The sequence below is a fragment of the Paracoccus fistulariae genome (assembly GCF_028553785.1).
GTDB classification, from domain to species: domain Bacteria; phylum Pseudomonadota; class Alphaproteobacteria; order Rhodobacterales; family Rhodobacteraceae; genus Paracoccus; species Paracoccus fistulariae.
Genome location: NZ_CP067136.1, coordinates 1023476 through 1135713 on the forward strand (window position 1 = coordinate 1023476; position 112238 = coordinate 1135713).

Annotated in this window: 111 protein-coding genes and 1 riboswitch (2 of these 112 running past the window's edge); of the genes, 67 read left to right on the top strand and 44 right to left on the bottom strand. The window is 63.4% G+C overall.

The features are described from left to right. Window positions 1-462 carry the start of a pyruvate kinase gene (pyk, locus tag JHX87_RS05090; protein ID WP_271882873.1) on the bottom strand. The gene continues 984 nt to the left of window position 1, outside the view, so 462 of the gene's 1446 nt are visible here — the first part of the coding sequence; it begins with the start codon at window positions 460-462; its stop codon lies off the left edge, out of view. Between the two features lie 112 nt (window positions 463-574). Between pyk and JHX87_RS05095 the strand changes: the two genes are divergently transcribed. After that, a complete protein-coding gene (locus tag JHX87_RS05095; RefSeq protein WP_271882874.1) occupies window positions 575-1315 on the top strand; it encodes an N-formylglutamate amidohydrolase in 741 nt (246 codons plus the stop codon). Between the two features lie 67 nt (window positions 1316-1382). Here JHX87_RS05095 and JHX87_RS05100 read toward each other — a convergent pair whose 3' ends face one another. Next, window positions 1383-2243, bottom strand: a complete 861-nt coding sequence (locus JHX87_RS05100) for a D-amino-acid transaminase (RefSeq protein WP_271882876.1) — start codon at window positions 2241-2243, stop codon at window positions 1383-1385. Between the two features lie 159 nt (window positions 2244-2402). On the opposite strand from JHX87_RS05100, the gene JHX87_RS05105 reads away from it, so the two are divergent. Then, on the top strand, window positions 2403-3359 hold the full coding sequence (locus JHX87_RS05105) for an L-malyl-CoA/beta-methylmalyl-CoA lyase (RefSeq protein ID WP_271882878.1): 957 nt from the start codon (window positions 2403-2405) through the stop codon (window positions 3357-3359). Window positions 3360-4118: 759 nt separating this feature from the next. Here JHX87_RS05105 and JHX87_RS05110 read toward each other — a convergent pair. Together JHX87_RS05110 and JHX87_RS05115 are read right to left on the bottom strand one after the other, a co-directional pair. Next, on the bottom strand, window positions 4119-4985 hold the full coding sequence (locus tag JHX87_RS05110; protein WP_271882879.1) for a TIGR02186 family protein: 867 nt from the start codon (window positions 4983-4985) through the stop codon (window positions 4119-4121). After that, window positions 4985-5899 (bottom strand): sulfite exporter TauE/SafE family protein, encoded by a 915-nt coding sequence (locus JHX87_RS05115; protein WP_271882880.1) that lies wholly within the window; start codon window positions 5897-5899, stop codon window positions 4985-4987. Before JHX87_RS05115 ends, JHX87_RS05110 begins: the two co-directional genes overlap by 1 nt. Window positions 5900-6078: 179 nt before the next feature. Between JHX87_RS05115 and surE the strand changes: the two genes are divergently transcribed. The 3 genes from surE to JHX87_RS05130 are packed head-to-tail and all read left to right on the top strand — an operon-like array spanning window position 6079 to window position 8725. Beyond that, window positions 6079-6897, top strand: coding sequence for a 5'/3'-nucleotidase SurE (gene surE, locus JHX87_RS05120; RefSeq protein WP_271882881.1), 819 nt, complete (start codon window positions 6079-6081; stop codon window positions 6895-6897). Then, the gene (locus tag JHX87_RS05125) at window positions 6894-7556 is read left to right on the top strand and encodes a protein-L-isoaspartate(D-aspartate) O-methyltransferase (protein WP_271882883.1); all 663 of its coding nucleotides are present in this window, start codon (window positions 6894-6896) and stop codon (window positions 7554-7556) included. The genes surE and JHX87_RS05125 overlap by 4 nt, the downstream gene beginning before the upstream one ends. A gap of 35 nt (window positions 7557-7591) precedes the next feature. Next, entirely contained in the window at window positions 7592-8725 is a 1134-nt protein-coding gene (locus JHX87_RS05130; protein WP_271882885.1) for a LysM peptidoglycan-binding domain-containing protein, read from the top strand. Window positions 8726-8757: 32 nt separating this feature from the next. Here JHX87_RS05130 and JHX87_RS05135 read toward each other — a convergent pair whose 3' ends face one another. After that, window positions 8758-9303, bottom strand: a complete 546-nt coding sequence (locus JHX87_RS05135) for a TetR/AcrR family transcriptional regulator (protein ID WP_271882886.1) — start codon at window positions 9301-9303, stop codon at window positions 8758-8760. Between the two features lie 90 nt (window positions 9304-9393). Between JHX87_RS05135 and JHX87_RS05140 the strand changes: the two genes are divergently transcribed. Beyond that, window positions 9394-10866 carry an MFS transporter gene (locus JHX87_RS05140; RefSeq protein WP_271882888.1) on the top strand — a complete coding sequence of 491 codons (1473 nt, stop codon included), beginning with the start codon at window positions 9394-9396 and terminating at the stop codon, window positions 10864-10866. Between the two features lie 13 nt (window positions 10867-10879). Here the strand turns inward: JHX87_RS05140 and JHX87_RS05145 are convergent, their stop codons facing one another. Next, window positions 10880-11764, bottom strand: a complete 885-nt coding sequence (locus tag JHX87_RS05145; RefSeq protein WP_271882889.1) for an MBL fold metallo-hydrolase — start codon at window positions 11762-11764, stop codon at window positions 10880-10882. Between the two features lie 151 nt (window positions 11765-11915). Between JHX87_RS05145 and JHX87_RS05150 the strand changes: the two genes are divergently transcribed. Further along, on the top strand, window positions 11916-13367 hold the full coding sequence (locus JHX87_RS05150; RefSeq protein ID WP_271882891.1) for a TrkH family potassium uptake protein: 1452 nt from the start codon (window positions 11916-11918) through the stop codon (window positions 13365-13367). Between the two features lie 104 nt (window positions 13368-13471). Here the strand turns inward: JHX87_RS05150 and JHX87_RS05155 are convergent, their stop codons facing one another. Next, window positions 13472-14818, bottom strand: a complete 1347-nt coding sequence (locus JHX87_RS05155; protein ID WP_271882893.1) for a peptidoglycan-binding domain-containing protein — start codon at window positions 14816-14818, stop codon at window positions 13472-13474. Between the two features lie 122 nt (window positions 14819-14940). Between JHX87_RS05155 and JHX87_RS05160 the strand changes: the two genes are divergently transcribed. After that, window positions 14941-15873: a glycine--tRNA ligase subunit alpha gene (locus JHX87_RS05160; RefSeq protein WP_271882895.1), complete on the top strand. Its 933-nt coding sequence runs from the start codon at window positions 14941-14943 to the stop codon at window positions 15871-15873. Between the two features lie 29 nt (window positions 15874-15902). Here the strand turns inward: JHX87_RS05160 and JHX87_RS05165 are convergent, their stop codons facing one another. Then, window positions 15903-16538, bottom strand: a complete 636-nt coding sequence (locus JHX87_RS05165) for a MarC family protein (protein WP_272833855.1) — start codon at window positions 16536-16538, stop codon at window positions 15903-15905. Between the two features lie 38 nt (window positions 16539-16576). Between JHX87_RS05165 and JHX87_RS05170 the strand changes: the two genes are divergently transcribed. Together JHX87_RS05170 and glyS are read left to right on the top strand one after the other, a co-directional pair. Continuing rightward, a complete protein-coding gene (locus JHX87_RS05170) occupies window positions 16577-17050 on the top strand; it encodes a DUF6446 family protein (RefSeq protein WP_271882899.1) in 474 nt (157 codons plus the stop codon). Then, the gene (glyS, locus tag JHX87_RS05175) at window positions 17050-19155 is read left to right on the top strand and encodes a glycine--tRNA ligase subunit beta (protein WP_271882901.1); all 2106 of its coding nucleotides are present in this window, start codon (window positions 17050-17052) and stop codon (window positions 19153-19155) included. The genes JHX87_RS05170 and glyS overlap by 1 nt, the downstream gene beginning before the upstream one ends. 154 nt (window positions 19156-19309) lie before the next feature. On the opposite strand, the gene JHX87_RS05180 is transcribed toward glyS, so the two are convergent. Genes JHX87_RS05180 through sdhC form a run of 7 tightly spaced genes read right to left on the bottom strand, consistent with a single transcriptional unit; the run spans window position 19310 to window position 24267 of the window. Next, complete coding sequence (locus tag JHX87_RS05180; protein ID WP_271882902.1) at window positions 19310-20089, bottom strand: succinate dehydrogenase iron-sulfur subunit; 780 nt, start codon at window positions 20087-20089, stop codon at window positions 19310-19312. 12 nt (window positions 20090-20101) lie between these two features. After that, the gene (locus tag JHX87_RS05185) at window positions 20102-20938 is read right to left on the bottom strand and encodes a hypothetical protein (protein ID WP_271882904.1); all 837 of its coding nucleotides are present in this window, start codon (window positions 20936-20938) and stop codon (window positions 20102-20104) included. A gap of 6 nt (window positions 20939-20944) precedes the next feature. Continuing rightward, window positions 20945-21238: a hypothetical protein gene (locus JHX87_RS05190; RefSeq protein WP_271882906.1), complete on the bottom strand. Its 294-nt coding sequence runs from the start codon at window positions 21236-21238 to the stop codon at window positions 20945-20947. A 16-nt stretch (window positions 21239-21254) separates the two neighbouring features. After that, the gene (locus JHX87_RS05195) at window positions 21255-21638 is read right to left on the bottom strand and encodes a hypothetical protein (protein ID WP_271882907.1); all 384 of its coding nucleotides are present in this window, start codon (window positions 21636-21638) and stop codon (window positions 21255-21257) included. After that, window positions 21638-23440 carry a succinate dehydrogenase flavoprotein subunit gene (gene sdhA / locus JHX87_RS05200; RefSeq protein ID WP_271883466.1) on the bottom strand — a complete coding sequence of 601 codons (1803 nt, stop codon included), beginning with the start codon at window positions 23438-23440 and terminating at the stop codon, window positions 21638-21640. Before sdhA ends, JHX87_RS05195 begins: the two co-directional genes overlap by 1 nt. 31 nt (window positions 23441-23471) lie before the next feature. Beyond that, window positions 23472-23858, bottom strand: a complete 387-nt coding sequence (locus tag JHX87_RS05205) for a succinate dehydrogenase, hydrophobic membrane anchor protein (protein ID WP_271882909.1) — start codon at window positions 23856-23858, stop codon at window positions 23472-23474. Between the two features lie 16 nt (window positions 23859-23874). Further along, window positions 23875-24267, bottom strand: a complete 393-nt coding sequence (sdhC, locus tag JHX87_RS05210) for a succinate dehydrogenase, cytochrome b556 subunit (protein WP_271882911.1) — start codon at window positions 24265-24267, stop codon at window positions 23875-23877. Window positions 24268-24623: 356 nt separating this feature from the next. Between sdhC and JHX87_RS05215 the strand changes: the two genes are divergently transcribed. Then, a complete protein-coding gene (locus tag JHX87_RS05215; RefSeq protein WP_271882913.1) occupies window positions 24624-25001 on the top strand; it encodes a hypothetical protein in 378 nt (125 codons plus the stop codon). 74 nt (window positions 25002-25075) lie between these two features. Here the strand turns inward: JHX87_RS05215 and JHX87_RS05220 are convergent, their stop codons facing one another. The 5 genes from JHX87_RS05220 to JHX87_RS05240 form a co-directional block, all read right to left on the bottom strand. Next, the gene (locus JHX87_RS05220; protein WP_271882915.1) at window positions 25076-26110 is read right to left on the bottom strand and encodes a MaoC family dehydratase; all 1035 of its coding nucleotides are present in this window, start codon (window positions 26108-26110) and stop codon (window positions 25076-25078) included. Beyond that, entirely contained in the window at window positions 26107-26313 is a 207-nt protein-coding gene (locus tag JHX87_RS05225) for a DUF1737 domain-containing protein (protein WP_271882917.1), read from the bottom strand. The genes JHX87_RS05220 and JHX87_RS05225 overlap by 4 nt, the downstream gene beginning before the upstream one ends. Before the next feature lies 1 nt (window position 26314). Further along, the gene (locus JHX87_RS05230) at window positions 26315-26863 is read right to left on the bottom strand and encodes an NnrU family protein (RefSeq protein WP_271882919.1); all 549 of its coding nucleotides are present in this window, start codon (window positions 26861-26863) and stop codon (window positions 26315-26317) included. Window positions 26864-26903: 40 nt separating this feature from the next. Next, window positions 26904-27755 carry an HpcH/HpaI aldolase/citrate lyase family protein gene (locus tag JHX87_RS05235; protein WP_271882920.1) on the bottom strand — a complete coding sequence of 284 codons (852 nt, stop codon included), beginning with the start codon at window positions 27753-27755 and terminating at the stop codon, window positions 26904-26906. Window positions 27756-27836: 81 nt separating this feature from the next. Continuing rightward, window positions 27837-28586 carry a sulfite exporter TauE/SafE family protein gene (locus JHX87_RS05240; RefSeq protein ID WP_271882921.1) on the bottom strand — a complete coding sequence of 250 codons (750 nt, stop codon included), beginning with the start codon at window positions 28584-28586 and terminating at the stop codon, window positions 27837-27839. 150 nt (window positions 28587-28736) lie between these two features. Here JHX87_RS05240 and mdh point away from each other — a divergent pair, with 150 nt between their 5' ends. The 13 genes from mdh (at window position 28737) to JHX87_RS05305 (ending at window position 42253) form a co-directional block, all read left to right on the top strand. Then, window positions 28737-29699 carry a malate dehydrogenase gene (gene mdh / locus JHX87_RS05245; RefSeq protein WP_271882923.1) on the top strand — a complete coding sequence of 321 codons (963 nt, stop codon included), beginning with the start codon at window positions 28737-28739 and terminating at the stop codon, window positions 29697-29699. A gap of 2 nt (window positions 29700-29701) precedes the next feature. Then, window positions 29702-30556, top strand: a complete 855-nt coding sequence (locus JHX87_RS05250) for a putative nucleotide-diphospho-sugar transferase (protein WP_271882925.1) — start codon at window positions 29702-29704, stop codon at window positions 30554-30556. Between the two features lie 202 nt (window positions 30557-30758). Beyond that, on the top strand, window positions 30759-31952 hold the full coding sequence (sucC, locus tag JHX87_RS05255; protein WP_271882928.1) for an ADP-forming succinate--CoA ligase subunit beta: 1194 nt from the start codon (window positions 30759-30761) through the stop codon (window positions 31950-31952). 86 nt (window positions 31953-32038) lie between these two features. Next, window positions 32039-32707, top strand: a complete 669-nt coding sequence (locus JHX87_RS05260) for a sulfotransferase family 2 domain-containing protein (RefSeq protein WP_271883467.1) — start codon at window positions 32039-32041, stop codon at window positions 32705-32707. 63 nt (window positions 32708-32770) lie between these two features. After that, complete coding sequence (sucD, locus tag JHX87_RS05265) at window positions 32771-33655, top strand: succinate--CoA ligase subunit alpha (protein WP_271882930.1); 885 nt, start codon at window positions 32771-32773, stop codon at window positions 33653-33655. Between the two features lie 207 nt (window positions 33656-33862). Continuing rightward, on the top strand, window positions 33863-34228 hold the full coding sequence (locus JHX87_RS05270; RefSeq protein WP_271882932.1) for a hypothetical protein: 366 nt from the start codon (window positions 33863-33865) through the stop codon (window positions 34226-34228). Between the two features lie 32 nt (window positions 34229-34260). Next, a complete protein-coding gene (locus tag JHX87_RS05275; RefSeq protein ID WP_271882934.1) occupies window positions 34261-34719 on the top strand; it encodes a hypothetical protein in 459 nt (152 codons plus the stop codon). 49 nt (window positions 34720-34768) lie between these two features. Continuing rightward, entirely contained in the window at window positions 34769-37735 is a 2967-nt protein-coding gene (locus tag JHX87_RS05280; protein WP_271882936.1) for a 2-oxoglutarate dehydrogenase E1 component, read from the top strand. 4 nt (window positions 37736-37739) lie between these two features. Continuing rightward, complete coding sequence (odhB, locus tag JHX87_RS05285) at window positions 37740-39293, top strand: 2-oxoglutarate dehydrogenase complex dihydrolipoyllysine-residue succinyltransferase (RefSeq protein WP_271882938.1); 1554 nt, start codon at window positions 37740-37742, stop codon at window positions 39291-39293. A 328-nt stretch (window positions 39294-39621) separates the two neighbouring features. After that, window positions 39622-39879, top strand: a complete 258-nt coding sequence (locus JHX87_RS05290; RefSeq protein ID WP_271882939.1) for a hypothetical protein — start codon at window positions 39622-39624, stop codon at window positions 39877-39879. Between the two features lies 1 nt (window position 39880). Beyond that, window positions 39881-40270, top strand: coding sequence for an MAPEG family protein (locus tag JHX87_RS05295; RefSeq protein ID WP_271882940.1), 390 nt, complete (start codon window positions 39881-39883; stop codon window positions 40268-40270). 113 nt (window positions 40271-40383) lie between these two features. Further along, on the top strand, window positions 40384-41778 hold the full coding sequence (gene lpdA / locus JHX87_RS05300; protein WP_271882942.1) for a dihydrolipoyl dehydrogenase: 1395 nt from the start codon (window positions 40384-40386) through the stop codon (window positions 41776-41778). After that, window positions 41771-42253: a lytic transglycosylase domain-containing protein gene (locus JHX87_RS05305; RefSeq protein ID WP_271882944.1), complete on the top strand. Its 483-nt coding sequence runs from the start codon at window positions 41771-41773 to the stop codon at window positions 42251-42253. Before lpdA ends, JHX87_RS05305 begins: the two co-directional genes overlap by 8 nt. Window positions 42254-42351: 98 nt before the next feature. Here the strand turns inward: JHX87_RS05305 and JHX87_RS05310 are convergent, their stop codons facing one another. Then, on the bottom strand, window positions 42352-43278 hold the full coding sequence (locus JHX87_RS05310) for a class I fructose-bisphosphate aldolase (protein ID WP_271882946.1): 927 nt from the start codon (window positions 43276-43278) through the stop codon (window positions 42352-42354). A gap of 206 nt (window positions 43279-43484) precedes the next feature. Between JHX87_RS05310 and JHX87_RS05315 the strand changes: the two genes are divergently transcribed. Beyond that, the gene (locus tag JHX87_RS05315) at window positions 43485-44033 is read left to right on the top strand and encodes a hypothetical protein (RefSeq protein WP_271882948.1); all 549 of its coding nucleotides are present in this window, start codon (window positions 43485-43487) and stop codon (window positions 44031-44033) included. A 68-nt stretch (window positions 44034-44101) separates the two neighbouring features. Here JHX87_RS05315 and JHX87_RS05320 read toward each other — a convergent pair whose 3' ends face one another. Then, on the bottom strand, window positions 44102-45304 hold the full coding sequence (locus JHX87_RS05320) for a phosphoglycerate kinase (protein ID WP_271882950.1): 1203 nt from the start codon (window positions 45302-45304) through the stop codon (window positions 44102-44104). 182 nt (window positions 45305-45486) lie between these two features. On the opposite strand from JHX87_RS05320, the gene JHX87_RS05325 reads away from it, so the two are divergent. The 7 genes from JHX87_RS05325 (at window position 45487) to glmM (ending at window position 53362) form a co-directional block, all read left to right on the top strand. Then, a complete protein-coding gene (locus JHX87_RS05325) occupies window positions 45487-45993 on the top strand; it encodes a peptidylprolyl isomerase (protein WP_271882953.1) in 507 nt (168 codons plus the stop codon). Then, complete coding sequence (locus tag JHX87_RS05330; protein ID WP_271882955.1) at window positions 45986-46582, top strand: peptidylprolyl isomerase; 597 nt, start codon at window positions 45986-45988, stop codon at window positions 46580-46582. The genes JHX87_RS05325 and JHX87_RS05330 overlap by 8 nt, the downstream gene beginning before the upstream one ends. 101 nt (window positions 46583-46683) lie before the next feature. Next, window positions 46684-49227 (top strand): putative PEP-binding protein, encoded by a 2544-nt coding sequence (locus tag JHX87_RS05335; protein WP_271883468.1) that lies wholly within the window; start codon window positions 46684-46686, stop codon window positions 49225-49227. A gap of 492 nt (window positions 49228-49719) precedes the next feature. After that, window positions 49720-50196 (top strand): cell wall hydrolase, encoded by a 477-nt coding sequence (locus JHX87_RS05340; protein WP_334220870.1) that lies wholly within the window; start codon window positions 49720-49722, stop codon window positions 50194-50196. A 50-nt stretch (window positions 50197-50246) separates the two neighbouring features. After that, window positions 50247-51026, top strand: a complete 780-nt coding sequence (locus tag JHX87_RS05345) for a dihydroneopterin aldolase (RefSeq protein WP_271882956.1) — start codon at window positions 50247-50249, stop codon at window positions 51024-51026. A gap of 3 nt (window positions 51027-51029) precedes the next feature. After that, on the top strand, window positions 51030-52022 hold the full coding sequence (gene folP, locus JHX87_RS05350) for a dihydropteroate synthase (RefSeq protein ID WP_271882957.1): 993 nt from the start codon (window positions 51030-51032) through the stop codon (window positions 52020-52022). Further along, complete coding sequence (gene glmM / locus JHX87_RS05355; protein ID WP_271882959.1) at window positions 52019-53362, top strand: phosphoglucosamine mutase; 1344 nt, start codon at window positions 52019-52021, stop codon at window positions 53360-53362. Before folP ends, glmM begins: the two co-directional genes overlap by 4 nt. A 12-nt stretch (window positions 53363-53374) precedes the next feature. Here glmM and JHX87_RS05360 read toward each other — a convergent pair whose 3' ends face one another. Together JHX87_RS05360 and dksA are read right to left on the bottom strand one after the other, a co-directional pair. Further along, window positions 53375-54496, bottom strand: a complete 1122-nt coding sequence (locus tag JHX87_RS05360; RefSeq protein WP_271882960.1) for an FAD-dependent oxidoreductase — start codon at window positions 54494-54496, stop codon at window positions 53375-53377. 91 nt (window positions 54497-54587) lie between these two features. Further along, a complete protein-coding gene (gene dksA / locus JHX87_RS05365; protein WP_187793531.1) occupies window positions 54588-55010 on the bottom strand; it encodes an RNA polymerase-binding protein DksA in 423 nt (140 codons plus the stop codon). Between the two features lie 166 nt (window positions 55011-55176). On the opposite strand from dksA, the gene JHX87_RS05370 reads away from it, so the two are divergent. From JHX87_RS05370 to JHX87_RS05380, 3 genes are all read left to right on the top strand, one after another. Further along, complete coding sequence (locus JHX87_RS05370) at window positions 55177-56019, top strand: AAA family ATPase (RefSeq protein ID WP_271882963.1); 843 nt, start codon at window positions 55177-55179, stop codon at window positions 56017-56019. 72 nt (window positions 56020-56091) lie between these two features. Then, on the top strand, window positions 56092-56538 hold the full coding sequence (locus tag JHX87_RS05375; protein ID WP_271882965.1) for a GNAT family N-acetyltransferase: 447 nt from the start codon (window positions 56092-56094) through the stop codon (window positions 56536-56538). Between the two features lie 86 nt (window positions 56539-56624). Beyond that, complete coding sequence (locus JHX87_RS05380; protein ID WP_271882967.1) at window positions 56625-57905, top strand: O-acetylhomoserine aminocarboxypropyltransferase/cysteine synthase family protein; 1281 nt, start codon at window positions 56625-56627, stop codon at window positions 57903-57905. A gap of 63 nt (window positions 57906-57968) precedes the next feature. Here JHX87_RS05380 and JHX87_RS05385 read toward each other — a convergent pair whose 3' ends face one another. Beyond that, a complete protein-coding gene (locus tag JHX87_RS05385) occupies window positions 57969-58937 on the bottom strand; it encodes an SIMPL domain-containing protein (protein WP_271882969.1) in 969 nt (322 codons plus the stop codon). 223 nt (window positions 58938-59160) lie between these two features. Between JHX87_RS05385 and JHX87_RS05390 the strand changes: the two genes are divergently transcribed. After that, window positions 59161-62244, top strand: coding sequence for a hypothetical protein (locus tag JHX87_RS05390; protein WP_271882971.1), 3084 nt, complete (start codon window positions 59161-59163; stop codon window positions 62242-62244). A 24-nt stretch (window positions 62245-62268) separates the two neighbouring features. Here the strand turns inward: JHX87_RS05390 and JHX87_RS05395 are convergent, their stop codons facing one another. Continuing rightward, window positions 62269-63276, bottom strand: coding sequence for a TraB/GumN family protein (locus JHX87_RS05395; RefSeq protein ID WP_272833859.1), 1008 nt, complete (start codon window positions 63274-63276; stop codon window positions 62269-62271). A gap of 197 nt (window positions 63277-63473) precedes the next feature. Here JHX87_RS05395 and groES point away from each other — a divergent pair, with 197 nt between their 5' ends. Together groES and groL are read left to right on the top strand one after the other, a co-directional pair. After that, window positions 63474-63761, top strand: a complete 288-nt coding sequence (gene groES / locus JHX87_RS05400; protein WP_271882975.1) for a co-chaperone GroES — start codon at window positions 63474-63476, stop codon at window positions 63759-63761. A 48-nt stretch (window positions 63762-63809) separates the two neighbouring features. Next, window positions 63810-65459: a chaperonin GroEL gene (gene groL, locus JHX87_RS05405; RefSeq protein ID WP_271882977.1), complete on the top strand. Its 1650-nt coding sequence runs from the start codon at window positions 63810-63812 to the stop codon at window positions 65457-65459. Between the two features lie 412 nt (window positions 65460-65871). On the opposite strand, the gene JHX87_RS05410 is transcribed toward groL, so the two are convergent. From JHX87_RS05410 to JHX87_RS05445, 8 genes are all read right to left on the bottom strand, one after another. Further along, window positions 65872-67464, bottom strand: a complete 1593-nt coding sequence (locus JHX87_RS05410; protein WP_271882979.1) for a solute:sodium symporter family transporter — start codon at window positions 67462-67464, stop codon at window positions 65872-65874. Window positions 67465-67651: 187 nt separating this feature from the next. Then, entirely contained in the window at window positions 67652-68062 is a 411-nt protein-coding gene (locus JHX87_RS05415) for a GFA family protein (protein WP_271882981.1), read from the bottom strand. 46 nt (window positions 68063-68108) lie between these two features. Then, the gene (locus JHX87_RS05420; protein WP_271882982.1) at window positions 68109-69644 is read right to left on the bottom strand and encodes a Ppx/GppA family phosphatase; all 1536 of its coding nucleotides are present in this window, start codon (window positions 69642-69644) and stop codon (window positions 68109-68111) included. Between the two features lie 56 nt (window positions 69645-69700). Further along, window positions 69701-71866 (bottom strand): RNA degradosome polyphosphate kinase, encoded by a 2166-nt coding sequence (locus JHX87_RS05425; protein ID WP_271882983.1) that lies wholly within the window; start codon window positions 71864-71866, stop codon window positions 69701-69703. 31 nt (window positions 71867-71897) lie between these two features. Further along, window positions 71898-72596, bottom strand: a complete 699-nt coding sequence (locus JHX87_RS05430; RefSeq protein ID WP_271882985.1) for a P-loop NTPase family protein — start codon at window positions 72594-72596, stop codon at window positions 71898-71900. Next, complete coding sequence (locus JHX87_RS05435) at window positions 72597-73799, bottom strand: AI-2E family transporter (RefSeq protein ID WP_271882987.1); 1203 nt, start codon at window positions 73797-73799, stop codon at window positions 72597-72599. A 64-nt stretch (window positions 73800-73863) separates the two neighbouring features. Continuing rightward, window positions 73864-74253: a pentapeptide repeat-containing protein gene (locus JHX87_RS05440; protein ID WP_272833861.1), complete on the bottom strand. Its 390-nt coding sequence runs from the start codon at window positions 74251-74253 to the stop codon at window positions 73864-73866. Window positions 74254-74309: 56 nt separating this feature from the next. Continuing rightward, entirely contained in the window at window positions 74310-75545 is a 1236-nt protein-coding gene (locus tag JHX87_RS05445; protein WP_272833862.1) for a pentapeptide repeat-containing protein, read from the bottom strand. 123 nt (window positions 75546-75668) lie between these two features. Between JHX87_RS05445 and proS the strand changes: the two genes are divergently transcribed. From proS to JHX87_RS05485, 8 genes are all read left to right on the top strand, one after another. Continuing rightward, complete coding sequence (gene proS, locus JHX87_RS05450; RefSeq protein WP_271882991.1) at window positions 75669-77030, top strand: proline--tRNA ligase; 1362 nt, start codon at window positions 75669-75671, stop codon at window positions 77028-77030. Then, window positions 77027-77518, top strand: a complete 492-nt coding sequence (locus JHX87_RS05455) for a DUF2937 family protein (protein WP_271882993.1) — start codon at window positions 77027-77029, stop codon at window positions 77516-77518. The genes proS and JHX87_RS05455 overlap by 4 nt, the downstream gene beginning before the upstream one ends. Before the next feature lie 113 nt (window positions 77519-77631). Next, the gene (locus JHX87_RS05460) at window positions 77632-78819 is read left to right on the top strand and encodes an ABC transporter substrate-binding protein (RefSeq protein ID WP_271882994.1); all 1188 of its coding nucleotides are present in this window, start codon (window positions 77632-77634) and stop codon (window positions 78817-78819) included. A 115-nt stretch (window positions 78820-78934) separates the two neighbouring features. Beyond that, window positions 78935-79717 carry an ABC transporter ATP-binding protein gene (locus tag JHX87_RS05465; protein ID WP_271882996.1) on the top strand — a complete coding sequence of 261 codons (783 nt, stop codon included), beginning with the start codon at window positions 78935-78937 and terminating at the stop codon, window positions 79715-79717. Further along, window positions 79714-80547, top strand: coding sequence for an ABC transporter ATP-binding protein (locus JHX87_RS05470; RefSeq protein WP_271882998.1), 834 nt, complete (start codon window positions 79714-79716; stop codon window positions 80545-80547). The genes JHX87_RS05465 and JHX87_RS05470 overlap by 4 nt, the downstream gene beginning before the upstream one ends. 5 nt (window positions 80548-80552) lie before the next feature. Further along, on the top strand, window positions 80553-80951 hold the full coding sequence (locus JHX87_RS05475; protein ID WP_271883000.1) for a hypothetical protein: 399 nt from the start codon (window positions 80553-80555) through the stop codon (window positions 80949-80951). After that, window positions 80951-81958: a branched-chain amino acid ABC transporter permease gene (locus JHX87_RS05480; protein WP_271883002.1), complete on the top strand. Its 1008-nt coding sequence runs from the start codon at window positions 80951-80953 to the stop codon at window positions 81956-81958. Before JHX87_RS05475 ends, JHX87_RS05480 begins: the two co-directional genes overlap by 1 nt. A 13-nt stretch (window positions 81959-81971) precedes the next feature. Next, window positions 81972-83303 (top strand): branched-chain amino acid ABC transporter permease, encoded by a 1332-nt coding sequence (locus JHX87_RS05485; protein WP_271883004.1) that lies wholly within the window; start codon window positions 81972-81974, stop codon window positions 83301-83303. 74 nt (window positions 83304-83377) lie between these two features. Here JHX87_RS05485 and JHX87_RS05490 read toward each other — a convergent pair whose 3' ends face one another. Continuing rightward, window positions 83378-83902, bottom strand: coding sequence for a CAP domain-containing protein (locus JHX87_RS05490; protein ID WP_271883006.1), 525 nt, complete (start codon window positions 83900-83902; stop codon window positions 83378-83380). A 129-nt stretch (window positions 83903-84031) separates the two neighbouring features. Here JHX87_RS05490 and guaA point away from each other — a divergent pair, with 129 nt between their 5' ends. The 8 genes from guaA (at window position 84032) to JHX87_RS05530 (ending at window position 92726) form a co-directional block, all read left to right on the top strand. Further along, window positions 84032-85585, top strand: coding sequence for a glutamine-hydrolyzing GMP synthase (gene guaA, locus JHX87_RS05495; protein ID WP_271883008.1), 1554 nt, complete (start codon window positions 84032-84034; stop codon window positions 85583-85585). A gap of 68 nt (window positions 85586-85653) precedes the next feature. Then, on the top strand, window positions 85654-87177 hold the full coding sequence (locus JHX87_RS05500; RefSeq protein WP_271883010.1) for a cryptochrome/photolyase family protein: 1524 nt from the start codon (window positions 85654-85656) through the stop codon (window positions 87175-87177). 123 nt (window positions 87178-87300) lie between these two features. Next, on the top strand, window positions 87301-88041 hold the full coding sequence (locus tag JHX87_RS05505) for a DUF72 domain-containing protein (RefSeq protein ID WP_271883012.1): 741 nt from the start codon (window positions 87301-87303) through the stop codon (window positions 88039-88041). Continuing rightward, window positions 88038-88841 carry a GNAT family N-acetyltransferase gene (locus JHX87_RS05510; protein ID WP_271883014.1) on the top strand — a complete coding sequence of 268 codons (804 nt, stop codon included), beginning with the start codon at window positions 88038-88040 and terminating at the stop codon, window positions 88839-88841. Before JHX87_RS05505 ends, JHX87_RS05510 begins: the two co-directional genes overlap by 4 nt. A gap of 77 nt (window positions 88842-88918) precedes the next feature. Next, window positions 88919-90736: a M3 family oligoendopeptidase gene (locus JHX87_RS05515; protein WP_271883016.1), complete on the top strand. Its 1818-nt coding sequence runs from the start codon at window positions 88919-88921 to the stop codon at window positions 90734-90736. Window positions 90737-90937: 201 nt separating this feature from the next. After that, window positions 90938-92140 carry a dipeptidase gene (locus JHX87_RS05520; RefSeq protein ID WP_271883018.1) on the top strand — a complete coding sequence of 401 codons (1203 nt, stop codon included), beginning with the start codon at window positions 90938-90940 and terminating at the stop codon, window positions 92138-92140. After that, window positions 92137-92520 (top strand): D-ribose pyranase, encoded by a 384-nt coding sequence (gene rbsD / locus JHX87_RS05525; RefSeq protein ID WP_271883020.1) that lies wholly within the window; start codon window positions 92137-92139, stop codon window positions 92518-92520. Before JHX87_RS05520 ends, rbsD begins: the two co-directional genes overlap by 4 nt. A 59-nt stretch (window positions 92521-92579) precedes the next feature. Further along, window positions 92580-92726 (top strand): entericidin A/B family lipoprotein, encoded by a 147-nt coding sequence (locus JHX87_RS05530; RefSeq protein WP_271883022.1) that lies wholly within the window; start codon window positions 92580-92582, stop codon window positions 92724-92726. A 69-nt stretch (window positions 92727-92795) separates the two neighbouring features. Here JHX87_RS05530 and JHX87_RS05535 read toward each other — a convergent pair whose 3' ends face one another. Continuing rightward, complete coding sequence (locus tag JHX87_RS05535) at window positions 92796-94175, bottom strand: GntP family permease (RefSeq protein WP_271883023.1); 1380 nt, start codon at window positions 94173-94175, stop codon at window positions 92796-92798. A 303-nt stretch (window positions 94176-94478) separates the two neighbouring features. Between JHX87_RS05535 and JHX87_RS05540 the strand changes: the two genes are divergently transcribed. The 4 genes from JHX87_RS05540 to JHX87_RS05555 all read left to right on the top strand — a co-directional run bounded on the left by JHX87_RS05540 (window position 94479) and on the right by JHX87_RS05555 (window position 96606). After that, window positions 94479-94670, top strand: coding sequence for a hypothetical protein (locus JHX87_RS05540; protein WP_271883025.1), 192 nt, complete (start codon window positions 94479-94481; stop codon window positions 94668-94670). A gap of 60 nt (window positions 94671-94730) precedes the next feature. Continuing rightward, entirely contained in the window at window positions 94731-95117 is a 387-nt protein-coding gene (locus JHX87_RS05545) for a hypothetical protein (RefSeq protein ID WP_271883026.1), read from the top strand. Window positions 95118-95270: 153 nt separating this feature from the next. Further along, on the top strand, window positions 95271-96086 hold the full coding sequence (locus JHX87_RS05550) for a transporter (protein ID WP_271883028.1): 816 nt from the start codon (window positions 95271-95273) through the stop codon (window positions 96084-96086). A 40-nt stretch (window positions 96087-96126) separates the two neighbouring features. Further along, window positions 96127-96606 (top strand): REP-associated tyrosine transposase, encoded by a 480-nt coding sequence (locus JHX87_RS05555; RefSeq protein WP_271883030.1) that lies wholly within the window; start codon window positions 96127-96129, stop codon window positions 96604-96606. A gap of 154 nt (window positions 96607-96760) precedes the next feature. On the opposite strand, the gene JHX87_RS05560 is transcribed toward JHX87_RS05555, so the two are convergent. The 4 genes from JHX87_RS05560 to JHX87_RS05575 all read right to left on the bottom strand — a co-directional run bounded on the left by JHX87_RS05560 (window position 96761) and on the right by JHX87_RS05575 (window position 100484). Next, window positions 96761-97150 carry a hypothetical protein gene (locus JHX87_RS05560; RefSeq protein WP_271883032.1) on the bottom strand — a complete coding sequence of 130 codons (390 nt, stop codon included), beginning with the start codon at window positions 97148-97150 and terminating at the stop codon, window positions 96761-96763. Then, complete coding sequence (locus JHX87_RS05565) at window positions 97143-97667, bottom strand: hypothetical protein (protein WP_271883034.1); 525 nt, start codon at window positions 97665-97667, stop codon at window positions 97143-97145. The genes JHX87_RS05560 and JHX87_RS05565 overlap by 8 nt, the downstream gene beginning before the upstream one ends. Window positions 97668-97670: 3 nt before the next feature. Continuing rightward, entirely contained in the window at window positions 97671-99467 is a 1797-nt protein-coding gene (gene lepA, locus JHX87_RS05570; RefSeq protein ID WP_271883036.1) for a translation elongation factor 4, read from the bottom strand. Between the two features lie 66 nt (window positions 99468-99533). Beyond that, on the bottom strand, window positions 99534-100484 hold the full coding sequence (locus JHX87_RS05575; RefSeq protein WP_271883038.1) for a DMT family transporter: 951 nt from the start codon (window positions 100482-100484) through the stop codon (window positions 99534-99536). A gap of 105 nt (window positions 100485-100589) precedes the next feature. Here JHX87_RS05575 and JHX87_RS05580 point away from each other — a divergent pair, with 105 nt between their 5' ends. From JHX87_RS05580 to JHX87_RS05610, 7 genes are all read left to right on the top strand, one after another. Then, window positions 100590-100778, top strand: a complete 189-nt coding sequence (locus JHX87_RS05580) for a heavy-metal-associated domain-containing protein (RefSeq protein ID WP_271883040.1) — start codon at window positions 100590-100592, stop codon at window positions 100776-100778. A 174-nt stretch (window positions 100779-100952) separates the two neighbouring features. Beyond that, the gene (locus JHX87_RS05585) at window positions 100953-101255 is read left to right on the top strand and encodes a hypothetical protein (protein ID WP_271883041.1); all 303 of its coding nucleotides are present in this window, start codon (window positions 100953-100955) and stop codon (window positions 101253-101255) included. 9 nt (window positions 101256-101264) lie between these two features. Then, entirely contained in the window at window positions 101265-101945 is a 681-nt protein-coding gene (locus tag JHX87_RS05590; RefSeq protein WP_271883043.1) for an NAD-dependent deacylase, read from the top strand. Between the two features lie 64 nt (window positions 101946-102009). Next, window positions 102010-102201, top strand: a riboswitch (cobalamin riboswitch). Between the two features lie 119 nt (window positions 102202-102320). After that, on the top strand, window positions 102321-104135 hold the full coding sequence (locus tag JHX87_RS05595; protein ID WP_272833864.1) for a TonB-dependent receptor plug domain-containing protein: 1815 nt from the start codon (window positions 102321-102323) through the stop codon (window positions 104133-104135). Then, entirely contained in the window at window positions 104122-104916 is a 795-nt protein-coding gene (locus JHX87_RS05600) for an ABC transporter substrate-binding protein (RefSeq protein WP_271883047.1), read from the top strand. Before JHX87_RS05595 ends, JHX87_RS05600 begins: the two co-directional genes overlap by 14 nt. Further along, the gene (locus tag JHX87_RS05605) at window positions 104913-105899 is read left to right on the top strand and encodes a FecCD family ABC transporter permease (RefSeq protein WP_271883049.1); all 987 of its coding nucleotides are present in this window, start codon (window positions 104913-104915) and stop codon (window positions 105897-105899) included. Before JHX87_RS05600 ends, JHX87_RS05605 begins: the two co-directional genes overlap by 4 nt. After that, window positions 105896-106642: an ABC transporter ATP-binding protein gene (locus JHX87_RS05610; protein ID WP_271883469.1), complete on the top strand. Its 747-nt coding sequence runs from the start codon at window positions 105896-105898 to the stop codon at window positions 106640-106642. The genes JHX87_RS05605 and JHX87_RS05610 overlap by 4 nt, the downstream gene beginning before the upstream one ends. On the opposite strand, the gene parA is transcribed toward JHX87_RS05610, so the two are convergent. After that, on the bottom strand, window positions 106639-107274 hold the full coding sequence (gene parA / locus JHX87_RS05615) for a ParA family partition ATPase (protein ID WP_271883051.1): 636 nt from the start codon (window positions 107272-107274) through the stop codon (window positions 106639-106641). The genes JHX87_RS05610 and parA overlap by 4 nt on opposite strands. 78 nt (window positions 107275-107352) lie before the next feature. Next, on the bottom strand, window positions 107353-107676 hold the full coding sequence (locus JHX87_RS05620; protein ID WP_271883053.1) for an antibiotic biosynthesis monooxygenase family protein: 324 nt from the start codon (window positions 107674-107676) through the stop codon (window positions 107353-107355). Between the two features lie 136 nt (window positions 107677-107812). Here JHX87_RS05620 and JHX87_RS05625 point away from each other — a divergent pair, with 136 nt between their 5' ends. Further along, entirely contained in the window at window positions 107813-108862 is a 1050-nt protein-coding gene (locus JHX87_RS05625; RefSeq protein ID WP_271883055.1) for a dipeptidase, read from the top strand. A 66-nt stretch (window positions 108863-108928) separates the two neighbouring features. Here the strand turns inward: JHX87_RS05625 and JHX87_RS05630 are convergent, their stop codons facing one another. Together JHX87_RS05630 and hemA are read right to left on the bottom strand one after the other, a co-directional pair. Then, entirely contained in the window at window positions 108929-110215 is a 1287-nt protein-coding gene (locus JHX87_RS05630) for a helix-turn-helix domain-containing protein (RefSeq protein ID WP_271883057.1), read from the bottom strand. 109 nt (window positions 110216-110324) lie between these two features. Beyond that, window positions 110325-111554 carry a 5-aminolevulinate synthase gene (gene hemA / locus JHX87_RS05635; protein WP_271883059.1) on the bottom strand — a complete coding sequence of 410 codons (1230 nt, stop codon included), beginning with the start codon at window positions 111552-111554 and terminating at the stop codon, window positions 110325-110327. A 167-nt stretch (window positions 111555-111721) separates the two neighbouring features. On the opposite strand from hemA, the gene JHX87_RS05640 reads away from it, so the two are divergent. Further along, window positions 111722-112238: the start of a M20/M25/M40 family metallo-hydrolase gene (locus JHX87_RS05640; RefSeq protein WP_271883062.1), read on the top strand. It continues 869 nt past the right edge of the window; 517 of the gene's 1386 nt are visible here — the first part of the coding sequence; its start codon is at window positions 111722-111724; its stop codon lies beyond the right edge, outside the window.

Consider the following 112238-nt stretch of genomic DNA (forward strand, 5'->3'; position numbering starts at 1 on the left):
CGAAATCGTCCCGCCCACGGTCACCGTGCAATTGGCGAAATCCGATCCGCATTCATCGACGCGCAGCCGGATCTTGCCGTCATTGACCAGCAATTCGCTGCCCGGTTCCAGCGCCTGAAAGATCTCGGGGTGCGGAAGCTGCACCCGGTTCTGATCGCCCGGCGCCTCATCCAGATCAAAGCGGAAACGCATCCCCTCTTCCAGATCATGCGCCCCTTCGGCAAAGGCGCCCACACGCAGCTTCGGCCCTTGAAGATCGGCCAGAATCGCGATCGGACGCCCGGTCTCTTCCTCGATCGCGCGAATCGTATCGTAACGCGCCCGGTGATCGTCGTGATTGCCGTGGCTCATGTTCAGGCGAAATACATCGGCACCCGCCTCGAACAAGGCCTTGATCATCTCTTTCGAGGATGATGCCGGGCCCAGCGTGGCCACAATCTTCACATTACGATGTCGTCTCATCAAGTCGCCCCTTCACGTTTAGCGCTATCTATGCAGCAAATTCAGTCCTGCGCAACTGGCGTCGGCGGTTACGGTCGCATAGATAATCTGCACGATGACCGATGAAATTGCCATGACAGAACCCGCTTTCTGGACCAGCGGCGAAGACCGCCCCTCGCGCTGGCTGATCACCTGCGACCACGCCACGAACCGCGTCCCCGACTGGATCGGCGGCGGATCGCTGGGCATCGCAGCCGCCGATATGGCGCGCCACATCGCCTTCGATCCGGGCGCCGCGGGCGTCACCCGCGAACTCGCCAACCAATTGAACGCCCCCGCAATCTTCGCCGATTTCTCGCGTCTCGTCATCGACCCGAACCGGGGCGAGGATGACCCCACCCTGCTCATGCGCCTCTATGACGGCACGGTGATTCCGGCCAATCGACATGCCGGGCCAGAGGATCGCGAAAAACGCCTGAATGCCCTGCACCGCCCCTATCACGCCGCGCTTGACCGGATCGCATCGCAACATCCCCAACGCTGCATCTGCGCCATTCACAGTTTCACCCCGCAATTGCGCGGCCGCCCGCCCCGACCGTGGCAAATCGGCATCCTCTATTCGCACCGGGACGACCGGCTCGGCAGACGCATGGTCCAGGCCTGCCGCGATCAGGGCTGGATCACGGGCGATAACCAACCCTATTCGGGCCATCTGCAAGGCGATTCCATCGACCGTCACGCGCTGGCCCATCAACGCCCCAACCTGCTGATCGAGCTGCGCAACGACCTGATCGCCACGGCCGAAACCCAGGCCGCATGGGCTGCCAGACTGGCCCCGGTGATCACCGCAACGCTGGCAGAGTCCCAACTCTGAGATCTTCTTTGCAGAAATATCCTCGGGGGTCCGGGGGCAGACAGCCCCCGGCCAGCGCCACCACTCCTCAGACAGCAGCCTTGCGCATCTCCTCGACATAGATCTCGCGCAGGCGCGTGGCGACAGGACCGACCTGCCCCGAACCGATCGCCGCCCCGTCGATCTCCACCACCGGCATCACGAAGGCAGAGGCCGAGGTCACGAAGGCCTCATCCGCCCCCTGCGACTCCTCGATGGTAAAGCTGCGCTCTTCCACTTTCATCTGCGCCTCATTGGCAAAGCGCAGCACGGCGGCCCGGGTGACCCCGTGCAGGATATCATTGCTCAGCGCGCGGGTGATGATGGTGTTGCCCTTGACGATATAGGCGTTGTTCGAGGTCCCTTCGGTCACCAGCCCGTCTTCCACCAGCCAGGCATCATCGACGCCCCGCGCCTTGGCCTCCATCTTGGCCAAAGACGGGTACAGCAATTGCACCGTCTTGATGTCGCGCCGCGCCCAGCGAAGATCCTCGACGCTGATGATCTTCCAGCCGGTCTTCGCGGCGGGGTTATCTGCCAGACCCGCCTTCGCCTGAGTGAACATCACCACGGTCGGGCGCGTGCCCGCAGGCGGAAAGGCGAAATCGCGATCGCCGGGATTGCCGCGCGTCACCTGCAGATAGATCAGCCCGTCGCCTATCCCGTTCTTCGCGATCAACTGCCGATGCGCCTCCAGATACTCTTCCTCGCTCAGCGGATTATCCATCTGCAATTCATCCAGCGAGCGCTGCAGACGCCGGATATGCCCGCCGAAATCCAGCAGTTTGCCATCGAGCACACTGACCACCTCATAGACGCCATCGGCCATCAGAAAGCCGCGGTCGAAGACAGACACCGTCGCCTGATCCTCGGGCAGATACTCCCCATTGACGTAAACGGTCCGCGTCATCAGTCTTCCTCCGTGGCGATGCTGTAGCTTGATGTGGTCCTGCGCCCAAACCGCCTTTAGGTCAAGCCGGATCACGTGATGCAGGGAAGCCTGTTGCATCATCCGGCGCGAAAGATTATTGCTCTGCCAAGCCACTTTTTAAACGAACTGGACCCAAGCATGAGTTTCCGGATACAGCCCCAAGCCCCTGCCCGCCTGAATCGCTGCCAGCTTTTCGGCCCGGGCTCTCGCGACAGCCTGTTTGCGAAAATGGCGAAATCCGATGCTGACGTGATCAATCTGGATCTGGAAGATTCGGTGGCGCCCGATGACAAGGATCAGGCCCGCCGCAATGTCGTCCAGGCGATCGGCGATGTGGATTGGGGCGACAAGACCCTGTCGGTGCGCATCAACGGCCTCGACACGCCCTATTGGTATCGCGACGTGGTCGATCTGCTGGAACAGGCCGGCGAAAGGCTGGACCAGATCATGATCCCCAAGGCCGGGAATGCCAGCGATATCTATGCCGTGGATGCGCTGGTCACGGCGGTCGAAAAGGCCAGGGGCCGCAAGAAGCCGATCAGGTTCGAGGCGATCATCGAAAGCGCCGCGGGCATCTGCCATGTCGAAGAGATCGCCGCTGCCTCGCCCCGGATGGAGGCGATCAGCCTCGGCGCAGCCGATTTCGCCGCCTCGATGGGCATGGCCACGACCGGCATCGGTGGCACCCAGGAAAACTACTACATGCATCGCGAGGGGCAGAAATACTGGTCCGACCCCTGGCATTGGGCACAGGCCAAGATCGTCGCCGCCTGCCGCACCCATGGCGTGCTGCCCGTCGACGGCCCCTTCGGCGATTTCAGCGACAGCGAGGGCTTCCGCGCCCAGGCCCTGCGCTCGGCCACATTGGGCATGGTCGGCAAATGGGCCATCCACCCCAGTCAGGTCGCCCTGGCAAATGAGGTCTTCTCTCCCTCCGAGGCCGCCGTTTCCGAAGCACGCGAAATCCTTGCGGCGATGGAAGAGGCCAAGAAGTCCGGGGCGGGCGCAACAGTCTATAAGGGTCGGCTTGTCGATATCGCCTCGATCAAGCAGGCTGAGGTGATCGTACGACAGGCCGAACTGATCGCCAAGTGATCCAACCCGGCGGCGCAGATCAGTGGAGGGATCAGCGCCGCATCACGGGAGGAGGAAGGCCCCGCCATCGCGCGGGGCCTTTTTATAGTGCAGAACATTGTATGTTGGCAGTAGGCAGCAACGGCGGCTTTGAGCCCGTTTTGGCAGATGTTGCGCGTCGTCCTAATGTCGGCTTGCCTGAACGTGGCCAAAAACGTGACAGAACCAAAACAGGTTTCGCCAAGGGTTTGTGGCACGAGATTTCCTTGCGATCTCGGCAACGTGCGGTCGCGTGCCAAAAACGACCGCTTTCGTCACTCACAGACAATGTGACTCGGCCGTTGCCCTCTTGAATAATGGCGTCCGCGCTGCTATCTTCTCGCGTAGCCGTGCTTCGGAGCATATTTCCGCAGGCCGTTCACTTTATGTGAACGTGCCCGAGGTCGTCCTCAAGCGCCGCGGCCGCTGGGCGCACTCTTTTCAACCCCTAATCGGGCTGGAGAGGTGCGAAACGCCCACCAGCCTCGCAAAGAAGGAGACCGGGCGTGGGCAAATCAGAGATCTGTCTGATCTTATCCATCACACTTGCGCTTTTGAAGTATTACTGGGGCGTATGATTAGTGTGAGGGAGGCTTACGAGCCTCTCTCACCGCCGCGATGCAGCGTCAAAACAGACCGTTTTTATCTTTGTCGTTTCTTCAAACCCGACTTTGGTGCAGCCACAGCAAAAGCTCACTTCGTCCCGCATAGCCGCCATCTGCTGCTCACAGAAAATTCCCATCACGCCCTGCGCAAGCTTCGGAATGCAGCGGAGGCGCCCCAGCCGGCGATGACTGCGACGGCCAGCGACATCAGCCCGTAGATCAGCGGCTGATCGAAGGCCAGGCGGTACAGCCAGCGCTCCAGCCCGACCTTGCTGACGGTGATCGGCGCGACGAAGGCGTCGACCACGCGGCCGTCGCGCAACAGGAAGATGCGGGTCTTGTAGGCGCCCTCGATCAGGTTTGCGGGCAGGCGGACATCGGCGCGGAACAGGGTCTGGTCGATGATCGAGACCGCGTTTTCATCCAGCCGGTACAGCCCCTCGCCCTTACGGATGCGCAGCAGCGCCTCGGTAAAGGGAACGGTGCTGTCGACGTCTTCCCGCCCGGCAAAGGCGCGCATCGCATGGGTCAGAGAGATCCGGTAGCGATTGTCCCATTCCGGGCGCAGGATCTGATCCAGCGGCCCCGAGGTCGCCACGGCATAAAAGCTGGGCGCGGCGGCGATGCGCACGGATTGGGCATTGACCCAGATGCCCGCCTTACGCTCCTTGCGCCAGACGGTGGCGCTGCCAGAGGGGGCCTCGACGGTGATGATCACCTCGATGGGCGGGCCGGGCGGGATCGCGGTTTCGCGCTTGACCGCGCCGTAGATCAGGATGTCAGAGCCGTCGAAGCTGGCCGTGATGGCAACCGAGTCGCTGGAGAGGCCCGCCACCACCTGCTCATCGGGATGCACGACGGTTTCGGCATCCGGCACGCTGGGATTGTCATAGATGGGCTGGGTCGGGCTGCCCTGACGCTCGATCAGCGGTTCAGAGCTGTCCTGCGCCCAAAGCGGCATTGCCAGGCAGGTCGCGGCCAGAACGGATAGCAGCGCGCGCATCACTTCACTCCCGCCGTGATTTCGTAAAGGTCATCGGGCGTCAGGAACAGGTCCAGGGCCAGCTTGCCACAGACCAGAAGCACCAGCAGCGCCAGCAGGATCCGCAATTGCTCGGCCCGCAGCTTGGCGCCCAGTTGCGTGCCGATCTGCGCGCCGACCACGCCGCCGATGATCAGAAGCACCGCCAGCATCACATCCACGGTATTATAGCTGACGGCATGCATCAGCGTCGTGAAGGCGGTCACGAAGGTGATCTGGAACAGCGATGTGCCCACCACCACCTTGGTCGGCATGCCCAGCAGATAGATCATCGCGGGCACCATGATGAAACCGCCGCCCACGCCCATGATCGCCGCCAGCACACCGACGGCCACCCCCACCAGAAGCGGAGGGAAAATGCTGATATACAGCCCCGAGGCGCGGAATTTCATCTTCAGCGGCCATTTATGCACCCAGTTATGCTGGTGCAGACGCTTGCGATAGGTCGGGTTCTTGGACCGCCGCATGGTGCGGATGCTTTCCTGCAGCATCATCAGCCCGATCAGCCCCAGAAACACCACATAGCAAAGCTGCACGACCAGATCGATCTGGCCCAGACTTTGCAGGATGTTGAAGACGATCACCCCGAGGAAAGAGCCGATCAGCCCGCCAACCAGCAGCACGCCGCCCATTCGGAAATCGACGCTTTTGCGTTTGACATGGGCCAGCACCCCCGAGACGGACGAGGCCACGACCTGATTTGCGCCCGTCGCCACCGCGATCGGAGGCGGGATGCCGATGAAGAACAGCAAGGGCGTGATCAGAAAGCCGCCTCCGACACCGAAAAGGCCGCTCATCAGTCCGACCAGCCCGCCAAGACCGATCAGCGTAAATGCGTTCACCGAAACTTCGGCAATGGGCAGGTAAATCTGCATATCTCTCGCGCCATTTGCGTTCGCGTCAGGATGCAACGCGGGCGGCGACAGGTCAAACCGCTTTCGGTGCGGTGTCAATGGCTTGAAGCGCCGCGCGTGGCTCGGTAAGCAAAGATACGGAAGATTTTTTGTATCGGGTTGCGCGCCTGCGGGCGTGCCCGAGCTGGCACGGGGGCAGAATGCGCATCCTCATCACCAATGACGACGGCATCAACGCGCCGGGCCTGAAGGTTCTGGAACAGATCGCCGCCGAGCTTGCCGGAGCTGACGGCGAGGTCTGGGTCGTCGCCCCCGCCTTCGAACAATCGGGCGTCGCCCATTGCATCAGCTATGCCCATCCCACCATGGTGGCGGAACTGGCGCCACGCCGATATGCGGCCGAGGGCAGCCCCGCCGATTGCGTCCTGGCCGCCATTTACGACATCATGGTCGGGCAATTGCCAGATCTGGTGCTGTCGGGCGTGAACCGCGGCAATAATGCGGGCGAAAACGTGGTCTATTCCGGCACGATCGGCGCTGCGCTGGAGGCCGCGTTGCAGGGCATTCCCGCCATTGCCCTGTCGCAATATCTGGGACCGGCAACCGCGAAGCTGGATGATCCCTTCGACGCCTCGCGCATCCATGGCGCCGCCCTGGTCGGGAGGATTCTGGATCACGGGAACTGGGGTCAGGATGACGACTACCGCCTGTTCTACAACGTGAATTTCCCGCCGGTCGCCGCTGATGGCGTGCGCGGCACCCGCGCCGCGCCGCAGGGCCGCAGGCGGGGCACCAATTTCGGGGTCCAGCCCTATACCGCGCCCAATGGTCGCCGCTTCATGTGGGCGGTCGGCGGCGCGCAAAATGCGCCCGCCGTCAGCGGCAGCGATGTCGCGGCGAATATGGACGGCTATATCTCGGTCACGCCGATGCGGGCGGATCTGACCTGCCACGCATCGCTGACCGGCCTGCAGGCTTCGCTGCAGGGCAAGCCACCTCAGAACGGGGCAGAGCAATGAACGCCGACGATCACGAAGAGGACAGCCCCGCCGAACGCAAGATGCGCTTTCTGTTCCAGCTGCGCTCGCGCGGGGTGACGGATCCGCGTGTGCTGGAGGCGATGGAGCGCGTGGATCGCGGCCTGTTCATCCGTGGTCAGTTCTCGGATCGCGCCTATGAGGATACGCCATTGCCGATCCCCTGCGGACAGACGATCAGCCAGCCGTCGGTCGTGGGGTTGATGACACAGGCGCTTGCGCCCCGGCAGCGCGATACCGTGCTGGAGATCGGGACAGGCTCGGGCTATCAGGCGGCGGTGCTGTCGGGCCTGTGCCGCAGGGTCTATACCGTCGACCGCCATCGCCGTCTGGTGCAAGAGGCCGAGGCGATCTTCCAGCAGCTTGGCATGTCCAATATCACCGCGCAGATTGCCGATGGCTCGCGCGGCCTGCCCGATCAGGCGCCCTTCGACCGCATACTTGTGACCGCCGCAGCCGAGGATCCGCCCGGCCCGCTGTTGGCACAGTTGAAGATCGGCGGTATCATGGTGGTGCCGGTCGGACAGTCGGATGCAGTGCAGACGCTGATCCGCGTGACCCGGACCGAGACAGGCTTTGACTATGACGAATTGCGACAGGTGCGCTTTGTGCCACTGGTCGAGGGGCTGGGACAGACATAGCCCCCTTCCGCGCAACCGGACATGAGGACGACAGGATGAGCAGAAATTTCAAATGGTTGGCTGCGGGCGCAGCCCTTTCCCTATTGGCATCATGCGGCGCGAATGGCGCCTTCGATCCGGATTTCCGCCGCTGGGCGCCGGGCGGGCTGAACACGGCGGATGCCGCCGCGCGCGCAGCGCCCCGCCCTGCCCCTGACAGTCGCGGTCTGATCAACTTCCCCGACTATCAGGTGGTCATTGCCGGCCGGGGCGACACGCCCGCCAAGATCGCGCAGCGGCTTGGCCTGAACGCGAATGAGCTGGCGCAGTATAACGCCCTGCCCGCCGATGCGACGCTGAATACAGGCCAGCCGCTGGTCCTGCCGCGCCGCGTGGCGGCGGGGACGGGTGGCGGCGGCGGCACGGCAGCGGTTGCCGATCCCTTCGCGGGCCAGCCACAGGCCGCAACGGCCGCGCAAAAACCCGCCCCCGCGCCGACCAGCACCGCAGCCCAGCCGCGTCAGCATGTCGTGGCCTCGGGCGAAACGGCATGGTCGATCGCCCGGAAATACGGAACCAATGTGCAGGATCTGGCCGAATGGAACAGCCTGCCCGCGAACATGTCGCTGCGCGTGGGCCAGCGGCTGATGATCCCGGTCGCGGGGCAATCCCCCCCCGCCGCCAAGGCTGATGGCACCACCGCGCCGGGCGCAGGCAGCCCGACACCGCGCCCGCCCTCATCCTCTGAGCCCCTGCCCGATGAAAAAACGGCCACTGCAGGCGATCCCGGCCCGAAGGCGCCCGAAACCAATCTGGGCGCGACCCGCACGGCGGCCAGCAGCGGCGGGCAGTTCCAGATGCCGGTCTCCGGCTCGATCATCCGCGTCTATGACAAGGGCAAGAATGACGGCATCGACATCTCTGCCACCGCCGGCGCCCCGGTCAAGGCTGCGGGCAGCGGCACGGTTGCGGCCGTGACCAAGGACACCTCGGGCGTGCCCATCGTCGTCGTGCGCCATACCGGCAATCTGATGACGGTCTATACCGGGCTGGACAATGCGCTGGAGGTGAAAAAGGGCGATACCGTGACCTCGGGCCAGCCGCTGGGCAAGGCGGGCGGCGGCGGCTTTGTCCATTTCGAGGTGCGACAGGGCTTCGACAGCGTCGATCCGGAGAAATACGTCAACTAGGCTGTGTGATCGACGACATCCACCCTGCCCTATCAGATCTCGCCCTTCGACAGCTTCTTGATATCGGCGAATATCTGATCCCATTCGTCATCGTCGATCTGCATGAAGTGCATGAAGCGCAGAAGGAACGTTCCCTCGCTTGCCAGAAAGGCCAGCCGCTGCCTGCGTCCCGTCAGCGTCGAGACGTCCACGCCCGCCAGCCTGTTGCGATACCATGTCCGTGTGCTTTCCAGATCCTCGGGCGTTTGCAGCAGGGCCGCCATCAGGCTGGCCGCCTTGGCATAAAGCGCCTGATCCCCCTGATGCGTCGCGGTCAGATGCGCGGCGATGCGGAGGGCGGGATCGTCGGAGGCACCGAGCAGCGCATCGAAACGCCGGTCGTAATCTGCCGACCAGCGCTCGAACATGGCGTCCAGGATCTCATCCTTGCTGCGGAAACTGTATTGGACGCCGCCCTTGGTGATGCCGCAGGCGCGGGCCAGCGCGTCGATGGTCAGCGCCGCGGCACCCTTGTGCCGGACGATCTCTTCCGCGGCATCCAGCAACTGATCCCGGTCGATTTTGCGTGGTCGTGCCATGGGCCCGCTTTCATTTCCATACGAACGTATTTAAACATCGGGGAGACGATTCGTCATGCCCGAAATACCCCTGTTCTCCAAGGTTGGAAAATGCAGACCCGCTCTCCCTGGCTTGTTCTGGCGATTGTATCGACCGCGCTGTTTCTGATCGTGGTCGATATGACGGTGCTTTATACGGCGCTGCCCCGGCTGACGCAGGATTTGCGGGCCACGGCGGTCGAGAAGCTGTGGATCGTGAATGCATATTCGCTGGTGGTGGCGGGGTTGCTGCCCGGATCGGGCGCGCTTGGCGACCGTTTCGGGCACCGGCGGATGTTCGTGATCGGGCTGGTCATCTTTGGCGTGGCCTCGCTGATCGCGGGGATGGCACCAAGCTCGACCGTGCTGATCGGGGCGCGGGCGCTGCTGGCGGTGGGCGCCGCCGCCATGATGCCCGCCACCCTGTCGATCATCCGCCACAGTTTCGAAGACCCGGCGCAGAGGTCGCTGGCCATCGGGGTCTGGGCCGCCGTCGCCTCGGGCGGGGCCGCGATCGGGCCGCTGATGGGCGGGATCCTGTTGGAGCATTTCCACTGGGGCGCGGTGTTCCTGGTCAATCTGCCGATTGTCGCGCTGGCCATCCCGCTGACCCTTCATTACGTGCCGCGCGGCACGTCCGGGGGCGGCCATCCCTTCGATCCGGTGGGCTCGGTGATGATCCTGATCGGGCTGATCAGCCTGACCCTGGCGATCAAGGAGATCGCCAAGCCGCAGCCCGGCTGGGCGGGCTTTGCGCTGCCCGCCGTGATCGGGGTCGCGGCGGTCTGGCTGTTCATCCGCCGCCAGCGGCGCGGGCCGCATCCGATGATCGATCTGGCGCTGTTTCGCGATACGCGCTTTGCGGCGGGGGTGATCGGGGCCATTTCCTCGGCTGCGGTTCTGATGGGGCTGGAACTGGTCATCAGCCAGCGCCTGCAACTGGTCGCGGCGATGACACCCTTGCAGGCCGGGCTGTTCATCCTGCCGATCCCGCTGGCCTCTTTCGTGGCCGGACCGCTGGCCGGCGTGCTGCTGGGCCGGATCGAGACCGGCAAGGTGCTGACCTGGTCCTTTGCGCTGACGGCGCTTGGCGTGGCGGGCTACACGCTCAGCTTCGATGGTCAGGCCTGGGCGCAGCTGACCTCTTTCGCGGCGATCGGCGGCGGGATCGGTGCGGCGATGACGGCCGCCTCTTCGGCTATCATGCTGAATGCCCCGGCCCATCGCGCGGGCATGGCGGCCTCGATCGAAGAGGTGTCCTATGAACTGGGCGGCGCCCTGGGCGTGGCGCTGCTGGGCAGCCTGATGTCGGGCGTCTATACCGCCGCCTATCTGGCGGGCGGCGATCCGGGCGCGGCGATGGCGGCGGATTCGCTGGATCAGGCGATGCTGGTGGCCGAGACGCTGCCCCACGAGCAGGCGGCGCAGATTCTGTCCACGGCGACCGCCGCTTTCGAGAGGTCGGTTTCCGTGGTGATGATGGTCTCGACCGCCATCCTGATCGCGGCGACGCTGTGGATTGCGCGGCTGTCGCGGATCATCTGATCGCGGCGCGCGCCTATAGCCCGTTGACCGGCACTTTCAGCATCGGTCGCCCGTCCTTGTCGCGCGGCACCTCGCCCGCACGCATGTTCACCTGCAGCGACGGGATGATCAGGCGCGGCATGCCAAGCTGCGCATCGCGCTCGGTGCGGAAACGGACGAATTCCTCGCGCGTCTTGCCGCCGCCGACATGGATGTTATGGGCCTTTTCCTCGGCCACGCTGGTCTCCCACCTGATATCGCGCCCGTTGGGGCCATAATCGTGGCACATGAACAGCCGGGTGTCGTCCGGCAGGCTCAGTACCCGCTGGATACTGTCGTAAAGCTGGCCCGCATCGCCGCCCGGAAAATCTGCCCGGGCCGAGCCGCCATCGGGCATGAACAGCGTATCGCCCACGAAAGCCGCATCGCCAATCACATGGGTCATGCAGGCGGGCGTATGGCCGGGCGTGTGCAGCGCCAGACAGCGCATCTGGCCGATCCGATAGACATCGCCATCCTCGAACAGCATGTCGAACTGACTGCCATCGCGCTGGAACTCGGTCCCTTCGTTGAAAATCTTGCCGAAGGTGTTCTGCACCTCCATGATCCGCGCACCGATCCCGATCATGCCGCCAACCTGATCCTGAATATAGGGCGCTGCGGACAGGTGGTCGGCATGGACATGGGTTTCGATGATCCAGTCCAGCATCAACCCGCGCTGCCGGATCTCGGCGATCATTGCATCGGCATGTTCATAGGTGATGCGCCCGGCGGCATAGTCGATATCCATCACGGAATCGATGATCGCACAGCTGGGCGAGGCCGGATCCTTCACGATATAGCTGATCGTGTTGGTGGCCGGATCGAAATGGGCGCTGACCTCGGGGCGCACGGATTGGTCGAGGGCGTGGTCCATCATGGGAATCTCCGATGTCTTGGGCTGCACTATAGCATCTTGCGCCCCGGTTGTGAGGTTTCGCGACAACGACAGGCCCGCGTTAAGGCGTCGCAAGCAGATAATCAGCGTTTGCCCGCTTGACGGGTGGCGGGGCGCACGGCAAGCAGACCAGATGATCGACTTTCGCCCCATTGCCCAACCCATCGGCAGGATCGTCGCGACGCTTGGCGTTGCGATGCTGATTCCGATGGTCGTGGATTGGTGGCATGGCAGCGAACATTGGCAGATATTCCTGCAATGCGCGTTGCTGACCTTCGTGATCGGGCTGATGATTTCCGTCGCCTCTCGCGGCAAGCATACCTCGGTCAGCCTGCAACAGGCCTTTCTGCTGACTTCCGGGCTGTGGCTGATCCTGCCGATCTTCGGCGCCCTGCCCTTCATGCTGGGAGAGCCGAATGCCCGCTTCGTCGATGCCTATTTCGAGGCCATGTCGGGCGTGACCACCACCGGCACCACGGCGCTGCCGCTGCTGGACCCGCTGCCGCGCGGCACGAATCTGTGGCGGGCTATGCTGCATTGGATGGGCGGTCTGGGGATCGTCGTCGTGGCGATGATCTTTCTGCCGGTGATGAAGGTCGGCGGCATGCAGTTCTTCCGATCTGAGGGCTTTGACACGCTGGGCAAGATCCTGCCCCGCGCGGGCCAGATCGCGTCCGAGATGACGCGCATCTATGTCATTCTGACCGCCGCCTGCATCGTGACCTATCTGATGCTGGGCATGTCGGGCTATGACGCCGTGGTCCATGCCTTTGCCACCGTCTCGACCGGCGGCTTTTCCAGCTATGACATGAGCTTCGCGGAATTCCTGGGGCCGATTGAATGGGCGGCATGTGTTTTCATGGTGCTGGCCTCGATCCCCTTCATCCGCATGGTTCAGGTGATGCGCGGGAATTTCATGCCGATCTGGCGCGACACGCAGATCCGCGCCTATCTGCGCTGGATCTTCTATGTCTGCGCGATGATCCTGATCTATCGCGCCTTCAGCGGGATCGAACATGAAAGCGTCATGGATATGGTCCGCGAGACCGTGTTCAACACCATCTCGACCTTTTCGGGCACCGGGTTCTTTTCCTCGGACGTAATGACCTGGGGGCATTTCCCCTTTGCGGTGCTGATCATCGCCGGGCTGATCGGCGGCTGCACCGGGTCGACCGCCTGTTCGGTCAAGGTGTTCCGCTATCTGGTGCTGTCGCAGGCGGTGCGCGCGCAGTTGCGACGGATGCTGTCGCCGAACCGCGTCTATCCGCTGCGCTATCAGGGCCGCCCGCTGGATCAGGACGTGGTGAATTCGGTCATGGCCTTCTTCACGCTGTTCATGCTGACCTTTGGCCTGCTGATCGTGGCGCTGTCGCTGACCGGGCTGCATCCGCGCACGGCGCTCACCGGGGCCTGGACGGCGATTGCCAATGTCGGCCCCGTCTGGGGACCTGAGGTGTCGTCCAACGGCTCGGTCTCGAACTTCCCCGAGGCGGCGAAATGGCTGATGATCTTCGGGATGTATCTGGGCAGGCTGGAGCTTGTCGCCGTGCTGGTCCTGCTGCTGCCCAGATTCTGGCGCAGTTAACGCATTTCGGGTAAAGGTCGAGGCAGCGCGGCTTCGCGGCGCGCGCCTGCCGCTGGCGCGACAGGCAGGCCGCGCGGATATATCACCCTAAAACCCGAAAAGCTTTAGGGCTGCGCCTCCGCCCCGCTGTCCTGCCCTTCGACCACGGGCGTCGGATCATTCTGCGCCGGGCCGCTGCGGGTGAAGCTGTCCGACATCTCGGCCGCGATCCGGGCCTGAGCCTCGGCATCCGCGGCAGGCCAGATCACCACGAAGCCTTCGGCCCGGCCATCGCGCACCCAGCCTTCGGCGCGGCCGATATGCTGGTCATCCGCGCCTTCCAGAAGGATATGCCCGTTCGAGATCTGGCGATCCGGCTGTGGCACCCAGCCAAGCGCGGTCACAAGGCCCGACAGATCGACCAGTTCCTGCTGACCGCCCGGCTGGCTGAACAGGATCAGCGCGGCACCGGATTCGTCTTTCGGGCGATAGATCGACAGCGCGCGTTCGGCCCGGCCGAATTCCAGCCGGTCCATCGGCGCGATCAGCGACAGGCCGGTCGCCTCATCCGTCAGCATGCTCAGCCCCATCTCGTCACGCCATTCGGCACGGCGGTCGATCAGGCGGGCCATGGCCGTGCCGGGATCGGCAGACAGGCGCGACCCCGCGACCTCTGCCGCGATCGCCTCTTGCGTGCGGGGGCCGTCCTTGCCGTCGATCGCACCGCCATAGCGGCCCGCCCAACGCAGGGCACGCTGCACCTCATCCAGCGGCGGCATGTCGCGTGGTTCGTCGGGCGCAGGAAGCGGTTCGCCCTCGACCACATCGACAGGCGCGGACAGATCCTCGGAGGCCGCGATAAAGGCGTCGCGCGGCACGTCGCCCGCGCGCTTGAACGCCGACAGCCAGACATCGGCAGTGTCGCGCGGCATCGGGCCAAGCGTCACCACATACCAGCCGCCCGGCGCTGACCACAGCCCCGCATCCGCGAAGCGTTCACGCCAGGTGGCCAGCGCGGCCTGCCCTGCGGCCTCGCCCTGCACGGCCTGCAGACGGATATGCGCGCCCGGCGGCACCGGGGGCGGCGCGGGCGGCGCCTCAGCCGTTTCCGGGCTGGGCTCTTCGGCTGCTTCGACGGCCTCACCCGTGGGCGCGCTGTCGCCCGACAGCGTGGTCAGCGTCACATTGCCACGCGGCACGGCCACGAAACTGTCGCCAGGAATGCTGCCTGCGGCCTTCAACTGCTGGATCTGGGCAGCGGCCTCGGCCTCGCTCAGCGGGCCAAGGGCGATGGCGATCCAGTTCTGCGCCAGCGGGAAGGTCACGACATTGTCGAATTTCTGCCCCCATTCCGCCGCCGCATCCGCCGCTGCCTGCGCACCGCGCTTTGCCTCGATCCGGATCACCGCATCCTGCGCAAAAGCCGCCATCGGCAAGGCTGCCGCCACCACAATCACCGCCAAATGCCGCATCCCGCTCTCCGTTGTTCCGGGCGTTTGCCGCCCTGTGACGTGAAGGCCGTTTATTGACCCTGTGCCATGGCGCGCCTAGAAGGCGGCAGGCATTGAACGATCTATGCAAAAGGATGGCCCGGATGACCAGCCCCAACAAACCCCGCAGCTTTCAGGAAATCATCCTGCGTCTGCAAAATTACTGGGCCTCGCAGGGCTGCGCCGTGCTGCAACCCTATGATATGGAGGTGGGCGCGGGCACGTTTCACCCCGCCACCACGCTGCGCAGTCTTGGCGCGAAGCCCTGGGCCGCCGCCTATGTCCAACCCTCGCGCCGTCCGACCGATGGCCGCTATGGCGAAAATCCGAACCGCCTGCAGCATTATTATCAATATCAGGTGATCATCAAACCAAGCCCGGCCAATCTGCAGGACCTGTATCTGGGCAGCCTGCGCGCCATCGGGCTGGATCCGATGATCCATGATGTCCGCTTTGTCGAGGATGACTGGGAATCGCCGACGCTGGGCGCATGGGGTCTGGGCTGGGAGGTCTGGTGCGACGGCATGGAAGTCAGCCAGTTCACCTATTTCCAGCAGGTCGGCGGGCATGACTGCCGCCCGGTTTCGGGTGAGCTGACCTATGGGCTGGAACGGCTGGCCATGTATGTGCTGGGGGTCGAGCATGTGATGGACATGCCCTTCAACGATCCCGACAGCCCGATCCCGCTGAGCTATGGCGATATCTTCCGTCAGACAGAACGTGAATATTCGCGCTGGAATTTCGAGCAGGCCGATACCAAGATGCTGTTCCAGCATTTCGAGGATGCCGAGGCCGAATGCGCCCGCATCCTTGCGGCGGCCGAGAGTGACAGCGCCGGGCGCCATATCCCCATGGCCCATCCGGCCTATGACCAATGCATCAAGGCCAGCCATATCTTCAACCTGCTGGATGCGCGCGGCGTGATCAGCGTGACCGAACGTCAGGCCTATATTGGCCGGGTGCGCGCGCTGGCCAAAGCCTGCGCCGATCTGTTCGTCACGACCGAGGCCGCGCAGGCCCAGCAGCCCGCCGCCTGATGCAGCGGGCCGCCTTGCATATTCCCTCGCTACCCGGCCAGCCCGGGCAGCAGCTTGGTCAGCCCCTCGGCGATCATGCTGACCGCGATGGCCGCAAGGATCATGCCCATCAGCCGCGTTACGATGGTCCGCAGGGTCATCGACATGTGATGGCCGATATCGCCCGCGAACCACAGAACGACGGCCAGCGCGATCAGTACCAGCGCCAGCGCCGCGACCAGCGCGATCCAGCCAGACATATCCTTGGCCTGCCCGGCAAAGATGATCAGCGTGGTGATCGTGCCCGGCCCGGCAATGATCGGGAAGGTCATCGGGTAGAACGACACATCCTGGACCTTTTTCTGGCTGCTCTGTTCCGCCGCGGTCCCGCTGTGACTGCTGTTGCCGGACCCGTTCAGCATGCCAAGCGCGATGATCATCAGCACGATGCCGCCCGCCACGCGGAAATCATCGACGCTGATGCCGAACAGGGACAGCACCGACTGACCCGTCAGCAGGATCACCGCGCAGAAGATCGTCGTGAAAACCGCGATCTTTGCGGCTTGCGCGCGCTGTTCGGACTGGGTTTCGCCCTCTGTCAGCGACAGAAACAGCGGCAGCGCCAGAAATGGGTTCATGATCGCAAAGAACCCGCCAAGCGCTTTGATAAACAAAGCGGTATCCATATAAACCTCTACTTTTTGATTCGATGTAAGGTGCCAGTATGAAAGGCAAATGGCCAGTCCTCGCCATTCTTGGATCCGCCGTCCTTGTCGGCGGCGGCATCTGGTATACGCAGCAATACATGTATTATCAGCGTATCGACCCGACCGCCCCGCAAGCTGCGATCTTCGTGGAAACCGCCTCGGGGCAGCAAGAATTGCAGCTTGGCGAGTACCAGGGCATCGACGCAACCAGCGCGCCGCATCGCTGGCGGGCCTGCGCCGTGGTTCAGGATCTGCCCGCCGATGCGGTGCCCTTTGACGGTCCCCTGCCCAGCTACGCCCCCGGCTGGTTCGACTGTTTCGACGCCGAGGCCATCGGCGAGGATCTGGAGGCGGGGAACGCGCTGGCCTATCTGTCGCAATCCGAGATCTATCCCGACGTGGATCGCGTGATTGCCGTCTATCCCGATGGCCGTCTCTTTGGCTGGAATCAATATAATGAAAAGACCCCGGAACGCGGAGTGATGGACTGATGCCCGACCTATTGATCGAACTCTTTTCCGAGGAAATCCCCGCCCGGATGCAGGCCCGCGCCCGCGCGGATCTGCAAAAGCTGGTCACCGACGGTCTGGTCGAGGCCGGGCTGACCTATGCCAGCGCCGGTGCCTTCTCCACCCCGCGCCGCCTGACGCTGACGGTCGAGGGGCTGGCCGCCGAAAGCCCGACCACCCGCGAAGAACGCAAGGGCCCACGCACCGACGCGCCCGAAAAGGCGCTGGAGGGCTTCCTGCGATCGACCGGCCTGACCCGCGATCAGCTGGAGGCGCGCGACGACAAGAAAGGCCAGGTCTGGTTCGCCACCATCACGAAACCCGGCCGGCCCGCCGCGCAGATCGTGGCAGAGGTTCTGGAAACCACCATCCGCAACTTCCCCTGGCCCAAATCCATGCGGTGGGGCTCGGGCAGCCTGCGTTGGGTGCGCCCGCTGCACACGATCATCTGCCTGCTCAGCGACGAAACCGGCGCCAGCATCGTGCCGCTGACCATCGACGGCATCACTGCGGGCGATCAGACCCGTGGCCATCGCTTCATGTCCCCCGACAGCCTGACGGTGACCGGCTTCGACGATTATGCCGCCAAGCTGCGCCGCGCCCATGTCATGCTGGATGGCGAGGAACGCGCCGCCGAAATCCGGCAGCAGGCCGACAACCTGGCCTTCGCCCGCGGCTGGCAGATCGTCCGCGACGACGCGCTCTTGACCGAGGTCGCGGGAATCGTCGAATGGCCCGTCCCGCTGATGGGCGTGATCGAGGACCGCTTCCTGGACCTGCCGCCCGAGGTGCTGCAGACCTCGATGAAAGAGCATCAGAAATTCTTCTCGGCCCGCAATCCGAAAACCGGCCGGATCGAGGGTTTCGTCACCGTCGCCAATATCGCCACCCCCGATGATGGCGCGACCATCCTTGCGGGCAATCAGAAGGTGCTGGCCGCCCGCCTGTCGGATGCGCTCTTCTTCTATGACAACGACCTGCGCGAGGCGAAATCGGGCATGGAGACCTGGGCCGATGGCCTGAAATCCGTGACCTTCCATAACAAGCTGGGCAGTCAGGCCGACCGCATCGCCCGCATCGCCGCCCTTGCCCGCGAAATCGCCCCGCTGGTCGGCGCCGACCCGGATCAGGCGGCCGAGGCGGCCCGCCTCGCCAAGCTCGACCTGCGCAGCGAGATGGTCGGCGAATTCCCCGAATTGCAGGGCATCATGGGCCGCTACTACGCGCTGGCGGCGGGTCAGCCCGAGGAAATCGCCAACGCCGCCCGCGACCACTACTCCCCCCTCGGCCCCTCTGACGACGTACCCACGGCGCCCGTCTCTGTCGCCGTCGCGCTGGCCGACAAGCTGGACACGCTGACCGGCTTCTGGGCGATTGACGAGAAGCCGACCGGCTCTAAGGACCCGTTTGCACTGCGCCGCGCCGCTTTGGGCGTTATCCGTCTGGTGCTGGGTAACGGAACCAAATTTGATTTGCGCAAGCGTCTCACCGTGGCCGAGGCCACCGAACCGTCTGACGGCCCGGCGCAACGCGACGCGCTGGCGCTATCGGCGGAACAGGCTGCCGACCTCCTCGCCTTCCTCCACGACCGCCTGAAGGTCCATCTCCGCGATCAGGGCATCCGCCACGACATCATCGACGCGGTGCTGGCACAGCCCGGCAATGACGACCTCCTGCAGGTCACCAACCGCGCCACCGCGCTGAACGCCATGCTGCAGAGCGAGGACGGCCAGAACCTGACCCAGGGCCTCAAACGCGCAGGCAATATCCTCGCGCAGGCCGAAGAGAAGGACGGCGTCGAATACAGCTTCGGCGCCGAGGAAAAATTCGCCGAAACCGATGAGGAACGCGCCCTCTTCACCGCCCTCGACACCGCCGAACCCGCGATCCGCAACGCCATGGCACAAGAGGACTTCCCGGCCGCCATGACAGCCATCGCCGCCCTCCGCGCGCCCATCGATGCCTTCTTCGAGGCAGTACAGGTGAATGCCGAAAACCAGATCCTGCGCCGCAACCGCCTGAACCTCCTCTCACGCATCCGAGAGGCCGGCCGCCAGATCGCCGATTTCACCCGCATCGAGGGCTGACACCCAAGACCAGCCAATAAAGAAAGGGCCGAAGGATAAAACCTTCGGCCCTTTCATCTTTGTCTAAATATCCCGGGGGTCGCCGGTTGGTGCGCCACTGGTCCGAGGACCAGCCGGCGACGGGGCTGGCCCCCGGCCATCGCGGGACGCAGACTCACACGATCCGATCCACCATCATGTGCTTGATCGAGGCGATCGCCTTGGCCGGGTTCAGCCCCTTGGGACAGGTATTGGTGCAGTTCATGATCGTATGGCACCGATACAGCTTGAAGGGATCCTCCAGCTCGTCCAGACGCTCGCCCGTCGCCTCATCGCGGCTGTCGATGATCCAGCGATAGGCCGCCAGCAGCGCCGCCGGGCCCAGATAGCGGTCGCCATTCCACCAGTATGACGGACAGGCCGTCGAACAGGAGGCGCACATGATGCACTCATAAAGCCCGTCCAGCTTCTTGCGATCCTCGATCGACTGGCGCCATTCCTTGCCCGGAGTCGGCGATTTGGTGATCAGATAGGGATTGATGCTGGCATGCTGGGCATAGAAATGCGTCAGATCCGGGATCAGGTCCTTGACCACCGGCATATGCGGCAGCGGATAGATGGCAATATCGCCCTTCACCTCATCGATGCCATAGATACAGGCCAGATGGTTGCCGCCGCCGATATTCATCGCGCAGGATCCGCAGATCCCCTCGCGGCAGGACCGGCGGAAGGACAGCGTCGGATCGATCTCGTTCTTGATCTTGATCAGCGCGTCCAGAACCATCGGGCCGCATTTGTCCAGATCGACGAAATAGGTGTCCAGACGCGGATTCTCGCCGCTTTCCGGCTCCCAGCGATAGATCTGGAATTTCTTCACATTCGTCGCGCCCTCGGGCTTGGGCCAGGTCTTGCCGACCCGGATCTGGCTGTTCTTGGGCAGGGTAAACTGGACCATTGGGTGCTCCTTTCAGAGAGTGCCTTCGGACGGCGCATCGGCCGTAAACAGATGTTGGGCGCGGGCGACAAGGTCAACGACCTTGCCACGGGCATGAGGGTTCAGCGCCGATTGATTGAGGCGCCGCAGAAATTCGGTCGCGCCTGCATTCAGGCGCGGATTGGCGGTGCCGTCCAGCGGCGTCAGCGCGTCGATATCGCCATCCGACAGCCCCGCGTGGCGCAGCAACAGCCGACCGGGATGGCCGTCTCTGGGCTCATCCTCCAGCCGGAAGCAGGTGATATTCTGGGCGCCGATCACACGCGCGATCCGATCAGTCAGATCGTCCCATGCAGGCAGCGCGTCGGTGGCCTGAAGAAATTCGGGCAAGGTGCCGGTATAACCGTCGGTGCGCACGGCCTGCGCCCAGACACTGGGCCGCCAGGTCGCCATATCGCGGGTATAGATCACGAATTCCACGTCGAAATCGCGGGCCGTGCGCATCACCATCCAGGCAATCTGCGGCAATGCCGGATAGAGTGCCGTCTCGCCACTATTGCCGGGCATCGCCCCGGCCAGGTTTTCGTGGCTCAGCAGCACCGGCAGATCATTCCGGGGCAGTTCGGACAGAACCTCCTGCAGCGCCTCTTCCAGGGCGCGGGCCGTCTGTTCCGTGGGCGACAGGCTATAGGCCACCGCCGCCCGCCCCAGAGGCCGCATCGGCGAACCCTTTTCCGGCGTCAGCGGCACCAGCCGCCCGGCCAGAGCATCAGAATTCATCCGCAAATGCCGTTGCAACCCGGTACTGCCGGTCTTCTGCACGCCAAGATGCACGATCAGACGGCGCTGTATTTTCTGCTCTGTAGCCATCGGCGCCTACCCTGCCCAGCCGGGCTGGTCTTCCAGCCTGCGCGTCGGCATCTGCCCCGAGCGGCTGACAACGCAGCGCTCATAAGCTTCGGCGGGACTGCGACCGGACAGAAAATCGTCGGACAGTTCCAGTTCGACACGGCCATAGCTGCCCCCGCTTCCCGCGCCGATCGCAACCGATCCGCGCGGGCTTTGGGCATATCTGGCGTCGCGCAGGCATGACCGCTCGGCCTGTTCCACCGGGACCGGGCCGCAGGCAGCCATCGCCGAAAGAAGCGGGAAAGCAGTCATCATGGCCATGCGCGTCAGCATCGGATCAGGCGGCACCCGCGCTGCGGGCGGCCGAAGCGATACATTGCGTCGTCGCCGGGCGCGACACGATGGTCGCCACGCTATCCGCGGTGCCCGACACGCCCGAGGTCGAGGCCTGCGCGATGTCGATCAGCTCTGCCGTGGTGGCGTTGTTGATGACGCAATCGGTATAGGGCGCGACATTGGCGCCGGGCAGACGCTTCTGCATCTCGGTATTGATGACATTGCGCGCGATCTGACGCGAGGCCGCGTCCAGCGTCGCGGGCTGCGCGGGCGTGGTCACGCCGGGCGTGGTCGTGGTGGTCGTCGTGGCCAGAGGCACCGGCGCGACACAGGCCGACAGGGACAGCGCTGCCACGCCAAAAGCCGCGAAAAGTTGAAAACGCATCAGTAAACCCTCTTCTTGGGAGCAATCTTCTTCAGGTCAATTCCGCCATCCTGCTGCTGCGTCAGCGGCTCCAGATGGACGGGGCGATAGGCCAGTTTAACCTTGTTACCCTCGATCCAGGCAAGCGAGTGCTTGCGCCAATTGGCGTCATCCCGCTCGGGGTAATCCTCATGCGCATGGGCGCCTCGGCTTTCCTTGCGGGCCTCGGCGCCGACGATGGTGGCCAGCGCGTTGGGCATGAGATTGGTCAGTTCCAGCGTTTCCATCAGGTCGGTATTCCAGATCAGGCTGTGATCGGTGACCTTCAGATCGTCCAGCTTGGCGGCGATGGCCTCCATCTTCTCGACCCCTTCCGCCAGCGTCTTGTCGGTGCGGAAGACGGCGGCATCGGCCTGCATGGTCCGCTGCATCTCATCGCGCAGCTGGGCGGTGGGCGTATTGCCATCGGCAAAGCGGATGCTGTCGAAGCGGGCCAGGATCTTGTCCACTTCGGCCTGATTGGTGGCGGGAACCGAAGAGCTGCGGTCGATCACCTCGCCCGCGCGGATCGCGGCGGCGCGGCCAAAGACCACGAGGTCGATCAGCGAGTTCGAGCCAAGACGGTTCGCGCCATGCACGCTGGCGCAGCCTGCCTCGCCCACGGCCATCAGACCGGGGAAGACCTGATCGGGCGCGTCCTCGGTCGGGTTCAGCACCTCACCCCAATAGTTGGTGGGGATGCCGCCCATATTGTAATGGACGGTGGGCAGGATCGGGATCGGTTCGCGGGTCACATCGACGCCGGCAAAGATCTTGGCGGATTCGCTGATGCCCGGCAGACGCTCGTGCAGCGCCTCGGGTGGCAGGTGCTGCAGGTTCAGGAACATGTGGTCCTTCTGCTCACCCACGCCGCGGCCCTCGCGGATCTCGATGGTGATGCAGCGGCTGACCACGTCGCGGCTGGCCAGATCCTTGTAGGTCGGGGCGTAACGCTCCATGAAGCGTTCGCCTTCGGAATTGGTCAGATAGCCGCCCTCGCCGCGCGCGCCTTCGGTGATCAGACAGCCCGAGCCATAGATGCCGGTCGGGTGGAACTGCACGAATTCCATATCCTGCAGCGGCAGGCCCGCCCGCGCCACCATGCCGCCACCGTCGCCGGTGCAGGTATGGGCGCTGGTCGCGCTGAAATAGGCGCGGCCATAGCCGCCCGTCGCCAGCACCACCATCTTGGCGTTGAAGACATGCATCGTGCCATCGTCCAGCTTCCAGCAGACGACGCCGGTGCATTTGCCATCGGTGATGATCAGATCCAGCGCGAAATATTCGATAAAGAATTCCGCATTTTCCTTCAGGCTCTGCCCGTAAAGCGTGTGCAGAATCGCGTGGCCGGTCCGGTCGGCGGCGGCGCAGGTGCGCTGCACCGGCGGGCCTTCACCAAACTCCGTCGTATGGCCGCCGAAGGGACGCTGATAGATCTTGCCCTCTTCGGTGCGGCTGAAGGGCACGCCGTAATGTTCCAGCTCATAGACCGCCTTGGGGGCCTCGCGCGCCAGATATTCCATGGCATCGGTATCGCCCAGCCAGTCCGAGCCCTTGACGGTGTCATACATATGCCACTGCCAATTGTCGGGGCCCATGTTGGACAGCGAGGCCGCGATGCCGCCCTGCGCCGCGACGGTGTGGGAACGCGTCGGAAAAACCTTGGTCACGCAGGCGGTGCGCAGCCCCTGTTCGGCCATGCCCAGCGTGGCGCGCAATCCGGCACCGCCGGCGCCCACGACGACGACATCATAGTCATGCGTGACGATTTCGTAATCCGCCAGATGCGGAGTGTCTTTTTCTGCCATGATATCCTCAGATCACAAGGGTGACGAATGCCATCTTGGCCAGCGCGTAAACCGCCGCCGCAATGACCGCCCAGCTGAAGATCACCGAAATGATGATCGCCACCTTGCGCGCCGTATGTTGGAAATAATCGTCGATCATGATGCGGGTGCCCTTGATGAAATGCAGCATTCCCACGATCACGAAAAGCCCGGTCACGATGGCCGGGTAAGGCCGTCCGAAATAGGCGATCACGCCTTCCTGCGGCAGGCCGATGGCGCTGCCCACGACCAGCAGAAAGGCCGGGGTCAGCAGCACCAGCGCGCAGGAACTGACAGTCATGGCCCAGTGATGGGCGGTGCCGGTATGGGCGGACCCCATGCCCTGGGCGGCTTTCAGCGGAGTTACGTAACGCATCTGAATTCCCCTCGCCTTACGCCACAAAGAACAGGATGATCGAGATCAGCGTCAACACGACGGAACCGATGATGATCGCCCAGGACGATTTCTCGGCCTCGTGGATTTCCAGCCCGATCCCCGCGTCATAGAACAGGTGACGGATCCCGGCCAGCGTATGGTACCACAACGCCCAGGCCGAGCCTGCCATCACGATAAAGCCGATCCAGGACCGCAGCACCCAATCGGCGACGGCGAAGGCCCCCGGGCTGCTGACCGAGGCGACAAGCCACCAGACCAGCAGCAGGATCCCCGCCACCAATGCATGTCCGGTAATACGGGTCAGAATAGAGGTCTTGGCCGCGATAGGCAGCTTATAGACCTGAAGATGGGGAGAAAGCGGCCGGTTACCCCGGTTCACATCTGCCATGATGCGGCGCTCCTTTGTCGGTTCAGGCTAAACCCGTCGCAGGCATTTGGCTGGCCGCGCGGGCTGGCGATTGGCGCATGTATTGGCGCCATTAGTGCCACCTGTCATCGGAAGATGCCAGCCCCGAACAAGAAAAAGCGCGGAATTGCGCATTTGTGATCACGTGACGCTTTCGTGTGATCACAATATCCTGCCGCAGCGCAGCGGAAGAATGAGGCGCCGCTGCGCAGTTAGCGCAAACGCCGGGATTCTCACAATATTTCACGCGGAGGACAGGCTGAGGCTTTTGCCTTGCCTTTGCCGCCCCGTCTTCGATCATGTCCAAGACGACATGGGTAACAGGAAAGCGAATCCCGATGGAAAACCGCCTGACCATTCTGAACCGCTACAGGCTGCTGGACAGGCCCGAAAGCTTCACGACGGCTATCGCGGCCCTTGTCGCACGGGTGAGGACCGACGGTACGCCGGGCATCCTCTCTTACCGTTTCTTCGTCAATGCCGATGACAAAGAGGCGCGCGGGATTATCGATTACGACACGCCGCGCGCTTGGATCGCCCATCACGATCTCGCAATGGGATGGCCCGAAATGAAAGCCCTTCATCAGGTCGCCGCACTTACCGAGGTGACCTTTCTGGGCCCGCTGACCGATGAGATCCGCGACTGGCTTGCGGGCTCATCACTGACGGCGCGGATCGAAAGCGGAAACCGCTTTGCCAGCGGTTTCCAGCGTTAGAGGCGAGGCAGATCCGGCCTATAAGTCACTTGATATACCAACCTCAAAAACCTGATATATCTTGCATTTCCAGATCAAACAGGAATCAGCGCCCAGTAATCCAGATCCAGCAGAACCTCTGGCAGATATTTCCCGTCCTCGCCCTTCAGCGGGAAATTCGCGCTGTCGCCCTTGGTTGCAACCAGCCGCAGCCGGATCGCACCAACGCCCGGCGCAGAGGTTTCGGCCTTGTCCAGTACCTCGGACCAGGCGCGGATGGTGTCGCCCGCGAAGCAGGGATTGGCATGCGCCCCGGCATTCAGCGCGACCATCATCTGCGCATTGGCAAGGCCGTTGAAGGACAGCGCCCGCGCCATCGAGATCACGTGCCCGCCATAGATCAACCGCTTGCCATCCTCGCGATTGGTGGCGTCGAAATGGACCTTGGCAGTGTTCTGCCACAGCCGGGTGGCCAGCATATGCTCGGCCTCTTCGATGGTCACGCCGTCCACGTGATCGATCTTCTCGTCGATCTCGTAATCGCCCAGACGATGAGATTCTCCGGCAAGTTCAAAGTCGTAATCGGCAAAGCTCAGGCCATCCGGAACAATAAGATCTTCGGCAGCCACAGCATCGGCCAGATCGGGAACCACCGTTTCCGGTGCCGCCGCGTCGGGGTCGCGTTTGCGCACCATCACCCAGCGGACATAGTCCAGAACCGGCTCTCCGACCTGATTGAGGCCCTGTGTCCGCACATAGACCACACCGGATTTGCCGTTGGAATTCTGCTTCAGCCCGATCACCTCGGATTGCGCGCGCAGCGTGTCGCCCGGCATGACCGGCCGCAGCCAGCGCCCCTCGGCATAGCCCAGATTGGCGACCGCGTTCAGGCTGATATCCGGGACGGTTTTGCCAAAGACGGTGTGGAAGGCGATCAGATCGTCGATCGGGCTGCCATCCAGCCCGCAATCCGCCGCGAATTCATCGCTGGAATACAGCGCATGACGCGCGGGATAAAGCGCGTGATACAGCGCGCGTTCGCCTTCGGCGACGGTGCGCGGCACGGCATGGCGGATCACCTGCCCGATCTTGTAATCCTCGAAAAAACGGCCCGAATTCGTCTTGGTCATTGCTGTCCCAGTTTCATGTCGCTGTGATATTCGGCGGCGACCTCTTTGGTCACCGCCTGCCCCATGCGCATCACGCCCTTTTGCGGATCGAAGGCCATGGTCGGGCTGCCATGCAGGGACCAGCCCTTCGACAGCGCCTCGCTGACGCGGTGGCAGAATTGCGAGGTGTCGTCCTCGGTAATGCAGCGGTAGATCGTGGTCATATCAGCCTCCGAACGGATTATAGCCAAGCCAGTAATGGATCATGCCGACGACCAGCATGACGATGATGGCGCCTGCGGCAGCCATGATTTCCTTGCGCATGGGAAAGGGGCCGGTCGGGCGCGTCCAGCTGCTGTCACGGTTGATCACCACGATTTCCGCCAGCGCCCAGATCAGCAAGCCGCCAAAGAGGACGAACGAGGGCAGATCGCCATTGATCAGCAGATGCGCCACCGCCCACAGCGCGAATCCGACCAGTTGCGGATGCCGGATCACCTCCGTGATCCGGGTCTTCATGCCCGAGGCCGCGAAAAGATAGAAGGCAAACAGAATCAGCAGATTGTTGATCCCGACCAGCGCCGGAGAGCGCCCCCACCAGACCGGCCCGGAACTGTTGCGATAGCCGATGATCATCAGGATCGTCGCCAGCGTCAGCACGACGGTCATGATCACCATGCCCTGCATGCCCATCGCCTCGCGGCGTTCCGGCGCGATACGCTTGAAAAGATGAGCCGCCCACCACAGGGCCATGCCGAGGATCAGGAGAAACATCTGGCTTTCCTTCGCTGGAGATATCGCCCGCAACCTGCCTCTATTCGGTCATTTCGGCAATAGCTTCGGCAAGGGCCAGCGTCTTGCGGGCCGTCTCGACATGCAGATTCTCGACGATCTTGCCATCGACAACGGCCACGCCCTTGCCCTCTCGGGTGGCAGCCTCGAAGGCCTCGATCTGACGGCGGGCCAGGTCGATATCGGCATCGGCCGGGGCAAAGACCTGATTGGTAATGGCCAGTTGTGCCGGGTGGATCAGGGTCTTGCCGTCAAATCCCATATCGCGCCCCTGTTCGCATTCGGCGCGCAGGCCCTCGTCATCCTTGAAGGCGTTGAAGACGCCATCCACGATCACCTTGCCATAAGCCTTGGCCGCCAGCAGGCACAGGCCAAGACCGCTTTGCATCGGCAGGCGATCCGGACGGAAACGGCTGTTCAACTCCTTGGCCAGATCATTGGTGCCCATGACCATGCCCTGAAGGCGCGGATGGGCGGCGATTTCCGCGGCATTCAGCATGCCCAGCGGCGTTTCCATCATCGCCCACAGCGGCAGGTCGGGGATCAGCGCCGCGACCCGGTCCAGATCGGCCGCGGAATCGACCTTGGGGATCAGCACCGCATCGGCCTTGTCCGCCAGCGCGCCCGCACAGGCGCGCGCGTCGCCCTCGCCCCAATCGGTCGCCATGCCATTGATCCGCACGATGCGGGCGCGGCGGCCGTAATCCTGCGTCAGGGCCTGCGCCAGCGCGTCGCGGGCGGCCTCTTTGGCATCGGGGGCGACGGCATCTTCCAGATCAAAGATGATCGCATCGGCGGTCAGGCCCTGCGCCTTTTCCATCGCCCGTTGATTGGCCGCAGGAATGTACAGAACCGAACGATAGGCACGCGCCATGGAATCCTCCTCGCAATAATCTTGCGTGAATGTGTCGCGATCGGTCAGAATTGGCAAGACAAACTTTGCTGCATCGCAGCGTCACCCGGAAAGCGCCTGCCAGATCAGCCGGATGGACAGGATCATCAGCCCCCAGGTGATGAATTGGTAGAACAGCTTTTGCGGCATGATCCGCACCAGCCGCAGCCCGACCCAGACCGAGATCAGCGCCACCGGTACCAGCACCGCCGCGGTTTTCAGCGCGGGCAGCGACAACTGGCCAAGCGCGGCATATGGGATCAGCTTGACCCAGTTGACGATGGCAAAGAACCAGGTCGTCGTCCCCGCATAGACCAGCGCAGGCAGGCGCAAGGGCTGGACATAAACCTGCCAGGGCGGCGCGCCGGAATGGCTGACAAAGCTGGTATAGCCTGCCAGCAGCCCCCAGACATTGCCCTTGGCGGGCGACGGCGCGCGCCTGACGGTGCCCAGATCCGGCCGGATCAGCGCATTCAGTGCAAAGATCAGCCCGATCAGCCCGACGATCAGCGTCACCCCCGCCACCGGCACGATATGCGCCGTGGCCCAGCCGATCCCGACCCCGGCGACAGCCCCTGGCAGCGCCGTTTTCAGCACCTGCAGGTCGAAATCGCGGCGGAATGCGATCAGACCGCCAATATCCGAGACGATGTAGATCGGCAGCATCAGCCCCGCCGCCTGCACCGGCGACATGACCAGCGACAGGACCGGCACCGCGATCATCCCCACCATGGCCAGCCCGCCCTTGGCCATGCCAACCGCGACCGAGGCGATGACGGCCAGAACCCATGCTTCAACTGTCAGATCCAGCATATCCGCCCCCCTGCCTGCCCGATTTCAATGCAGCCAATGCCGGTCTTGCGCAAGTGTTAGGGCCATCATCATGGCGTGTCTCTTGCGATTCCCTGTCCAAGGCTCTAACCAACCTCGCGACAATCCATCCTATGACACTGGAGGTTACTCATGGCCCGACCCAAGATCGCACTTATCGGTGCGGGGCAGATCGGCGGTACTTTGGCACATCTGGCCGCGATGAAGGAACTGGGCGATGTCGTCCTGTTCGACATTTCGGAAGGCACGCCGCAGGGCAAGGCGCTGGACATCGCGGAATCCGGCCCCGTCGAAGGTTTCGACGCCGTGCTGAAAGGCACCAATGATTACGCCGATATCGCAGGTGCCGATGTCTGCATCGTCACCGCAGGCGTTCCGCGCAAGCCGGGGATGAGCCGCGACGACCTGCTGGGCATCAACCTCAAGGTCATGAAATCGGTCGGCGAAGGCATCAAGGCGCATGCGCCGAACGCCTTTGTCATCTGCATCACCAACCCGCTGGACGCGATGGTCTGGGCGCTGCAGAAGTTCAGCGGCCTGCCCGCCGAAAAGGTCGTCGGCATGGCCGGCGTTCTGGATGCCGGCCGTTTCCGCCACTTCCTGTCGCTGGAATTCGGCGTGTCGATGCGCGACGTTTCGGCCTTTGTGCTGGGTGGTCATGGCGACACGATGGTGCCGCTGGCACGCTATTCGACGGTTGCCGGGATCCCGCTGCCGGATCTGGTCAAGATGGGCTGGACCACGCAGGACAAGCTGGATGCCATCGTGCAGCGCACCCGCGACGGCGGTGCCGAGATCGTCGGCCTGCTGAAAACCGGCTCGGCCTTCTATGCGCCGGCCTCCTCGGCGATCGAGATGGCGGAAGCCTATCTGAAGGATCAAAAGCGCGTCCTGCCCTGCGCGGCCTTCGTGAAGGGCGCCTATGGTCTGGACGGCCTTTACGTCGGCGTGCCCACCGTGATCGGCGCCAATGGCATCGAGAAGGTCATCGACATCAAGCTGGACAAGGACGAACAGGCCATGTTCGACAAATCCGTCGATGCGGTGAAAGGTCTGGTCGAGGCCTGCAAGGGTATCGACAACTCGCTGGCCTGAAGATGACGGCGCGCGGATATGTCTATGCGGCGACGGGTGACGCTTATGTCACCCTGGCCCGCCGATCCGCGCGCAGCCTGCGCAAGGTGATCGGAGCGGATGTTCCGATCGACCTTTTCACCGACCAGAAGATCACCGATCCGGTCTTTGATCGCGTCCATGCGCTGCAGCACAGGTCCCGCCGTCCGAAGATGGAGGCACTGCGCAACAGCCGCTTTCAGAAGACAGTCTATCTTGATGCCGACACGATCTGCGTCGCGCCCATCGATGACATTTTCGACATCCTCGACCGCGCCGATCTTGCCGCCTGTGCCGAACAGCGCCGCAATGATATGCGCGTCCGGATGCAGCATCGGCTGGGCGAGGTGCCTGCCGCCTTTCCGCAGATCAATTCCGGCGTGATCGGGCTGCGGAAATCCCCGGCCACCGACAAGCTGCTGCAGGACTGGCACCAGATCACCCATTCGGGTCAGGACAAGTTCGACCAGCATTCGCTGCGCTATCTGCTGTTCCACAGCGACCTGCGCTTTCACACGCTGCCCGCCGAATATAACGTGCTGTATTTCGGCCCGTTCATGTTGCGCGCGGGTGCCTTTGCCGCGCCGCGCCTGCTGCATCTGCCGGTGCTGCACAAGCTGCCTGCGGGCGATCCGTCCCGGCCCCTGGTGGCAAGCGATGCGCTTGGCCCGAAACAGATCGCGCATGTGGCCGCACATCTGCAGGCCGATCAGACCATTGCGGCGCATGTGTCCCTGACCGAAGGCGGCAGCGGTGCAGAGTTCCGTCACCCGCATGACACGCTTCGCGGCAAGATCCGCAACATTCTTCGCGAATACCTGCGGCGCCCGATCCGATAGCTGCGCCAGCGCCGTCAGACTCTGAAATTATCGCATAACCGGCTGGCGCAGATGCCGTCATGGTTAATTTGTGATCACACCCAATCCGCCTGTGATCACAGTTGGGTGTTTCGCATGGGTTTTGCGCTAACAGCCTTTCGCTCCTGTTCAAATGCGCTTTTCACTGTGCAAGAAGCGGGCAACCGAACTAGCGGGGGATGACATGAACATTCACGAATACCAAGCCAAGGCGCTGCTGCGTCAATATGGCGCGCCGGTCAGCGATGGCCGCATCGTCATGAAGGCGGACGAAGCCAAGACAGCCGCGGGCGAGATGGACGGCCCGCTGTGGGTCGTCAAGGCGCAGATCCACGCAGGTGGTCGCGGCAAGGGCAGCTTCAAGGAAGCGGAAGCCGGTGAAAAGGGCGGCGTTCGGCTGGCCAAATCGGTCGAAGAGGCCGAGGAACTGACCCGCCAGATGCTGGGCCGCACGCTGGTGACCCATCAGACCGGCCCGGCCGGCAAGCAGGTCAACCGCATCTATATCGAAGACGGCTCGGATATCGAACGCGAACTGTATCTGGCGCTGCTGGTCGATCGCGGCACCTCGCGCGTCAGCTTTGTCGCCTCGACCGAAGGCGGGATGGATATCGAGGAAGTCGCGGCCTCGACCCCGGAAAAGATCGTCAGCTTCAGCGTCGATCCGGCCTCGGGCCTGTCCGATTTCCACGGCCGTCGCGTGGCCTTTGCCCTTGGCCTGTCGGGCCAGCAGGTCAAGCAATGCGTGGCGCTGGTGAAAAACCTGTATCGCATGTTCATCGAAAAGGACATGGAGATGCTGGAAATCAACCCGCTGATCGTGACCACCGATGGCAATCTGAAATGCCTCGATGCGAAAATGGGCTTCGACAATAACGCGCTTTATCGCCAGTCCGACATCATGTCGCTGCGCGACGAGACCGAGGAAGATCCCAAGGAACTGGCCGCCTCGAAGTACGACCTTAACTATATCGCACTGGACGGCGAGATCGGCTGCATGGTCAATGGCGCGGGTCTGGCCATGGCGACGATGGATATCATCAAGCTGTACGGCGCCGAGCCGGCCAACTTCCTTGATGTCGGCGGTGGCGCGACGAAGGAAAAGGTGACCGAGGCGTTCAAAATCATCACCTCGGACGAAAACGTCAAAGGTATCCTGGTCAATATCTTCGGCGGCATCATGCGCTGCGACATCATTGCGGAAGGCATCGTCGCCGCCGTGAAAGAGGTCGGGCTGAAGGTTCCGCTGGTCGTGCGTCTGGAAGGCACCATGGTCGAGGAAGGCAAGCGGATCATCAACGAATCCGGGCTGGACGTGATCGCGGCCGACGACCTGAAGGACGGCGCCGAGAAGATCGTGAAGGCGGTGAAGGGCTAAGCCCTGCTGGCCGCGCCTGATCCGCGGATCGAACCAGGCGTGGCCCTCGGGTAGCCAGGCTGTAACAGGAGATCATCTTGCCCTTCGTGTCCCATACACATCGCATCGCCTATTTCCCCGTTCCCAAGGTGGCTTGCACCAGCTTGAAACGGGCGATGTATGCGATCGAGAATGGCAAGGATTTCAACACTGCCGAATTCGGTGGCCTGACATTGCAGCAGTCCTTTCCGACAAAGGATTTCGACCCCGGATGGTTGAAGGATCTGGACGGCTATTGGCGTTATGCGGTGGTCCGCGATCCGGTGAAACGGGTCGTCTCTGCCTATAACAACAAGATCGGAAACTGGAGCAGGCAGATCGCCGCCGCGCTGGACAATCCCAAGCGTCGCGACCGACTGCTTGCGGCGGGCATCACACCCTGCCCCAGCCTGTCCGAATTCGCCGAAAAGCTGGAGATCTATCGCAGGCATTTTCGCCCGATCCGGCACCACACGGATAGCTTCCATGTGTTTCTGGGTCAGGACCTGTCCCGCTTTGACGCGATCTATCGCATCGAAGAGATGGAGAGGCTGCGCGAGGATCTGTCGGCACGGATCGGGCAGCAGGTTCAGTTCACGCGGTCGAACACATCGAAGCGGCGGGATCAGAACCTGACGCCAAAGGCGGTCGACGCGCTGCTGGCCTATACGGCACCGGATTACCACCTGCTTTCGGATTTCTACCAGATGCCGACCCCTGACCGGGTCAGTGCTTGAAAATAATGCGGGTCCGGCCGGGTCGGACCTGACTGTGAACACAACGTCAAGAAAGAGGCTCTCATGGCCATTCTCGTAGACAAGAACACCAAAGCCATCACCCAGGGGATCACCGGATCCCAGGGCACCTTCCATACCGAACAGGCGATCGCCTATGGCACGCAGATGGTCGGCGGCGTCACCCCCGGCAAGGGCGGCACGCAGCATCTGGATCTGCCCGTGTTCAACAGCGTGCATGAAGCGGTCGAAAAGACCGGCGCCAATGCCACCGCGATCTATGTCCCGCCGCCCTTCGCTGCGGATTCGATCCTTGAGGCCATCGATGCCGGCATCCCGCTGATCGTGGCGATCACCGAAGGCATCCCGGTTCTGGACATGATGCGCGTCAAGCGTGCGCTGCAAGGCTCGAATTCGAAGCTGATCGGCCCGAACTGCCCCGGCATCATGACGCCCGATGAATGCAAGATCGGCATCATGCCGGGCAGCATCTTCAAGCGCGGCAGCGTCGGCGTCGTCTCGCGCTCGGGCACGCTGACCTATGAGGCCGTCAAGCAGACCACCGATGTCGGTCTGGGCCAGTCCAGCGCCGTCGGCATCGGCGGCGACCCGATCAAGGGCATGGAGCATATCGACGTGCTGCAGATGTTCCTGGACGATGACGAAACCGAGTCGATCATCATGATCGGCGAGATCGGCGGTTCCGCCGAGGAAGAGGCCGCCGAATTCCTGGCCGAACAGAAGAAGAAGGGCAAATGGAAGCCCACCGCAGGCTTCATCGCCGGTCGCACGGCGCCTCCGGGCCGTCGCATGGGCCATGCCGGTGCCATCGTCTCGGGCGGCAAGGGTGACGCGGAATCGAAGATCGAGGCCATGAAAAAGGCCGGTATCGTCGTGGCCGACAGCCCCGCCGGTCTGGGCGAAGCCGTGCTGAAAGCCATCAAGGGCTAAGCGGCAGGGATCGACGACATGTCCGTTTCCATCCCCCTTGATGCGAAAACTGCCCGCTGTGGAAAGCAGCGCTGCACGGGCATGTCGGCCGATCACGAAATGCCACGGCAGGCGGCGCAGGCGCATATTGCGCAGACTGAGGCGAATTTGACACTGTCACATTCACGCCCGACTATGGATCGCAATCGCGGCCAGAAAAGGCAAAATTTGCAGAAAAACAGTCAATACCGCCCCCGTCGCCTGTCCGTTCCGCTGTCTCTGGCGGGACTATTGCTGATCGCCGCATGCGGTCGCGCGCCGACCGATGTCGTGCTGCGCGGCGGGGTGCCCGCGATGACCGACCTGCATCGGGCCAGCACCCTGCCCTCGGAATCTGTACGTACCGTCGCACGGCGCGATTTCGGCTGGCGGCTGATCTATCACCCTGCCCGCGCGCCCGCGAATGCGGAACAGGACGCCGCCCGCGCGCTGTGCGGTCTTGAGAAACGTCGCCCGGCCCAGATCGACCGCGTGCCCCGCGTCGATCCCTATGCCGATCCGGGTGCCGCGATTATCGACATATATTGCGCTTGATGAGCCAACAGGTGAGCAGAATGAGAGATGTGATGACCCGGACCCTCAAACCAGCCGCGATGCTTGGTCTGGTTGCAACTCTGGTCGCAGGCTGCGTCCAGCCGCCTATGGCGGGCGCGCCCGTCACCGGCGCACCGGCGACGACACCGCAGGCGCCCGCCGCCACCTCGCCCAAGCCGCCGGTCATTCCCGCGCCGGTCACACCCCCTGTGCCCGTCGCACCCACGCAGCCGGTGCTGAAAACCGGCCCCGTCGACAGTCGCACGGGCTTGCAACAGGCCGCGCTGGTATCGATATCGGGCGATGTCAACAGCCGCTATATCGTGCTGCTGCGCCCCGAACAGGCAAATCCCGGCCAGGTCGATGCGGCGCCTGCCAAGCTTTGCGGTCAGGACGGCCGCAGCGTCGCGAACAGCAAGAAGAATGCACCCGGTGCGGGCAGCGCCATGCCGGGCGTGCAGATCATGATCGTCGAATGCAGCGCCGCCTGAGGCGGTGCCAGCCCCATTCCCCAGCCAAAGCGTCAAAGGCGCGAACAACATGACCGAGCAACCGAAAAACTCTGATTTCCACGACTCGTCGTTCCTGCAGGGCCATAATGCGGCCTATGTAGAACAGCTTTACGGTCAGTGGGCCAAGGATCCTTCCGCCGTCGATCAGGCATGGGATGAATTTTTCCGGGGTCTGGGCGATGCCGAGGCCGATGCCGTCCGCGAGGCGCAGGGCGCCTCTTGGGCCCGCGCCGACTGGCCGCCGATGCCCGCCGATGACACCACCGCCGCGCTGACCGGCGAATGGCCGATGTCCAGCAAGGCCGAAGCCACCGCCGCGATGGAAAAGATCGCCGCCAAGGCCGAAGAAAAAGGCGTCACCCTGACCAGCGACCAGATGCGTCAGGCGGTGCTGGATTCGATCCGCGCGCTGATGCTGATCCGCGCCTACCGGATCCGGGGTCACCTGCACGCGCAGCTTGATCCGCTGGGCATGCGTGAGGTTCCCGATCACGGCGAATTGCAGCCCGAGACCTATGGCTTTGGTCCCGGCGATCTGGACCGCCCGATCTTCATCGACAACGTGCTGGGGCTGGAGGTCGCCACGATCCGCCAGATCACCGAACTGATGGAGCGGACTTATTGCGGCACCTTTGCGCTGCAATACATGCATATCTCGAACCCCGAAGAGGCCGCCTGGCTGAAAGAGCGGATCGAGGGCTATGGCAAGGAAATCGCCTTCACCCGCGAAGGCCGCCGCGCCATTCTGAACAAGCTGGTCGAGGCCGAGGGATTCGAGAAGTTCCTGCATGTGAAATACATGGGCACCAAGCGGTTCGGCCTTGATGGCGGCGAGGCGCTGATCCCGGCCATGGAACAGATCATCAAGCGCGGCGGCGCGCTTGGCGTAAAGGACATCGTTATCGGCATGCCCCACCGGGGCCGCCTGTCGGTGCTGGCCAATGTGCTGTCCAAACCCTTCCGCGCCATCTTCCACGAATTTCAGGGCGGCAGTTACAAGCCCGAGGATGTCGATGGCTCGGGCGATGTGAAATATCACCTGGGCGCCTCGTCGGATCGCGAATTTGACGGCAATACCGTGCACCTGTCGCTGACCGCGAACCCCTCGCATCTGGAAGCCGTGAACCCGGTGGTGCTGGGCAAGGCCCGCGCCAAGGGCGATCAGTTGCAGGATACCTCGGACCGGACGGCGGTTCTGCCGATCCTGCTGCATGGCGATGCCGCATTTGCAGGTCAGGGCGTGGTGGCGGAATGTCTGCAACTGTCGGGCATCCGTGGCCACCGCACCGGCGGCACGATCCATATCATCGTGAACAACCAGATCGGCTTTACCACCGCGCCGCATTTCAGCCGCACCTCGCCCTATCCGACGGATATCGCGCTGATGGTCGAAGCGCCGATCTTCCACGTCAATGGCGACGACCCGGAAGCGGTGGTCCATGCCGCCAAGGTCGCGACCGAATTCCGCCAGAAGTTCCACAAGGACGTGGTGCTGGACATCTTCTGCTATCGCCGCTTCGGTCACAACGAAGGCGATGAGCCGATGTTCACCAACCCGGCGATGTACAAGCAGATCAAGTCGCACAAGACGACGCTGCAGCTTTACACTGACCGTCTGGTGGCCGACGGGCTGATCCCCGAAGGCGAGATCGAGGATATGAAGGCGGCCTTCCAGGCCCATCTGAACGAAGAGTTCGAGATCGGCAAGAATTACAAGCCGAACAAGGCCGATTGGCTGGATGGCAAATGGTCCGGGCTGGAACGCGAGGGTGCCGATTACGTCGCGGGTGAAACCGGCATTGCGCCCGCCACCATGACCGAAATCGGCAGGGCGTTGACGACGCCGCCCGAAGATCTGAACCTGCACAAGACTGTCGCGCGCCTGCTGGAAGCCAAGAAGAAGATGTTCGAGACCGGGGAAGGTTTCGACTGGGCCACGGGCGAGGCACTGGCCTTTGGATCGCTGCTGGTCGAGGGGCATGGCGTGCGTCTTGCGGGTCAGGATTCCACCCGCGGCACCTTCTCGCAGCGCCATTCCGCCTTTATCGACCAGCAAAGCGAGGACCGCTATTATCCGCTGAACCATATCCAGCCGGATCAGGCCAAATACGAAGTCATCGACTCGATGCTGTCGGAATATGCGGTTCTGGGCTTCGAATATGGCTATTCGCTGGCCGAGCCGAACTCGCTGGTTCTGTGGGAAGCGCAATTCGGCGATTTCGCCAATGGCGCGCAGATCATGTTCGACCAGTTCATCAGCTCTGGCGAAAAGAAATGGCTGCGCATGTCCGGTCTGGTAATGCTGCTGCCACATGGCTATGAGGGTCAGGGGCCTGAACACAGCTCGGCGCGTCTGGAACGCTTCCTGCAAAGCTGCGCCGAAGATAACTGGATCGTCGCCAACTGCACCACGCCGGCCAATTACTTCCACATTCTGCGCCGCCAGATCCACCGTGGCTTCCGCAAGCCGCTGGTGCTGATGACGCCGAAATCGCTGCTGCGTCACCCGCTGGCCGTCAGCAAGGCCGAGGATTTCCAGACCGGTTCGACCTTCCACCGGATCCTGTGGGATGATGCCGAACGCGGCGCCTCGGACACGAAGCTGGTGGCGGATGACAAGATCAAGCGCGTCGTCATCTGCTCGGGTAAGGTCTATTTCGACCTGCTGAAGGCCCGCGACGAAGCCGGGATCACCGATGTCTATCTGCTGCGGCTGGAACAGTTCTATCCGTTCCCGGCCCAGGCGATGGTCAAGGAACTGGGCCGGTTCAAGCAGGCCCAGATCGTCTGGTGTCAGGAAGAGCCCAAGAACCAGGGCGGCTGGAGCTTTGTCGAGCCCTATCTGGAATGGGTGCTGGAACGCCTTGGCGCCAAGCACAGCCGTCCCCGTTATGTCGGCCGTCACGCCGCCGCATCGCCCGCCACGGGCCTCGCCTCGCGCCACAAGGCCGAACAAGAGGCGCTGGTCAACGAAGCAATCACCATCGAAGGATGATCTGATGCCCACCGAAGTTCGTGTGCCCGCACTGGGCGAATCCGTCACCGAGGCCACCGTCGCCACCTGGTTCAAGAAACCGGGTGACGCCGTCGCCGTGGACGAGATGCTGTGCGAGCTGGAGACCGACAAGGTCACCGTAGAGGTGCCCAGCCCGGCTGCCGGCGTCCTGGCCGAGATCGTCGCCGCCGAGGGCGAAACCGTCAGCCCGGACGCGCTTCTGGCCCAGATCGACGAATCCGGTCAGGGCGCGGCGCCCAAGGCAGAAAAGGCAGAAGCTGCCAAAGAAAAAGAACAACCGCAGGCCAGCGACGATGCTGCTGCAAAGACTCCGGAAGGACAGAAGAAAATGAGCGGAAAATCCGTCGATGTCATGGTGCCCGCCCTTGGTGAAAGCGTCACCGAGGCCACGGTTGCAACCTGGTTCAAGAAGGTCGGCGACAGCGTTGCGGCCGATGAGATGCTGTGCGAGCTGGAAACCGACAAGGTCTCGGTCGAGGTGCCCGCACCGGCCGCCGGCGTTCTGGCGGAAATCATCGCCGAAGAGGGCGCGACAGTCGATGCCAAGGCCAAACTGGCCGTGATCACCGAAGGCGCGGAAGGCGACGCACCCGCCCCTGCGAAACCCGCCGAGAAAGACGGCGCCGACGCCAAGGAAGATGCCGCTCCGGCGAAGGCATCGGGCAAGGATGTCGAGGATGCGCCCTCGGCCAAGAAAGCCATGGCGGAAAAAGGCGTCAGCCGCGATCAGGTCACCGGCTCGGGCCGCGATGGACGTGTCATGAAGGAAGACGTGGCCGGTGCCTCGGCCGCGCCCAAGGCCGCCGTTCCCGCCACACCGCGCAAGGCCGAGGATACCGCGCGCGAGGAGCGGGTCAAGATGACCCGCCTGCGTCAGACCATCGCCCGCCGCCTGAAGGATGCGCAGAACACGGCGGCCATGCTGACGACATATAATGAGGCCGACATGTCCGGCATCATGGAACTGCGCAACGAATACAAGGACGCCTTCGAAAAGAAGCACAAGGTCAAGCTGGGCTTCATGTCCTTCTTCGTGAAGGCCTGCGTGCATGCGCTGCATGAGGTGCCCGAGGTGAATGCCGAAATCGACGGCACCGACGTCGTTTACAAGAACTACGTCAATATGGGTATCGCGGTGGGCACGCCGAACGGTCTGGTCGTGCCGGTCGTGCGCGATGCGCAGGACAAGTCCTTTGCCGAGATCGAAAAAGAGATCGGCGAACTTGGCGCCAAGGGCCGCGACGGCAAGCTGTCCATGGCTGACATGCAGGGCGGCACCTTCACCATCTCGAATGGCGGTGTCTATGGGTCGCTGATGTCCTCGCCCATCCTCAACCCGCCGCAATCGGGCATTCTGGGCATGCACAAGATCCAGGAACGCCCGGTCGCCATCGGTGGTGAGGTGGTGATCCGCCCGATGATGTATCTGGCGCTGTCCTATGACCACCGCATCGTCGACGGCAAGGGCGCCGTGACCTTCCTCGTGCGGGTCAAGGAAGCCCTGGAAGATCCGCGCCGTCTGCTGATGGACCTGTAAGGCCCGGTCCGCGCTTGCCGGAAACGCCTTGCCCGCATGATATGCCGGGCAAGGCGTCGCGGGATCGCTGCGGGCCGTTGCCATCCGCTCACGGTCCGGCCACTGGGCACCGCCGACGGCCGATATCGCTCCACGCGATCGGCGCGATGCGAAGCAACCGAAATGGCCGTCAAGCCGTTGTGGAACTGGCCGTCATGGAAGCGGCTGGAACTTACTCAGGACAATCGCAGCATATTGGCCCGGCATGAATTATCTGAAATGACTGTCAGTGACGCAGCCGGGACCGTATCCCGCACCATCCGCACAGAGATTCGACAGGAGAGTTAATATGAGCCAGATGATCGCACATTACACCATCAGCGATTTCACCACCTTCAAGACGGCGTTCGACAATGACGCCGAGGATCGCGGCAATAACGGCCTGTCTCTGCTGCAATTGTGGCGTCAGGACAATGGCAATGCCTGGGCGCTGTTCAATGTCAGCGATGCCAAGGCGGCCAAGGCCTATCTGGATGGCGCCGCGGGCGTCTTCAACAGCCAGGCCGGCGTGACCGACACCAGCTTTGCTTTCGTCGAGACCGCCTGACATGACCACCGAACTGACCGTCCTCGCCCTGGCCGGAGTGCTGCAGGCCATCCAGTTCGCCGCCTTCTCGATCGCGGCCAATATGCAGATCGGCCCGAAAGTCGCCATGGGGCCGCGCGACAATGCGCCAAGCCTGACCGGCACCGCAGGCCGGTTGCAGCGCGCGCTGAACAACCATTTCGAGGGACTCATCCTCTTTACCCTGGCGGTGGTTGTCGTGACCATGGGCGGCCAGGCCTCGGGCGTGACCGCCACCTGCGCCTGGATCTATCTGATCGCGCGGCTGTTCTATGTGCCCGCCTATGTGCTGGGCTGGACGCCGGGCCGCTCGATCATCTGGATGGTGGGCTTCACGGCCACGCTGGCGATGATTTTGGCCGCGCTGTTCTGAACGGACGGCCCGGCGGCCGGGAAATGACGAATGACGAATGACGCATGCGCGGCCCGGAGATCCGCGGCGCGATGCAAGCCCCCCGCGGGCCACGGGACAAGAAGGAGTTTACCATGTCCACCTATGATCTGATCGTGATCGGTTCGGGCCCCGGCGGCTATGTCTGCGCCATCCGCGCCGCCCAGCTTGGCCTCAAGGTCGCCTGCGTCGAGGGTCGCGAAACCCTGGGCGGCACCTGCCTGAATGTCGGCTGCATCCCCTCCAAGGCGCTCCTCCATGCCAGCCATATGCTGCATGAGGCCGAACATAACTTCGACAAGATGGGCCTGACCGGCGCCAAGGTCAAACTCGACTGGACCAAGATGCAGGGCTACAAGGCCGACACCGTGAACGGCAATACCAAGGGCATCGAATTCCTGTTCAAGAAGAACAAGGTGGACTGGCTGAAAGGCTGGGCCTCGATCCCTGAAGCGGGCAAGGTCAAGGTCGGCGATACGGTCCATGAGACGAAGAATATCGTCATCGCCACCGGCTCGGTTCCCGCCACGCTGAAAGGGGTCGAGGTCGATAACGAGGCCGGGATCATCGTCGATTCCACCGGTGCGCTGACCTTGCCCAAACCGCCGAAATCCATGGTGGTGATCGGCGCAGGCGTCATCGGGCTGGAACTGGGCTCGGTCTATGCCCGCCTCGGCGCCGAGGTCACCGTCGTCGAATATCTGGACGTGATCACCCCCGGCATGGATGCCGAGGTGCAAAAACAGTTCCAGAAGATCCTGTCGAAACAGGGGTTGAAATTCGTCCTGGGCGCCGCCGTGCAGGGCGCCAAGGCAGGCAAGGACGGCGCCAGCGTCACCTACAAGCTGAAGAAAGACGACAGCGAACATGTGATCGAGGCCGACGTTGTGCTGGTCGCCACCGGCCGCCGCCCGACCGTGGACGGTCTGGGCCTCGACAAGCTGGGGGTCGAGATGACCGATCGCGGCTTCGTCAGGATCGACGATCACTGGCAGACCAATGTGAAGGGCATCTACGCCATCGGCGATTGCGTGCCCGGCCCGATGCTGGCCCACAAGGCCGAGGATGAGGGCATGGCCGCCGCCGAGGTGATCGCGGGCAAGGCCGGTCACGTGAATTACGACGTGATCCCCGGCGTGATCTATACCACCCCCGAGGTCGCCAATGTCGGCCTGACCGAAGAGGCCGCGAAGGAAACCGGCCGCAAGATCAAGACCAGCAAGTTCCCCTTCATGGGCAATGCGCGCGCCAAGGCGGCGATGCAATCCGACGGCTTCGTCAAGATGATCGCCGATGCGGAAACCGACCGCGTCCTCGGCTGCCATATCATCGGCCCGAATGCCGGTGAAATGATCCACGAGGTCTGCGTCGCCATGGAATTCGGCGCGGCCGCCGAAGACATCGCCCTGACCTGCCACGCCCATCCGACGACATCCGAAGCCGTGCGCGAAGCCGCTCTGGCGCTTGGGGATGGTGCCATCCATGTCTGACGTGACCCGCTGGTCACGCCGGGGGCTGATCCTTTCGGCCCTCGCCCTGGCCGCCTGCGGGGCCAAGACATCCCAGCCGATGCCTTCGGGCCTCGGCGCGAACGGGCTTTATCCGAACGAAACGCCCTATCTCCGCTCTCGCATCACCTATTGGGCCCGCTATTACGAGGTGCCATCGGCCCTGGTGCATCGCGTGATCATCCGCGAATCCCACCACCGCCCCTGGGCGCGCAATGGCCCCTATTACGGCCTGATGCAGATCCTGCCGCAAACCGCCCGCACCATGGGCTATCGCGGCCCGGCCAGCGGCCTGCTCGATGCCGATACCAACCTGCGCTACGGCGTCAAATATCTGCGCGGCGCCTATCTCGTGGCCGAAGGCGACCCGGACCTGACCATCAGCTGGTATTCGCGCGGCTATTATTACGAGGCCAAGCGCAAGGGCCTGCTGAAGAAGACCGGCCTGCGCAGCTGACCTTTCTTCTTTGGAAAAATATCCTCAGGGGGTGAATTGCGTCGCCAGACGCAAGAGGGGGCGCGAGCGCCCCCTTTCACCACATATCCCAAAACGCCTCAGGCGCCTTTGTAGATATCGACCAGCTTCTGCAGCATATCCAGCGCATCCTCGCGCGAGCGCTGGAAGCTGTTGCGCCCGATGATCGAGCCATTGCCGCCGCCATCGCGGATCGCGCGCGCGTCGTCATAGACTGCATCCGCGCCCTTGGCCGCGCCGCCCGAAAACACCACGATCCGGCGACCGTTGAACGATGCCTGCATGCAATGTTTCACACGCTCGGCCTGGGTCGCGATGTCGATCTGCTTCTCCTCATAGACCTTCTTGGCCTCGGGCAGTTCCAGATGATCGGTCGACAGCTTGATCTTGATGATATGCGCCCCCAGCAGCGCCGCGATCTGGGCGGCATAGGCGGCGATATCGATGGCGGTTTCGCCATCCTTGCTGATGGCTTCCCCGCGCGGATAGGACCAGATGACGGTCGCGATCCCCTTGGCCGCAGCCTCCTGACGCATGGCCGAGATTTCTTCGAACATGTCCAGCGCCATGTCCGAGCCCGGATAGATGGTGAAGCCGATGGCCGCACAGCCCAGACGCAGCGCATCATCCACCGTCGCGGTGATCGCCTGGTTCTTGCCCGCCGTATCCGACATCAGGCTATTGGCCGAATTGGCCTTCAGAATGGTCGGGATCTGACCGGCAAAGCTGTCTGCGCCGGCCTCGATCATGCCCAGCGGCGCGGCATAGGCGTTCAGCCCGGCATCGATGGCCAGCTGATAGTGGTAATGCGGATCATAGGCGGTCGGATTGGCGGCGAAGGACCGGGCCGGGCCATGCTCGAACCCCTGATCGACCGGCAGGATGATCATCTTGCCGGTGCCTGCAAGCTTGCCGGTCATCAGCATACGTGCCAGTTGCCCCTTCACACCGGGGGTCTCGCCTTCATAATTGGCAAGAATTTTCCGAACCGTATCGGTCATCTGCATCGAAACTCTCCATACTGTATTGCGGCTGCATAGCACGGGCGCGACCAGAGACAACGCTGGTGACGCTAACAGCCGAAAACAATAGCGGAAACAAGCCTGTCTGGCCGTTAAGGATTAATAAAATCTTAATTTCAAACTGATGGAGAAAGCGCCCGCTTTGGCCCATAGCAAAAGAGGAGGACTGAGTTTACTGAAAGGAGGTAACCATGTTCATGAATTCTAACCTCTCGACCTACCATATTTCCCTGTTTGGCGGACGAACGAACGCCATCTCGACGGAAATTGGGGGCGACCAGCGAAGCCTCTTCCTGCGTCCCATCACCGCAGCGGGCGAAACCAGCACCTATGATGCATCGACCTATGCGGTCAGGACGGATGTGAAGCGTCTGCCCCCCGATTATAGCAGTTGGAGGAAATCCATCGACGGCTATAACGAGGCGGCCGCGCAGTCCAAAACATCGGACAGTTCGGCCAAATCCGACGGCGGCGGAAACGCGGCTGCGGTGGCGGTACTGGAAGATGCAACGGCAGGTCTCCCTGTCACGGCACCGGCCGGCGACACCGCAGGGGTCGACGAAAATGCCGCGACGACTGCGCAGACGTCCGAAGCGGAAGCGACCGAGGCCACGAAGGCTGAAGCCTTGGCTGCAGAAACCGCAGCGAAGGAGCAGGCAGAGGCCGCGGAAGAGGCAGCAGATACCCAAGTCTCTAGCAAACCCGGGCGCCGCCGCGGGCTTCTGGGCCTGTTCTGGTGATGGGCTGCATCGCCCAAAACGATATGAGGCGACAGATTGCCGCCTCATATCGCATGATATCGCGCTGATTACTGCGCCGATTTCGTCAGCGCGACGACCCCGGGCAGTTCCTTGCCTTCCATCCATTCCAGGAACGCGCCACCCGCGGTCGAGATGAAGGTGAAATCCTCTGCCACCCCGGCCTTGTTCAGCGCGGCGACGGTATCGCCGCCACCGGCGACCGAAATCAAGCGCTGCTCTCGGGTCAGTTCAGCGGCTTTCTGTGCGGCGGCATTGGTCGCAGCGTCAAAGGGCTCGATCTCGAACGCGCCCAGCGGGCCGTTCCAGATCAGCGTCCGGCACTGTTCCATCGCGTCGCCCAAAGCCGCGACCGTAGCCGGACCTGCATCCAGAATCATGGCATCTGCCGGGCAGTCATCGACGGGCAGCACCTCACTGGCCGCACCGGCCTTGAATTCCCGCGCCACGACGATGTCCTTGGGCAGCAGAATGGTGCAGCCGCTCTTTTCGGCCTTTTCCATGATCGCCCGGGCGGTATCGGCCATGTCGCGTTCGGCCAGCGATTTGCCGACCTCGACGCCCTTGGCGACCAGGAAGGTATTGGCCATGCCGCCGCCGATCACCAGATAATCGACCTTTTCCAGCAGGTTGGTCAGCAGTTCCAGCTTGGTCGAGACCTTGGCCCCGCCGACGACCGCCATCACCGGGCGCTGCGCATCGCCAAGCGCGGCGTCCAGCGCCGTCAGTTCGGCCTCCATCAGCAGGCCCGCGCCTGCAGGCAGCAGTTGCGCCAGCGCCTCGGTCGAGGCATGGGCGCGATGGGCGGCCGAAAAGGCGTCATTGATATAGGCCCCGCCAAGCGCCGCGATGGATGCGGCGAAGGTGCGGTCGTTCTTTTCCTCGCCCTCATAGAAGCGGGTATTTTCCAACAGCGCGACATCGCCCTTTTCCAGCCCGGCCACGACCCGCTTGGCCGGACCGCCGATCAGCTCGTCGCTGAAGGCAACCTTCTGGCCAAGCGCCGCTTCCAGCGCGGGCAGGATCTGTTTCAGGCTCATGCTGTCGACGCGCTTGCCCTTGGGACGGTCGAAATGGGCCAGCAGGACCGGGATCCCGCCCTTGGCCTGGATCGCCTTGACCGTCGGCACGATCTTGTCGATCCGCGTGGTATCCGTCACCCGGCCATCCTCGACCGGCACATTCAGATCGACGCGGGTCAGCACGACCTTGCCGTCAAGATCCATATCTTCAATCGTGTTGAACTCTGCCATCTCGCGTCCTTTCGAGGTGAAGTCTTTGAAAGGCTTCAAAGCGCATGGGCGCGTCGGCGTCAACAGTGACACCGACGTGAAGCATGATGACGCCTGCGTGATAAACCTTTGAGCCCTTCGCGCGTTGCACCCGTATTCGCAAACGCCTAAGTCAACAGATGAACGAGGCAAAGGAGGCCCGCATGGCCGAGATCAAAGACCCCGAAAACACCATTATCATCGAGCTGAAGGACGGTCCCGTCGTGATCGAGCTGCTGCCCGATGTCGCGCCCAAGCATTCCGAGCGCATGAAAGAGCTGGCCCGCGCCGGCGCCTATGACAATGTCGCCTTTCACCGCGTGATCGACGGCTTCATGGCGCAGACCGGCGATGTCGCCCATGCCAATATGGAAAAGGACTATAACCCGGGCCGCGCAGGCACCGGCGGCTCTGACCTGCCCGATCTGCCGGCCGAATTTTCCAAGCTGCCGCATGCGCGGGGCACGCTGGGCGCCGCGCGGTCGCAAAATCCGAACAGCGCCAACAGCCAGTTCTTTATCAATTTCAAGGATAACGACTTTCTGAACGGTCAATATACCGTCTATGGCCGCGTCATCGACGGGATGGAGCATGTCGACAAGATCGCCCGGGGCGAGCCGCCAGCATCGCCGGACCGCATGATCTCGGTCAAGGTGGCCGCCGATGCATAAGAACCTGCTGCTGATTCCCGCCTTCGCGCTTGCCGCGACCTCTGCGATCGCGCAATCGGCCCCCGAGCATCAGGACGGCCCCGGCCCGAACATGGTGATCGAGGTCGCCGCAGCCGATGGCACGCCCAGGGGCACGATCACGCTGGACCTGCTGGCGGACAAGGCGCCCAATCATGTGGCGCGGCTGGTCGATCTGGCCAAATCCGGGGCCTATGACGGCGTCGTCTTTCACCGCGTGATCGACGGTTTCATGGCCCAGACCGGCGATGTCGAACATGGCAAGATGGGCGGCGATCTGTCGCGTGCGGGCATGGGTGGTTCGGACAAGCCCGATCTGCCCGCCGAATTCAGCGATGTCTCGTTCGAGGCGGGCACCGTCGGCATGGCCCGCGCGCAGGATCCCAACAGCGCCAACAGCCAGTTCTTCATCGACCTGGCCCCGGCCCCCTTCCTGGATGGCGAATATACCGTCGTCGGGCAGATCGTCGATGGCTGGGATGTGCTGAACCAGATCAAGAAAGGCGATTCCGCCGCGAATGGCTCGGTCTCCGAGCCGGACTATATGTCCAAGGTCACGATCGTCGAATAATCGCGACATTACCGGGCAAAATAAGCAAAAGGGGGCCGCGCGCCCCCTTTTTCGCACTTGCAGCATCAGCGGCGCGGTGCATATCTTGCAAAATCATGGATATGCGCAAAAGCCCCGATCTGACCGAAATCACGCCCTCGGCTGGGATCGAGCGCAATCAGCATGGCTGGCGCGCGAAATGCCTGCAGCGGCTGATCCGCCTTGACCTGCCCGTCCCGCGCAGCTTTGCGATCCCCGCCTCGTCCGTGGCGGGCATTGCCAGCGGCCAGCGCATTCCGATGGCCGGGCTGCGGGCGCTGTTTTCGCAGGGCAGCCGCCTTGTCAGCGTGCGGCCCTCGGCCGTGATGCCGGAATGGGGCGGGCCGCGCACGGTGCTGAATGTCGGCATCAATGACGATGTTCATGCCCAGCTTGCCGCCTCCATCGGCGGCGCGAATGCCGATGCGCTTTATCTGGATTTCATCCAGAGCTACGCGATCAATATTGCCCGGCTGGACCCCGACAGCTTTGCGCAGGAAGGTCCGGGCGCGCTGGCCAATGTGCTGCGGCTGTATCAGGACCAGATGGAAGAGCCCTTCCCCCAGGATCCCGGCACGCAGCTGGCCGAGGTGCTGCGCTCGATGTCGCGGGCCTGGGATGGGCCGACCGCGCGGCTGCTGCGGCAGGCCAAGGGCGCGCCCGCCGATGCGCCTCTGGGCCTTGTGGTGCAGGATATGGCCCCGGCCCTTGGCCCCGGCCTGTGCGGATCCGGCACGATCCAGTTGATCGACGCGGCATCGGGCAAACCGGGCGTGACCGGCCGGTTCCGGGGCCAGTCGCAGGGGGGCACCGTCGGGCCGGGCGCCGAAACGCTGTATCTGGTGCGCGACGCACGCGGCCCCTCGCTGGAAGAGGCAGCCCCTGCCCTGTTTGAACAGCTGGTCGGCTTTGGCACCGCCGCGCGGGCACGCCTGCGCGAGGAAATGCAGATCGAATTCGTCGTCACCGACAGCAAGATCTCGGTCATCGACGCGACGCGGGTTCAGCGATCGTCGCGCGCGAATGTGCGGGTGGCGGTGGCGCTGGCCCGCGATGGCATCATCTCATCCGCCGAGGCGGTGATGCGGGTCGAGCCGCGCGCGCTGGTCGATCTGCTACATCATCAGGTCGATCCTTCCGTGCCGCGTCAGGTGATTGCGCGGGGCATCAATGCCAGCCCCGGCGCGGCCACGGGCAAGATCGTCTTTTCCGCGGCCGAGGCGCAGGCCGCCGCCGCCCGCGACGAAGCCTGCATCCTGATCCGCCGCGAAACCGGGCCCGAAGATATCCGTGGCATGCATGCCGCCGTCGCCGTGCTGACCGAGCGTGGCGGCACCTCCAGCCATGCGGCGGTGATCGCGCGCGGTCTGGGCAAGCCCTGCATCGTCGGCGCGACCGGCCTGAACGTGGATCTGCGCCACCGCCGGATCAAGGCGGGCGGCACCGTGCTGAAGGAAGGCGACGAGATCACCATCGACGGCACCTCGGGCGAGGTTCTGGCCGGACAGGTCGCGCTTCTTGGCCCGGCGCTGGATGACAGCTTCAACCAGCTTCTGGACTGGGCGGATCAGGAAAGCGACATCATCGTGCGCGCCAATGCCGACACGCCCGAGGATGCCCGCACCGCGCGCAATTTCAAGGCGCAGGGCATCGGGCTGTGCCGGACCGAGCATATGTTCTTCGAAGCCAACCGCCTGCCTGCCATGCGCGAGATGATCTTTGCCGATTCGCCCGATGACCGGCGGCTTGCGCTGGAACGGATCCTGCCGATGCAGCGACAGGATTTCAGCGAGTTGTTTGAAATCATGGCGGGAATGCCGGTCACGATCCGCCTCTTCGACCCACCTTTGCATGAATTCCTGCCCCATGACCGCGAAGGGATTCACGATCTGGCGGAATCGCTGGACCTGCCCCTGTCCGACGTCACGCGGCGGGTCGAGGCGCTGTCCGAATTCAACCCGATGCTGGGCATGCGCGGCGTTCGTCTGGGCATTACCGTGCCCGAAATCTACGACATGCAGGCGCGCGCCATCTTCGAGGCGGCCATCGAGGCGGCCAGGCGCACCGGTCAGCCCATCGTGCCCGAGATCATGATCCCGCTGGTCAGCGCCGTGCGCGAGGTCGAGATCGTCAAGAACCGCATCGACGCCATCGCCGCCGAGGTCCGCAACAATCATCGCATCGATTTCGACTACAAGCTGGGCGTGATGGTCGAAACGCCCCGCGCCACCCTGCGCGCGGGCGAGATTGCGGCGCATCTGTCCTTCCTGTCCTTCGGCACGAATGATCTGACGCAGATGACCTATGGCCTGTCGCGTGACGATGCCGGGCGCTTCATGGGCGCCTATGTGGGCCAGGGCGTCTTTGCAGAGGATCCGTTCCATATCCTGGATCACGAAGGCGTCGGAGAGTTGATTCTGACCGGCGTGCAGCGCGCGCGCGACACTGCGCCCGACATCACCCTGTCGATCTGCGGCGAGCATGGCGGCAATCCCGAATCCATCGCCTTTTGTCACGAAGCCGGGATGGACCATGTATCTTGTTCACCGTTCCGGGTGCCGATCGCCAGACTGGCGGCGGCGCAGGCGACGATTCATGCAAAAGGGCAGACAAATAAGCCTTGCTGATGGAAACGCATGATTCGACAGATTCGGATAATTTTTTCAACTTCAGGTTGCTGAAACTAGGTCCGAATCGGTCTTTTTTCCACCGTGATTTGCCGAAACCTGCCAGTTTAGCAAAAATCTATCGGCAGATTTCTGCCTGAAATCCGTGATTTCGGGACAAGCACGCCCCTCACGCGGCTGTGTCATAGCTGGCAGGGGGCCAAAAACCCTATTCATCCCCCTGAAACAGACATGCGGTCCTCTGCTCGTGACCGCGTCACCTTTACGACCTGTCAATCTGACGCGGTTATAGGATTAGAGATGAAAACGCTGCTTAAGCGGTTGGCGCCACTGTGTTTGTGCGCAACTGCCGCACTTACCTTTGCTTCGACTGCCGCCAAGGCCGGCGGAAACGGTTCGCTTTTCTCCTCGAACGCAGGCATTTTCGGTGCTGCGTCGAATGCGATGGACCTGCCCCGCTCGAAGCCGCTTCTATACACGGATGCCGAACCTGTGAAAGTGGAAAACCTCGTCGTTGACGAAGATTCCGACACCCCGCGGGCCGAGCTGTTTCTGGCCAGCAGCCGCAACCAGTTCAGCGAACAGGACCTCAGCTGCCTGTCCGAGGCGCTGTATCACGAAGCCCGTGGCGAAGGCGCCCGTGGGCAGGCCGCCGTTGCCGAGGTGATCCTGAACCGCGTGGACAGCCGCCGCTTTCCGCGCACGGTCTGCGGCGTGGTGAACCAGCCCAGCCAGTTCAGCTATACCATCGGCGGGCGCAAGCCGATCCGCAACAAGGCCGCCTATCTGCGCGCCCGCGCGATTGCCGAAAACGCCCTTGCCGGCGCGCCGCGCGTCCTGACCGGCGGGGCCACCTATTTCCACACCCCCGCCGTGCGCCCCGCTTGGTCGCGCCGCTTCCAGCGCACGGTGCGCATTGGACAGCACATCTTCTATCGCCGCGGCGGTCAGCGCGTCGCCTCGAACTGAAGACAGGATGACAGGCTTGCCTGTCGCCTGCTTTTGCTGTGAATGGCGGTATGGAACATCCTGATCGCATTCACCTCAAAGACCTGATCATCGCCGCCGATATCGGCGCATTTCAGTCCGAGCGTGGCCGCACACAGCGGCTGCGCTTCAATCTGGATGTGGAACTGCGCCAGACCGCGCCTGATCCGGACGATCATGTCGATCACATCCTGTCCTATGACGTGCTGACACAGGCGGTCGAGACGGCGCTGGCCGATCGCCGCTACAATCTTGTCGAGACGTTGGCCGAAAAGATCGCGGCCGAGGTTCTGGCCCAGCCGAAGGCCGCGCGGGTCACGGTGACGGTGGAAAAGCTGGATCGCGGTCCGGGCGCGCTTGGGGTGACAATCACGCGCGACGCCTCGCGGCTTGACGTGTCGCGCGCGACGGCGCCGGTGCGCGTGATCGTGGGCCGCCCGACCGCCGTGCCGGATGAGGCGACCGTCATACTTCCCCCCGCCCCGGCCCTGCCCCTGCCCGAGGGCGGCGATCAGCGACAGATCGCCCTGCTGGAACTGGATCAGGCGGCCTGGGCGCTGGCCGGTCAGCTGGGGCTGGAAACTGCGCAGACCCGCACCGAGCTTGAGGCGGCCATCCGCGCCGGGCGGGCGGTGATCTGGGCGCCGACGCGGCTGAGTTCGGACGCGCCCGAGGCCGGGCAACAGCCCGCGACGCTGGGCCTGTGGATCGCGCGGCGTCTGGGCGCGCAGCGGATCGACTTTGCCGGCTCCGAAGGGCAGGCCCTGTCCATTCCCGAGAATTTCGACATTCCCATCGGCCATATCGACTAAGCCATGACGGATCGCATCTATTATCGACCGATCCCCACCGATGCGCCCGATGCCCGCTATCGTCTGGCCGGGGGCTGGACCGGGTTTTCGCGCTTTGAACGTTTGCAGCGCGGCGCCGCCCCGCAGATCACGCAGGATGCCCCGCCAGAGGTTATCGCCACCCTGACCGCGCCGCGCGCGCCTGTAGCGGGGCTGGATCTGTCCAGACCGCGCCTCATGGGCATCGTCAATGCGACGCCCGACAGCTTTTCCGACGGCGGCAGCTATGACCCGACCGCGCAGGCCGCGCACCTGCTGCGGGACGGTGCCGATATTCTGGATATCGGCGGCGAATCCACCCGCCCCGGAGCGGTCGAAATCCCCGAAGCGCTAGAGATCGACCGCATCCTGCCCGTAATCCGCGCGCTGTCGGATCGGGCCGCGATCTCGGTCGATACGCGCAAATCCGCCGTGGCCCGCGCTGCGTTGCAGGCGGGGGCCGCCATGATCAACGACGTTTCGGGCTTTGATTTCGACGCCCGCCTTCCCGCCCTTGTCGCAGAGGCCGGGGTGCCGGTCTGCCTGATGCACGCACAGGGCCTGCCGGAAAACATGCAGGACGATCCGCGCTACAGCGATGTTCTGCTGGATGTCTATGACGCGCTGGAAGCGCGGATCGACCGGGCCTTGCAGGCGGGGATCGCGCGCGAGTGCATCGTGATCGATCCCGGCATTGGCTTTGGCAAGACGCTGGATCATAATCTTGCCATCCTTCGGCGGATTTCGCTGTATCATGGGCTTGGTTGCCCTATCTTGCTGGGCGTATCGCGCAAGCGTTTCATCGGCACGCTTGGCCGGGCCGAGGATGCCGCACAGCGCATGCCCGGCACGCTGGCGGTGACTTTGGCGGCGCTGGATCAGGGGGTGCAGATCCACCGGGTCCATGATGTGGGACAGATAGATCAGGGGCTGCGCCTGTGGGCCGCCCTCAAGAACATAGAAAAGGCAGAGGTATGAGCAGAGGATTATTCGGAACCGACGGGGTGCGCGGTCGCGCGAATTCCTATCCGATGACGGCAGAGATGGCGCTGCGTCTTGGCGCTGCCGCCGGCCGCTATTTCCGGCGCGACGGCAATAACGCGCATCGCGTCGTGATCGGCAAGGATACCCGCCTGTCGGGCTATATGCTGGAAAACGCGCTGACGGCGGGGCTGACCTCGACAGGGATGAATGTGTTGCTGCTGGGCCCGGTGCCGACGCCTGCCGTGGGCTTTCTGACGCGCTCGATGCGGGCGGATGTGGGCATCATGATCTCGGCCAGTCACAACCCGGCCGAGGATAACGGCATCAAGTTCTTTGGCCCCGACGGGTTCAAGCTGTCCGACGAGGCCGAGGACGAAATCGAATCCATCGTCGCAGGAGAGATCGTTCCGGCACAGCCGCAGAATATCGGCCGCGCCCGCCGCATCGATGACGGCTTGGGGCGCTATGTCGAATATGCCAAGACCACCTTCCCCAGCGGGCAGCGGCTGGACGGGCTGAAAATCGTTGTCGATTGCGCCAATGGCGCCGCCTATCGCGCCGCGCCCGAGGTGCTGTGGGAATTGGGCGCCGATGTGATCCCGATCGGGGTGAAGCCCGACGGCTTCAACATCAATGCGGGCGTTGGCTCGACCCATCCCGAGGCCTGCGCGGCGGCCGTGCTGGAACATGGCGCGCATCTGGGCATCAGTCTGGACGGCGATGCGGACCGGGTGGCGATCATCGACGAAAAGGGACGACTGGCCGATGGCGATCAGATCATGGCGCTGATGGCGGCCCGCTGGGCAAGGCAGGGTCGGCTGCGCGGCGATGCATTGGTGGCAACGGTGATGTCGAACCTTGGCCTTGAACATTTCCTTGATCGCCACGGATTGCGGCTGGAGCGGACGAAGGTCGGCGACCGCTATGTGGTCGAGAGGATGCGCGAAGGCGGCTTCAATCTGGGTGGCGAACAGTCGGGCCATATCGTGATGACCGATTATGCGACCACCGGCGACGGGCTGATCGCGGCGATGCAGTTCCTGGCCGCCATGTCCGATAGCGGCCAGAAGGCCAGCGATCTGGCAACGCAATTCGATCCGGTGCCGCAGCTGTTGAAAAACGTGCGCTACCGGGCCGGGGCGGATCCACTATCGGCGGCGGCGGTGCAGGCGGTGATTGCCGAGGCCGAAACCCGTCTGGCCGGATCGGGCCGCGTGCTGATCCGCAAATCGGGCACCGAGCCGCTGATCCGCGTCATGGCCGAGGCCGATAACGAAAACCTTCTGCGCGAAGTCGTGGATGGCATCGTGTCCGCCGTCGAGAAGGCGGCCTAAACGGCCACGCTTTCAGCTGACAACCCGGGTCGGATCATAGCTGTAGATCCAGTCGAACCGCGACAGCAACCGACCCGGAGCCAGCCGCCCTGCCAGCCGCAGCGCGCTGTGGCCCAACAGGCGCCTGGCCCCGGTCAGGTGATAATTGCGGGCATTGTCATTGGCGGCCTGAACGATCCTGCTGCAACGCGGCTTGCGCAACTCTTCATAGCGCTTCAGGGCGCGGCTCTGGTCGGGCTCTGCCGACAGGCAATCGGCCAGGATCCACGCATCCTCGATTCCCATGCAGGCGCCCTGTGCCATGAAAGGCAGCGTCGCATGGGCCGCATCGCCAATCAGCACGCGCTGACCGTCCTGCCAGTTCCGCGCAACCTCGTGCCGGAACAGCCCCCAGACATTGGTCTGCGTGACCTTTTCCAGCCAGCCTGTGACAGGCTCGCCAAAACCGGCAAAGGCTGCGCGCAGATTGGCGGGATCGTCAGGATAGGACCATCCCTCTTCCTGCCAGTCATAGCGTTCCAGCACCGCCACGAAATTGCGCAGGCCACCGGCAAGCGGATAGGTCACAAGGTGCCGCCCCGGCCCCATGAAGATCTGGGTTTCGGGCAGATCGTCATGGCTGTCGATCAGCGCGCGCCATGCGGTCTGGCCGGTGAAGAAGGGCACTTCGCGTCCGTTCAGGGCCACCCTGACCCGGCTGCGCAGCCCATCCGCCCCGATCAACAGCGGCACCTGCGGAAGCTCTGTCACGTCCTGAGCCAGTTCGATCCGCGCGCCGGCCTGCCGGGCGGCACCTGCCAGCACTTCGATCAGGCGGGCGCGGTGCATCATGCGAAAGGGCTTGTCCGCGCCGCCATCCGCCATCGGGATACGCACGACCTCTGCGCCCGAGAGGTCGCGCAGTCGCACGGCCTGTATCGGCAGCGAATCCGCCCTGATCCGCTGGCCCAGGCCAAGCGCTTGAAGCACCCGCATTGCATTGGGCGACAGCTGCAGACCGGCGCCGACCTCACCCAGTTCCGGGGCGCGTTCCTGAACGGTGACCCGCGCGCCGCGCTGAGCCAATGCGATGGCCGCGGTCAGCCCCGCAATTCCCGCGCCGATGATCCGGATTTCACGCCCCTGCAGCGACATGGTCTTTCCCCTGGCTGATATGAAAATGCCGCCAATCCGGCGGATCAGCGGCGGTCATGTCGGGCTGATCGACCGTTGCCGGCGACCGGTCTTAGTCGTCGCGATGCACGCGTTCCCGACGCTCGTGCTTTTCCTGCGCTTCCAGCGTCATCGTGGCGATCGGGCGCGCATCCAGCCGCTTGAGGCTGATCGGCTCTCCGGTCATTTCGCAATAGCCGTATTCGCCGGTTTCGATGCGGCGCAGCGCCGAATCGATCTTGCTGACCAGCTTGCGCTGACGGTCGCGTGTGCGCAGTTCCAGGGCACGGTCGGTTTCTTCACTTGCGCGGTCGGCCAGATCTGGCACGGCGCGCGCGCTGTCCTGCAAGCCTTCCAGCGTCTCGGCTGACTGATCCAGCAGTTCTTGCTTCCAGGCTTCCAGTTTCCTGCGGAAATATTCCAGCTGTCGATCATTCATGAAGGGCTCGTCCTCGGCGGGACGATAGTCCTGTGGCAGGAAGGTCTGAGCTTTCATGCGTCTCTCCGGTTGCATATGCGGCGGTATAACCGGCAATGCTTGCCACCTAACGGATGAAGCTGTCCTTGTCACTAGCCGAAAGCTGCGTAATTGATCATTAACAAGCCGAACTTCGCGCGAGGCGGCCTGTACCGCTAACATCTGCACGCAAAAGGAGAGTTTCATGCAGTTTACCGGCACCGACCGATATGTGGCGCCCCCCGAACTGGCCGTTGCGGTCAATGCGGCGGTCACGTTGGAGAGGCCCTTGCTGGTCAAGGGGGAACCGGGAACGGGCAAGACCGAACTGGCGCGGCAGGTGGCCGAAAGCCTGGGGCTGCCGATCATCGAATGGCATGTGAAATCGACCACCAAGGCGCAGCAGGGTCTGTATGAATATGATGCCGTCAGCCGGTTGCGCGACAGCCAGTTGGGCGATGAGCGGGTCCATGATGTCGGCAATTACATCCGCAAGGGCAAGCTGTGGCAGGCCTTCGAGGCGGGAGAAAAGGTCGTGTTGCTGATCGATGAGATCGACAAGGCCGATATCGAATTTCCCAATGACCTGCTGCAGGAATTGGACCGGATGGAGTTCCATGTCTACGAGACCGGCCAGACCATCCGCGCGCGGCATCGTCCGGTGGTCATCATCACCTCGAATAACGAAAAGGAACTGCCCGACGCCTTCCTGCGACGCTGCTTTTTCCACTATATCCGCTTTCCCGATGCCGAGACGCTGCGCCAGATCGTCGAGGTTCATTATCCCGGCCTGAAGCCCGCCCTGCTGCAGGAGGCGCTGAGCCAGTTCTTCGAGATGCGCGAGGCGCCCGGACTGAAGAAGAAGCCCTCGACCAGCGAATTGCTGGACTGGCTGAAGCTGATCCTGGCCGAAGACCTGTCGCCCGAGGATCTGAAGCGCGATCCGGGCGAGATGTTGCCAAAGCTGCATGGTGCGCTGTTGAAGAATGAGCAGGATGTGGGGCTGTTCGAGAAGCTGGCCTTCATGGCGCGGCGTCAGGGGCGATAGGGGTCAAGGGGGCGCTGCCCCCTCTTGCCTGCGGCAATTCACCCCCGGGATATTTGGACAAGGAGAAACGACATGGTGGTGATCCGCGCGCTGGCGGCAGAGGACAGGGTGGCCTGGCAGGATCTTTATGCGGGCTATCACGCCTTTTACGATCGCCCGGATCTGCCGCAGGATTTCTTTGACGGCGCGTTTTCAAGGCTGATGGCGCAAGAGCCGGGAGAGTTCCGGGGGCTGGTGGCGGAAGAGGACGGCACGCTTTCGGGGCTGGTCCATTATGTGTTTCACCCGCATCTCTGGCGGCCCGAAGGGGTGTGCTATCTGCAGGATCTGTTCACGGCGCGCGAGGCGCGGGGCAAGGGGGTCGGCCGGGCGCTGATCGAGGCGGTTTACGATGCGGCGGATGCGGCAGGCGCGCCCGCCGTCTATTGGATGACGCAGGAGTTCAACTATGCGGGACGGATGCTTTACGACCGCGTGGCAGAGCGGACGCCCTTTATCAAATATTCCCGGGCGCTGTAGCGTCGCGGGCGGATTTTGGCCAGTTCCGCGTTGCCGTTTTCGCCATCGGCGCTAAGCTGCAGCGGAACCGAGGGAGGACAGAATTCATGACCCATGGCTTTGATACCGCAGCCGTTCACGCAGGCAGCGAAGCCGATCCGGCCACCGGCGCGCGTCAGGTGCCCATCTATCAGACAACCGCCTATGCCTTTCGCGATGCCGAACATGCGGCGCGTTTGTTCAACCTGCAGGAGGTCGGTTATATCTATTCCCGCCTGACCAATCCCACCGTGGCCGCGCTGCAAAGCCGCATTGCCGCGCTGGAGGGCGGTGCGGGCGCGGTCTGCTGTTCCTCGGGACATGCGGCGCAGATCATGGCGCTGTTTCCGCTGATGGGGCCGGGCAAGAACATCATCGCCTCGACCCGGCTTTATGGCGGCACCGTGACGCAGTTTTCGCAGACGATCCGGAGGTTCGGCTGGTCGGCGAAATTTGTCGATCTGGACGATCTGGAGGCGATGAAGGCCGCGATTGACGAGGATACGCGCGCGATTTTCTGTGAATCGATCAGCAATCCGGGCGGCTATGTCACCGATATTCCCGCCGTCGCCGGGATCGCGGATGAGGCCGGTGTGCCGCTGATCGTCGATAACACGCTGGCCACGCCTTATCTGTGCAAGCCCATCGAGATGGGGGCAACGCTGGTCGTGCACAGCCTGACCAAATATATGACCGGCAATGGCACGGTCACCGGCGGGGTGGTCGTGGATAGCGGCAGGTTCGACTGGTCGGCCAGCGACAAGTTCCCCTCGCTGTCTCAGCCGGAGCCTGCCTATCACGGGTTGAAATTCCACGAGACCTTCGGCGGGATGGCCTTTACCTTCCACGGCATTGCCATCGGTCTGCGCGATCTGGGCATGACGATGAACCCGCAGGGCGCGCATTACACGCTGATGGGGATCGAAACGCTGGGCCTGCGCATGCCGCGCCATGTGGAAAATGCGCAGAAGGTGGCCGAGTGGCTGGAAAAGGATCCGCGCGTGGCCAGCGTGACCTATGCCGGTCTGGCCTCGTCGCCCTGGAATGCGACGGCGCGGCGGCTGTATCCCAAGGGGGCGGGTGCGCTGTTCACCTTTGAGATCAAGGGCGGCTATGAGGCGGCCGTGAAGCTGGTCGATGCGCTGGATCTGTTCAGCCATGTCGCCAATCTGGGCGATGCGAGGTCGCTGGTGATCCATTCGGCCTCGACCACCCACCGGCAATTGACCGAAGCGCAGCAGCGTGCCGCAGGTGCCGGCCCCGAGGTCGTGCGCCTGTCCATCGGGATCGAGGATGCCGATGATCTGATCGCGGATCTGGATCAGGCACTGGCCAAGGCGACCGCATAGAAAACCGCATAGAAAAAGGGGCCAGCAGGCCCCTTTTCGTTTCAGATCAGGCGATTGCGCAGATCAGTTCGAGGGCGTATCGCCATTCGGCGCGTCATCCGCCGGGGCCTGACCCATCGGCACCACAGGCTCTCCGGGTTCGGGGGCGCCGTGATCGGTTCCCATGGGCGGGGGCATGTCGCCGGCGGATTTCGGCTTGTCGTGATCGCCTCTGTCGCCACCATGTCCGCCATAGCCGCCCTTGCGCGGAGCGCAGGCGCCGTCGCCGATCAGGCCATATTCCGCCTGCACCTGCGCGCTCATCGACAGTTCGCCCGCCGCGATGGGCGTGCTGGCGCCGGAAGAGGCCGCGCGCGCATCCATCATCATCGGGCGCGGGCCATCGGGCTGCGGCGTGTCGCGCAGGGCCAGAACCGGGCCAAGCGTCAGGCCACTGGCCTCGGCCAGAACCTCGGCCTTGCGGCGGGCATCCCGGACCGCATTGCGGCGGGCGTCGTCCTGCGCGTCCGATCCGTCCTCGCGCTGGAAGGCGATGCCGTTGATCTCATTGGCGCCTGCATTGACGATGGCGTCCATCACCTCGCCCAGCCGGGCGATGTCCCTGACGCGCACCGATACCATGTTCGAGGCCTGATAACCCGCCACCGTCGGCGCCCTGTTTTCACCGTAATCCATCATCGGGTTCAGGTTCAGACCCGAGGTCTGGATATCGGCCTGCTCGATCCCGGCCTCGGCCAGCGCGGCGATCACCGCCGTCTGGCGTTCGGCATTCTGGCTCATCGCCTGCGCGGCGCTTTCGGCCTGGGTGGTGACGCCAAGCTGAATGGTGGCCATGTCGGGGGCAACGCGGGCCTCTCCGACTCCATTGACGGTGATGGTGGACATGCCGCCATTCCCGGTCATCGGTGAACAGGCCATGCCGTTCGGCTGCGCCATGGCGGGCAGCGCGGTCAGCGCCAGCGCGGTCGAGATCGCCAATGCCGCCTGCCCGGCCCTGCCCGTGAGGCCAATCCTGCCTTTGATGGATGTCATTCTGCGTCCTTTCACAGCTCATGTCTCCCTCGGGCAGGGTAACGCAGCGAACCCGCAATATGTTCATCCCGAAGGCATCACGCTTTCGCCGCTTTTTGTTCACAGATGCGGCAGATTTCCGCGAGATATGCTTTCCAGACCCCAGAAATTGCGGTAAATGATATGCAATTCCACCAAATCGCGGCGTCAGACACGCGATCACAATCGAGCAGCGAATAACAACATGAATAAACATGCCGCACCGCCCGAATTTGCGATGAGCTTCACGCAGGAAGCGGTGCTTTTGGAAAAGCGCCACGGGGCCATGTGGCAGCCCCTGGGCGAGGCCTATTTTTCAGGCCGCGACATGGCCAGCCGGCTGCGCGCCCTGCGCGACGATGCGGGTGCGACATCCGATCACCCCGATACGGTTCTGGTCATTCCCGACGATCAGATCCTGTACACGACGCTGACCGTTCCGGTCGGTGCCGATACGGCGGCGGTCGTCGGCCGCGCGCTGGAGGGGATGACCCCCTACAAGGCCGATGAACTGGCCTTTGACTGGTGCCCGGCCGAGAATGGCGAGATCGAGACGCTGCGCGTTGCCGCCGTCGCCCGCCGCACGCTGGACGAGGCCGAGACCTTTGCCCGTGATCAGGGATTCCAGCCCGCCGGTTTCGTGGCCCGGCCCGGCGATAACCGCTTTCAGGACGATCCGGATTTCGGGCCAAGCCGCCTGATGCAGGAACAATATACGCGCCCGCCCTTTTCGGAACCCGATCTCAGCCAGGCGCGCATCACCGCGCCGGTGATCGCGGATGAGGCTTTGCCTGCGACGCCGACGGAACCTGCCAGCGCCGCGCAGGCGGTGACCGTGTCGCGCATCGTGCCGCATTATGTCGTGGCTGTCGCCGCGCCGGGGGCTGCGGTCGCGGCGCCCCTGCCCGGCGTCGAAGCTGCTGCCGAAACCGCAGCAGCCGCCGAAGCTGCGCCGACCGCTCAGGAAGCGGCTGCAAGCGGTGTGATCCGGCATGGCGCGCCCCGTGCGCCTTCGACCAAGGGCCTGTCGCCGCGTGCGCAGGCAGTGCATGATCGCGCCCGCGACGCCAAGGCCAAGCGCGCGGAACAACCTGCCGGGGAAACTGCGGCAGAGGCCCCCTTGCTGGCCCGGCTGCGGAACATGAAACCGGACCGGCTGACGCTGATGGTCGGCGGGCTGGCGGCTGCCGTGCTGCTGATCCTGATGCTGTTTGGCGGTCAGGGCACGGATGATCCTGTCGCCCGGACCGAAGACTCCGCGCCCCCGGTGGAAGAGGTCGCGGCGACCACGCCGGAACAGATGCCGGTCGATACCGTGGCCGATGGCGCGGAAATGCCCGCCCAAAGCCCCGCCGAGGTTCAGCTTGCCGAACAGGCGCAGCCTGTCGCCCCAACCGATCAGGGTCAGGCGGCCGAACCGGGAACGGACGACGCGGCGCTGCCCGATGCCTCTGCCCTGACCGAGGCCCCTGCGGCTGACGCCGTGTCCGCTGATCCTGTCACCGCCGAAAATCCGGCAGAGGATGGGCCGCAGCAAGAGCTTGCCACAGCCGCCACCGCACCGACCGCAGCCATTGCCGAACGCAGCCTGACGGGCAGCCGCCCGCTTGCGCGGCCGACGCAGCAAAGCGCGGCCGCATCAGCACCGGCACCGGAAACCGATGCGGCCCGTGCCGCCCTGGGCAATGACACGCTCAGCCGCGCGCTGAACGAGGCGATTGCCGCACGCGATGCGACCCGCGAAGCCGAGGCCCAGCGGCGCCAGGCCATCAGCGCCGCGACCATGGCCAGCGATCTGGCCAATGCGCCGACCTCTCGGCCCGCAGCAAATGCGCAGCCGACCACCGCGCCCCGCGCCGTGGCGCCGCGCGGGCAGCGTCTGGCAAGCTCGGCGCGCCCGCCGCGCGCGACCCCGGCCCGCGCCAGCCTCAGCGCGACGGATCGCCAGCCTGCCGTCCCCGCCAATCCGCAGCCCTATGCCGAACGCAGCAGGCCGCAGCCCGCCAGCCTGAGCGGCAATCGCCCGCCCGAGCGTCCCTCGGCCGCACGTCCGGCGGCAACACCCGCAACGGCCCCGGCAGCAGCGGCCCCGGCGGCAAGCCCTGAACCCGCAACGCGGCCCGCTGCGCCGACCTCGGCACGGCCGCCCTCGCGCCCCGATCGCCAGACTTTTCTGGAAGAGGGCAGCGCCAGCGAAGATCACGCCCCGACCAAGCTGACGGCGGATGAGCGGCGTTTTCTGGAAGGTCTGCTGCGCGATCTGCGCACCGCGCAGGCCGGTGCAACGGGGCTGAGCGAGGCAGAGCGTGGCGCGGTCATCCGTCTGGCCGAGGCGCGCCCGGCCCGCAGGCCCGTCGCCGTCGGTGCGACATCGGAACGGGCGGTAGAGGATGCGCTGGCCGCCGCGCTGTCCGAAAGCGATCGCCCCTCGCGCCGGGCAGGCTCGGCGGCATCTGAACCGGCACCAGTTGCCGCAACCTCGACCCGACCGGCGCAGGCGGGGCTGGGCAGTTCCGCCCGGCCAACCGCAAGGCCGGGGACCAGATCTGTGGCCAGCGGCAATGATCCCGGACCGGGCAGCGCCAGCCTTTCAAAAGCGGCGGTTGAAGATGCGATAGCCGCCGCCGTTGCCAGTTCCCCTTCCCAGCCAGGCGCCGTCCCCTTGACGGCGCTTACTTCGTCCTCGCTTCCGCGCCGCCGTCCTGCCGGGGAAACCGGTGATGCCCTGGCCAATGCGGTCGCGCTGGCGGCCAGCGCCTCGAACACCCCGACCCCCACGGAATTGCGCGCGGCAGCCGAAGCGCAAAGCCAGGACGCGCTGGCCGAGCAACGCCGCGCCGATGAGGAATTGCAGCGCCAGGCCGAGGCCCGCGCCCGCCAGTTCGCCGCCGCAGACGCCCGACGCGAGGCCGAGGCCCGCGCCGCCGCCGAAGCCCGCGCCCGCGCACAGGCCGAGGCCGAGGCCCGCCAGCGGAACTATCAACCGCCAGAGGCGGAATCGGAACCCGAGGTCGCCTCTGCGAATATCCCCGATGGCCGCACGCCGACCACGGCAGGAAGCGCCGCGACCGTCAAGGACGGCATCCAGCTGAACCGCACCCAGATCATCGGCACCATCGGCGCGGGCCGGGCCAGCCGCGCCCTGGTGCGCCTGTCGAACGGTCGTATCCTGACGCTGCGGATCGGGGACAAGATCAATGGTGGTACAATCTCGGCCATTGGCGACAGCAAGATCACCTATGTCCGTGGCGGGCAGTCACAGCAGCTTTCGGTGCTTGGCGGACGCTGAACGGCCTAAACCCGGTCAGCGGGATTATCGCAGCGGCGCGATGGTCCAACCCTGTTTTTCCAACAATCGCAGAACGCCGTTTTCCCCGGGCAGATGCAGGGCACCAAAGCCCGCGACGACGCTTTTGCCGCGCCTGGCCGCATCGGCTGCGGCCTTGGTCAGCGGTGCGATCCAGCTTTGATTGCGCCGGTCCATCATCTGCACCTGCGCCATGTTCAGCATCGAATCGACCTCTTCCCGGCCCATCTCCGAATTGCGATAGGCGTCGAAGCGGCCGAATTCCCAGATCGCCCAGATATCGCCGTCGAAATAGGCATCGCCCAGCGTCACGCCATAATCATCCGCGTGATTTGCCACGGGCAGCGACGTGCGGATCATGCCGATCTCCTGCTCGGGCGTCAGATCGTCGAACAGGGTGAAAACCGTATCCCACGGCTCCAGCGAGGCGACGGGAATGTTCATCTCTTGCGCCTTTTCGACCAGCAGCTGGTCCAGCCCGTCATCCATCCCCTTCTGCATCTGCGTCATCATGCAGGGGCTGATGCCCAGCATCATCGACACATACCAGGGCCGCAGGCGCGAGGTCACGGCGGCGGGCATGCCACGCGCGGCCATCGCCTCGGACAGGGCCTGCCATTCCTTGTCATTCAACCGCTCTGGCAGGGTCGGGCCGCGCGCATCCACCATCAGGTCGGGATCCCGCTCCAGCGCGGTGGTCAGCTTGGCTTCCTCTTCCGGTCCGGCCTCGACATACAGCACCGCCGCATCGCGCAGGGCGGGCAGGATCCGCAGCATGGTTTTCTGATGACGCGGGTCGGGAAAATGATAGGTTCCCACAATCGTGATCTTCTGATCGCCCTTGCGGGCCAGCCACATGAAGCCGCGCGCGAAGGGCACATTGCTGACCGCCGCGTCGATCTGGGCGCGCTGTTCGGCGGGCATGGTGTCCAGAAGATTCGTTCCGATACATTCAGCCCGTGCCGAAAACGTCGAAAACCCCAATAAAATCAATGTTGCGATAGGGAAACGCATATCGCCCCTCTTGGTCATCAAAACGTCATCTGGGCATAGGCTGGCACAGGATTCCGCCGACGACCAGAGCGCAATAATTTTTCCGCCCCGAACAGTTGACACCCCGCATGGCCCGGCCTAGATCACCGCTATTGGCACTCGCATCAGGTGAGTGCCAACAACGAGACACTGCAACCTGAGATACGGAGTGTTCCATTATGGCATTCAAACCGCTGCATGACCGCGTTCTGGTCCGTCGCGTCGAATCGGACGAGAAAACCAAGGGCGGCCTGATCATCCCCGACAGCGCCAAGGAAAAGCCCGCCGAGGGCGAAGTCATCGCCGTTGGCGAAGGCGCGCGCAAGGATTCGGGCGAACTGATCGCCCCCGCCGTGAAAACCGGTGATCGCGTGCTGTTCGGCAAATGGTCGGGCACCGAAGTCACGGTCGACGGCGAAGAGCTGCTGATCATGAAGGAAAGCGACATCCTGGGCATTCTGGCCTAACGGCCCGGACACCAGCGCATCCTTCAACACGAAATTCAGGAGAATCAAATGGCTGCTAAGGAAGTCAAGTTCAACACCGACGCCCGCGATCGCATGCTGAAAGGCGTGAATATCCTTGCCGATGCCGTCAAGGTCACGCTGGGCCCGAAAGGCCGCAATGTCGTCATCGACAAATCCTTCGGCGCACCCCGCATCACCAAGGACGGTGTTTCGGTCGCCAAGGAAATCGAACTGGCCGACAAGTTCGAAAACATGGGCGCCCAGATGGTCCGCGAAGTTGCATCGCGCACCAATGACGAAGCCGGTGACGGCACCACCACCGCGACCGTTCTGGCCCAGGCCATCGTCAAGGAAGGCATGAAGGCGGTTGCCGCCGGCATGAACCCGATGGATCTGAAGCGCGGCATCGACCTGGCAACCTCGAAGGTTGTCGCGGCGATCAAAGCGGCCTCGCGTCCGGTCAATGACAGCGACGAAGTCGCGCAGGTCGGCACCATTTCGGCCAATGGCGAAGCCCAGATCGGCCGCTTCATTGCAGATGCAATGCAGAAAGTCGGCAATGAGGGTGTCATCACCGTCGAAGAGAACAAGGGTCTGGAAACCGAAGTCGAGGTCGTCGAAGGCATGCAGTTCGACCGCGGCTACCTGTCGCCCTATTTCGTGACCAACCCCGACAAGATGGTCGCCGAGCTGGAAGATTGCTACATCCTGCTGCACGAGAAGAAGCTGTCGTCGCTGCAGCCGATGGTTCCGCTGCTGGAATCGGTGATCCAGTCGCAAAAGCCGCTGCTGATCATTGCCGAGGACGTCGAAGGCGAAGCCCTGGCAACGCTGGTCGTCAACAAGCTGCGCGGCGGTCTGAAAATCGCTGCCGTCAAGGCTCCGGGCTTCGGCGATCGCCGCAAGGCCATGCTGCAGGACATCGCGATCCTGACCGGCGGTCAGGTCATCAGCGAAGATCTGGGCATGAAGCTGGAAAGCGTGACCATCGACATGCTGGGTCAGGCCAAGAAGGTCTCGATCACCAAGGACAACACCACCATCGTCGATGGCGCCGGTGAAAAGGCCGAGATCGAGGCCCGCGTGTCCCAGATCCGCCAGCAGATCGAGGAAACCACCTCGGATTACGACCGCGAGAAGCTGCAAGAGCGTGTGGCCAAGCTGGCCGGCGGTGTTGCCGTGATCCGCGTCGGCGGCCTGACGGAAGTCGAAGTGAAAGAGCGTAAGGACCGCGTCGACGATGCGCTGAACGCGACCCGCGCTGCCGTTCAGGAAGGCGTCGTGGTTGGCGGCGGTGTCGCACTGGTTCAGGGCGGCAAGGCTCTGGACGGTCTGACCGCTGAAAACTCGGATCAGGAAGCGGGTATCGCCATCGTGCGCCGCGCGCTGGAAGCTCCGATGCGCCAGATCGCTGAAAACGCCGGCGTCGATGGCGCTGTCGTGGCCGGCAAGGTCCGCGAATCCAGCGACAAGGCCTTTGGCTTCAACGCCCAGACCGAGGAATATGGCGACCTGTTCAAGTTCGGCGTCATCGACCCGGCCAAGGTTGTGCGCACCGCGCTGGAGGATGCGTCCTCGGTTGCCGGTCTGCTGATCACCACCGAAGCCATGATCGCCGAAAAGCCCGAGCCGAAGGGCCAGGCCGGCGGCGGCATGCCCGACATGGGCGGAATGGGCGGCATGGGCGGCATGATGTAATCATCCCCCTGCCCTCATGGCAGATCGAAAGGGCGTCCTTCGGGGCGCCCTTTTTTCGTGCCGATCCGTCGCGGGGCGCGGGTTCCGCGACTTGCCGCAAAGGCAGGATTTCCCGGTCGGCATTGAATTCGCTGCATTTCATGTCGCCGCGTCGCATCCCGTGCATAGCGGCTTTGACCTTTACCGGGCTTTTACCGCGCCGCTTTCCGCATATCTTGATGCCGTAACGCGGCAATCCCGCCAGCGTCACAAGCAGGACAGACACGCCATGAAACTCTTTGATGCTTTCAAACCGCTTCGCAACTTCTTTGCCGGTCTGGTCAATGCCTCGGCCAACAGCACGCCGCGGCTGGAAAACACGATCCGCTCAGCCAAGAACTGAGCGGACCGCAAGCAGGGCTGATCGGCCCTGTCAGGTGAAGATGAAGTAGGTCGAGACCACCACGGCCACGATCACAAAGCCCAGCGGCCGCGCCATTGGCCAGGGCGTCATATCGACAGCGTGGCTGTCACGCGGGGCATAGGCGGGCTCCATCGGGCGGAGCTTCCCGATCAGCAGCATAATGCAAACGTTCAGCACGAACAGCACCGCCATCACATGCAGGAAATGCGGATAGTTCTCGGCACCGACGGCGGGCTTCAGGACGAACTGGCTGATGATATACAGCCCGACACCCGAGGCCAGACCGATCTTTGCCGCAATCGGCGGCACGCGGCGGGTGAAGATGCCGACCAGAATGATCGTCAGGATCGGGATCGAATAGCAGCCATTGACCTCTTGCAGATAGCCGAACAGCCCCTGCGGCGCATTGGCGATGAAGGGCGCGATGGTCATCGAGGCGATGGCCAGCACGATGCCGAACCGCTTGCCTGCCGTCACCACCTGGCTGTCGCTGGCGCCGGTGTTGAAATACTGGCGATAGATATCCACCCCGAACAGCGTGACCGAGCTGTTCAGCGCCGAGTTGAACGAGCTGAGGATCGCCCCGAACAGCACCGCCGCAAAGAAGCCGCGCAGCGGGAAGGGCAGCACCTCGGTCACGAGGCGCGGATAGGCCTGATCCGCGACATCCAGACCGCCATCGAACAGATGCCAGGCGATAATGCCCGGCAGCACCACGATCACAGGCCCGAAGATCTTCAGGAAACCGGCGAGGATCAGACCCTTTTGCCCCTCTTTCAGATCCTTCGCGCCAAGCGCGCGCTGAATGATCGCCTGATTGGTGCCCCAGTAGAACAGCTGCACCAGCATCATCCCGGTGAAGATCGTTGCAATCGGGATAGAGCTGTCAGGCCCGCCAACGGCATCGAATTTCTCGGGGTTCTCGGCCCACAGCACCGACAGCCCGCGCGTCAGGCTGCCCCCGCCAATCGCCATCAGCCCGAAAACCGGCACCAGCAGGCCGCCGACGAACAGACCCACCGCGTTGATCGTGTCAGAGACCGCAACCGCCTTCAGCCCGCCGAAAATCGCGTAGATCGACCCGACAATGCCAATGGCCCAGACCGTGATCCACAGCGCCGCCCGGTCGCTGACCCCCAGGACCGCAGGCACGTCGAACATGGTCGACAGCGCCAGCGCCCCGGAATAGAGCACGATCGGTAGCAGCACGATCACATAGCCCGACAGGAACAGCAGCGAGGTGATGGTCTTGGTCTGGGCGTCGTAACGCTCTTCCAGAAAGGCCGGGATGGTCGAGATGCCCGAGCGCAGGTAGCGGGGCAGCAGCACCAGCGCCGTCACGACGATGGCAATGGCGGCCAGCGTCTCCCAGGCCATGACCAGAATGCCCTCGGCATAGGCCTGCCCGGTCAGACCCACGATCTGCTCGGTCGAGAGATTGGTCAGCAGCAGCGAACCGGCAATCACCGGGGCCGTCAGAGAGCGCCCGCCCAGAAAATAACCATCGGAATGATGTTCGTCCGTGCCGCGTGTCCACAGATAGGACAGATAGGCCACCAGGGCCGTACATCCCAGAAAAACAACGAAATTCAACGTACCCATCAACCTGTCCCACCCTTGTTAATCGCGTTGTGAAAGTGACTTATTGAAAGTGACTTAGCGGAAATGTAACGCCGCAGTGAACGAAGGTCCATGCGTTGCCGGTCGCGGAAAGGCCGGAAGCTGCCGGGTGATCAGCTACAGGGCACCGCAACCTTTGATTGCGGCGGCCGACGGCGGGGACCGGGCGTCAGTCTGTTGAAAAGCGCAGAACGCCAAGGCGCCTGTTCGCGTGGCCGTCATTGGGGTGATTGACCCCGTCCAGCACCTCGATTTCGGCGAAATCGAACGGGCTTACCCCGTCAAGGCAGGCAACATTGATGCCAAGCTCATTCGGGTTCGAGCGACATTTATGGTGGGTATAGATGCCGCAGGTCTTGCAGAAATAATGCTTCGCGGCACCGGTCCCGAATTGGTAAAGGCTCAACTGGTCCTCGCCGGTCAGGAATTCGATCCCGTCCAGCGGCGCCGAAACGGCAATCGCGCCCCGCATGCGGCAGAACGAACAGGAACAGCGCCGCGCCGTGTTGAAACCGTCGCTCAGCCGCACACGGAAACGCACGGGGCCACAATGGCAGGCAGCATCATGGGTGTCGGTCACGATCTTTCTCCTTCAGGACAAGCCAAAGCTGCGCAGCAGCCCCGGATTACAGCACGACCGGTTCGACCCCCATCGTCTTGCACAAGGATTGAAAGCGCGACTGGGCGACCTCGCCCATCAATTGCCGTCCGGTCCGGGTCAGCTTCAGCTGAAGCTGGTTCTTTTCGGGCAGAAAGCGCAGCGTGGCCGCGTCGGCGGGATCGTCAATCGCGAACATGGCGCCAAAGCGCATGGCCTTGCCCAGAATCTCTGCATCGCGGATCTCATCTTCGCTCAGCAGGCCAAACAGCCGCTCCATCGGCGAATTCGCACGGCTGTTCTTGTAGCGATGCAGCAGCGCCAGCCCAAGGAAGATCCGTTCCTGATGGCTGAGCGCGGCCATATTGGCGCGGGTCACATTGTCGAAACAGGCCTCGGCGCGGTAATCGGGATGCGCGCGCCATGTGGTGTCATGCAGCAGGCAGGCGGCAAGGATCAGCCGCGTGCGATCAGCCGAGGCATCGGCAAAGATCGGTTCCAGAAACTGATACAGCCGCTTGCCGAAGCCCGGCATCCGCGCCATCTGGCGCTCGGTAAAGCGCGCCGCCTCGATCAGCGGATCGCGTTTGCGCAGGCTGTCGGACATATGTTCGTACAGCAAGCCTTCGCGGATCCCATAGCTTGAAACCGCCAGTTCCGCGGGCTTGAACGTATCGACCAACTGCTCCAGCACCAGCGAGGCCAGCGGCACAAGCTCCATCCGCGAGGACGAGATCCCGACGCGCCCGCGCAGATCGTTGATGTCATTGGCGCGGATCCATTCGGCCGTGTCACGGACCGCATCCGGCGTCATCCGGTATTCGTGCAGAACCGTCATCGGATAGTCGGTCCGCTCCATATCCAGCCGCGCGATAGCCCGCCACGAGCCGCCGACCAGATAGATCCGTTCGTGATCGGTGCCCATCGCCTCGGCCAGATCCTTCATGATCTTGCGGATATGCTTGACGATGCCGTCCCTGCCGCCCTTGATCTGCTGAAGGCGGAACGGCCCAAGCTGCGAGGTCACGCGGCGGCCGATATTGCCCTTGCCATCGACCTCGGCCAATTCCATCGAGTTGCCGCCGATATCGCAGACCAGTCCCTTGGCATCGGGCCAGCCCAGCAACACGCCCTGCGCCGACAGCCGCGCCTCTTCCTCGCCGTCGATGACATGCAGTTTCAGCCCCGTCTCACGTTCGACCCGCTTCTGGAATTCGGGACCGTCCTCGGCCTCGCGCACGGCGGCGGTGGCCACGCAGGTCAGCGGCTCGATATCCATGCCCTTGGCAAGGGCCGCAAAACGCGACAGCGCGGCAAAGCCACGTTCGGCGCCTTCGGGATTCAGCCGTCCGGTTTCGGCCATCTTGGCGCCCAGACCGGCCATCACCTTTTCATTATAGAAATAGGCCGGAGAGCGCGCCGCACCGTCAAACACCACCAGACGAATCGAGTTCGAGCCGACATCGACCACCCCGACCCGGGACAAGGCGCGCTTGGGCAGCTTTTCGAACAACTTCCCCAGATGGTCGATGTTCTTGCCGCTGGATGTCCGCGTGCTGCTCATGACAGCCTCCCTGCTTGCGCATCGGTTTTTGTTAATGACCCGTCATCCACTGGCGGTCAATCGGAAGAATGGGTCAGCGCGGGCACATCGCGCGCCCCCGCCTTGCCCCGGCCCGAGAGTGACGGGTTTTCCATGAAGAAACGGTGACAGTTGAACAAATCCCCGCGGTTTTCGGGCAGATAGCGCACGAAACGGCCATTGGGCTGCAACAGCCAGCTTTGCGCCTCATCGGCCATATTGGCCGCCATGATCTGGCTGACGATCTGCGCCTTGACGGTGTCGTTCATGCATTCGACCAGCGTTTCCACGCGGCGGGACAGGTTCCGCTCCATCCAGTCAGCGGAACTGATAAAGACCCGCGCCTTTTTCGACGGCAGGTCATGTCCGTTGCCGAAACAGATGATGCGGGAATGTTCCAGATAGCGCCCGATGATCGATTTGACGCGAATATTTTCCGACAAGCCCTTGATACCCGGCCTTATTCCGCAAATGCCGCGCACGACCAGGCTGATCTTGACCCCGGCGGCGCTGGCGGCATAAAGCGCCTCGATCACGTCCTTTTCGATCAGCGAATTCATCTTGGCCCAGATCGCCGCCGGGCGTCCCTGCCGGGCATGATCGGCCTCTTTCGCGATCAGCGACAGCAGCTTTTCCTTCAGATCATTGGGCGAGATCGAGATGTTTTCCAGCCCCGCAGGCTGGACATAGCCGGACAGGAAATTGAACACCTTGGTCGCATCCCGACCCAGAGAGCGGTCGCAGGTGAACAGCGACAGATCGGTATAGATCCGCGCCGTGATCGGGTGATAATTGCCGGTGCCGTAATGGGTATAGGTGACCAGGTTTTCACCTTCGCGCCGGACAACGGTGCTGATCTTGGCATGGGTCTTGTAATTCACGAAACCATAGACGACATGCGCGCCCGCACGCTCCAGCCTGCGGGACTGGCGGATATTGGCGGCCTCGTCGAAACGGGCTTTCAACTCGACCAGCGCCGTGACGGATTTGCCCGCCTCGGCGGCCTCGCACAGCGCCTCGACAATGGGGCTGTCGCGGCTGGTGCGATACAGCGTCTGCTTGATCGCCAGCACATCGGGATCGCGCGCCGCCTGCTGCAGAAAGCGCACCACCATGTCGAAGGTCTCATAGGGGTGATGCAGCAACATGTCCTTTTGCTGGATCGCCGAGAACATATTACCGCCGTGATCCTGCACCCGTTCCGGCACCCGTGGCGTGAATGAGGGCCACAGAAGGTCGCGCCTGCTGTCCAGCACCAGTTCGTTCAGATCCGCCATGCCCAGCAGACCTTCGACGTCGATGACCTCGTCCGGGCTGACCTCCAGTTCCTCCATGATCAGCCGACGCATCTGCTTGGGTGCGCCGGTGGTGATCTTCAGCCGGATGACGCTGCCGCGACGGCGCCGTTTCAACGCCGTCTCGAATTCGCGGACCAGATCCTCGGCCTCTTCCTCGACCTCCAGATCGCTGTCGCGCAGCACGCGGAAGGCGCAATGGCCGGTATCGCGATAGCCGGGGAACAGGCTGGACAGATGCATCAGCAGCAATTCTTCCAGCGGCAGGAAGCGCTGCCCCCCCGGCAGCGGCACAAAGCGGCGCAGCTGCGCCGGGATCGGCAACAGCGCCTGCATCTGCCGGCCATCGGTGTCACGGGCCAGTTGCAGCGCCAGCGAAAAGCCCGCATTCGGGATGAACGGGAAGGGATGGGCCGGGTCGATCGCCAGCGGCGACAGCACCGGGAACACCTTGCTGTCGAAATAATCGTGCAGGAACTGCTCATCCGCCTCGGTCAGCCAATCGCGCGACAGGATGACGATGCCTGCCGCCTCCATCTCGCGGCGCAGGTGGTTCCAGACCGCCTGCTGCGCGCGCATCAGGTGACGCGCATCGGTATTGATCAGCGACAGCTGTTCCGCCGGGCTGCGGCCATCGTCGGACGGGATGGTGCTGCCCTCACGGACCAGTTCGCGCAGGCCTGCGACGCGGACGGTGTAGAATTCGTCCAGATTGGTCGCGCTGATCGAGACAAAGCGCAGACGTTCCAGCAGCGGCACCCTTGGGTTCCGCGCCTCGTCCAGCACGCGCCAGTTGAAGCTGAGCCAGCTCAGCTCTCGGTTAAAGAACCTCTCGGCGCCGGTCGGCGGGCCATCGGGAAGTTCCAGCGGTTCGGGGAATTCGTTACGCAAAAAATCTGACTGGGTCATTTTGATACTATTCAACAGACTACGCGCCGGATCATGCGCCGACCTCCGCTAGATTGTCCAGCAAATCAGCAGCCATGCGCCGGGTGATCGGGCGTTTCTGGGCCATGGCGGTCCGATCCAGCGCGATCACAAGACGCCGCGCCAGCCCAAGATCGCGGTCCATGCGCAGCACCAGCCAGTCGATCAGCTCGGCCGAGACGGATTGCTGCCGGTCGGCGAAGAGCTTCACCAGAACCGCCGCCAGCAGCGCCTCGTCCGGGGGGCCAAGCCGGACCAGCGGCATGGCCTGCATCCGGCTGCGCAGATCGGGCAGCACAAGGTTCCAGTCGCGCGGCGGCGTGCGGGCCGTCAGCAGCAACAGGCAATCACGGGCGCTGCACAGGTTCCACAGGTGAAACAGCGATTGTTCCGCCCCGGCGGCATGGCCCGCGCGGTCGGCATCCTCGACCACCAGCGCGCCGTCCTGCGCGGCCAGAAGATCGGCCATGTCCGGATGCAACCCCGAGGCCCTGACCCGCATCGCGCCGTTCTCGGCGGCCCAGAAGGCCGCCATATGCGACTTGCCCGATCCTTCCGGGCCGACCAGCAGCATTCGGCCCTGCGGCCAGCGGCCCGGATCGTCCAGCAGGGTCAGCGCCTCGGCATTCGCGTCGGCGGGCAGGAAATCCGCCCGCGCATGGGCCGGGGGCGTTGTCAGGTCAAGGGTCAGTTGACGGGACAGCGCGATCATCTAGCCCTGCGATCCGTGATCTTGACCCATCGCGCGGGCGTCCCGCAGCACCTCGGCACGCTGCCGTTCGGCCTGTTCGCGGGCCGCGCGGATCTGTTCCTCGACCGTGCCGCGCGGCAGCAATTCGACCAGCACCGGCTGGCCCGGATCGGGTGGCAGCACCTCTCCGGTATAAAGCGCGCTTTCGCGATAGCGTTCGATGGCAAATCGCGCCAGCACGCCCATGGCAGCGGCCAGAGGCACCGCCATCACCATGCCCACGAACCCGAACAGAGAGCCAAAGACCGACAGCGCCAGCAGCAGCCAGACCGGATGCAGCCCGACATGGCCGCCCACGATCTTGGGCTGCAGGTAATTGCCCTCGACCACCTGCCCGATCACGAAGACGGCGATCACGGCGGCGATCCAGATCGGCTCGTCCCAGAAGCTGAACAGAGCGACGCCGATGGCCGTCACCCCGCCAAGCAGCGCGCCGACATAGGGGATGAAGGACAGCACCGCCGCCATGATGCCGATGAAGAAGCCAAAGGGCAGGCCGATCACCATCAGCATGATCGAATACCAGGTGCCCAGGATCAGGATCACGGTGCCCTGACCGCGCACGAAACCCGACAGCGCCTGATCGACCTCTCGGCCAAGGCGGCGGATCGTGTCGGCATGTTCGCGCGGCAGCAGGCGGTCGATCTGGGCGACCATGCGGTCCCAGTCCAGCAGCAGGTAGAAGGCCACGACCGGCACGATGACCAGCAGGGCTATGGTGCTGATCACCCCCCCAAGCGAGGTCATGACCGTCTGCGCGACATTGCCCCATTGTTCCTTCATCGCCGCGCCAAGATCGTTCAGCGCGGTGCCCAGGGTGCCATCCTTGGGCAGAAGCTGCGGAAAGCGGGTGGTGATAAAGACCTGCGCCTGGCGGAACATCTCGGGCGCGGCATCGAACAGCGCCGTGGCCTGACGCACCAGGATCGGCACGACCACCAGCACCACGGCGACCAGCAGCAGGATGGCCAGCAGGCTGATCACCACCACCGACATCAGCCGCGACAGCCCGGCCCGTTCCAGCCGGTCGGCCACCGGATCCAGCAGATAGGCCACCCCCGCCCCAAGGATGAAGGGCAGGATCGCGGGCCCCAGCAACCACATCGTGACGAACAGCACGATGGCTGCAATGCTCCACCAGCGAAGCTGTTTCTGAATCGGCATCGCCTGCATCCTCTCGAACTACCCGGCCTTTCTGATCGCCTTGGCCCGATGTTGCAAGGGCGGGTTACGGATCGGGCTTGGGTGGGGGTGTGTCGCTGGCGGGACCGGATTGCCAGAGTCGCCATTGGCGGTAAAATTCACGTGGATGCAGCTTCCCTTCCGGCCAATGCGCCGGCCTGTCGATTGTCGGGGGCAATGTCACGCTGCCATCGCCAAAGCTTGCATTGACCTGATCCTGCGAAATGCGGACGGTTGACAGATCCACCGATCTCAGGGGCGAACCCGAAAAATCCGCGCCCCTGAGATCGGTGGATCTGTCCAGCCGCGCCTCCTCAAGGTCCGCCCCCTGCAGCCGCGCCTCCATAAGGTTCGCCCCCTCCAGCCGCGCCCCCTCAAGGTGCGCCCCCTGCAGCCGCGCCGCCATAAGGACCGCCCCCTGCAGCCGCGCCTCCATAAGGACCGCCCCCTGCAGCCGCGCCCCTGCAGCCGCGCCCCTCCAGCCGCGCCTCCCTAAGGACCGCCCCCTGCAGCCGCGCCCGCCAAAGGACCGCCCCCCAGCCGCGCCTCCATAAGGTCCGCCCCCTCCAGCCGCGCCTCCTCAAGGACCGCCCCCTGCAGCCGCGCCTCCATAAGGTCCGCCCCCTCCAGCCGCGCCCCCTCAAGGACCGCCCCCTCCAGCCGCGCCTCCATAAGGTCCGCACCCTCCAGCCGCGCCTCCATAAGGTCCGCACCCTCCAGCCGCGCCTCCATAAGGTTCGCCCCCTCCAGCCGCGCTCTTTCCAGCCTGACGCCCTGTAGACGGAAGTCAGAAAGATCCAACTTTTGCAGGCAGGTGTCCCGAAGGTCCGGGCGATACCCGCCGTAAGACGAGAGCGCATTCCGCCAAGCGGACAGCCCGCGTCTGAGATCTGCAACAGCATCCCTGAGATGGGCCTCGTCTACCGGCGGTTCGGGCAATTCTGGTGCGGGCGTGGCAAAGATCCACTCCGCCTCGGTTACCCCGTCCTGACCATGCGCAGCCTCGATCCGGCGCTGTTTATCCGACCGGCGCTCCAGAATGGTCAGCGCCAGCATGATATCTTCGCGCGGCTTGTTCACAGTGGTCAGCCAATCCTCTCGCTCGTGCTCGCGTGCCTCAATCTGCCGCAAATACGCTTCACGCTGCTCATCGGTCGCCCCCTCTTCCAAGGGCTCCAGATCGCCCAGCGGGAAATCCTTTGCCATGCTGGCCGGGGCGTTGTTGCGGATATAGGCGCAGATGATCTCCATCACCCGGACATGGTCGCGGCCCTTGTCATAGGCGGTCGAATCCTGCGCGATGCGTTCCAGCGACAACAACCCGCCCATGCGAACCTCCAGATTCGGTTCGCTGGTTTCCTGTGTGACGCCCTCGACGATCTTCTTGACGGTCTTTTCCGCGCCCAATTGCTCGACCGCCTTGGCCAGACGGTCGGTCAGGTGCCCCTCTTTCTGGAAATTCAGCGTGGTCTGGCGGATTATCGTGTTCCAGATCAGGAAGGGCGAGGAAATCAGCGCAACCACCAGCGCGCCCGCGCCCAGCGAGGCACCGTTGCCGTCGGCCACCTGCACCAGCACCATCACCGCGACGATCACGGCCAGAATATAAATCCCGACAAGTAAAACCCCCAGACCGCGCAGAACGTGGCGCGCCGGTCCCCAATCCGGTTCTGTCTCGATCCCCAAAGCCTCTACCAGGCTCTGTTTCGTGTTTTCGGGCTTCGCCATCTGCAACCTGCTCTTGATTCAGCGCCACTATGGTGAATCGATCCGCCGCTGCACAAGCCCTGCATCTTGCCCCGCACCTGTGTCTGTCCTAAACGGGCTCAAACCCGTGAATGAGGACCGCCCATGCGTCTGTCGCGCTACTTCCTGCCCGTGTTGAAGGAAGACCCCAAAGAGGCTCAGATCGTCAGCCACCGGCTGATGCTGCGCGCCGGAATGATCAAGCAGCAATCGGCGGGGATCTATTCCTGGCTGCCGCTGGGCTACAAGGTGCTGAACCGCATCCAGCAGATCGTGCATGAGGAACAGCAGCGCGCGGGCCATATCCCGCTGCTGATGCCGACGCTGCAATCGGCCGATCTGTGGCGCGAAAGCGGGCGCTATGACGCCTATGGCGAAGAGCTGCTGCGGATCAAGGACCGGCAGGATCGCGACATGCTGTACGGGCCGACCAATGAAGAGATGATCACCGATATCTTCCGCAGCCATGTCAGCAGCTACAAGGATCTGCCGCTGACGCTGTATCACATCCAGTGGAAGTTCCGCGACGAGATGCGCCCCCGCTTTGGTGTCATGCGGGGCCGCGAATTCCTGATGAAGGACGGCTATAATTTCGACCTGACCAAGGAAGACGCGCTGCATGCCTATAACCGGCATCTGGTCAGCTATCTGCGCAGCTACGAGCGCATGGGCCTGCAGGCCATTCCGATGCGCGCCGATGGCGGCCCGATCGGCGGCGATTACACCCATGAATTCCTGGTGCTGGCCGAGACCGGCGAATCCGAGGTGTTTTATGACAGCGAGATCACCGATCTGAAATTCGGGGATCGTCAGATCGATTACGACAATGTCGCCGAATGTCAGGCCGTGCTGGAGGAATTCACCAGCCGCTATGCCCGCACCGATGAAACCCATGACGAAGCCCTGTTCGATCAGATCCCCGAGGATCGCCGCCGCAGCGCGCGCGGGATCGAGGTCGGCCAGATCTTCTATTTCGGCACCAAATATTCCGAAGCGATGGGCGCCACGGTCGTCGGCCCCGATGGCAACCGCGCGCCGGTGCATATGGGCAGCCACGGCATCGGCGTCAGCCGTCTGCTGGGCGCGATCATCGAGGCGAACCATGACGACAAGGGCATCATCTGGCCCGAAGGCGTCACCCCCTTCCATGTCGGCATCGTCAATCTGAAACAGGGCGATGTCTCGACCGACAGCGCCTGCGAGGCGCTGTATCGCGAATTGATGGCGCGCGGTCTGGACCCGCTTTACGATGATCGCGACGAACGCGCGGGCGCGAAATTCGCGACCATGGATCTGATCGGCCTGCCCTGGCGCATCACCGTGGGTCCGCGCGGGCTGGCCAATAACAAGGTCGAACTGACCGACCGCCGCAGCGGGCAAAGCGAAGAGCTGTCCCCGCAAGAGGCCGTGGATCGTCTGGTCAGGATCTATCAGCCGATCGTCGCGCTGTCGGCCCCGGTGGCATGACGGGGATCCTGCGACTGGCGGTGGCGCTGATCTGCGCCGCCTGCCTGTCGCAGTTCCCTGCCTTTTCCGATCAGTATGTGCAACGGCTGGGCGGCCAGGTCGACAGCCTGTCCCGCGTCGCGGCCGATTTCGACGCCAGCGCGCGCAAGGCGCGACTGACGCGCGCTGAGGCGCTGACCGATCTGACCGGCAGCCCCTTCCGCGAGGCGCATCAGGCCGATATGCGGCGCAGCTTTGCCCGTCTGGATCAGGCCCGAAGCGATCAGCAGATGCTGCGCCTTGCCTCTCCGCTGGAACGGATGGCCCTGCCGCACCGGCTGCGCGATCCCGAAACGCTGGCGGCGACATGGGGCGATTTCAGCCCGGCCCTTCCGGTGACCATGGCGGGGCTGTGGGCGGCGCTGATCGGCTTTCTGATCGGCTGGATGCTGACCTTTTTGCCCCGGCTTTTCCTGCGCAGGCAGCCGGACCGCCTGGGATGGCGCTAACAGGTAAAAACTTGACATAACCGACAGGCCCTGCGCGCGACAAGATGCTTTCCTTTTACAAAAGGCGCTTTTAACCTGCGCGCAGGACACAGTTCCAACTGGGAGACTAAAGAATGAAAAAACTTCTTCTCGCGACGGCCTCGACGGCAATTCTGGCCGCAGGGGCAGCCGGAGCCGAGGATGTGAAGCTGGGAACATCCCTTGGCTTTACCGGCCCGCTTGAATCGATGTCGCCTGCGATGCAGGCCGGTGTCGATCTGGCTGCGAAAGAAATCAACGAGTCGGGTCAGTTCATGGATGGGTCGATGGTGACCGTGGTTCAGGGCGACTCGACCTGCGTGGATGCGGCCGCAGCCACCGCGACCGTCGAACGCCTGATCACCGCCGAAGGTGTCAAGGGCATCGTCGGCGGCATGTGCTCGGGCGAGACCATCGCCTCGCTGGAAAATGTCGCCAAGCCGAATGGCATCGTGATGATCTCGCCCTCGGCCACCTCGCCCGCGCTTTCGACCATCGAGGACAACGGGCTGTTCTTCCGCACCTCGCCTTCGGATGCGCGTCAGGGTGACGTGATGGCCGATATCATCATGGGCCGCGGCATCGAAAGCGTGGCCGTGACCTATACCAATAACGACTATGGCAAGGGTCTGGCCGACAGCTTTGCGGCGGCCTTTACCGCCAAGGGCGGCAATGTCACCACCAACAGCGCCCATGACGATGGCAAGGCCGACTATTCGGCCGAGGTCGCGGCATTGGCAGCGGCGGGCGGCGATGCGCTGGTCGTGGCGGGCTATGTCGATCAGGGCGGATCCGGCATCGTGCGCGGGTCGCTGGACAGCGGCGCGTTCGACACCTTCGTCTTCCCCGACGGCATGGTCGGTCAGGCGCTGGTCGATAATTTCGGCGCGGAAATCGATGGCAGCTTCGGTCAGAACCCGGCAGCCGAAGGCGAAGGCCGCGAGAAATTCGTGGAAATGGCCAAGGCAGAGGGCTTTGACGGCACCGGCGCATTCTCGGCTGAATCCTACGACGCTGCGGCGCTGATCCTGCTGTCCATGGCAGCGGCGAAAAGCTCGGATCCTGCCGTCTACAAGGATCAAGTGATGGCTGTGGCCAACGAACCGGGCGAAAAGATCATGCCGGGCGAATTGGGCAAGGCGCTTGAGATCCTGAACGGCGGCGGCGATATCGACTATGTCGGCGCCTCGGCGGTCGAAATGATCGAGCCCGGCGAAACCGCTGGCGTCTATCGCGAAGTCGAATATAAGGACGGCGACATGACGGTGGTTGGCTACCGCTAAGCGCCGAAAAAGATCGCGGTCCGGTTCTCCTTCACGGGGTTCCGGGCCGTTTTCATAACAACAACCGCGGATCGCGGGCATCCTTCACCACCGATGTGAAGACAGGGATTAAGGTATGATCAAGGTCGAAGACCTTCACCGACATTTCGGCGGGTTTCGCGCCGTGGACGGGGCCAGCCTGGAGATCGAGACCGGCTCGATCACCGGGTTGATCGGCCCGAACGGCGCCGGAAAATCAACGCTTTTCAACGTCATCGCCGGTGTCCTGCCGCCCACTTCGGGCCGCGTCACCATGGATGGCGAGGATATCACCGGCCTGCCCCCGCATGCGCTGTTCCACAAGGGGCTGCTGCGCACATTCCAGCTTGCGCATGAGTTTTCCTCGATGACGGTGCGGGAAAACCTGATGATGGTGCCGGGCGGCCAGACCGGCGAGACGATCTGGAAGACCTGGTTCCAGCGCGGCCGCATCGACCGGGAAGAGGCGGCGTTGCGGCAAAAGGCCGATGAGGTGCTGGATTTCCTGACCATCAGCCATGTCGCCAATGAAAAGGCGGGCAACCTGTCCGGCGGGCAGAAAAAGCTGCTGGAGCTGGGCCGCACGATGATGGTCGATGCCAAGGTCGTCTTTCTGGATGAGGTCGGGGCGGGCGTGAACCGCACCCTGCTGGGCACGATTGCCGATGCCATCCTGCGCCTGAACAAGGAACGCGGCTACACCTTCTGCGTGATCGAGCATGACATGGATTTCATCGGCAAGATCTGCGACCCGGTGATCGTCATGGCCGAGGGCAAGGTTCTGGCCAAGGGCAGCGCCCAGGACATCATGCAGAATGAAGACGTGATCGAATCCTATCTGGGCCGCGGTCTGAAGAACAAGGACATGGTAAGCGCATGAGCGACGCGGAAATCGCATTCGGCAAGCGCGGCAATCGCGATGCCTCGGTCGTCAATCCCAAGGGTCAGGGCAGCTTTGATGGCAGCCGCAAATCCGGCGCTGTCGGGGCCGGTATCGAAGGTGCGCCCTTCCTGATCGGTGACAGCATGTCGGGCGGCTATGGTCGTGGCCCCGATATCCTTCATGATTGCACCATCGCCGTCGACAAGGGCGAGATCGCTGTGATCGTCGGCCCCAATGGCGCGGGCAAATCCACCGCGATGAAGGCGCTGTTCGGGATGCTGGACCTGCGCAAGGGGCGCGTCTGCCTGAACGGGCGCGACATCACCGCGCTGAACCCGCAGGATCGGGTCAAGGCGGGCATGGGCTTCGTGCCGCAGGTGAACAATATCTTCCCCTCGATGAGCGTCGAGGAGAACCTGGAAATGGGCGCCTTCATCCGCAGCGACGATATCCGTCAGACGCTGGAACAGGTCTACGAGCTGTTCCCGGCCGTGGCCGAAAAGCGCAAACAGGCCGCCGGAGAGCTGTCGGGCGGTCAGCGTCAGCAGGTGGCCGTGGGCCGCGCGCTGATGACCCGCCCCGATGTGCTGATGCTGGATGAGCCGACCGCCGGGGTCAGCCCCATCGTCATGGATGAGCTGTTCGACCGCATCATCGCCATTGCCCGTGGCGGTCTGCCGGTGCTGATGGTGGAACAGAATGCGCAGCAGGCGATGAATATTGCCGACAAGGCCTATGTGCTGGTGCAGGGGGCCAATGCCCATACCGGCACCGGCAAGGAACTGATGGCCAATGAAGAGGTGCGCCGCACCTTCCTGGGGGGCTGAAGGCCATGCGCAATCTTCTGATCCCCGCCCTTCTGGCCCTGCTGGCCGCCCTGCCCGCCAGCGCCAATTCGCCCCGGATGCCGGTGCTGAACTGCGTCTTCGCGACCGAATGCCTGGACAATGAATGCGCCGATAGCGGCTATTCGGCCCAGTTGCGGCTGCGCAATGCCAGGCCGGTCGATAGCCAGATGACGCTGATCTCGGCCGAGTTCGAGGATGCCTCCGAGACCGTCCCCCTGCAGGGCATGATCCTGTCGGGCAACAAGCGTCTGTTCAACACCGAAAGCGCGACCGGAACCCGTCTGCTGACCATCAGCCCCGACGGCACCGCGCGCTATACCACCCATATCGCAGAACCGCTGATGGCAATGACCTATCTTGGCCAGTGCGAGGAAGACCGCTGATGGATATCCTGAATGCCCTCGTGGCCTTTCTGAACTTTGTCTTCATCCCCGCAGCCGCCTATGGCGCGCAGCTTGCGCTTGGTGCGCTTGGTGTGACGCTGATCTATGGCATCCTGCGCTTTTCGAACTTCGCCCATGGCGACACCATGGCCTTTGGCACCGCGGTCACGATCATCGTGACATGGGGCCTGCAGGCCTTGGGCATCTCGCTGGGTCCGCTGCCGACGGCGCTTCTGGCGCTGCCCTTCGGGATCGCGGCGACGGCACTTCTGGCGCTTGGCACGGATCGCGTGGTCTATCGCTTCTACCGCGTGCAGAAAGCGGCGCCGATCATTCTGGTCATGGCCTCGGTCGGGGTGATGTTCCTGATGAACGGGCTGACCCGCCTGCTGATCGGCGTGGATGAGATCCGCTTTACCGATGGCGCGCGGTTCATCATCAATGTCCGCGACTTCCGCGAATGGTCGGGGCTTGAGGAAGGGCTGGCCCTGCGCACCACGCAGCTTCTGACGCTGGTTGTCGCGGTGCTGGTCGTCTGGGCGCTGTTCTGGTTCCTGAACCGCACCAAATCGGGCAAGGCGATGCGCGCCTATTCCGACAATGAGGATCTGGCCCTGCTGTCAGGCATCGACCCCGAACGTGTCGTGCGCATGACATGGATCATTGCCGCCGGTCTGGCGACCATCGCGGGCGTTCTGTACGGTCTGGACAAGTCCTTCAAGGCCTTCAACTATTTCCAGATCCTGCTGCCGATCTTTGCCGCTGCCATCGTCGGCGGTCTGGGCAATCCGCTGGGCGCGATCGCGGGCGGTTTCGTGGTGGCCTTTTCCGAGGTTGCCGTCACCTACCCCTGGGTCAAGGTCGCGGGCTATCTGTTCCCCGGCTGGCAGCCTGACGGTCTGCTGCAATTGCTGGGCACGGAATATAAATTCGCCGTCAGCTTCGTGATCCTGATTATCGTCCTGCTGTTCAAGCCCACCGGCCTGTTCAGCGGCAAATCGGTGTAAGGGGGAACATCCTATGGCAACCACTCGTCAAGCCGCCGCGACAAGCCCCTGGCGCGCGCCGATCCTGTTCGCGATCCTGGCCCTGCTGTTCGTGCTGGAAGGGACGGTCCGCAACTCGATGTTCTCGGGCAGCTGGAACACCTCTCTGGCGATCCTGAACATGGGGCTGATCTCGGCCATCACCGCATTGGGCGTGAATATGCAATGGGGCTATGCGGGCCTCTTCAACGTGGGCGTGGTGGGCTTTCTGGCCCTGGGCGGGCTGGCCCCGGTGCTGATCGCCCTGCCCCCGGTCGAGGGGGCCTGGTCCTCGGGCGGGATGCGGCTGTTGCTGTCGCTTTTCGTCGGGATGGGCACGCTGGCCATGGCGAAAATGGCCTGGACGCGGACCCGAAGCGGGCTGATCGTCGCGGGGGTGCTGCTGGCCGGTTTCGTCGCCTATCGCTGGCTATTCGATCCGGCCGTGCTGGCGATCGAGGCCAATAACCCCGCCCGCCACGGCAATATCGGCGGCCTTGGCCTGCCGGTTCTGCTGTCCTGGGTGGTGGGCGGGCTGTTCGCCGCCGCCGCCGCATGGGCCGTGGGCAAGGTCGCGCTTGGCCTGCGCTCGGACTATCTGGCCATCGCCACGCTGGGCATCGGCGAAATCATCGTCGCCGTGCTGAAGAACGAGGACTGGCTGGCCCGGGGGGTGAAGAACATCACCTCGATCCCGCGCCCGGTCCCCTATGAGGTCGACCTGCAGGCCAATCCGGATTTCGTCGATTTCGCCACAAGCTGGGGCTTTGGCGCGGCCGAGGCCTCGGGCATCTGGGTCAAGCTGTGCTATATGCTGCTGTTCCTGGTGGTGCTGCTGACCATCATCCTGCTGGCCGAACTGGCGCTGAAATCGCCCTGGGGCCGGATGATGCGCGCGATCCGCGACAATGAAACCGCGGCCGAGGCGATGGGCAAGGATGTCACCGCGCGGCATTTGCAGGTCTTCGTGCTGGGCTCTGCCGTGATCGGGATTGCGGGTGCGATGATGATCACGCAGGACGGGCTGATGGCGCCGACCAGCTATAACCCGCTGCGCTATACCTTCCTGATCTGGGTGATGGTGATTGTCGGCGGGTCCGGCAATAACTGGGGCGCGGTTCTGGGCGCGATCCTGATCTGGTTCATCTGGATCAAGGTCGAGATCTGGGGCCCGAACCTGATCGGCTTCCTGGTGACACCGCTGCCCGATGGCGATCTGAAAACCCATCTTCTGGATAGCGCGCCGCATATGCGCTTTATCGTGATGGGTCTGGTGCTGCTTCTGGTGCTGCGCTTCGCGCCGCGCGGGCTGGTGCCGGAAAGATAGCGTAGGACTGCGCTGCAAAAGCAAAAGGCGCGCTGCCGGGCAGCGCGCCTTTTTCAATGCCGGGCCACGTGCGATCAGCGGCAGTCATCGCCCAGAACAAGGCTCCACCAGATGCGCCCGTCAGGCCCACGCGCCGCGCCCGCGCCGATCTTGTCGGGATCCTGACCCAGCAATTCCACGCGATGCGGATCGGACTGCATCCAGCGCTGCGTGACCTCTTGTGCGCCGCTGCCCACGGCAACCAGCTGCGCCACGCCGCAGGTCGGGAAATCCACGGAACGCGCACGATCGACGATATTCGACCCATCCGCCCCGGCCACGCTGGGCTGCTGTCGCGCGGCGATATCGCAGGCGTGGGACTGCGCGATCCGGACCAGCCGGTCATCGACCTCCAGCACGGTTTTCTCTTGCACGACGCGCAGTTGGTTGGTGGCATCGACCATGGCCTGCTGCATCACCGGATCGCCGCCACAGCTGCCGATCACCTCGGGGTCCTGCCAGACCTCTGTGAACAGCTCATCCCCGACCGGTTCGCTGCGCTCGCAGGCAGCGACGGTGGCAATCGCGATTGCGGCGGCGGTTGCAAAACGAAGCGACATATCGATCACCCTTCAATGGCCTGTTTCCAAGGGATATTCTGAACGCGCCCGAAAGTCACGAAGTTCCCCCCTGCCCGGTCGCTCTTGCTGCCTCTTGCGTCAATCCGGTTCCGCGCTTAAAGCCCAAGCATGACCCAACATCAGCGCCTTCTTATCATCGATTTCGGCTCTCAGGTGACGCAGCTGATCGCGCGCCGCCTGCGCGAGCTGAACATCTATTGCGAAATCCACCCCTATCAGAACGTGACGCAGGCGTTCCTGGCCGATTTCGCGCCGAAAGCCGTGATCCTGTCAGGCGGCCCCGACAGCGTGACGCGCGACGGATCGCCCCGCGCGCCGGAAAACCTGTGGCAGATGGGGGTGCCGATCTTTGGCATCTGCTATGGCCAGCAGGTGATGATGACGCAGCTTGGCGGCAATGTCGAAGCCGGGCATCACGCCGAATATGGCCGCGCTTTCGTGACCCCCGCGACGGGCCACAAGGCCGATGGCATCTTCGCCGGGCTCTCGGATCGCGAACAGGTCTGGATGAGCCATGGCGACCGCGTGACCGAACTGGCCCCGGGCTTCGAGGTGATCGGCACCTCGCCCAATGCGCCCTTCGCGATCACCGCCGACGAGGCGCGCGGCTTTTACGCCGTGCAGTTCCACCCCGAGGTGCATCACACGCCGCATGGCCGCCAGATGCTGGAGAATTTCACCCGCATGGCGGGCTTTACCGGCGACTGGACCATGGCCGCCTATAAGGACGAGGCGATCCGCAAGATCCGCGAACAGGTCGGCGACAAGCGGGTGATCTGCGGTCTTTCGGGCGGCGTGGACAGTTCCGTTGCCGCCGTGCTGATCCACGAGGCCATCGGCGACCAGCTGACCTGCGTTTTCGTCGATCACGGGCTGTTGCGGCTGAATGAGGCCGAAGAGGTCGTGACCATGTTCCGCGACAATTACAACATCCCGCTGATCCATGCGGATGAGGCCGATCTGTTCATCGGCGCGCTGGAAGGCGTCAGCGACCCCGAGGTCAAGCGCAAGACCATCGGCAAGCTGTTCATCGACGTATTTCAGAAATACGCCAATGAGATCGAGGGGGCCGAGTTTCTGGCCCAGGGCACGCTTTATCCCGATGTGATCGAAAGCGTCAGTTTCAGCGGCGGCCCCTCGGTCACGATCAAATCGCACCATAATGTCGGCGGCCTGCCGGAAAAGATGGGCCTGAAGCTGGTCGAGCCGCTGCGCGAGCTGTTCAAGGATGAGGTCCGCGCCCTTGGCCGCGAGCTTGGCCTGCCCGACAGCTTTATCGGCCGCCACCCCTTCCCCGGCCCCGGCCTTGCCATCCGCTGCCCCGGAGAGATCACCCGCGACAAGCTGGAGATCCTGCGCAAGGCCGATGCCGTCTTCATCGACCAGATCCGCAAGCATGGGCTATATGATGAGATCTGGCAGGCTTTCGTGGCGATTTTGCCGGTGCGCACGGTGGGCGTGATGGGCGACGGGCGCACCTATGATTACGCCTGCGCGCTGCGCGCCGTGACCTCGGTCGACGGCATGACGGCGGATTATTATCCCTTCACGCATGAATTCCTCGGCGAAACCGCGACCCGGATCATCAATGAGGTCAAGGGCATCAACCGCTGCACCTATGACATCACGTCAAAGCCACCGGGCACGATCGAGTGGGAATAATTCGCGCCTGAGCGGGCGAGGGAACGGATCCGGGCTTCGCGCGTCCTCTTTGCACAAGGGAGGACGCGATGACGAAATTGATCCTGGTGCTGGGCGACCAACTCAGCAAGGACATGGCGGCCCTGCGCGCGGCCGAGGATGGCGATGTCATCGTCATGGCCGAGGTGCAGGACGAGGCCAGCTATGTCGCGCATCACCCCAAGAAGATCGCGTTCATCTTTGCCGCGATGCGCAAATTTGCCGACGCGCTGCGCGAAGACGGCTTCAAGGTCGCCTATACGCGGCTGGACGATCCCGAAAACAGTCACAAGATCGGGGGTGAGCTTCTGCGCCGGGCCGAGGAGTTTGGCGCTGATCGGATCATCGCCACCGAGCCGGGGGAATGGCGGCTGATCAATATCCTGACCTATCTGCCGATCCCGGTCACGCAATTGCCCGATGATCGCTTCTTCGCCAGCCATGCCGAATTCGAGGATTGGGCCGAAGACCGCAAGGAATTGCGGATGGAGTGGTTCTATCGAGAGATGCGGCGCAAGACCGGCCTGCTGATGGAGGGTGACGACCCGGCGGGCGGCGAGTGGAATTACGACCAGCAGAACCGCAAACCGGCCAAGCCCGACCTGTTTCGCAAGACCCCGCCGGAATTCGAACCCGATGCCATCACCGAAGAGGTTCTGACGCTGGTGGAGGACCGATTTGGCGATCATTTCGGCGATCTGCGCCCATTCCGCTATGCCACGGATCGCGCAGGCGCGCTGAAGGCGCTGGATCATTTCATCGCCCATGCGCTGGATGAGTTCGGCCCCTATCAGGACGCGATGCTGATCGACGATCCGCTGCTGTTTCATTCGGTCCTGTCGCCCTATCTGAATGCCGGGCTGCTGTCGCCACGCGAAATCTGCGAGGCGGCGGCGGGGGCTTATGCCGATGGCAAGGTGCGGCTGAACTCGGCCGAGGGGTTCATTCGCCAGATCCTTGGCTGGCGCGAATTCATGCGCGGGATCTATTTTCTGCAAGGCCCCGATTACACCAGTCAGAACCGGCTGGGCCACCGCCGCGACCTGCCCGCGCTTTACTGGGGCGGCGAGACGCGGATGGCCTGCCTGTCGGCGGCGGTCGGCCAGACGCAGAAGCTGGCCTATGCCCATCACATCCAGCGGCTGATGGTGACGGGCAATTTCGCGCTGCTGGCGGGCATCGATCCGGCGCAGGTGCATGAATGGTATCTGGCGGTCTATCTGGACGCCTATGAATGGGTCGAGGCGCCCAATGTCATCGGGATGAGCCAATTTGCCGATGGCGGGCTGGTCGGCAGCAAGCCCTATGTCTCATCCGGCAATTACATCAACAAGATGTCGGATTATTGCGGCAATTGCGCCTATTCGGTCAGCAGGAAGACCGGCGAAGGCGCCTGCCCATTCAACCTGCTTTATTGGGATTTCATGCTGCGCCACCGCGATCTGCTGGAACAGAACAGCCGCGTCAGCCGGATCTATGCCAATTGGGACCGGATGGACAAGGACCGCCGCAGCACGGTTCTTGCCGAGGCGGCGGCGTTTCTGGACCGGATGGAGGCGGGCGAGATCGTCTGAGCGCCCGCCCGGCACAGATGCGCGACAAGATCGGCAGGCGCGCGGGTCACTAATCGCATGGCCCTTGCCGCGATTGTCGCCTAACCTGCGCCGGTCGGGGTGGCAGCCCATCGGAGGAGTCAGATGAAAAAGATCCGGATCGGAATCGGCGGCTGGAACTTTCCCGAATGGCGCAAGGGCGTCTTTTATCCCGAGGGACTGCCACAGCGGCAGGAACTGGAATACGCCTCCCACGTGCTTGGCAGTATCGAGATCAACGCCACCTATTACGGCAGCCAGAAGCCCGAGAGCTTTCAGAAATGGCATGATGAAACGCCCGAGGATTTCGTCTTTGCCGTCAAGGCCTCGCGCTTTGCCACGAATCGCAAGGTGCTGGCCGAGGCGGGCGACAGCGTGGCGCGGTTTCTAACGTCGGGCATCACCCGGCTGGGCACGAAACTGGGACCGATCAACTGGCAACTGGCCGAGACAAAGAAATTCGACGCGCCGGATTTCGCGGGCTTCCTGAAGCTGCTACCGCAGGCGCAGGACGGCGTACCCCTCCGCCACGCGGTCGAGGCCCGCCATGACAGCTTTGCCAGTGACGAGGCCGCCGCGCTGTGCCGCGATCATGGCGTGGCGCTGATCCGGTCTGGCGACAGCAAATTCCCCGAAATCGACGCGCAGACCGCCGATTTCGCCTATCTGCGGATCATGGGCACCACCGATCAGCCCCTGGGCTATGGCGAGGCCGATCTGGATCGCTGGGCCGATGAGGCGCGCCGGATCGCGCAGGACCGCGAGGTTTATCTCTACGTGATCTCGGGCCAGAAGGATCGCAACCCGGCGGCGGCGCGCGCCCTGATCGAAAGGCTGGCTCAATGAGTTGCGCCTGCGGACATCACCACGCGCCCCGGACGGGCTGCACCAACGGCCAGCCCGTTGCGCTGTCGTCGCCGATGATTGCCCTGTCGGGGCGGCTGATCTGCGCGGATATGGCGCAGATGATGCTGGCCATGGACCTGCTGCCCGAACATGTCAGGCTCAGCCGCGCAGAGCCGGGTTGCCTGCGCTTCGATATCGGGCAGGACGACGATCCGTTGATCTGGTCCCTGTCAGAGCTGTTCACCGATGCGGCGGCGTTTCAGGCGCATCGGGACCGCAATGCGGCATCCGTCTGGGGCCGGGAAAGCCGCGATCTGCGCCGCGATTTCAACCGGCGCGAGGTCCAGCCCGTAATGCGCGCTGAAATTGCCGCCGATGCCGATGCCATCGACGACCTGTTGACGCAGGCCTTTGACGGCCCGTCCGAGGCGCAACTGGTCCGGGGGTTGCGTGCCGATGGCGATTTGCCGATCTCGCTGGTGGTCGAGGCCGAAGGCACCCTGCTTGGCCATATCGCGCTGTCGCCCCTGCGGGCCGAGCGCCCGGCCTATGCGCTGGCGCCGCTGGCGGTTCATCCGAAAATGCAGGGCCGGGGTCTGGGCGGCGCACTGATCCGCGCGGCGGTGGCACAGGCGGGCGATGCCGCCATCGTGCTGCTGGGCGATCCGGCCTATTACGCCCGCTTCGGGTTTCGCCCGGTCGATCTGACCTCTGCCTATGCCGGGCCTTATCTTCAAATGCTGGGCAATCTGCCCGCCCAAAGCCGGATTGATCACGCACCGGCCTTTGCCCGGCTGTAAGCGGCGAAAACAATGGCGCCCGCCTTGCGGACGGGGCTGTCCCGGTCCACATCTAGGGCAAAGAGAAAGGACCGATCATGGCAGCAGAAATGACCTTCGACGCGGTGGATGCCGCAAAGGGCGCCTCGCTGGGCGATTTGCCCGAATGGGATCTGAGCGATCTCTATCCCTCGCCAGAATCCCAGCAGTTGAAGGATGATATCGCCGATCTGGACGCGCGCGTCGCGGATTTCGCCGGTCGCTATCAGGGCAAGCTGGCGGATCTGACACCCGCGCAGATGCTGGAGGCCATTCAGGCCTATGAGCAGATCGATATCATCGGCGGCCGGATCATGTCCTATGCCGGTCTGTGCTATTATCAGAACACCACCGATGCGGCGCGGGCCAAGATGCTGGGCGATCTACAAGGCAGGATCACCGATATCACCACGCCGCTGGTGTTTTTCAGCCTGGAATTCAACCGCATCCCGGATGAGACCTATGAGGCGGTCTTTACCGCGCCCGATGGCCCCGCCCGCTACAAGCCGGTCTTTGACCGCATGCGCGCCATGCGTCCGCATCAGCTGTCGGATGAGTTGGAACAGTTTCTGCATGACAACAGCGTCGTCGGGGCTGCCGCCTGGAACCGTCTGTTCGATGAAACCACCGCCGCGCTGGAATTCGAGGTCGAGGGCGAAACCCTTGGCATGGAAGCCACGCTGAACCTGCTGACCGAACATGACCGCGCCAAGCGCGAGGCCGCCGCAAAGGCGCTGGCCAAGGTGTTCGGCGATAACGTCAAGCTGTTCGCCCGCATTCACAATACGCTGGCCAAGGAAAAGGCCATCGAGGACAAGTGGCGCAAGATGCCGACGCCGCAATATGGCCGTCATCTGTCCAACCATGTCGAGCCCGAGGTTGTCGAGGCGCTGCGCAATGCCGTGACCGCGGCCTATCCGCGCCTGTCACATCGCTATTACGCACTGAAGGCGAAATGGCTGGGTCTGGACAAGCTGCAGGTCTGGGACCGCAATGCGCCGCTGCCCACCGACGCGCCCCGCACCATTGGCTGGGACGAGGCGCGGGACACCGTGCTGGGTGCCTATGGCGATTTCGCGCCGCGTCTGGCCGAACTGGCGCAGCCCTTCTTTGACAAGGGCTGGATCGATGCCGGGGTCAAGCCGGGCAAGGCGCCGGGCGCCTTTGCCCATCCGACCGTGGTGACCGTGCATCCCTATGTGCTGCTGAATTATCTGGGCAAGCCGCGCGACGTGATGACCCTTGCGCATGAGCTGGGGCATGGCGTCCATCAGCGGCTGGCGGCGGATCAGGGAGAGTTGCTGGCCTCGACCCCGCTGACGCTGGCCGAGACCGCCAGCGTCTTTGGCGAGATGCTGACCTTCCGCGCGCTTCTGGCCAGAACCAGCGATCCGGCGCAGAAAAAGGCGCTGCTGGCGGGCAAGGTCGAGGATATGATCAATACCGTCGTGCGCCAGATCGCCTTTTATGATTTCGAATGCAAGCTGCATGCCGCGCGTGCCGAGGGTGAGCTGACGCCTGAGGATATCAATGCGCTGTGGATGTCGGTGCAGGCGGAATCGCTGGGCCCAGTTTTTGAGTTCATGCCGGGATATGAGACCTTCTGGACCTATGTGCCGCATTTCGTGCATTCGCCCTTCTACGTCTATGCCTATGCCTTTGGCGACGGGCTGGTGAATGCGCTTTACGCCGCCTATGAGGACGGGCTGCCCGATTTCCAGCAGAAATATTTCGACCTGCTGGCGGCGGGCGGATCGAAACATCACAGCGAATTGCTGGCGCCCTTCGGGCTGGATGCCTCGGACCCGGCCTTCTGGGACAAGGGGCTGTCGATGATCGAGGGCTTTATCGACGAGCTTGAGGCGCTGGAAGAGTAGGCGGATCTGTCGGCTGGCGAAGGGGTTGTCTTTGCCAGCCGGGTTCGGTCGCTGCGCCTTCTTGTCTGTCGCGGGATGTGATCTGGCGACAGAAGGGGCTGCCGCCCCCGGTCGCGCTGACGCGCGCCCTCCCCCGCGGATATTTTGCACAGATGATATGGTTGCGGCGCGATCTGGCGCTATTGTGGCGGGAAAAGGGGGATGCGGATGTTCAGACGCGTTTTGCTGGGAATTCTGGGGCTGGCCATCATTGCGGTGGCGGGGTTTTTCATCTTTGCACCGGCCTATGTCGAGCGTGGCATGAACCCCTTGCGGATGCCCGAGGGCGGCTGGCCGGTGAGTGCCGAGGCAGAGGCGCTGCATCAGCGGCTGGTGATCGGCGACTGGCATTCGGATGCGCTGCTATGGGATCGCGACATCCTGCGGCAGGTCGATCGCGGGCATACGGATGTGCCGCGTCTGTTGGCGGGGAATGTGGCGCTGCAGGTGTTCACGACCGTCACCAAAAGCCCGCGCGGTCAGAATTATTCGCAGAACAGCGCCGAGGCGCCCGATAATATTACCCCGCTGTTCATGGGGCAGTTGCGGCCGATCCGGTCCTGGTCGTCGCTGCGCGAGCGGGCGCTGGTGCAGGCCGAGGCGCTGCAGCAGGCGGCGGATCGGGCGCCCGATCGGCTGCGGATCATTCGCAGCCGCGAGGATCTGGCGTCGCTGTTGCAGGACCGGGCTACGGGGCAGAAGGTTCTGGGCGCGATGCTGGGATCCGAGGGGGCGCATCCGCTGGAGGGCGAGTTGGCCAATCTGGATGTGCTCTACGGCGCCGGTTTCCGGCTTCTGGGGCTGACGCATTTCTTTGACAATGAATTGGGCGGCAGTCTGCATGGTCAGGGCGGCAGCGAGTCCGGGCTGAGCCCCTTTGGCCGTCAGGTGGTCGAGGGGATGATGGCGCGCGGGATGGTGGTGGATCTGGCCCATGCCTCGCCCCGGATGGTGCGGGATGTGCTGGCGATGGAGGGTACGCGGCCTATCGTGTCGCATACCGGGATCCGCAGCTATTGCGACAGTCCGCGCAATCTGGAGGATGAGGTGATTGCAGCGATCGCAGCAAAGGGCGGGCTGATCGGAGTCGGTTATTGGGAAGATGTGGCTTGTGGCGCGACGCCTGCCGATGTCGCAGGCAGCATTCTTGCGGCGATTGATCTGGTGGGTGAGGATCACGTCTCGCTTGGCTCTGATTACGACGGGGCGGTGGATGCGCCTTTCGATGCCGCGCATCTGTCGGCGTTGACGCAGGCGCTGCTGGATGCGGGTCTGTCCGAGGCGCAGATTGCCAAGGTCATGGGCGGCAATATGATGCGCTATCTGGCAGAGACATTGCCAGCGGATGAAGAGGCAGACGGATGAAGCGCGGGAAGCTGTTACATGCGGAACTGTCGGGGCTGATCGCCTCGATGGGTCATGGGGATCTGATCGTTCTGGGCGATGCGGGCCTGCCGGTGCCGCCGGGGGTGCCTTGCATCGATCTGGCGGTGACGGCGGGAGTCCCGGGACTGTTCGATGTGCTGGATGCCGTCCTGTCGGAACTTGTCGTGGAGCGTTCGGCGATTGCCGGGGAGGCCTCATCCGGGCTGGGCAGCGCGTTTCGTGCAAGGGAGATCGGCGATCTGCGCACCGTCACCCATGACGAATTCAAGCGGATCAGCCGCGAGGCGCGGGCCATTGTGCGGACCGGGGAATTCACGCCCTATGCGAATATCTGCCTTTGGTCCGGCGTCGCCTTCTGACGCGGAACCGGCAGGCCCTTCCTGCGTTTCAGTTTCGAAGAAGCTGAGGGAGCATAGCAATGACAAAGAAATTTCTGGGACTGGGGGCGATCTTGGCCATGATGGCACTGTCGGCCTGCGAAACGGTTCAGGGTGCGGGCCGCGATCTGCAGACTGCCGGCTCGGTGGTGCAGCAGGAAAGTGCGGAAGTGCAGGCCGGGATGTAAGTCGCGGCCGATATGATCGCAATGCAAAAGGCGGCCTTCGGGGGCCGCCTTTCTGTTTGGCGCACCTGCCTAGAACAGGATCCAGCCGATCCAGGCCAGCCCGAAGCCGATCACGCCCAGAAGCGTCTCCATCACGGTCCAGGTCTTCAGCGTGGTCTTTTCATCCATGCCCAGAAAACGCCCGACCAGCCAGAAGCCGGAATCGTTCACATGGCTCAGCACGGTCGATCCGCAGGCGATGGCGATGACCAGAAAGCACAGATCCAGCGCGCTGAGCCCGGTGGTTGCTGCCAGGGTCGGCGCGATCAGCCCCGCCGTGGTGGTCAGCGCCACCGTGGCCGAGCCCTGCGCCACGCGCAGCGCCGTGGCCACCAGGAAGGCCGCGACGATCAGCGGCAGGCCGATCTGTTCCAGCGATCCGGCCAGCGCCTGACCGATCCCGCTGGCCCTGAGGACGCCGCCGAACATGCCGCCGGCCCCGGTCACAAGGATGATCGCGCAGACCGGACCCAGCGAATCGTTCATGATCTTCTCGATCTCGGAGGGGCTGCGGCCCGCACCCAGCTTCCACATCGCGAAAAGCACCGTGATCAGCAGGGCCACCGCCGTTTGCCCCAGCATGCGCAGGATATTGACCCATAGCGCATCGCCATCGACGGCCCCCATCGTGGCCAGCGTGTTCAGCCCGGTATTGAGAAAGATCAGCCCCAGAGGCAGCAGCAGAACCGACAGAACCGTGCTGAATTCGGGCAGATCCTCGGGCGCGACCTGCTTCATCTCTCCCATGAAAGCGGGCACCGGCAGATCGAATTTCCTGCCCGCGTAAAGCGCGTAAAGATAGCTGCCGAAATACCAGGTCGGCAGCCCGATGATCAGGCCGACGATCAGCAGCAGGCCCATATCCGCCCCCAGCAGATCACCCGCCGCGACCGGGCCGGGATGCGGCGGCACGAAAGCATGCATCACCGCAAAGGCCCCGGCCGCGGGCAACGCATAGGTCAGGACCGAGCCGCCGAAACGCCGCGCGACCGAGAAGATGATCGGCAGCATGACGACCAGACCCGCATCGAAGAAGATCGGAAAGCCGAACATCAGCGAGGCGACGCCAAGCGCGAAGGGCGCCCGGTTTTCGCCAAAGACCTGGATCAGCCGGTCAGCCAGCACCTGCGCGCCGCCCGTCACCTCTAGCAGGCGGCCGATCATGGCGCCGAATCCCACCAGAATCGCCACCGAGGCCAGCGTGCTGCCAAAGCCGCCCAGCATCGTCGGCACCACATCGGCAAAGGGAATTTTCGTCGCCAAAGCCGTCAGAAGGCTGACCAGAACCAGCGCGACAAAGGCGTGCAGCTTGAATCGCAGGATCAGAACCAGCAGCAGCGCCACCGCCGATGCGGCGATCAGCAGCAGCCCGCCCGTGCCATAGGCCGGTTCGATTGCAGGATTATTCATGGGCCCCTCCCGTCAGGGTTGAAGTGTCACAAGAAGATATTTCAAATAGATGTCCCGAAGGACCTGTCAGCCATGCCCGCAGGGCGATCTCACAGGGCTTACTCTAGGGCCGGGCGCGACGCGCCGGAAGAGGTTAATGTGTATTCATTTCGTTCTGCTGGCACTTCCCGGCGGCACGGAATAATGTATGGCGGAATCCCGTCCGGACCCCGCCGCTATGCTAGGCAAGCCAGCATTTGCTGCTATGATACGGATATTAGATAGACCATGAGCGGGCCGAATTTCGCCCGGAGGAGGAGTTCCATGAAGAACCCATGGATGAGCGCGTGGCTGTCGACGGCCAACCAGATGGCCTCCACGTCTCGCACGCTGATGTCGGCCGAGGTGCAGCGGCAGCAAAACGCCATGATCGAAGCCTGGAGCGATGCGACCTTCGAATTCTGGATGCGGATCTGGTTTCCGCTGATGCCGATGAAGAAACAGCGCCGGAAGTAGATCCGGCCCCTGCCCGGCCCCGATCAGGAGACCGGCCACCATGTAAAGGAGGCTTTCCGCATGCGCCTCGTGTTGCTTGTTCTAATGATGATCCTGCCACTACCAGCGGCGGCCTTTACGGCGCAGAACGGAATGACGGTGGTCCGGCAAAGCCAGACCGAGATCGAGGTCATCTATCGCGCGCGTCGGGTTGATACGGATTACTGGTGCGCGGCGGGCGATTTCGCCCAACGCGCCCTTGGCTATTCGAACAAGACGCCAATGTGGCGCGCCTCGCCAAAGCCGCGCCGCGCGGGCCAGGGTATCATCTTCACCATCGATCCCGCGAAGAAGGCGCCCGGTGCCGGGCTGTCGCAATTCGGATCCGGTCCGCATGATGGATCGGTGACAATCGGCATGGCCGTGGGCAGCTACTGTCGCATCACGATGCCCTTCTGGCACGACTGAGGGCGTGCCATGCAGGCAACAGGCATGGCTTTCGCAAAAATAAAGAAGATCAACCCAGCATTGTTTCACGTTATGGTGAACAGGCGAATCACCTGCTGCCCCTGACCTGGGACAGTCCGTTTTCTTTCACGATGACAGAAGGGTGTGGTCAAAATGCTTGTCAGAACAGTCCTCCCGATCCTGCTTGCGGCGCAGGTCTTTACCGGTGCCGCCATGGCGCAAGAGGCGCCGACCGAAAGCACCAGTCAACTGGCAGAGCAGTTGACGAACCCCGTCGCCTCTCTCAGCAGCATCCCGTTCGAGTTCAACCATGACAGCGGCTATGGCAGTGCGGACGGGCATCGCACCGTGACCAATTGGCAGCCGGTCGTGCCGTTTCAGGCAGGTGAGAACTGGAACGTCATCTCGCGCACCATCGTTCCCTTCATCCGCCAGAAGGACATTGCCGGAAATTCGGGGACGCAGTCCGGTCTGGGCGATATCGTGCAAAGCCTGTTCTTCACACCGCGCCAGGTAGAGCCGGGCGGCCTGATCTGGGGCGTCGGCCCGGCCTTTTTGCTGCCCACGGCCAGCGATGACGCCCTGGGAACGGGGAAATTCGGCATCGGCCCCACCGGCGTCGCGCTGCGGCAGAAGAACGGCTGGACGCTGGGAATCCTGGCCAATCACATCTGGTCCGTGGCGGGCGACGATGATCGCCCCGATGTCAGCGCGACCTTCATGCAGCCCTTCATCAACTACACGACCAAGGATGCATGGACCTTCGCGCTGAACACCGAAAGCACCTATGACTGGAAATCCGAACAATGGAGCGCGCCGGTCAACCTGATGGCCGCGAAACTGGTCAATTTCGGCGATCAGCCGGTCAGCTTCCGGGGCGGCGTGCGCTACTGGGTCGACTCGCCAGAGAACGGACCCGAAGGCTGGGCCCTGCGCGCCAGCATCACCTTCCTCTATCCGAAGAAATAGAGGTAAGGGCCGGTTTACCTTTGCGGTGTAGCGTGGCGCGATGTCGCGCTATCTCCGTCCCCGGATCCCGGGCGCTCCGATCTTTTTCACCGTCGCGCTGGCCCGGCGCGGCAGCCGGTTGCTGGTTCAGCAGACCGACAGGCTGCGCGATGCGGTGCGCGCCACACGGGCCGAGCGGCCCTTCACGATCGAAGCCTGGGTCGTCCTGCCAGATCACCTGCATTGCATCTGGCGCTTGCCGGATGGAGATACGGATTATTCGACGCGCTGGCGGCTGATCAAATCGCGCTTCTCTCGCACGCTGCCCCTGGGCGACTTGCGCGACAGCCATATCCTGCGGCAAGAGCGCGGCATCTGGCAGCGCCGGTTCTGGGAACATCACATCCGCGATCAGGACAGCTTCAACGCATATCTGCGCTATTGCTGGTTCAACCCCGTCAAACACGGGTTGGTCGCAGCCCCCGGCGATTGGCCCTATTCCTCCTATCACCGCGAAAAGGCCCGAGGCATCGCCCCGTAGGGTGCGTGTTTACACGCACCTTGGCAGCGTGTCGAATGACACACGCGACGCCCCACCATCCCCGTAACGCGAAATCGTAGGGTGCGTGTTCACACGCACCGTTGGCGCTTATGGCGATATGGAACGGTGCGTGCGAGCACGCACCCTACGTTTGCTAAAATGGTGCCGTATCTAGATCCATTCTATCGAGTTCCTCTATCAACTCATCCAGCACTCTTTCAGCGCCCGTCGAGTTACGCTCTATTACTCTCAAAAGCTCCTTGAATCTCACGTAATAATCGCCACCCAAATCATCATCCGTAAAAATATCAATTTCTTCATCAAAAAAATCACGAATGCTAATTCTTATTAGCGGAACATGGTTGCCGCTTTTATCTACACCATCGAACTCATCAAGAACGACGGTATTATCACCAATACTAGTAACAAATTTTCCATGTTCGGCTGTATCATCCCACTTCAATCTTCCGATTGCAGATAGCCTCAAGAGGTGATCTGCAATTTTTTGCCACTTCTGAATGGTATTTTGAGGGACGTCAGACATTTTCTAACCTCGCAGTAGTTCGGAGTTGCTCGATGGCAATCAGCAGAGGCTCTTTCTGCTCGCCGACAAGCTTTCGCAGTTTTTTTGCATCCACGGGCACATTTGCGTCCATTACAGTTTTATCGGCCACCGTAGCGATCGAACGAAAATGAGTGCTGGCTTTGGCAAGTTGAGCACGACTTTCCTCAGATAAAATCGGCTCTGTTTGAACAACTATCGAGCTGAGTGAATCTGCAATTCGGTTTGCTCTATCCACCACAAGAGCCCATCCCTTATGGCCAATTATGACGTGAAGCTCATCAACCAAACCTGAGATCTTTGTGGTTTCAAACAAAAGATCAACGTTCAAAATCCTTGCTCTTGCCGCGTCCGCTGCAACTCTTGCCGCCTCTGCAGCAGATGTTGCTTTGTCCGCTGCATCCCGTGCCTCACGCGAAAAAAACACAGTGAGAAACGCGCCAACTATAGACACAAAAATCCCACCTAGAGCGTAGGTGTGAGCGAGCCAATCCTGCAATCCTCACTCCATCTTCAACGCCTGAATAAACGCCGTCTGCGGGATCTCGATCTTCCCGAACTGGCGCATCTTCTTTTTGCCCGCCTTCTGCTTCTCCAGCAACTTCTTCTTCCGCGTGGCGTCCCCGCCGTAGCATTTCGCGGTCACGTCCTTGCGCATGGCCGACAGCGTTTCGCGCGCGATGACGCGGGACCCAATCGCCGCCTGGATCGGGATCTTGAACATGTGGCGGGGGATCAGCTCTTTCAGCTTTTCGACCATCACCCGCCCGCGGCTTTCGGCGCGGTCGCGGTGGACCATGATGGCCAGCGCGTCCACCGGCTCGTCATTCACAAGAATCGACATCTTGACCAGAAAATCCTCGCGATATTCGCTGATCTGATAGTCGAAGCTGGCATAGCCCTTGGTCACGGATTTCAGACGGTCGTAGAAATCGAAGACGACCTCGGCCAGCGGCAGGTCATAGACGACCATCGCGCGATTTCCGGCATAGGTCAGGTCCAGCTGGATCCCGCGCCGGTCCTGGCACAGTTTCAGCACATCGCCCAGAAATTCGTCGGGCACCATGATCGTGGCCTTGATGCGCGGCTCTTCGATATGGTCCACATAGGTCAGGTCGGGCATATCGGCGGGGTTGTGCAGGTCACGGACCTCGCCATCCTTCATATGCAGCTTGAACACGACCGAGGGCGCGGTGGTGATCAGGTCCAGATCGTATTCGCGTTCCAGCCGGTCGCGGACGACCTCAAGATGCAGCAGACCCAGGAAACCGCAGCGGAAGCCAAAGCCAAGGGCGGCCGAGGTCTCCATCTCATAGCTGAAGCTGGCATCGTTCAGGGCCAGTTTCTCGATGGCTTCGCGCAGCGCCTCGAAATCATTGGCATCGACCGGGAAGAGGCCGCAGAAAACCACCGGCTGCGCGGGTTTGAAGCCCGGCAGCGGCTTGTCGGTCGGCTTCTTCTCATGTGTGATCGTGTCGCCCACGCGGGTGTCGCGCACCTGCTTGATCGAGGCGGTAAAGACGCCGATCTCGCCCGGGCCAAGTTCGGCGATATCCTTCATCGCCGGGGTCAGCACGGCCAGCTTGTCCAGCCGGTAGGTGGCGCCGGTCTGCATCATCTTGACCTGATCGCCCTTCCGGATGACGCCATCCATGACCCGGATCATCACGACCACGCCTAGATAGGCGTCATACCAGCTGTCGACCAGCATGGCTTTCAGCGGCGCATCGCGGTCGCCCTTTGGTGCGGGCAGGCGCGTGACGATGGCTTCCAGAACCTCGGGGATGCCAAGGCCGGTCTTGGCGCTGATCGGCACGGCTTCCGAGGCGTCGATACCGATCACATCCTCGATGTTTTCCTTGACCCGCTCGGGCTCGGCCGCAGGCAGGTCGATCTTGTTCAGGACCGGGACGATCTCGTGATCGGCGTCGATGGCCTGATAGACATTGGCCAGCGTCTGCGCCTCGACCCCCTGGCTGGCATCCACCACCAGCAGCGAGCCTTCGACCGCGCGCATCGAGCGGCTGACCTCATAGGCGAAATCGACGTGGCCGGGCGTGTCGATCAGGTTCAGGACATAGGTTTTGCCGTCCTTCGCCGGATAGGCGATCCGCACGGTATTGGCCTTGATGGTGATACCGCGTTCGCGTTCGATATCCATGCTGTCCAGCAACTGGGCCTTCATGTCGCGCTCGGCGACGGTGCCCGTCAGCTGGATCAGCCGGTCGGCCAGGGTGGATTTGCCGTGGTCGATATGCGCCACGATCGAGAAATTGCGGATGAGATCAAGGTCGGTCATGCGCCGCATATACAGGGGCAGAATGGGCGCGGAAAGGGGGATTATCGCGCCGCCCGCAGCTTCTTGTCAGTCGCTGTCCCTGTGGTCGCGGCGCGGCGGATCGACCATGGCCGAGACGCTGCCCGCGGCCTCGGCCGGGGCCAGGCCGTCGCCCGCCTTGCGCCGCGCTTCGCGCCACATGGTATAGATGCCCGACCCCACGATGATCGCGGCCCCGATCAGCGTCATGGCGTCCGGGCGTTCGTGGAAGATCAGTATCCCCAGGATCATCGCAAAGACCAGCCGCGCATAGCGAAAGGGCGCGATAACGGCGATCGGGGCGATGCGCGTGGCGATGACCATGGCCGAATAGCCGCCAAGCCCGAAGCAAAGCGCGCCAAGCAGATAAAATGCCTCATCCCCGGCGGGCAGGCGCGGCGCTGTCTGCTGCAGGATCGCCAGCACGACCCCGCCCAGACCGGCCGACAGGAAGGCACTGGCCGTCAGCGCGTCCGAGGGCACATGCTCTGGCACCCGCCGCGTCGCCAGATCGCGCACCGTCAGCATCACGACCGCGCCCAATGCCAGCAGTGAGGCAGGCTGGAACGCCTCGCCCCCCGGTCGCAGGATCATCAGCACGCCCACGAAACCGACCATGATCGAGGTCCAGCGCCGCCAGCCGACCGGCTCACCCAGCAAAAGCGCGGCGCCCAGAGTCATCGTCAGCGGCAGCGCCTGAATGATCGCAGCCGCGCTGGACAGATCGCCAAGCGCCAGCGCGGCGACGAACAGGATGCCGCAAAGCGCCTCGCCCAGATTGCGCAGCAGGACCATGGGATGCAGCAGATCGCGCGTGAACAGCCGGATCCCCCGCACCGCCATCACGGCCCAGAAGACCAGCCCGCCAAGGATGCCTAGAAAAGCCATGATCAGGCCGATGGGCATGGAGGTGGTCAGCAGCTTGATGAACACATCTTCAAAGGCAAATGCCGCCATGCCCAGAACCATCAGCGCCGCGGCCTTTTGATGTTCCGTCATATCTGCCCCCTGCCCGATTGTCCTGCCATCGCTTCTGCGGCAAGATCGGCGGCAATACCACCCCCCACCCCGATATCCCGCGCCAAGACGATGACAGGAGCCGCGATGAAGCTGACAATTACGGGAATGAGCTGCAATCACTGCAAGGCCGCGGTCGAAAAGGCCATTGCCGCGAAGGGCGGTCAGGCCACGGTCGATCTGGCCGCAGGCAATGCCGAGATCCGGGGGCTGTCCGCGGAAGAGGCAACCGCCGCGATTCGCGAGGCGGGTTACGACGCCCAGATCGCGGGTTAGGCAGGCTGCCCTTACAAGATATTGATCCGTCGGCCTGGAACGGCACAGCACAGGCCAGCCCGCGAAGATTGAGCCTGCGTCACATTTCTGCTATGGATCACACAGATGACAAGGCATTCAGACCGGGACAACCGGCCGCCTTCGCAGAGGACAAGGAACCGAGGAGACAGCCCCATGTTCAACCGCATTTTCATTGCGGCAGCGGCCATTGTTTTGACCGCACCGCTGGCCGTGGCCGGACCGATTGACAGCGCCTGCGTGCGTTCCGACCGAGCGCGCGGCAATGCCCCGCTTTGCGGCTGCATTCAGCAGGTCGCGAACCAGACCCTGTCGCGCTCTGATCAGCGCCGCGCCGCCCGCTTCTTCCGCGACCCGCATGAGGCGCAGGTGGTGCGCATGTCGAAAAGCAATTCCGACAATGCGTTCTGGGCGCGCTACAAATCCTTTGCCGCCCGGGCCGAGGCCTATTGCCGCTAAGATCGCGCGATGCGGATCACGGTTCTGACCGGCGCAGGGATCTCGGCGGAAAGCGGCATTGCCACCTTCCGCGCCAGCGACGGTCTGTGGGAACAGCACCGGATCGAGGATGTGGCGACGCCCGAAGGCTTTGCCCGCGATCCTGCGCTGGTCCATCGTTTCTATAACGCCCGGCGGGCCGCAGCCTCGGCCGCCGAACCCAATGCGGCGCATATCGCGCTGGCCGATCTGGCGCGCGCGCATGATCTGACGCTGGTGACGCAGAATGTCGATGATCTGCACGAACGTGGCGGCAGTCCCGACGTGATCCATATGCACGGCTCGCTGGCCCGCGCGCTTTGCGCGGCCTGCGGCGAAAGATGGGACGCCCCGGACAGCATGTCGCCGGAGGATCCCTGCCCCTTCTGCGGCAGGACCGCCACCCGCCCCGATATCGTCTGGTTCGGCGAGATGCCCTATCAGATGGAACGCATCTGGGAGGCGATCGAAGGAAGCGATCTTTTCGCGGCTATCGGCACATCGGGCAATGTCTATCCGGCCGCCGGTTTTGCCCAGCATGCCGCGCATAGTGGCGCGGAATGTGTCGAACTGAATCTGGATGCCAGCTTCAATGCCCGCGATTTCGACCGCCGGATTCTGGGTCCGGCCTCGCAAACCGTGCCGGAATGGGTCAAAAGCCTGACCCCGTGACACGATCGCGCTGCGTTCTCTCCACGACCTGCCGAAAGCCCTTGCCCTGCCGATCCGGCATCGGTTAACCCGTGCCTGCCTCGGTTCCGGGCCAAAACCCGGTGAAAAGGGAACGCGGTGCAATTCCGCGACTGCCCCCGCAACTGTAAGCGGCGAGCGAGGCCGGAAAACGCCACTGCCCGCGCCTGCGGATGGGAAGGCCCGGCCAAGCTGCGACCCGCCAAGTCAGGAGACCTGCCAAGGCAATCACCCTGGGTGCATGCGGGGCGCATGTGCAAAGCGGACCTTCCGTCGTGGTGATATCGCCGTCCGGCCAGCGGACACAGACACCACCGCCCGACCGGGCCAAGGAGGGAAAACGAGCCGATGCGCCAGATGACCCGATATTTCACCAGCAGCCTTGCGCTGAGCCTGACCACTGCCCTGCCCGCCCTGGCGCAGGATCCGCAGGACCCCTATCTGCTGGATCCAATCACCCTGACCGCCAACCGCGAGGCGACGGATCTGGATCGCAGCGGCAGTTCCGTCTCGGTCATCTCCCCTCAGGATCTGGATGGGCGCGCGGGCGAGCCGCTGACGAAAACCCTGTCCCGCCTGCCCGGCGTGACCATCCGGCAAAGCGGCCCGTTGGGCACCACCGGATCGGTCGTCCTGCGCGGCGCGCCCAGCCATTACCTGCCCGTGGTCATCGACGGGATCGAGGTTTCGGACGCGGCGGCGGGCCAGCCGTCCTACGACACGGGCGGGCTGATCGGCGCGGATGTCATGCGCGGCGAATTGCTGCGCGGGGCGCAATCGGCGCTTTACGGTTCGCGCGCGATCTCTGGCGTTCTGACGCTGCAATCGGCGCGCCCGACCGAAAACGGCTTGCAGCAACAGGCCACGGTCGAGGCCGGCAGCTATAATTCCTGGCTGGCCAGCTATGGCCTGACCTGGCGCGGCGTGGCGACGGATCTGGCCTTCACCGCGACACGGATCGACACGGACGGATTTTCGGCGCTGGATGAAAATGACGGCAATTTCGAGGATGACGGCTATGACGCCACCCGCCTCAGCTTCTATGCCGCGCATGAGCTGGAAAACGGCACGCTGCTGGGCCTGAACGGCTTCTGGGAAGACAGCACCGGCGATTTCGACGATTTCGGCGGCGATGTGATCGGGTCAACCGGCGATGATTACACGGATCGCAAAAGCTTTGGCCTTCGCGGCTTTGCCGAATTCCGGACGGGCGCGGTGGACAATACCGTAACCCTGACCCGCTATCGTCTGGACCGCACCAGCTATGGCAACAGCTTCCCGACGGAATTCATCGGCGCGCGCAACAAGCTGTCCTGGCAGGGCGCAACCGATCTGGGCGCGGATGGCGGGCGGCTGATCTTTGGCGCGGATTCCGAGAAGGAAACGGCCGAAGGCAATGGCGATACCCGCACCAATGGCATCTTCATCGAAACCGACACACCTCTGGGCACGCAGGCCGATCTGTCGCTGTCGCTGCGCCATGACAATCATTCGCAATTCGGCGATTTCACCTCGGGCCGGGTTGCTGCGGTCTATCGCCTGCGCGAGGATCTGTTCCTGCGCGCCTCGCTGGGCAATGGCTTTCGCGCACCCTCGCTTTACGAGCTTTACGGCCCCTATGGCGATGACACGCTGCAGCGCGAGGAAAGCCGCAGCGCCGAGCTTGGCATCGAAAAGCAATGGGGCGAGGACAGCTATCTGCGGGCCACCGCCTTCTGGCTGAAGGCCACGAACCTGATCGGTTTTGATTTTCCTGAGGCATGTACGAACGGATGGTACGTGCAGGTCGAGGGCGATGCCCGCCGCAAGGGGGGCGAGCTTGACGGCCGCTATGCCTTCGGCGCGGGCTACGCCGTCAGCGGGTCCTATACCTATGTGGATAATGAGGTAGCTTCGAACTGGGCCGAGGTGCCCGCCCATACGCTGAACCTGGGGATCGAGGGCAGCTTTGCCACCGGCACCACGGCCGCCTTCAACCTGCGCTATGTCGCGGATCGCCCGCAGGATATGGAGGATTACACCGTTGCCGATCTGCTGATCACCCATCCTCTGCGCGAGGATGCCGAGGTCTATCTGCGGATCGAGAACCTCTTTGACGAGGAATATCAGCTTGTGAACGGCTATGGCACCTCGGACCGGGCGTTCTATGCGGGGATCCGTGCCTCGTTTTAAGGGCATTGCGATCTGGGCGGCGTCCATGCTGGTGGCCGCCCAGACGCTGGCCGCGCCCGCACGCGTGGTGTCGATGAACCTTTGCACCGATCAGCTTGCCATGATGCTGGCGGCGCCCGGTCAGCTGATCTCGGTCAGCGATCTGGCGCAGGATCCGCGCATGTCACCCATGGCCGAAACCGCCGCCGGGTTTCGCCCCAATCATGGCCGGGCCGAGGAAATCTATCTCATGCGGCCGGATCTGGTGATCGCGGGGGCCTATGCCTCGGGACCGACGGTGGCGATGCTGCGGCGGCTGGGCATCCGGGTCGAGGTGCTGCAACCCGCCGACAGCATCGCGGCGATCCGCGACCAGATCGTGACGATGGGCGCGTTGCTGGAACAGCAACAGACGGCCCGGCAGGTGCTGGACGATTTCGACAGCGGGCTGGCGCAGGTGACGGCCAAGGCCGATCGCGGGCGGGCGGCGCTGTATTATGCCAATGGCATCACCTCGGGGCGGGATACGCTGGCGGGGGTGATCCTCGACGCGGCGGGCTATCGCAATATCGCGCAGGATTACGGCATTGCGGGCACCTCGGCCCTGCCGCTGGAGGTGCTGGTCATGTCCAGACCGGACCGGCTGATCACCGGCGCGAAATGGCCCGGCCAGTCGCGCAGCGAATCCATTCTGGACCATCCGGTGCTGGCGCGCCTAACCCCTTCGATGGTCGAGGTCACCGATGCCGACTGGGTCTGCGGCACGCCCTTCGTGCTGCGCGCCATCGGGTCGCTGCAATGAGGCCGCTTTTCGCATGGCTGTCGCTGGGCGCGCTGCTGCTGTTTCTGGCCTCGCTGCTGACCGGGCCTGCGGGCATTGGCGGCTGGCAGGGGCTGCAGGCGCTGATCCTTGTCGGCGACGGGCCGGTGCCGATCGTGATGCGCGAAATCCGCCTGCCGCGCGCCCTGCTGGGGCTGGTGATCGGCGCGGGGCTTGGCCTCAGCGGTGCGGCCATGCAGGGCTATCTGCGCAACCCGCTGGCCGAGCCGGGGCTGATCGGCGTTTCGGGCATGGCGGCGCTGTTTGCGGTGATCGCGATCCAGACCGGGCTGGCGACGGTGGCTGCGATGGCGCTGCCGGTCGCGGCGCTGATCGGCGCGGCTGTCGGGGTCGGCCTGCTGATGCTGCTGGCCGGGCCGCGCGGCGGGTCGGTGACGCTGATCCTTGCGGGCGTCGCGATCTCGGCGCTTGCCGGGGCGGGGACCGCGCTGGTGCTGAACCTGTCGCCCAACCCCTATGCCGCGAACGAGATCATCTTCTGGCTGATGGGATCGCTGGCGGATCGATCCTTGCAGCATGTGCTTTTGGCGCTGCCGCCGATGCTGCTGGGCGCGGCGCTGATCTGGTCCACCGGGCAAGGCCTGAACGCGCTGACGCTGGGCGAGGCCGCCGCCAGCGCCATGGGCGTCTCGGCCACCGGATTGCGGCTGCGGCTGGTGGCCGGGGTCGCGCTGATCGTGGGGCCTGCGACGGCTGTGGCGGGGGCCATCGGCTTTGTCGGTCTGGTGGTGCCGCATGTGCTGCGCCCCTGGGTCGGGGCACGGCCTTCGGCGCTGCTGCTGGCCTCGGCCCTTGGCGGCGCGATCCTGCTGCTGGCCGCCGATATCGCGGTGCGGCTGATCCTGCCGGATCGCGACCTGAAACTGGGCGTCCTGACGGCGCTGGTCGGGGCGCCGCTGTTTCTGCACCTGATCTGGAAAACTCGCAGCGGAGGGCGCGGCTGATGCTGCTATCGCTGACCGATATCGCCGTCACCCGCCGCAATCGTCCCATTCTGCACGGCGTGTCGCTGTCGCTGGCGGCGGGCGAATTTGTCGGGCTGATCGGCCCGAATGGCGCCGGAAAATCGACATTGATGGAGGCCGCGCTCGGCCTTCTGCCCCATGAGGGCCGCTCTAATCTGGCGCAGATGTCGGCGGCGGATCGCGCCCGCGCCGCCGCCTATCTGCCGCAGACCCGAGACATCGCCTGGCCGGTCAGCGTCGAGGATCTGGTCGCGCTTGGACGTATCCCCTGGCCGGGTGGCGGGCGTGGCCCGGCGGATCTGGCAGCAATTGACCGCGCCATCGACCGGCTGGGCCTGCAGGATTTCCGCAAACGCACGGCTCTGCGCCTGTCAGGCGGGGAACAGAACCGCGCCCTGATCGCGCGGGCCTTGGCGCAGGATACGCCGCTGCTGCTGGCCGATGAGCCCGCCGCCGGGCTGGATCCGGCGCAGCAACTGGCCTGCATGGCGCTGTTTCGCGATCTGGCGCGCGAGGGGCGTGGCGTGCTGGCCTCGGTCCATGATCTGGCGCTGGCGGCACGCTATTGCACGCGGCTAGTGCTGCTGGCGGAAAGGCAGGTGCTGGCCGATGGACCGCCGGATGAGGTGCTGACCGATGCGCTGCTGCACCGCGCCTTTGCCATCCGCATCCGGCGCATCGACACGCCCGACGGCCCCGCGATCCTGCCGGTTCAACCCTAGCCGATGGCAGCCAGAACCTCATCGGTCAGGGCGGCGACCTCATCCCGGGCCGCACCGCTTTTGGCACGCTCGACCACGCCCAGACCAAGGCCCAGCGTCTCGGCATAGGCGACGCGGTTGGCGACCTGAACCTCGGCCACATCAACGCCAAGTTCAGATGCTTTTTCAGAGACTTCCGCCGACAATCTCGTATTCGGGCGAACCCGGTTCAGCACCAGCAGAACCGAGGCTTTCTCGCGCCGTGCAAGGTCCAGAACGCCCTCGGTCGCCCACAGATCGACATGGCTTGTGGCCACCGGCACCAGAACCAGATCGGCCACCCGCAGCGCCGGGCGCAGGTCGCTGTCGATCTTGGGCGGCGTGTCGATGATGACGTAATCAAAGCGCCGCTTCAGCTTTTCGGATTCGTAGCTGGCCCCCCAGGCCGATGAGGTCGAGAAATCCATCGCCTCATCCTCGCCCTGCGCCTGCATCCGCTCGATGAACCAGCGGCCCATGCTGCCCTGCGGATCGGTGTCGATCAGCGCGACGGAATGGCCCCGCTGATGCAGGCTGACCGCCAGATTGATGGCCATCGTCGTTTTGCCCGAGCCGCCCTTTTGCTGGGCGATCGTGATGATCTTTCCCGCCATTGCCCCTCCTTCGCGTCACTATGTCGTGACGTTAGCGATGCGGCAGCGCATTTGCACGGGCTTTTTGCAGTTGCAGCATCAGTCACGGAAAACCGACTGCACCTCATACATGACCGGCTCGAAACTTTTGCACATGCCATGGATTTCGCGGTTCCGGCGGCGCATTTCATCGCTGCGCAGCATGGCCTGATAATCCTTGCGGTCGCGCCATTGCGAATAGGTGGCGATCCGGGTCTGCGCATCATTCAGATGAATCGCGCCCGAGACAAACCCCTCGCGGCGCCGGATCACCTGATCCCAGGCATCGGTCAGCAATTCCAGCACGTCATGCGCGCTGCCCGGGGTCACCTCGAATGTGGTGATCACGGTCTGACCGTCGAAATCGGGGCGGATATCTGGCATGGCTGGCCTCCTTCTGGCGATGCAGATGTGATCAGCCTATGTCGAAAACCACGATCTGCAAAGTGATGCGTGACGGCATTGCCGCGCCGCGCATCTGGGTGCATGGTTCGCGGGACGCAACGGACAGGAGCAGGCGATGATCCCGGTATTTGATGGCCATAACGATTTTATCCAGCGCGTTGTCGCGGCGGGAAAAAATGGCAGGCAGGTCTGGCTGGAGGGCGACGGGACCGGGCATATCGACCTGCCGCGTGCGAAGGCCGGGGGGTTTGTCGGCGGCTTTTTCGCGATTTGGGTGCCGTCGCCCGCCGGGCCGAATGATGAGGCGGCGGTCAGGCAGATGCAGAACCCGCCCTTCAACATGCCCCTGCCTGCCGAAATCCCGCATGATCAGGCCCTGCCCCACGCCTTCGCCCAGGCCGTTGCCCTGCGCATGCTGGAGCGGGCCGGCACGCTGGATATCGTCCAGACCGCGCAGCAGATCCGCGACAGCATCGCCGCCGGCCGGATCGCGGCAATCATGCATATGGAGGGGGTCGAGGCGATCCGCGACATGGATGCCCTGCATCTGTGGCATGCGGCGGGACTGCGCTCGCTGGGACCGGTCTGGTCGCGCCCGACGCGCTATGGCGAGGGCGTGCCCTTTGCCTTTCCCAGCAGCCCCGATACCGGCGGTCCGCTGACCGATCTGGGCAAGGCCCTGGTGCGGGAATGCAATCAGCTGCGCGTGATGATCGACCTGTCGCATCTGAATGAGGCCGGGTTCAACGATGTTGCCCGCCTGTCGGATGCGCCCTTGGTTGCCAGCCACAGCTGCGTGCATGCGATCAGCCAAAGCAGCCGCAATCTGACCGACCGGCAATTGCAGGTCATCGCGGAAAGCCGGGGGCTGGTGGGACTGAACTTCGCCTCAAGCTTCCTGCGCGAGGATGGCAAGCGCCTGCCGCTGGAAGATCTGGATGTGATGCTGCGGCATCTGGACCATCTGCTGGGCTTTCTGGGCGAGGATGGCGTGGCGCTTGGGTCAGATTTCGATGGCGCGCTGATGCCCGAGGATCTGGCCGAGGTCTCGGCCCTGCCACGTCTGCTGGAGGCGATGGCGGCGCATGGCTATGGCGAGGATCTGATCCGCAAGATCGCCTGCGATAACTGGATCAACCTGCTTGAGCGAACCTGGGGGCGCTGACATCACAAAGGGCTGACATGACAAAGGCCGGTGCAGTCACCGGCCTTTAGGTCTGATCGCGATTGGTTATTCCGTCACCGGACCGTCGGTCATCCCCACCGGCGCCTGCGCCATCGCCACCATCTGAGCCAGCTCGGGATCCGCGTTCAGATCGGCCAGCGTGTAGGTCGCGGTCAGGTTATCCTGCGACAGTTCGACATTCTTGACCACCTGCGGACCGGGCGCGGCAGGGCCATAGGTGCGGCCATTGACGGCGAAATAGACGGCGCCGGAATTCCCCGTGCGCAGCAGCGGTGCCTGTTCCAGATTGGGCAGCGTGAAGCGTTCGCCCGCATCCATGATCTTTTCCAGCAGCACGGTGCCATCGCTGGCCGTCACACGCACCCAGGCCGGGCGCGCGGCCAGCAGTTCCAGCGGCGGCGCATCGGCGGCGACCGTCATCGCGGTCTGGATCGGCTGTTGCGGGCCGTAATCCATCGGGCCACTGCCATTGGAGTTGTTCAGCGCGGTCTGAATCGCGGCCTGAACGGAATCGGACAGTCCGGGGTTTCCGGCCACATCCGTTACCGTCTCGGGGCCGGCCAGGGCCACAGACAGGCCCGGATCGATCGAGGCAATCGGACCGTCGCGCGAAATCAGGACCGGCGCTTCAAGGATCTGAGGGCGATACAGCCGGTCCAGCGACTCGCGCTGCGGCAGGGTCTGCGCAATCTCACTGCTGTCGCTGGTATCCAAGGCGGGACCGGCCATGCCAGCGGCCTCGGTCGGATCCAGCGCGGTGGCAACCTCGGGCGAATCTTCACCCGGGCTCAACGTCACGCGCTGCACCTCTTGCAGGACCGTCCAGCCGCCATAGCCCAGACCGCCCACCAGCAGAACCAGCACCAGAATGGCACCGATCGCGCGCGGTTCGATACTGGACCAGAAGCTTTCCCGCTGCGGCAGAAACAGGGCATGGGGATTGGCCAGCGCCTCCGCCGGATCCGAGGGGCGACGCACGGGTTTCGGGCCCGAGGCAGAGGGCGCCATGCCATGTGTCGGCTGAAATCCGGATTCAACGCAGAAGCGGCGGAAGGTCCAATCCGAATCCATGCCCAGATAGCGGGCATAGGATCGAACATAGCCGGCGATGAAACTGGGGGCGTCGAAGGCGGTAATATCGCAATTTTCAATCGCCGCGACATAGGACGCCCGGATGCGCAATTCGCGCTGGACGTCCAGCAGCGACTTGCCCATTGTCGCACGCTCTCCACGCATGATGTCACCAAGACGCGTCTCGTCGTCGAGGAAATGTTCTACTTCCTCCACCTGCACAATCTCCTCTGCCGGGTAATCAGCCCGCAGCCTGCTCATTTTCAGTTGCCTCATCGCCCGCAATAGGTCCCGACCGAATCGGACGTTACCCTGTTTTCATTAACCATATGTTATCACGGAGGCGAGAGCAGTTCACCCGTCGTTTTGGCTAAGCGCTCAATTCTGAGCGATTCAATGCGCAATGCGACCACAATGCATCCATTGCGCGAACCAAATGGTCAATTTGCTTCGGATCATGCACGGGGGACGGGGTGAACCGCAGACGTTCGGTGCCGCGTGGCACGGTGGGGAAGTTGATCGGCTGCACATAGATGCCGTAATCGCGCAGCAGCATATCGGACAGCGCCTTGCAATGCACCGGATGGCCGACATGGACCGGCACGATATGGCTGCCATGATCGATGATCGGCATCCCAAGCGATTTCAGCCGCATTTTAAGAATACGCGCGTTCAGCTGATGCGTCTCGCGCAGCTTCTGTCCCTGCTCGGATTTCAGGAACCGGATCGAGGCCGCCGCCCCCGCCGCCACCGCAGGCGGCAGCGAGGTGGTGAAGATGAAGCCGGGCGCATAGGACCGGATCGCATCGCACATCCGGGCGCTGCCCGCGATATAGCCGCCAAAGACGCCATAGGCCTTGCCCAGCGTGCCGTTGATGATGTCGATGCGATGGGCCACCTTGTCCCGCTCGGACACACCGCCGCCGCGCGGGCCGTACATGCCCACGGCATGCACTTCGTCCAGATAGGTCAGGGCGCCAAATTCATCGGCCAGATCGCAGAGCTCGGCAATCGGGCCGAAATCGCCATCCATGGAATAGATCGATTCGAAGGCGATCAGCTTTGGCGCAGCCGGGTCATCGGCCTCCAGCAATTCGCGCAGATGGGCGACATCATTGTGACGGAAGATCCGCTTGGCGCCGCCATTGCGCTTGATCCCCTCGATCATCGAGGCATGGTTCAGCGCATCGGAATAGATGATCAGCCCCGGAAACAGCTTCGGCAGGGTCGAGAGCGTCGCGTCATTGGCGATATAGGCGCTGGAAAAGACCAAGGCGGCCTCTTTGCCATGCAGGTCGGCAAGCTCGGCCTCCAGCAGGTTGTGATAGATCGTCGTGCCAGATATATTGCGCGTCCCGCCCGAGCCAGAGCCGACAGCGTCCAGCGCCTCGTGCATTGCGTCCAGCACCACGGGGTTCTGCCCCATGCCCAGGTAATCATTGCCGCACCAGACGGTGATATTCTGCTTTCCGCCGTCCGGTCGCGTCCAGACCGCATGCGGATACTGACCCTTCGTGCGTTCGATATCGATAAAGGTGCGGTAGCGTCCTTCATCGTGCAAACGGCTAATGGCCTGATCCAATGCAGCATCGTAATTCATTTGCTGGCGTTCCCTTGCATAGCTGGCTGGGTGCGATCATTGTCCGATCACGCACGGCCCCTCGTTGTTACAGCCTTCAGCGTTGAATTGACAGGGCGAAATTGTCGCAGGCGGGCGCAAGTTCCGCGGCAAAAACCTATAAAATTACTCGGGAAAACGGAGCAGACATGGCAGATTCAGACAAGCTGGAACAGATTTTGGCCCGGCTGGACAGCGGGTTGGAGCAGGCAATGCAGCGGCTTTTGACCTTTCTGGCGATCCCCTCGATCTCGACCGATCCGGCGCATAAGGGCGATGTTCGTGACGCTGCGGAATGGCTGCGCGATGAATTGACGTCGCTGGGCTTTGACGCCGATATCCACGACACGCCTGGCCATCCGATGGTCGTCGCGCGTTCGCAGCCCGGCGATGCCCGGCCGCTGCTGTTTTACGGCCATTACGACGTGCAGCCCGTCGATCCGCTGGATTTGTGGGACAAGCCGCCCTTCCAGCCCGAAATTCAGGACACGCCGCAGGGCAAGGTCATCCGGGGCCGGGGCGCGGCGGATGACAAGGGGCAGTTGATGACCTTTGTCGAGGCGTTCCGCGCCTGGAAAGAGGTTCACGGCGCCCTACCCTCGGATCTGATCCTGCTGTTCGAGGGGGAAGAGGAATCGGGTTCGCCCTCGCTTCGTCCTTTCCTGC

What these genes read in the sequence shown, in the direction of transcription:
- JHX87_RS05095 (WP_271882874.1), top strand. Translation starts at nt 575, where the DNA reads ATGACAGAACCCGCTTTCTGGACCAGCGGCGAAGACCGCCCCTCGCGC.
- JHX87_RS05100 (WP_271882876.1), bottom strand. Translation starts at nt 2,243, where the DNA reads ATGACGCGGACCGTTTACGTCAATGGGGAGTATCTGCCCGAGGATCAG.
- JHX87_RS05105 (WP_271882878.1), top strand. Translation starts at nt 2,403, where the DNA reads ATGAGTTTCCGGATACAGCCCCAAGCCCCTGCCCGCCTGAATCGCTGC.
- JHX87_RS05110 (WP_271882879.1), bottom strand. Translation starts at nt 4,985, where the DNA reads ATGCGCGCGCTGCTATCCGTTCTGGCCGCGACCTGCCTGGCAATGCCG.
- JHX87_RS05115 (WP_271882880.1), bottom strand. Translation starts at nt 5,899, where the DNA reads ATGCAGATTTACCTGCCCATTGCCGAAGTTTCGGTGAACGCATTTACG.
- surE (WP_271882881.1), top strand. Translation starts at nt 6,079, where the DNA reads ATGCGCATCCTCATCACCAATGACGACGGCATCAACGCGCCGGGCCTG.
- JHX87_RS05125 (WP_271882883.1), top strand. Translation starts at nt 6,894, where the DNA reads ATGAACGCCGACGATCACGAAGAGGACAGCCCCGCCGAACGCAAGATG.
- JHX87_RS05130 (WP_271882885.1), top strand. Translation starts at nt 7,592, where the DNA reads ATGAGCAGAAATTTCAAATGGTTGGCTGCGGGCGCAGCCCTTTCCCTA.
- JHX87_RS05135 (WP_271882886.1), bottom strand. Translation starts at nt 9,303, where the DNA reads ATGGCACGACCACGCAAAATCGACCGGGATCAGTTGCTGGATGCCGCG.
- JHX87_RS05140 (WP_271882888.1), top strand. Translation starts at nt 9,394, where the DNA reads ATGCAGACCCGCTCTCCCTGGCTTGTTCTGGCGATTGTATCGACCGCG.
- JHX87_RS05145 (WP_271882889.1), bottom strand. Translation starts at nt 11,764, where the DNA reads ATGATGGACCACGCCCTCGACCAATCCGTGCGCCCCGAGGTCAGCGCC.
- JHX87_RS05150 (WP_271882891.1), top strand. Translation starts at nt 11,916, where the DNA reads ATGATCGACTTTCGCCCCATTGCCCAACCCATCGGCAGGATCGTCGCG.
- JHX87_RS05155 (WP_271882893.1), bottom strand. Translation starts at nt 14,818, where the DNA reads ATGCGGCATTTGGCGGTGATTGTGGTGGCGGCAGCCTTGCCGATGGCG.
- JHX87_RS05160 (WP_271882895.1), top strand. Translation starts at nt 14,941, where the DNA reads ATGACCAGCCCCAACAAACCCCGCAGCTTTCAGGAAATCATCCTGCGT.
- JHX87_RS05165 (WP_272833855.1), bottom strand. Translation starts at nt 16,538, where the DNA reads ATGGATACCGCTTTGTTTATCAAAGCGCTTGGCGGGTTCTTTGCGATC.
- JHX87_RS05170 (WP_271882899.1), top strand. Translation starts at nt 16,577, where the DNA reads ATGAAAGGCAAATGGCCAGTCCTCGCCATTCTTGGATCCGCCGTCCTT.
- glyS (WP_271882901.1), top strand. Translation starts at nt 17,050, where the DNA reads ATGCCCGACCTATTGATCGAACTCTTTTCCGAGGAAATCCCCGCCCGG.
- JHX87_RS05180 (WP_271882902.1), bottom strand. Translation starts at nt 20,089, where the DNA reads ATGGTCCAGTTTACCCTGCCCAAGAACAGCCAGATCCGGGTCGGCAAG.
- JHX87_RS05185 (WP_271882904.1), bottom strand. Translation starts at nt 20,938, where the DNA reads ATGGCTACAGAGCAGAAAATACAGCGCCGTCTGATCGTGCATCTTGGC.
- JHX87_RS05190 (WP_271882906.1), bottom strand. Translation starts at nt 21,238, where the DNA reads ATGGCCATGATGACTGCTTTCCCGCTTCTTTCGGCGATGGCTGCCTGC.
- JHX87_RS05195 (WP_271882907.1), bottom strand. Translation starts at nt 21,638, where the DNA reads ATGCGTTTTCAACTTTTCGCGGCTTTTGGCGTGGCAGCGCTGTCCCTG.
- JHX87_RS05205 (WP_271882909.1), bottom strand. Translation starts at nt 23,858, where the DNA reads ATGCGTTACGTAACTCCGCTGAAAGCCGCCCAGGGCATGGGGTCCGCC.
- sdhC (WP_271882911.1), bottom strand. Translation starts at nt 24,267, where the DNA reads ATGGCAGATGTGAACCGGGGTAACCGGCCGCTTTCTCCCCATCTTCAG.
- JHX87_RS05215 (WP_271882913.1), top strand. Translation starts at nt 24,624, where the DNA reads ATGGAAAACCGCCTGACCATTCTGAACCGCTACAGGCTGCTGGACAGG.
- JHX87_RS05220 (WP_271882915.1), bottom strand. Translation starts at nt 26,110, where the DNA reads ATGACCAAGACGAATTCGGGCCGTTTTTTCGAGGATTACAAGATCGGG.
- JHX87_RS05225 (WP_271882917.1), bottom strand. Translation starts at nt 26,313, where the DNA reads ATGACCACGATCTACCGCTGCATTACCGAGGACGACACCTCGCAATTC.
- JHX87_RS05230 (WP_271882919.1), bottom strand. Translation starts at nt 26,863, where the DNA reads ATGTTTCTCCTGATCCTCGGCATGGCCCTGTGGTGGGCGGCTCATCTT.
- JHX87_RS05235 (WP_271882920.1), bottom strand. Translation starts at nt 27,755, where the DNA reads ATGGCGCGTGCCTATCGTTCGGTTCTGTACATTCCTGCGGCCAATCAA.
- JHX87_RS05240 (WP_271882921.1), bottom strand. Translation starts at nt 28,586, where the DNA reads ATGCTGGATCTGACAGTTGAAGCATGGGTTCTGGCCGTCATCGCCTCG.
- mdh (WP_271882923.1), top strand. Translation starts at nt 28,737, where the DNA reads ATGGCCCGACCCAAGATCGCACTTATCGGTGCGGGGCAGATCGGCGGT.
- JHX87_RS05250 (WP_271882925.1), top strand. Translation starts at nt 29,702, where the DNA reads ATGACGGCGCGCGGATATGTCTATGCGGCGACGGGTGACGCTTATGTC.
- sucC (WP_271882928.1), top strand. Translation starts at nt 30,759, where the DNA reads ATGAACATTCACGAATACCAAGCCAAGGCGCTGCTGCGTCAATATGGC.
- sucD (WP_271882930.1), top strand. Translation starts at nt 32,771, where the DNA reads ATGGCCATTCTCGTAGACAAGAACACCAAAGCCATCACCCAGGGGATC.
- JHX87_RS05275 (WP_271882934.1), top strand. Translation starts at nt 34,261, where the DNA reads ATGACCCGGACCCTCAAACCAGCCGCGATGCTTGGTCTGGTTGCAACT.
- JHX87_RS05280 (WP_271882936.1), top strand. Translation starts at nt 34,769, where the DNA reads ATGACCGAGCAACCGAAAAACTCTGATTTCCACGACTCGTCGTTCCTG.
- odhB (WP_271882938.1), top strand. Translation starts at nt 37,740, where the DNA reads ATGCCCACCGAAGTTCGTGTGCCCGCACTGGGCGAATCCGTCACCGAG.
- JHX87_RS05290 (WP_271882939.1), top strand. Translation starts at nt 39,622, where the DNA reads ATGAGCCAGATGATCGCACATTACACCATCAGCGATTTCACCACCTTC.
- JHX87_RS05295 (WP_271882940.1), top strand. Translation starts at nt 39,881, where the DNA reads ATGACCACCGAACTGACCGTCCTCGCCCTGGCCGGAGTGCTGCAGGCC.
- lpdA (WP_271882942.1), top strand. Translation starts at nt 40,384, where the DNA reads ATGTCCACCTATGATCTGATCGTGATCGGTTCGGGCCCCGGCGGCTAT.
- JHX87_RS05305 (WP_271882944.1), top strand. Translation starts at nt 41,771, where the DNA reads ATGTCTGACGTGACCCGCTGGTCACGCCGGGGGCTGATCCTTTCGGCC.
- JHX87_RS05310 (WP_271882946.1), bottom strand. Translation starts at nt 43,278, where the DNA reads ATGCAGATGACCGATACGGTTCGGAAAATTCTTGCCAATTATGAAGGC.
- JHX87_RS05315 (WP_271882948.1), top strand. Translation starts at nt 43,485, where the DNA reads ATGTTCATGAATTCTAACCTCTCGACCTACCATATTTCCCTGTTTGGC.
- JHX87_RS05320 (WP_271882950.1), bottom strand. Translation starts at nt 45,304, where the DNA reads ATGGCAGAGTTCAACACGATTGAAGATATGGATCTTGACGGCAAGGTC.
- JHX87_RS05325 (WP_271882953.1), top strand. Translation starts at nt 45,487, where the DNA reads ATGGCCGAGATCAAAGACCCCGAAAACACCATTATCATCGAGCTGAAG.
- JHX87_RS05330 (WP_271882955.1), top strand. Translation starts at nt 45,986, where the DNA reads ATGCATAAGAACCTGCTGCTGATTCCCGCCTTCGCGCTTGCCGCGACC.
- JHX87_RS05335 (WP_271883468.1), top strand. Translation starts at nt 46,684, where the DNA reads ATGCGCAAAAGCCCCGATCTGACCGAAATCACGCCCTCGGCTGGGATC.
- JHX87_RS05345 (WP_271882956.1), top strand. Translation starts at nt 50,247, where the DNA reads ATGGAACATCCTGATCGCATTCACCTCAAAGACCTGATCATCGCCGCC.
- folP (WP_271882957.1), top strand. Translation starts at nt 51,030, where the DNA reads ATGACGGATCGCATCTATTATCGACCGATCCCCACCGATGCGCCCGAT.
- glmM (WP_271882959.1), top strand. Translation starts at nt 52,019, where the DNA reads ATGAGCAGAGGATTATTCGGAACCGACGGGGTGCGCGGTCGCGCGAAT.
- JHX87_RS05360 (WP_271882960.1), bottom strand. Translation starts at nt 54,496, where the DNA reads ATGTCGCTGCAGGGGCGTGAAATCCGGATCATCGGCGCGGGAATTGCG.
- dksA (WP_187793531.1), bottom strand. Translation starts at nt 55,010, where the DNA reads ATGAAAGCTCAGACCTTCCTGCCACAGGACTATCGTCCCGCCGAGGAC.
- JHX87_RS05370 (WP_271882963.1), top strand. Translation starts at nt 55,177, where the DNA reads ATGCAGTTTACCGGCACCGACCGATATGTGGCGCCCCCCGAACTGGCC.
- JHX87_RS05375 (WP_271882965.1), top strand. Translation starts at nt 56,092, where the DNA reads ATGGTGGTGATCCGCGCGCTGGCGGCAGAGGACAGGGTGGCCTGGCAG.
- JHX87_RS05380 (WP_271882967.1), top strand. Translation starts at nt 56,625, where the DNA reads ATGACCCATGGCTTTGATACCGCAGCCGTTCACGCAGGCAGCGAAGCC.
- JHX87_RS05385 (WP_271882969.1), bottom strand. Translation starts at nt 58,937, where the DNA reads ATGACATCCATCAAAGGCAGGATTGGCCTCACGGGCAGGGCCGGGCAG.
- JHX87_RS05390 (WP_271882971.1), top strand. Translation starts at nt 59,161, where the DNA reads ATGAATAAACATGCCGCACCGCCCGAATTTGCGATGAGCTTCACGCAG.
- JHX87_RS05395 (WP_272833859.1), bottom strand. Translation starts at nt 63,276, where the DNA reads ATGCGTTTCCCTATCGCAACATTGATTTTATTGGGGTTTTCGACGTTT.
- groES (WP_271882975.1), top strand. Translation starts at nt 63,474, where the DNA reads ATGGCATTCAAACCGCTGCATGACCGCGTTCTGGTCCGTCGCGTCGAA.
- groL (WP_271882977.1), top strand. Translation starts at nt 63,810, where the DNA reads ATGGCTGCTAAGGAAGTCAAGTTCAACACCGACGCCCGCGATCGCATG.
- JHX87_RS05410 (WP_271882979.1), bottom strand. Translation starts at nt 67,464, where the DNA reads ATGGGTACGTTGAATTTCGTTGTTTTTCTGGGATGTACGGCCCTGGTG.
- JHX87_RS05420 (WP_271882982.1), bottom strand. Translation starts at nt 69,644, where the DNA reads ATGAGCAGCACGCGGACATCCAGCGGCAAGAACATCGACCATCTGGGG.
- JHX87_RS05425 (WP_271882983.1), bottom strand. Translation starts at nt 71,866, where the DNA reads ATGACCCAGTCAGATTTTTTGCGTAACGAATTCCCCGAACCGCTGGAA.
- JHX87_RS05430 (WP_271882985.1), bottom strand. Translation starts at nt 72,596, where the DNA reads ATGATCGCGCTGTCCCGTCAACTGACCCTTGACCTGACAACGCCCCCG.
- JHX87_RS05435 (WP_271882987.1), bottom strand. Translation starts at nt 73,799, where the DNA reads ATGCCGATTCAGAAACAGCTTCGCTGGTGGAGCATTGCAGCCATCGTG.
- JHX87_RS05440 (WP_272833861.1), bottom strand. Translation starts at nt 74,253, where the DNA reads ATGGAGGCGCGGCTGCAGGGGGCGGTCCTTATGGCGGCGCGGCTGCAG.
- JHX87_RS05445 (WP_272833862.1), bottom strand. Translation starts at nt 75,545, where the DNA reads ATGGCGAAGCCCGAAAACACGAAACAGAGCCTGGTAGAGGCTTTGGGG.
- proS (WP_271882991.1), top strand. Translation starts at nt 75,669, where the DNA reads ATGCGTCTGTCGCGCTACTTCCTGCCCGTGTTGAAGGAAGACCCCAAA.
- JHX87_RS05455 (WP_271882993.1), top strand. Translation starts at nt 77,027, where the DNA reads ATGACGGGGATCCTGCGACTGGCGGTGGCGCTGATCTGCGCCGCCTGC.
- JHX87_RS05460 (WP_271882994.1), top strand. Translation starts at nt 77,632, where the DNA reads ATGAAAAAACTTCTTCTCGCGACGGCCTCGACGGCAATTCTGGCCGCA.
- JHX87_RS05465 (WP_271882996.1), top strand. Translation starts at nt 78,935, where the DNA reads ATGATCAAGGTCGAAGACCTTCACCGACATTTCGGCGGGTTTCGCGCC.
- JHX87_RS05470 (WP_271882998.1), top strand. Translation starts at nt 79,714, where the DNA reads ATGAGCGACGCGGAAATCGCATTCGGCAAGCGCGGCAATCGCGATGCC.
- JHX87_RS05475 (WP_271883000.1), top strand. Translation starts at nt 80,553, where the DNA reads ATGCGCAATCTTCTGATCCCCGCCCTTCTGGCCCTGCTGGCCGCCCTG.
- JHX87_RS05480 (WP_271883002.1), top strand. Translation starts at nt 80,951, where the DNA reads ATGGATATCCTGAATGCCCTCGTGGCCTTTCTGAACTTTGTCTTCATC.
- JHX87_RS05485 (WP_271883004.1), top strand. Translation starts at nt 81,972, where the DNA reads ATGGCAACCACTCGTCAAGCCGCCGCGACAAGCCCCTGGCGCGCGCCG.
- JHX87_RS05490 (WP_271883006.1), bottom strand. Translation starts at nt 83,902, where the DNA reads ATGTCGCTTCGTTTTGCAACCGCCGCCGCAATCGCGATTGCCACCGTC.
- guaA (WP_271883008.1), top strand. Translation starts at nt 84,032, where the DNA reads ATGACCCAACATCAGCGCCTTCTTATCATCGATTTCGGCTCTCAGGTG.
- JHX87_RS05500 (WP_271883010.1), top strand. Translation starts at nt 85,654, where the DNA reads ATGACGAAATTGATCCTGGTGCTGGGCGACCAACTCAGCAAGGACATG.
- JHX87_RS05505 (WP_271883012.1), top strand. Translation starts at nt 87,301, where the DNA reads ATGAAAAAGATCCGGATCGGAATCGGCGGCTGGAACTTTCCCGAATGG.
- JHX87_RS05510 (WP_271883014.1), top strand. Translation starts at nt 88,038, where the DNA reads ATGAGTTGCGCCTGCGGACATCACCACGCGCCCCGGACGGGCTGCACC.
- JHX87_RS05515 (WP_271883016.1), top strand. Translation starts at nt 88,919, where the DNA reads ATGGCAGCAGAAATGACCTTCGACGCGGTGGATGCCGCAAAGGGCGCC.
- JHX87_RS05520 (WP_271883018.1), top strand. Translation starts at nt 90,938, where the DNA reads ATGCGGATGTTCAGACGCGTTTTGCTGGGAATTCTGGGGCTGGCCATC.
- rbsD (WP_271883020.1), top strand. Translation starts at nt 92,137, where the DNA reads ATGAAGCGCGGGAAGCTGTTACATGCGGAACTGTCGGGGCTGATCGCC.
- JHX87_RS05530 (WP_271883022.1), top strand. Translation starts at nt 92,580, where the DNA reads ATGACAAAGAAATTTCTGGGACTGGGGGCGATCTTGGCCATGATGGCA.
- JHX87_RS05535 (WP_271883023.1), bottom strand. Translation starts at nt 94,175, where the DNA reads ATGAATAATCCTGCAATCGAACCGGCCTATGGCACGGGCGGGCTGCTG.
- JHX87_RS05540 (WP_271883025.1), top strand. Translation starts at nt 94,479, where the DNA reads ATGAAGAACCCATGGATGAGCGCGTGGCTGTCGACGGCCAACCAGATG.
- JHX87_RS05545 (WP_271883026.1), top strand. Translation starts at nt 94,731, where the DNA reads ATGCGCCTCGTGTTGCTTGTTCTAATGATGATCCTGCCACTACCAGCG.
- JHX87_RS05550 (WP_271883028.1), top strand. Translation starts at nt 95,271, where the DNA reads ATGCTTGTCAGAACAGTCCTCCCGATCCTGCTTGCGGCGCAGGTCTTT.
- JHX87_RS05555 (WP_271883030.1), top strand. Translation starts at nt 96,127, where the DNA reads ATGTCGCGCTATCTCCGTCCCCGGATCCCGGGCGCTCCGATCTTTTTC.
- JHX87_RS05560 (WP_271883032.1), bottom strand. Translation starts at nt 97,150, where the DNA reads ATGTCTGACGTCCCTCAAAATACCATTCAGAAGTGGCAAAAAATTGCA.
- lepA (WP_271883036.1), bottom strand. Translation starts at nt 99,467, where the DNA reads ATGACCGACCTTGATCTCATCCGCAATTTCTCGATCGTGGCGCATATC.
- JHX87_RS05575 (WP_271883038.1), bottom strand. Translation starts at nt 100,484, where the DNA reads ATGACGGAACATCAAAAGGCCGCGGCGCTGATGGTTCTGGGCATGGCG.
- JHX87_RS05580 (WP_271883040.1), top strand. Translation starts at nt 100,590, where the DNA reads ATGAAGCTGACAATTACGGGAATGAGCTGCAATCACTGCAAGGCCGCG.
- JHX87_RS05585 (WP_271883041.1), top strand. Translation starts at nt 100,953, where the DNA reads ATGTTCAACCGCATTTTCATTGCGGCAGCGGCCATTGTTTTGACCGCA.
- JHX87_RS05590 (WP_271883043.1), top strand. Translation starts at nt 101,265, where the DNA reads ATGCGGATCACGGTTCTGACCGGCGCAGGGATCTCGGCGGAAAGCGGC.
- JHX87_RS05595 (WP_272833864.1), top strand. Translation starts at nt 102,321, where the DNA reads ATGACCCGATATTTCACCAGCAGCCTTGCGCTGAGCCTGACCACTGCC.
- JHX87_RS05605 (WP_271883049.1), top strand. Translation starts at nt 104,913, where the DNA reads ATGAGGCCGCTTTTCGCATGGCTGTCGCTGGGCGCGCTGCTGCTGTTT.
- parA (WP_271883051.1), bottom strand. Translation starts at nt 107,274, where the DNA reads ATGGCGGGAAAGATCATCACGATCGCCCAGCAAAAGGGCGGCTCGGGC.
- JHX87_RS05620 (WP_271883053.1), bottom strand. Translation starts at nt 107,676, where the DNA reads ATGCCAGATATCCGCCCCGATTTCGACGGTCAGACCGTGATCACCACA.
- JHX87_RS05625 (WP_271883055.1), top strand. Translation starts at nt 107,813, where the DNA reads ATGATCCCGGTATTTGATGGCCATAACGATTTTATCCAGCGCGTTGTC.
- JHX87_RS05630 (WP_271883057.1), bottom strand. Translation starts at nt 110,215, where the DNA reads ATGAGCAGGCTGCGGGCTGATTACCCGGCAGAGGAGATTGTGCAGGTG.
- hemA (WP_271883059.1), bottom strand. Translation starts at nt 111,554, where the DNA reads ATGAATTACGATGCTGCATTGGATCAGGCCATTAGCCGTTTGCACGAT.